Source organism: Micromonospora sp. PRAS1 (genome assembly GCF_059553435.1).
In genome coordinates, this window is sequence record NZ_JCANNB010000014.1 from 1 (window position 1) to 114,372 (window position 114,372).

The 114,372-nt window shown below is 71.4% G+C and carries 111 protein-coding genes and 1 riboswitch (1 of these 112 only partly in view); of the genes, 32 read left to right on the top strand and 79 right to left on the bottom strand.

Going from position 1 to position 114,372, the window contains the following annotated elements:
• On the bottom strand, positions 1–1,684 hold a 1,684-nt coding region (locus AC507J_RS15260; protein WP_496289819.1), incomplete at its 3' end, for an FAD-dependent oxidoreductase.
• Positions 1,685–1,849: 165 nt separating this feature from the next.
• Here AC507J_RS15260 and AC507J_RS15265 point away from each other — a divergent pair.
• Complete coding sequence (locus AC507J_RS15265) at positions 1,850–2,962, top strand: LCP family protein (protein WP_496289820.1); 1,113 nt, start codon at positions 1,850–1,852, stop codon at positions 2,960–2,962.
• 63 nt (positions 2,963–3,025) lie between these two features.
• On the opposite strand, the gene AC507J_RS15270 is transcribed toward AC507J_RS15265, so the two are convergent.
• The 3 genes from AC507J_RS15270 to guaB are packed head-to-tail and all read right to left on the bottom strand — an operon-like array spanning position 3,026 to position 7,198.
• Positions 3,026–4,438, bottom strand: coding sequence for a M1 family metallopeptidase (locus AC507J_RS15270; RefSeq protein ID WP_496289821.1), 1,413 nt, complete (start codon positions 4,436–4,438; stop codon positions 3,026–3,028).
• Positions 4,439–4,479: 41 nt separating this feature from the next.
• Complete coding sequence (locus AC507J_RS15275) at positions 4,480–5,598, bottom strand: GuaB3 family IMP dehydrogenase-related protein (RefSeq protein ID WP_496289822.1); 1,119 nt, start codon at positions 5,596–5,598, stop codon at positions 4,480–4,482.
• Between the two features lie 37 nt (positions 5,599–5,635).
• Complete coding sequence (gene guaB / locus AC507J_RS15280) at positions 5,636–7,198, bottom strand: IMP dehydrogenase (protein WP_496289823.1); 1,563 nt, start codon at positions 7,196–7,198, stop codon at positions 5,636–5,638.
• Positions 7,199–7,394: 196 nt separating this feature from the next.
• Between guaB and AC507J_RS15285 the strand changes: the two genes are divergently transcribed.
• On the top strand, positions 7,395–7,805 hold the full coding sequence (locus AC507J_RS15285; RefSeq protein ID WP_496289824.1) for a DUF5319 domain-containing protein: 411 nt from the start codon (positions 7,395–7,397) through the stop codon (positions 7,803–7,805).
• A gap of 118 nt (positions 7,806–7,923) precedes the next feature.
• On the opposite strand, the gene AC507J_RS15290 is transcribed toward AC507J_RS15285, so the two are convergent.
• Positions 7,924–8,727, bottom strand: coding sequence for a helix-turn-helix transcriptional regulator (locus AC507J_RS15290; RefSeq protein WP_496289825.1), 804 nt, complete (start codon positions 8,725–8,727; stop codon positions 7,924–7,926).
• A 254-nt stretch (positions 8,728–8,981) separates the two neighbouring features.
• Here AC507J_RS15290 and AC507J_RS15295 point away from each other — a divergent pair, with 254 nt between their 5' ends.
• On the top strand, positions 8,982–9,365 hold the full coding sequence (locus AC507J_RS15295; protein WP_496289826.1) for a WhiB family transcriptional regulator: 384 nt from the start codon (positions 8,982–8,984) through the stop codon (positions 9,363–9,365).
• A 109-nt stretch (positions 9,366–9,474) separates the two neighbouring features.
• Here the strand turns inward: AC507J_RS15295 and AC507J_RS15300 are convergent, their stop codons facing one another.
• The 3 genes from AC507J_RS15300 to groES all read right to left on the bottom strand — a co-directional run bounded on the left by AC507J_RS15300 (position 9,475) and on the right by groES (position 13,243).
• The gene (locus tag AC507J_RS15300) at positions 9,475–11,103 is read right to left on the bottom strand and encodes a molybdopterin-dependent oxidoreductase (protein ID WP_496289827.1); all 1,629 of its coding nucleotides are present in this window, start codon (positions 11,101–11,103) and stop codon (positions 9,475–9,477) included.
• Positions 11,104–11,214: 111 nt separating this feature from the next.
• Positions 11,215–12,864 (bottom strand): chaperonin GroEL, encoded by a 1,650-nt coding sequence (gene groL, locus AC507J_RS15305; RefSeq protein WP_496289828.1) that lies wholly within the window; start codon positions 12,862–12,864, stop codon positions 11,215–11,217.
• Positions 12,865–12,934: 70 nt separating this feature from the next.
• Positions 12,935–13,243: a co-chaperone GroES gene (groES, locus tag AC507J_RS15310; protein WP_496289829.1), complete on the bottom strand. Its 309-nt coding sequence runs from the start codon at positions 13,241–13,243 to the stop codon at positions 12,935–12,937.
• 401 nt (positions 13,244–13,644) lie between these two features.
• On the opposite strand from groES, the gene AC507J_RS15315 reads away from it, so the two are divergent.
• The 8 genes from AC507J_RS15315 (at position 13,645) to AC507J_RS15350 (ending at position 22,699) form a co-directional block, all read left to right on the top strand.
• Positions 13,645–14,901 carry a THUMP-like domain-containing protein gene (locus AC507J_RS15315; RefSeq protein WP_496289830.1) on the top strand — a complete coding sequence of 419 codons (1,257 nt, stop codon included), beginning with the start codon at positions 13,645–13,647 and terminating at the stop codon, positions 14,899–14,901.
• A gap of 66 nt (positions 14,902–14,967) precedes the next feature.
• Positions 14,968–15,423: a Cys-tRNA(Pro) deacylase gene (ybaK, locus tag AC507J_RS15320; protein WP_496289957.1), complete on the top strand. Its 456-nt coding sequence runs from the start codon at positions 14,968–14,970 to the stop codon at positions 15,421–15,423.
• A 186-nt stretch (positions 15,424–15,609) separates the two neighbouring features.
• Complete coding sequence (locus AC507J_RS15325; RefSeq protein WP_496289831.1) at positions 15,610–16,704, top strand: sugar ABC transporter substrate-binding protein; 1,095 nt, start codon at positions 15,610–15,612, stop codon at positions 16,702–16,704.
• 103 nt (positions 16,705–16,807) lie between these two features.
• Positions 16,808–17,623 carry an ATP-binding cassette domain-containing protein gene (locus AC507J_RS15330; protein ID WP_496289832.1) on the top strand — a complete coding sequence of 272 codons (816 nt, stop codon included), beginning with the start codon at positions 16,808–16,810 and terminating at the stop codon, positions 17,621–17,623.
• Between the two features lie 67 nt (positions 17,624–17,690).
• Positions 17,691–18,950 carry a sugar ABC transporter permease gene (locus AC507J_RS15335; protein ID WP_496289833.1) on the top strand — a complete coding sequence of 420 codons (1,260 nt, stop codon included), beginning with the start codon at positions 17,691–17,693 and terminating at the stop codon, positions 18,948–18,950.
• Between the two features lie 28 nt (positions 18,951–18,978).
• The gene (locus tag AC507J_RS15340) at positions 18,979–20,160 is read left to right on the top strand and encodes an ROK family protein (RefSeq protein ID WP_496289834.1); all 1,182 of its coding nucleotides are present in this window, start codon (positions 18,979–18,981) and stop codon (positions 20,158–20,160) included.
• A 146-nt stretch (positions 20,161–20,306) separates the two neighbouring features.
• Positions 20,307–21,044 (top strand): DUF4142 domain-containing protein, encoded by a 738-nt coding sequence (locus AC507J_RS15345; protein WP_496289835.1) that lies wholly within the window; start codon positions 20,307–20,309, stop codon positions 21,042–21,044.
• An 11-nt stretch (positions 21,045–21,055) separates the two neighbouring features.
• Positions 21,056–22,699 (top strand): copper resistance CopC/CopD family protein, encoded by a 1,644-nt coding sequence (locus tag AC507J_RS15350; RefSeq protein ID WP_496289836.1) that lies wholly within the window; start codon positions 21,056–21,058, stop codon positions 22,697–22,699.
• 45 nt (positions 22,700–22,744) lie between these two features.
• Here AC507J_RS15350 and AC507J_RS15355 read toward each other — a convergent pair whose 3' ends face one another.
• Genes AC507J_RS15355 through tsaB form a run of 4 tightly spaced genes read right to left on the bottom strand, consistent with a single transcriptional unit; the run spans position 22,745 to position 25,188 of the window.
• A complete protein-coding gene (locus AC507J_RS15355; protein ID WP_496289837.1) occupies positions 22,745–22,999 on the bottom strand; it encodes a hypothetical protein in 255 nt (84 codons plus the stop codon).
• Positions 23,000–23,013: 14 nt separating this feature from the next.
• On the bottom strand, positions 23,014–24,060 hold the full coding sequence (tsaD, locus tag AC507J_RS15360) for a tRNA (adenosine(37)-N6)-threonylcarbamoyltransferase complex transferase subunit TsaD (RefSeq protein WP_496289838.1): 1,047 nt from the start codon (positions 24,058–24,060) through the stop codon (positions 23,014–23,016).
• Positions 24,061–24,067: 7 nt separating this feature from the next.
• A complete protein-coding gene (gene rimI, locus AC507J_RS15365; RefSeq protein ID WP_496289839.1) occupies positions 24,068–24,514 on the bottom strand; it encodes a ribosomal protein S18-alanine N-acetyltransferase in 447 nt (148 codons plus the stop codon).
• Complete coding sequence (gene tsaB, locus AC507J_RS15370) at positions 24,511–25,188, bottom strand: tRNA (adenosine(37)-N6)-threonylcarbamoyltransferase complex dimerization subunit type 1 TsaB (protein WP_496289840.1); 678 nt, start codon at positions 25,186–25,188, stop codon at positions 24,511–24,513. The genes rimI and tsaB overlap by 4 nt, the downstream gene beginning before the upstream one ends.
• Positions 25,189–25,362: 174 nt before the next feature.
• Here tsaB and AC507J_RS15375 point away from each other — a divergent pair, with 174 nt between their 5' ends.
• The 3 genes from AC507J_RS15375 to AC507J_RS15385 all read left to right on the top strand — a co-directional run bounded on the left by AC507J_RS15375 (position 25,363) and on the right by AC507J_RS15385 (position 28,029).
• Complete coding sequence (locus tag AC507J_RS15375) at positions 25,363–25,902, top strand: SigE family RNA polymerase sigma factor (RefSeq protein WP_496289841.1); 540 nt, start codon at positions 25,363–25,365, stop codon at positions 25,900–25,902.
• Positions 25,889–27,097, top strand: a complete 1,209-nt coding sequence (locus AC507J_RS15380) for a hypothetical protein (RefSeq protein WP_496289842.1) — start codon at positions 25,889–25,891, stop codon at positions 27,095–27,097. Before AC507J_RS15375 ends, AC507J_RS15380 begins: the two co-directional genes overlap by 14 nt.
• A gap of 221 nt (positions 27,098–27,318) precedes the next feature.
• Positions 27,319–28,029, top strand: a complete 711-nt coding sequence (locus tag AC507J_RS15385) for a helix-turn-helix domain-containing protein (protein WP_496289843.1) — start codon at positions 27,319–27,321, stop codon at positions 28,027–28,029.
• Between the two features lie 25 nt (positions 28,030–28,054).
• On the opposite strand, the gene ung is transcribed toward AC507J_RS15385, so the two are convergent.
• The 6 genes from ung to AC507J_RS15415 form a co-directional block, all read right to left on the bottom strand.
• Positions 28,055–28,756 (bottom strand): uracil-DNA glycosylase, encoded by a 702-nt coding sequence (ung, locus tag AC507J_RS15390; RefSeq protein ID WP_496289844.1) that lies wholly within the window; start codon positions 28,754–28,756, stop codon positions 28,055–28,057.
• A gap of 58 nt (positions 28,757–28,814) precedes the next feature.
• Positions 28,815–29,294: a tRNA (adenosine(37)-N6)-threonylcarbamoyltransferase complex ATPase subunit type 1 TsaE gene (tsaE, locus tag AC507J_RS15395; RefSeq protein WP_496289845.1), complete on the bottom strand. Its 480-nt coding sequence runs from the start codon at positions 29,292–29,294 to the stop codon at positions 28,815–28,817.
• Complete coding sequence (locus tag AC507J_RS15400; RefSeq protein WP_496289846.1) at positions 29,291–30,403, bottom strand: alpha/beta fold hydrolase; 1,113 nt, start codon at positions 30,401–30,403, stop codon at positions 29,291–29,293. The genes tsaE and AC507J_RS15400 overlap by 4 nt, the downstream gene beginning before the upstream one ends.
• Positions 30,390–31,502: an alanine racemase gene (gene alr, locus AC507J_RS15405; protein WP_496289847.1), complete on the bottom strand. Its 1,113-nt coding sequence runs from the start codon at positions 31,500–31,502 to the stop codon at positions 30,390–30,392. The genes AC507J_RS15400 and alr overlap by 14 nt, the downstream gene beginning before the upstream one ends.
• Positions 31,503–31,573: 71 nt before the next feature.
• Entirely contained in the window at positions 31,574–33,043 is a 1,470-nt protein-coding gene (locus AC507J_RS15410; protein ID WP_496289848.1) for an NAD(P)H-hydrate dehydratase, read from the bottom strand.
• Positions 33,044–33,082: 39 nt separating this feature from the next.
• Positions 33,083–33,451 carry a holo-ACP synthase gene (locus tag AC507J_RS15415; RefSeq protein WP_496289849.1) on the bottom strand — a complete coding sequence of 123 codons (369 nt, stop codon included), beginning with the start codon at positions 33,449–33,451 and terminating at the stop codon, positions 33,083–33,085.
• Positions 33,452–33,623: 172 nt separating this feature from the next.
• On the opposite strand from AC507J_RS15415, the gene AC507J_RS15420 reads away from it, so the two are divergent.
• Both AC507J_RS15420 and AC507J_RS15425 read left to right on the top strand, forming a co-directional pair.
• On the top strand, positions 33,624–33,923 hold the full coding sequence (locus AC507J_RS15420; protein WP_496289850.1) for a hypothetical protein: 300 nt from the start codon (positions 33,624–33,626) through the stop codon (positions 33,921–33,923).
• The gene (locus tag AC507J_RS15425; protein WP_496289851.1) at positions 33,920–35,518 is read left to right on the top strand and encodes an alpha/beta hydrolase; all 1,599 of its coding nucleotides are present in this window, start codon (positions 33,920–33,922) and stop codon (positions 35,516–35,518) included. Before AC507J_RS15420 ends, AC507J_RS15425 begins: the two co-directional genes overlap by 4 nt.
• Positions 35,519–35,553: 35 nt before the next feature.
• Here the strand turns inward: AC507J_RS15425 and glmS are convergent, their stop codons facing one another.
• A complete protein-coding gene (glmS, locus tag AC507J_RS15430) occupies positions 35,554–37,467 on the bottom strand; it encodes a glutamine--fructose-6-phosphate transaminase (isomerizing) (protein ID WP_496289852.1) in 1,914 nt (637 codons plus the stop codon).
• Positions 37,468–37,624: 157 nt separating this feature from the next.
• On the opposite strand from glmS, the gene AC507J_RS15435 reads away from it, so the two are divergent.
• A complete protein-coding gene (locus tag AC507J_RS15435) occupies positions 37,625–38,818 on the top strand; it encodes a pyridoxal phosphate-dependent aminotransferase (RefSeq protein ID WP_496289853.1) in 1,194 nt (397 codons plus the stop codon).
• 94 nt (positions 38,819–38,912) lie between these two features.
• Here the strand turns inward: AC507J_RS15435 and AC507J_RS15440 are convergent, their stop codons facing one another.
• Entirely contained in the window at positions 38,913–39,533 is a 621-nt protein-coding gene (locus AC507J_RS15440) for a helix-turn-helix transcriptional regulator (protein WP_496289854.1), read from the bottom strand.
• A gap of 186 nt (positions 39,534–39,719) precedes the next feature.
• On the opposite strand from AC507J_RS15440, the gene AC507J_RS15445 reads away from it, so the two are divergent.
• Positions 39,720–40,466: an ABC transporter ATP-binding protein gene (locus AC507J_RS15445; RefSeq protein ID WP_496289855.1), complete on the top strand. Its 747-nt coding sequence runs from the start codon at positions 39,720–39,722 to the stop codon at positions 40,464–40,466.
• Positions 40,467–40,496: 30 nt separating this feature from the next.
• The gene (locus AC507J_RS15450; protein WP_496289856.1) at positions 40,497–43,331 is read left to right on the top strand and encodes an FtsX-like permease family protein; all 2,835 of its coding nucleotides are present in this window, start codon (positions 40,497–40,499) and stop codon (positions 43,329–43,331) included.
• Positions 43,332–43,454: 123 nt separating this feature from the next.
• On the opposite strand, the gene glmM is transcribed toward AC507J_RS15450, so the two are convergent.
• The 7 genes from glmM to AC507J_RS15485 form a co-directional block, all read right to left on the bottom strand.
• Positions 43,455–44,810: a phosphoglucosamine mutase gene (gene glmM / locus AC507J_RS15455; RefSeq protein WP_496289857.1), complete on the bottom strand. Its 1,356-nt coding sequence runs from the start codon at positions 44,808–44,810 to the stop codon at positions 43,455–43,457.
• 117 nt (positions 44,811–44,927) lie between these two features.
• Positions 44,928–45,392 (bottom strand): 30S ribosomal protein S9, encoded by a 465-nt coding sequence (gene rpsI / locus AC507J_RS15460; protein ID WP_341717606.1) that lies wholly within the window; start codon positions 45,390–45,392, stop codon positions 44,928–44,930.
• A gap of 20 nt (positions 45,393–45,412) precedes the next feature.
• The gene (gene rplM, locus AC507J_RS15465) at positions 45,413–45,856 is read right to left on the bottom strand and encodes a 50S ribosomal protein L13 (RefSeq protein ID WP_496289858.1); all 444 of its coding nucleotides are present in this window, start codon (positions 45,854–45,856) and stop codon (positions 45,413–45,415) included.
• 207 nt (positions 45,857–46,063) lie between these two features.
• Positions 46,064–47,431 (bottom strand): NarK family nitrate/nitrite MFS transporter, encoded by a 1,368-nt coding sequence (locus AC507J_RS15470; protein ID WP_496289859.1) that lies wholly within the window; start codon positions 47,429–47,431, stop codon positions 46,064–46,066.
• Positions 47,432–47,537: 106 nt separating this feature from the next.
• Positions 47,538–47,843, bottom strand: a complete 306-nt coding sequence (locus tag AC507J_RS15475) for a type II toxin-antitoxin system PemK/MazF family toxin (protein WP_496289860.1) — start codon at positions 47,841–47,843, stop codon at positions 47,538–47,540.
• A complete protein-coding gene (locus AC507J_RS15480; RefSeq protein WP_341717610.1) occupies positions 47,821–48,078 on the bottom strand; it encodes a DUF6364 family protein in 258 nt (85 codons plus the stop codon). The genes AC507J_RS15475 and AC507J_RS15480 overlap by 23 nt, the downstream gene beginning before the upstream one ends.
• A gap of 29 nt (positions 48,079–48,107) precedes the next feature.
• On the bottom strand, positions 48,108–48,839 hold the full coding sequence (locus AC507J_RS15485; RefSeq protein WP_496289861.1) for a class I SAM-dependent methyltransferase: 732 nt from the start codon (positions 48,837–48,839) through the stop codon (positions 48,108–48,110).
• A 172-nt stretch (positions 48,840–49,011) separates the two neighbouring features.
• Between AC507J_RS15485 and AC507J_RS15490 the strand changes: the two genes are divergently transcribed.
• From AC507J_RS15490 to AC507J_RS15510, 5 genes are all read left to right on the top strand, one after another.
• Positions 49,012–51,225 carry a molybdopterin oxidoreductase family protein gene (locus AC507J_RS15490; RefSeq protein WP_496289862.1) on the top strand — a complete coding sequence of 738 codons (2,214 nt, stop codon included), beginning with the start codon at positions 49,012–49,014 and terminating at the stop codon, positions 51,223–51,225.
• The gene (locus AC507J_RS15495; protein ID WP_496289863.1) at positions 51,222–52,670 is read left to right on the top strand and encodes an FAD-dependent oxidoreductase; all 1,449 of its coding nucleotides are present in this window, start codon (positions 51,222–51,224) and stop codon (positions 52,668–52,670) included. The genes AC507J_RS15490 and AC507J_RS15495 overlap by 4 nt, the downstream gene beginning before the upstream one ends.
• Positions 52,671–52,774: 104 nt before the next feature.
• Positions 52,775–55,297, top strand: a complete 2,523-nt coding sequence (gene nirB, locus AC507J_RS15500) for a nitrite reductase large subunit NirB (RefSeq protein ID WP_496289958.1) — start codon at positions 52,775–52,777, stop codon at positions 55,295–55,297.
• Positions 55,294–55,641, top strand: coding sequence for a nitrite reductase small subunit NirD (gene nirD, locus AC507J_RS15505; protein WP_496289864.1), 348 nt, complete (start codon positions 55,294–55,296; stop codon positions 55,639–55,641). The genes nirB and nirD overlap by 4 nt, the downstream gene beginning before the upstream one ends.
• Complete coding sequence (locus AC507J_RS15510) at positions 55,642–56,730, top strand: uroporphyrinogen-III synthase (protein ID WP_496289865.1); 1,089 nt, start codon at positions 55,642–55,644, stop codon at positions 56,728–56,730.
• A 76-nt stretch (positions 56,731–56,806) separates the two neighbouring features.
• Here AC507J_RS15510 and AC507J_RS15515 read toward each other — a convergent pair whose 3' ends face one another.
• The 5 genes from AC507J_RS15515 to AC507J_RS15535 form a co-directional block, all read right to left on the bottom strand.
• The gene (locus AC507J_RS15515; protein ID WP_496289866.1) at positions 56,807–57,808 is read right to left on the bottom strand and encodes a ferritin family protein; all 1,002 of its coding nucleotides are present in this window, start codon (positions 57,806–57,808) and stop codon (positions 56,807–56,809) included.
• Positions 57,809–57,962: 154 nt separating this feature from the next.
• Complete coding sequence (locus AC507J_RS15520) at positions 57,963–58,586, bottom strand: GTP-binding protein (RefSeq protein ID WP_496289867.1); 624 nt, start codon at positions 58,584–58,586, stop codon at positions 57,963–57,965.
• Positions 58,567–58,929, bottom strand: a complete 363-nt coding sequence (locus AC507J_RS15525; protein WP_496289868.1) for a DUF742 domain-containing protein — start codon at positions 58,927–58,929, stop codon at positions 58,567–58,569. Before AC507J_RS15525 ends, AC507J_RS15520 begins: the two co-directional genes overlap by 20 nt.
• A 42-nt stretch (positions 58,930–58,971) precedes the next feature.
• On the bottom strand, positions 58,972–59,379 hold the full coding sequence (locus AC507J_RS15530) for a roadblock/LC7 domain-containing protein (protein WP_030329975.1): 408 nt from the start codon (positions 59,377–59,379) through the stop codon (positions 58,972–58,974).
• Positions 59,376–62,471 carry a sensor histidine kinase gene (locus tag AC507J_RS15535; RefSeq protein ID WP_496289869.1) on the bottom strand — a complete coding sequence of 1,032 codons (3,096 nt, stop codon included), beginning with the start codon at positions 62,469–62,471 and terminating at the stop codon, positions 59,376–59,378. The genes AC507J_RS15530 and AC507J_RS15535 overlap by 4 nt, the downstream gene beginning before the upstream one ends.
• Positions 62,472–62,919: 448 nt before the next feature.
• Between AC507J_RS15535 and AC507J_RS15540 the strand changes: the two genes are divergently transcribed.
• On the top strand, positions 62,920–64,101 hold the full coding sequence (locus AC507J_RS15540; protein WP_496289870.1) for an ABC transporter substrate-binding protein: 1,182 nt from the start codon (positions 62,920–62,922) through the stop codon (positions 64,099–64,101).
• Between the two features lie 45 nt (positions 64,102–64,146).
• On the opposite strand, the gene AC507J_RS15545 is transcribed toward AC507J_RS15540, so the two are convergent.
• Together AC507J_RS15545 and AC507J_RS15550 are read right to left on the bottom strand one after the other, a co-directional pair.
• Positions 64,147–65,007 (bottom strand): ABC transporter permease, encoded by an 861-nt coding sequence (locus AC507J_RS15545; protein WP_496289871.1) that lies wholly within the window; start codon positions 65,005–65,007, stop codon positions 64,147–64,149.
• Positions 65,008–65,197: 190 nt separating this feature from the next.
• Positions 65,198–66,223 carry an ABC transporter substrate-binding protein gene (locus tag AC507J_RS15550; protein WP_496289872.1) on the bottom strand — a complete coding sequence of 342 codons (1,026 nt, stop codon included), beginning with the start codon at positions 66,221–66,223 and terminating at the stop codon, positions 65,198–65,200.
• 269 nt (positions 66,224–66,492) lie between these two features.
• Between AC507J_RS15550 and AC507J_RS15555 the strand changes: the two genes are divergently transcribed.
• The 4 genes from AC507J_RS15555 to AC507J_RS15570 all read left to right on the top strand — a co-directional run bounded on the left by AC507J_RS15555 (position 66,493) and on the right by AC507J_RS15570 (position 70,756).
• Positions 66,493–67,278, top strand: a complete 786-nt coding sequence (locus tag AC507J_RS15555; protein WP_496289873.1) for an ABC transporter ATP-binding protein — start codon at positions 66,493–66,495, stop codon at positions 67,276–67,278.
• Between the two features lie 2 nt (positions 67,279–67,280).
• Positions 67,281–68,231 carry an LLM class F420-dependent oxidoreductase gene (locus tag AC507J_RS15560; RefSeq protein ID WP_496289959.1) on the top strand — a complete coding sequence of 317 codons (951 nt, stop codon included), beginning with the start codon at positions 67,281–67,283 and terminating at the stop codon, positions 68,229–68,231.
• Positions 68,228–68,557 (top strand): cupin domain-containing protein, encoded by a 330-nt coding sequence (locus AC507J_RS15565; protein ID WP_496289874.1) that lies wholly within the window; start codon positions 68,228–68,230, stop codon positions 68,555–68,557. The genes AC507J_RS15560 and AC507J_RS15565 overlap by 4 nt, the downstream gene beginning before the upstream one ends.
• 99 nt (positions 68,558–68,656) lie before the next feature.
• The gene (locus tag AC507J_RS15570) at positions 68,657–70,756 is read left to right on the top strand and encodes a hypothetical protein (protein WP_496289875.1); all 2,100 of its coding nucleotides are present in this window, start codon (positions 68,657–68,659) and stop codon (positions 70,754–70,756) included.
• Between the two features lie 206 nt (positions 70,757–70,962).
• On the opposite strand, the gene thiC is transcribed toward AC507J_RS15570, so the two are convergent.
• The 7 genes from thiC to thiE form a co-directional block, all read right to left on the bottom strand.
• The gene (thiC, locus tag AC507J_RS15575) at positions 70,963–72,555 is read right to left on the bottom strand and encodes a phosphomethylpyrimidine synthase ThiC (protein WP_496289876.1); all 1,593 of its coding nucleotides are present in this window, start codon (positions 72,553–72,555) and stop codon (positions 70,963–70,965) included.
• A 14-nt stretch (positions 72,556–72,569) separates the two neighbouring features.
• Positions 72,570–73,358: a bifunctional hydroxymethylpyrimidine kinase/phosphomethylpyrimidine kinase gene (gene thiD / locus AC507J_RS15580; protein ID WP_496289877.1), complete on the bottom strand. Its 789-nt coding sequence runs from the start codon at positions 73,356–73,358 to the stop codon at positions 72,570–72,572.
• A complete protein-coding gene (locus AC507J_RS15585) occupies positions 73,355–74,020 on the bottom strand; it encodes a thiamine phosphate synthase (protein ID WP_496289960.1) in 666 nt (221 codons plus the stop codon). Before AC507J_RS15585 ends, thiD begins: the two co-directional genes overlap by 4 nt.
• Positions 74,021–74,079: 59 nt before the next feature.
• Entirely contained in the window at positions 74,080–74,874 is a 795-nt protein-coding gene (locus AC507J_RS15590; protein ID WP_496289961.1) for a thiazole synthase, read from the bottom strand.
• Positions 74,875–74,894: 20 nt separating this feature from the next.
• Positions 74,895–75,095 (bottom strand): sulfur carrier protein ThiS, encoded by a 201-nt coding sequence (gene thiS, locus AC507J_RS15595; RefSeq protein WP_496289878.1) that lies wholly within the window; start codon positions 75,093–75,095, stop codon positions 74,895–74,897.
• Positions 75,086–76,414 carry a glycine oxidase ThiO gene (gene thiO, locus AC507J_RS15600; RefSeq protein WP_496289879.1) on the bottom strand — a complete coding sequence of 443 codons (1,329 nt, stop codon included), beginning with the start codon at positions 76,412–76,414 and terminating at the stop codon, positions 75,086–75,088. The genes thiS and thiO overlap by 10 nt, the downstream gene beginning before the upstream one ends.
• Entirely contained in the window at positions 76,408–77,034 is a 627-nt protein-coding gene (thiE, locus tag AC507J_RS15605) for a thiamine phosphate synthase (RefSeq protein WP_496289880.1), read from the bottom strand. The genes thiO and thiE overlap by 7 nt, the downstream gene beginning before the upstream one ends.
• Positions 77,029–77,138, bottom strand: a riboswitch (TPP riboswitch). (Overlaps the previous gene by 6 nt.)
• Positions 77,139–77,469: 331 nt before the next feature.
• Here thiE and AC507J_RS15610 point away from each other — a divergent pair.
• Together AC507J_RS15610 and AC507J_RS15615 are read left to right on the top strand one after the other, a co-directional pair.
• Complete coding sequence (locus tag AC507J_RS15610; RefSeq protein WP_496289881.1) at positions 77,470–82,236, top strand: ThuA domain-containing protein; 4,767 nt, start codon at positions 77,470–77,472, stop codon at positions 82,234–82,236.
• 302 nt (positions 82,237–82,538) lie between these two features.
• Positions 82,539–88,418, top strand: a complete 5,880-nt coding sequence (locus tag AC507J_RS15615; protein WP_496289882.1) for a ThuA domain-containing protein — start codon at positions 82,539–82,541, stop codon at positions 88,416–88,418.
• A 159-nt stretch (positions 88,419–88,577) separates the two neighbouring features.
• Here AC507J_RS15615 and AC507J_RS15620 read toward each other — a convergent pair whose 3' ends face one another.
• From AC507J_RS15620 to AC507J_RS15630, 3 genes are all read right to left on the bottom strand, one after another.
• Complete coding sequence (locus AC507J_RS15620; protein WP_496289962.1) at positions 88,578–89,528, bottom strand: aldo/keto reductase; 951 nt, start codon at positions 89,526–89,528, stop codon at positions 88,578–88,580.
• 84 nt (positions 89,529–89,612) lie between these two features.
• Positions 89,613–91,292: an ABC-F family ATP-binding cassette domain-containing protein gene (locus tag AC507J_RS15625; protein ID WP_496289883.1), complete on the bottom strand. Its 1,680-nt coding sequence runs from the start codon at positions 91,290–91,292 to the stop codon at positions 89,613–89,615.
• A gap of 47 nt (positions 91,293–91,339) precedes the next feature.
• Positions 91,340–91,945: a class I SAM-dependent methyltransferase gene (locus AC507J_RS15630; protein WP_496289884.1), complete on the bottom strand. Its 606-nt coding sequence runs from the start codon at positions 91,943–91,945 to the stop codon at positions 91,340–91,342.
• A 127-nt stretch (positions 91,946–92,072) separates the two neighbouring features.
• Here AC507J_RS15630 and AC507J_RS15635 point away from each other — a divergent pair, with 127 nt between their 5' ends.
• Positions 92,073–93,155, top strand: a complete 1,083-nt coding sequence (locus AC507J_RS15635) for a hypothetical protein (protein WP_496289885.1) — start codon at positions 92,073–92,075, stop codon at positions 93,153–93,155.
• A 173-nt stretch (positions 93,156–93,328) separates the two neighbouring features.
• Here AC507J_RS15635 and truA read toward each other — a convergent pair whose 3' ends face one another.
• From truA to fusA, 35 genes are all read right to left on the bottom strand, one after another.
• Entirely contained in the window at positions 93,329–94,159 is an 831-nt protein-coding gene (gene truA, locus AC507J_RS15640; RefSeq protein WP_496289886.1) for a tRNA pseudouridine(38-40) synthase TruA, read from the bottom strand.
• Positions 94,160–94,248: 89 nt separating this feature from the next.
• Positions 94,249–94,824, bottom strand: coding sequence for a 50S ribosomal protein L17 (gene rplQ, locus AC507J_RS15645; protein WP_496289887.1), 576 nt, complete (start codon positions 94,822–94,824; stop codon positions 94,249–94,251).
• A gap of 34 nt (positions 94,825–94,858) precedes the next feature.
• Positions 94,859–95,881, bottom strand: a complete 1,023-nt coding sequence (locus AC507J_RS15650) for a DNA-directed RNA polymerase subunit alpha (RefSeq protein WP_013735931.1) — start codon at positions 95,879–95,881, stop codon at positions 94,859–94,861.
• A 95-nt stretch (positions 95,882–95,976) separates the two neighbouring features.
• Complete coding sequence (rpsD, locus tag AC507J_RS15655; protein ID WP_496289888.1) at positions 95,977–96,603, bottom strand: 30S ribosomal protein S4; 627 nt, start codon at positions 96,601–96,603, stop codon at positions 95,977–95,979.
• A 14-nt stretch (positions 96,604–96,617) separates the two neighbouring features.
• Positions 96,618–97,025: a 30S ribosomal protein S11 gene (rpsK, locus tag AC507J_RS15660; RefSeq protein WP_007073011.1), complete on the bottom strand. Its 408-nt coding sequence runs from the start codon at positions 97,023–97,025 to the stop codon at positions 96,618–96,620.
• A gap of 17 nt (positions 97,026–97,042) precedes the next feature.
• Complete coding sequence (gene rpsM, locus AC507J_RS15665) at positions 97,043–97,423, bottom strand: 30S ribosomal protein S13 (RefSeq protein ID WP_111216656.1); 381 nt, start codon at positions 97,421–97,423, stop codon at positions 97,043–97,045.
• A gap of 270 nt (positions 97,424–97,693) precedes the next feature.
• A complete protein-coding gene (rpmJ, locus tag AC507J_RS15670) occupies positions 97,694–97,807 on the bottom strand; it encodes a 50S ribosomal protein L36 (RefSeq protein WP_012184307.1) in 114 nt (37 codons plus the stop codon).
• Between the two features lie 92 nt (positions 97,808–97,899).
• A complete protein-coding gene (gene infA / locus AC507J_RS15675; protein WP_007073013.1) occupies positions 97,900–98,121 on the bottom strand; it encodes a translation initiation factor IF-1 in 222 nt (73 codons plus the stop codon).
• Between the two features lie 227 nt (positions 98,122–98,348).
• A complete protein-coding gene (locus AC507J_RS15680; protein WP_496289889.1) occupies positions 98,349–98,945 on the bottom strand; it encodes a DUF1707 SHOCT-like domain-containing protein in 597 nt (198 codons plus the stop codon).
• A 72-nt stretch (positions 98,946–99,017) separates the two neighbouring features.
• A complete protein-coding gene (gene map / locus AC507J_RS15685) occupies positions 99,018–99,869 on the bottom strand; it encodes a type I methionyl aminopeptidase (protein WP_496289890.1) in 852 nt (283 codons plus the stop codon).
• 90 nt (positions 99,870–99,959) lie between these two features.
• The gene (locus AC507J_RS15690) at positions 99,960–100,613 is read right to left on the bottom strand and encodes an adenylate kinase (protein ID WP_496289891.1); all 654 of its coding nucleotides are present in this window, start codon (positions 100,611–100,613) and stop codon (positions 99,960–99,962) included.
• Positions 100,614–101,936 carry a preprotein translocase subunit SecY gene (secY, locus tag AC507J_RS15695; protein WP_496289892.1) on the bottom strand — a complete coding sequence of 441 codons (1,323 nt, stop codon included), beginning with the start codon at positions 101,934–101,936 and terminating at the stop codon, positions 100,614–100,616. It lies immediately after the preceding gene.
• Between the two features lie 233 nt (positions 101,937–102,169).
• Positions 102,170–102,613 (bottom strand): 50S ribosomal protein L15, encoded by a 444-nt coding sequence (gene rplO / locus AC507J_RS15700; RefSeq protein WP_496289893.1) that lies wholly within the window; start codon positions 102,611–102,613, stop codon positions 102,170–102,172.
• Positions 102,613–102,795, bottom strand: a complete 183-nt coding sequence (gene rpmD / locus AC507J_RS15705; protein WP_111242460.1) for a 50S ribosomal protein L30 — start codon at positions 102,793–102,795, stop codon at positions 102,613–102,615. Before rpmD ends, rplO begins: the two co-directional genes overlap by 1 nt.
• Positions 102,795–103,409: a 30S ribosomal protein S5 gene (gene rpsE, locus AC507J_RS15710; RefSeq protein WP_137776512.1), complete on the bottom strand. Its 615-nt coding sequence runs from the start codon at positions 103,407–103,409 to the stop codon at positions 102,795–102,797. The genes rpmD and rpsE overlap by 1 nt, the downstream gene beginning before the upstream one ends.
• A 32-nt stretch (positions 103,410–103,441) precedes the next feature.
• Complete coding sequence (gene rplR / locus AC507J_RS15715; protein WP_496289894.1) at positions 103,442–103,831, bottom strand: 50S ribosomal protein L18; 390 nt, start codon at positions 103,829–103,831, stop codon at positions 103,442–103,444.
• Entirely contained in the window at positions 103,828–104,370 is a 543-nt protein-coding gene (gene rplF, locus AC507J_RS15720; protein ID WP_496289895.1) for a 50S ribosomal protein L6, read from the bottom strand. The genes rplR and rplF overlap by 4 nt, the downstream gene beginning before the upstream one ends.
• 16 nt (positions 104,371–104,386) lie before the next feature.
• Positions 104,387–104,794, bottom strand: coding sequence for a 30S ribosomal protein S8 (rpsH, locus tag AC507J_RS15725; protein ID WP_341717647.1), 408 nt, complete (start codon positions 104,792–104,794; stop codon positions 104,387–104,389).
• Between the two features lie 92 nt (positions 104,795–104,886).
• A complete protein-coding gene (locus tag AC507J_RS15730; protein WP_007073023.1) occupies positions 104,887–105,072 on the bottom strand; it encodes a type Z 30S ribosomal protein S14 in 186 nt (61 codons plus the stop codon).
• A 1-nt stretch (position 105,073) separates the two neighbouring features.
• A complete protein-coding gene (rplE, locus tag AC507J_RS15735; protein ID WP_496289896.1) occupies positions 105,074–105,643 on the bottom strand; it encodes a 50S ribosomal protein L5 in 570 nt (189 codons plus the stop codon).
• Entirely contained in the window at positions 105,643–105,963 is a 321-nt protein-coding gene (gene rplX, locus AC507J_RS15740) for a 50S ribosomal protein L24 (protein WP_496289897.1), read from the bottom strand. The genes rplE and rplX overlap by 1 nt, the downstream gene beginning before the upstream one ends.
• Complete coding sequence (rplN, locus tag AC507J_RS15745; protein WP_015619002.1) at positions 105,960–106,328, bottom strand: 50S ribosomal protein L14; 369 nt, start codon at positions 106,326–106,328, stop codon at positions 105,960–105,962. The genes rplX and rplN overlap by 4 nt, the downstream gene beginning before the upstream one ends.
• A gap of 96 nt (positions 106,329–106,424) precedes the next feature.
• Positions 106,425–106,700 carry a 30S ribosomal protein S17 gene (gene rpsQ / locus AC507J_RS15750; protein ID WP_189046361.1) on the bottom strand — a complete coding sequence of 92 codons (276 nt, stop codon included), beginning with the start codon at positions 106,698–106,700 and terminating at the stop codon, positions 106,425–106,427.
• Positions 106,697–106,933, bottom strand: coding sequence for a 50S ribosomal protein L29 (gene rpmC / locus AC507J_RS15755; protein ID WP_204033741.1), 237 nt, complete (start codon positions 106,931–106,933; stop codon positions 106,697–106,699). The genes rpsQ and rpmC overlap by 4 nt, the downstream gene beginning before the upstream one ends.
• Complete coding sequence (gene rplP, locus AC507J_RS15760) at positions 106,933–107,358, bottom strand: 50S ribosomal protein L16 (protein WP_007465292.1); 426 nt, start codon at positions 107,356–107,358, stop codon at positions 106,933–106,935. The genes rpmC and rplP overlap by 1 nt, the downstream gene beginning before the upstream one ends.
• A 3-nt stretch (positions 107,359–107,361) precedes the next feature.
• On the bottom strand, positions 107,362–108,237 hold the full coding sequence (gene rpsC, locus AC507J_RS15765; RefSeq protein ID WP_496289898.1) for a 30S ribosomal protein S3: 876 nt from the start codon (positions 108,235–108,237) through the stop codon (positions 107,362–107,364).
• Positions 108,237–108,689, bottom strand: a complete 453-nt coding sequence (gene rplV / locus AC507J_RS15770; protein ID WP_341717650.1) for a 50S ribosomal protein L22 — start codon at positions 108,687–108,689, stop codon at positions 108,237–108,239. Before rplV ends, rpsC begins: the two co-directional genes overlap by 1 nt.
• Before the next feature lie 40 nt (positions 108,690–108,729).
• Positions 108,730–109,011: a 30S ribosomal protein S19 gene (rpsS, locus tag AC507J_RS15775; protein ID WP_067359615.1), complete on the bottom strand. Its 282-nt coding sequence runs from the start codon at positions 109,009–109,011 to the stop codon at positions 108,730–108,732.
• Positions 109,012–109,023: 12 nt separating this feature from the next.
• Positions 109,024–109,863 (bottom strand): 50S ribosomal protein L2, encoded by an 840-nt coding sequence (gene rplB, locus AC507J_RS15780; protein ID WP_496289899.1) that lies wholly within the window; start codon positions 109,861–109,863, stop codon positions 109,024–109,026.
• Positions 109,864–109,875: 12 nt separating this feature from the next.
• Complete coding sequence (gene rplW / locus AC507J_RS15785) at positions 109,876–110,178, bottom strand: 50S ribosomal protein L23 (protein WP_496289900.1); 303 nt, start codon at positions 110,176–110,178, stop codon at positions 109,876–109,878.
• Complete coding sequence (gene rplD, locus AC507J_RS15790; protein ID WP_496289901.1) at positions 110,175–110,825, bottom strand: 50S ribosomal protein L4; 651 nt, start codon at positions 110,823–110,825, stop codon at positions 110,175–110,177. Before rplD ends, rplW begins: the two co-directional genes overlap by 4 nt.
• A complete protein-coding gene (rplC, locus tag AC507J_RS15795) occupies positions 110,822–111,481 on the bottom strand; it encodes a 50S ribosomal protein L3 (RefSeq protein WP_496289902.1) in 660 nt (219 codons plus the stop codon). Before rplC ends, rplD begins: the two co-directional genes overlap by 4 nt.
• Positions 111,482–111,492: 11 nt before the next feature.
• A complete protein-coding gene (gene rpsJ, locus AC507J_RS15800; RefSeq protein ID WP_007073037.1) occupies positions 111,493–111,801 on the bottom strand; it encodes a 30S ribosomal protein S10 in 309 nt (102 codons plus the stop codon).
• A gap of 350 nt (positions 111,802–112,151) precedes the next feature.
• Positions 112,152–113,345, bottom strand: coding sequence for an elongation factor Tu (gene tuf / locus AC507J_RS15805; protein ID WP_137776520.1), 1,194 nt, complete (start codon positions 113,343–113,345; stop codon positions 112,152–112,154).
• 214 nt (positions 113,346–113,559) lie between these two features.
• Positions 113,560–114,372 carry the 3' end of an elongation factor G gene (gene fusA / locus AC507J_RS15810; protein WP_496289903.1) on the bottom strand. 1,284 nt of this gene lie beyond the right edge of the window, so the window shows 813 of its 2,097 coding nt (coding positions 1,285–2,097); its start codon lies beyond the right edge, outside the window; its stop codon occupies positions 113,560–113,562.

Here is a 114,372-nt window from a genome sequence, read left to right on the forward strand (position 1 = left end):
CTCGCCCGGCGGTTCCACGGTGGCCGGCGGGGTTTCGCGGGGGAACCGCCGGCACGCGGCGGTACGGCGAATCCAGGGGTGGGCGGGGGTCGGGGTCGTTCTTGTTGGGCCACATCGACATGGCGCGTTCGGCCTGGGCGGTGATGGTCAGCGAGGGGTTGACGCCGAGGTTGGCGGAGATCGCGGCACCGTCGACCACGTGCAGGCCGGGGTGACCGTAGACCCGGTGGTACGGGTCGATCACGCCCTCGGCGGGGGTTGCGCCGATCACCGCGCCGCCGAGGATGTGCGCCGTCATCGGGATGTCGAACGGCTCGGTGAGTGCGCCGCCCGGCGTACCGTCGATCTCCTCGGCGAGCAGCCGAACCGCCCGGTTGCCGGCCGGGATCCAGGTCGGGTTCGGGGTGCCGTGGCCCGGGCCGGAGACCAGCCGGCGGCCGAACGGGCCGCGTCGCAGCCGGGTGGTGAGCGAGTTGTCGGCCGACTGCATCACCAGCGCGATCACCGTACGCTGCGACCAGCCGCGTACGGAGAGCATCCGGGCGGCCAGCACCGGCTGCCGGAACAGTTGCCCGAACCACCGGCGTACCCGGTGCGGCCCGCCGTCGACCAGCAGGGACTGGAGCAGCCCCATCACGTTCGAGCCCCGCCCGTAGCGGACCGGCTCGATGTGGGTCTGCCCGTCGGGGTGGAACGAGCTGGTGATCGCCACCCCCTCGGTGAAGTCGATCCCGCGCGCCCGGGTCTGCCGGTGCGGCACCGAGGCGCCGAGGATCGCCTCCGAGTTGGTCCGGGTCAGCTCGCCGAGCCGGGGCGAGAGCCCGGGCAGGTCACCGCCGGCCCGCATCTCGTGCAGCAGCCGCTGGGTCCCCAGCGCACCGGCGGCGAAGACCACCTGGTCGGCGTGGATCACTTGGGGTCGCCGCCGCAGCCAGGCACCGGTGCGTCGGGTGTGCACCGCGTACCCGCCGTCGACCGGCCGGACCGCGGTCACCGTGGTCAGCGGCTGCACCCGGGCGCCGAGCCGCTCGGCCAGCCAGAGATAGTTCTTCACAAGCGTGTTCTTCGCGCCGTGCCGGCAGCCGGTCAGGCAGGCGCCGCAGTGCGTACAGCCCACCCGGTCCGGGCCGACGCCACCGAAGTACGGGTCGGCGACCCGTTCGCCCGGGCGCCCGATGTGTACGCCGACCGGGGTGGCGTGGAAGGTGTGCCCCACCCCCATCCGCTCGGCCACCCGCCGCATCGCCCGGTCCGCCCCGGTCACGTTCGGGTACGTGGTCACCCCGAGCATCCGCTTCGCCTGGTCGAAGTGCGGTGCCAGCTCGGCCCGCCAGTCGGTGACGTCCCGCCACTGCGGGTCGGTGTAGAAGGCGTCCAGCGGCTCGTAGAGCGTGTTGGCGTACACCAGTGAACCGCCGCCCACCCCCGCGCCCGACAGCACCAGCACCCCGCCGCCGGCCCGCCGGTCGGCGGCCCGCAGCAGGGTGATCCGTTGCAGCCCGAAACAGCCAAACGCGGGGGCCCACAGGAAGCGGCGCAGCCGCCACGACGTCTGCGGGAACTCGTCGTCGGCGAAGCGCCGACCGGCCTCCAGCACGCCGACCGAGTAGCCCTTCTCGGCCAACCGGAGCGCGGCGACGCTGCCGCCGAAGCCCGATCCGATGACGACCACGTCGTACCGCATGAGGGCATCATTACCCGCGAGTAAGTCTCGCGCCAGGAGCAGTTTCCGCGTGATCATGCAACTGGTCTGCCCGCGCGCTCCGCCGGGTGCCCCACCGGCGTCGCCCGATGCCGCAACCTCGGGCCCGTCCCACCGCGTTATCGATATCGGACGAAGGAGACGGGGATGGCGTTCGGAGCGGACCGACGACGATTGACCCTGCTGCTGGCCGGGCTGGTCACCGTGCTGCTGCTGGCCGGCGGCGCGCTTGTGGTGGCGCGCACGGTGGCCGACCGGACGGCACCTACCGCCGGAGCAGCCGGCCCGGACCCGACGCCGAGCGAGCAGCCCAGCCCCAGCCCGAGCACCCCGCCGCCGGGCGCCGACCTCACCGGCCCGCTCAACCTGCTGCTGGTCGGCGTCGACACCCGGGTCAGCGTGCCCGGTTGGGAACCGCACGCCGACGCCGTACTCGTCCTGCACGTGCCGGCCGGGCTGTCCCGGGCGTACCTCTTCTCACTCCCCCGGGATCTGGTGGTGGACATCCCGGCCTTCGAGCCGGCCGACTACCGGGGTGGGCGGACCAAGCTCACAAACGCGATGAGCTACGGCAGCCGGGTGCCGGACCGGCCGCGGAAACCCGACCCCGCCCAGGGGTACGACCTGCTGCGGCGCACCGTAAGCGACTACACCGGCCTGCGCATCGACGCCGGCGCGGTGCTCACCTTCGGTGGCTTCGACAAGCTGGTGGACAGCCTGGGGGGCGTCGACATCCACGTCGAACAGCGGGTTGTCTCGCGGCACCGTCAGCCGGACGGCAAGCATCGGCAACCCGGGCCAGGGGTCGGCGGCTACGTCGGGCCACGGATGGTCTACGAGCCCGGCGACCGGCACCTCAACGGCTGGCAGGCGGTGGACTACGCCCGCCAGCGGTACCTGCCCGGCGGCGACTACACCCGGCAGCGCCACCAGCAACAGCTGGTCCGGTCCCTGGTTCGGAAGATTCTCGACCAGGATCTGGCCCGCCAACCGGAGCGGGTCGAGCAGGTGACCGACGCGCTCGGCGACATGCTTGTCTACGTCGGCGGGCGGCGGATCGTGGAGATCGCGTACGCCCTCGGCGGGCTGTCGCCGGACGCCCTCACGCTTGTCGTCCTGCCGGGTGCCGCGGTCGGTCGGGGCAACGCCTACCGGGGTGAGGAGCTGACCCGGGTCGGCCGCCGCTTCCTCACCGAGTTGCGCGCCGGTCGCGCCGACGCCTACCTCGCCGAGCACCCGAAGCTGAGGGTGCCGGATTAGCCCCCCGTGCTCAACCCAGAACGGCCGGCCCCATGCTTCAGGGCAGGGCGGCCGGGGCGGTGCTCAGGGCAGGGCGGGCGGGGCGGTGCCGGTCAGCCAGGCGTCGAAGAACGGCCCCAGCGAGCGCCCCGAGACCCGCTCGGCCAGGGCGACGAAGTCCGCCGTGGTCGCGGTGCCGTCCCGGCGCTCGCTGGTCCAGGTCCGCAGGATCTCGAAGAAGGCGTCGTCACCGACGGTACGCCGCAGCGCGTGCACGGCGAGCGCCCCGCGCTTGTAGACGGCGCTGCTGAACATCTGTCCCGCGCCCGGGTCGAGGGTGCGCCGGGACCAGTCCGTCGCCGCGTACTGGCGCTCGAAGTTGCGCTGGGCGGTGGCTCCACCGTCGTGCTCCTCCCAGAGCCACTCGGCGTAGCTGGCGAAGCCCTCGTTGAGCCAGATGTCGCGCCAGCCGGCCAGCGCCACGCTGTTGCCGAACCACTGGTGGGCCACCTCGTGCACGACCACGCCGTAGTTCGGCTCGCCGTTGCGGAAGAAGCCCGGCCCGTAGACCGGCCGCGACTGGGTCTCCAGCGCGTACCCGATCCGGGCGTCGGCGACCACCACCCCGCCGTACGCCTCGAACGGGTACGGCCCGAAGAGGCCGGCCAGGTAGTCGGCGATCTCGCCGGTGCGGGCAAGTGATCTCGCCTCCGGGCCGGCGGCGGGCAACCCGGACGGTACGGCGGTGACCAGCGGCTTGCCGTCGTGGCTGCCGGTCTCCACCCGGTAGTCGCCGATCACAAGCGTGCTCAGGTAGCTCGCCATCGGCGAGCGCTCCGCCCAGCGCCAGGTGGTCCAGCCGTCGGCGCTGGTCCGCTCCCCTGGCACCCCGTTGCTGAGCGCGGCGAGGCCGTCGGGAACTGTCACCTCGATGTCGTAGGTGGCCTTGTCGGAGGGATGGTCGTTGACCGGGAACCAGGTCGCCGCCGAATGCGGTTGGCCGAGCGCTATCGCCCCGTCCTCGGTGTGCTGGAAGCCGCCATCGCCCAGTACGCCGTCGGCCACCGCCTCGGGCACACCGGCGTACGCCACCTCGACGGTGAACCGGCTGCCGGTGGCGAGCCCCTGGCCGGGGGTGACCACCAGTTCGCCGTCGTCGTGCCGGTACTCGGCCGGTGCGCCGTTGACGGCCACCGAGCTGACGTCCAGCCCGGCCAGGTCCAGATTGAACCGGGACAACCCGTGGGTCGCGGTCGCGGTGACCTCGGCCCGGCCGGTGAGCCGGTCCTCGGCCGGGTCGTAGCGCACCGCCAGCCGATAGTGGGCCACGTCGTACCCGCCGTTGCCGCTGCCGGGGACGTACGGGTCGGCCAGGTCCACACTGCCCGGCCGGAACTCGTCGTCCGCCCGCCCGTCCCCGGTGCAGCCGATCAGTGTGACCGCAGCCACCACCGCGACCGCGGCGGCCGACCACCGCTGCCTCAATCCCCTGCTCACCCGCCCGACCCTACCGCCGCCCGGGACGGGTCGACGGCAGGTCAGCGGTCCAGCACCAGGCCGACCTTCTGGAACTCCTTGAGGTCGCGGTAGCCGCACTTGGCCATCGCGCGGCGCAGGCCGCCGAAGAGGTTGAGCTGGCCGTCGGGCTCGTCGGCGGGACCGAAGAGGAGGCGTTCCATGGAGCCGAGGGAATCGCCGGCGGTCTCGAAGGCACCCCGGGGCAGGGACGGGTGGCTGGCGGCCGAGTGCCACCAGGCGCCACCGGCCGGTGCCTCCGCGCAGAGCGACAGCGGCTCGCCGAGCATCACCGCGTCCGCGCCGCAGCCGAGCGCCTTGGCGATGTCGCCTGAGGTGCGGATGTCCCCGTCGGCGATCAGGTGCACGTACCGGCCGCCGGTCTCGTCCAGGTAGTCCCGGCGGGCCGCGGCGGCGTCCGCGATCGCGGTGGCCATCGGCACCCGGATGCCGAGCACCGACTCGGTGGTGGACCACTCGTCGCCGCCGATGCCGATGATCACGCCGGCCGCGCCGGTCCGCATCAGGTGCAGCGCGGTCTTGTAGTCGGTGCAGCCACCGACGATCACCGGGAGGTCGAGGTCGGCGATGAACTCCTTGAGGTTCAGCGGCTCGTCGGTGGTCGAGACGTGCTCGGCCGAGACGATGGTGCCCTGGATGACCAGGATGTCCACGCCCGCGTCGAGGATGACCGGGGCCAGCGCCAGGGTGTGCTGCGGGGAGACCCGCACCGCCACCGTGCCGCCGCCCTCGCGCAGCTCGCGGACCCGCTCGGTGATCAGATCCGGTCGGATCGGCTCGGCGTACACCTCCTGGAGCCGCTTGGTGGCGCGGGCCTCGTCGCCGAGGCCGGCCAGCTCCTCCAGCACCTTGGTCGGGTTCTCGTAGCGGGTCCAGAGCCCCTCGACGTTGAGTACGCCGAGCCCGCCGAGCTGGCCGAGCCGTACCGCCGAGGCCGGGCTCATCGTCGCGTCGGAGGGGTGCCCCACGCAGGGAATGCCGAACTGGTACGCGTCGAGCTGCCAGCCGGTGGAGACGTCGTCGACGTCCCGGGTGCGGCGGCTCGGCACGATGGCGATGTCGTCCAGGTGGTAGCCGCGCTGCGCGGTCTTGCCCAGCCCGATCTCGACCACGTCACGCATGGGGCACTCCTGTTGGGTTCGGGGGTGGTGGGGGGTGTCAGCGGGTGTGGTAGTTCGGCGCCTCGACTGTCATCTGGATGTCGTGCGGGTGGCTCTCCTTGAGCCCGGCCGCGGTGATCCGGATCAGTTGGCCGCGCTGGTGCAGCTCGGCGATGCTCTCCGCGCCCGCGTACCCCATTGCCAGCCGCACGCCACCGATCAGCTGGTGGGCCACCCGGGAGAGCGGCCCCCGGTACGGCACCTGGCCCTCGACCCCCTCCGGGACCAGCTTCTCGTCGCTCGTCACATCCTGCTGGAAGTAGCGGTCCTTGGAGTACGACTTGGCCTGCCCACGGGACTGCATCGCGCCGAGCGAGCCCATCCCCCGGTACGCCTTGAACTGCTTGCCGTTGACGAAGATCAGCTCGCCGGGACTCTCCTCGCAGCCGGCCAGCAGGCTGCCGAGCATCACCGTGTCGGCGCCAGCGACGAGCGCCTTGGCGATGTCGCCCGAATACTGGATGCCGCCGTCACCGATCACCGGCACCCCGGCCGGGCGGGCCGCCCGGACGGCCTCCATGATCGCGGTGATCTGCGGCACGCCGACGCCGGCCACGATCCGGGTGGTGCAGATGGCGCCCGGCCCGACACCGACCTTCACCCCGTCGGCACCGGCGTCGACCAGGGCCTTCGCCCCGGCGTAGGTGGCCACGTTGCCGCCGACGATGTCGATGGCCACGTCCTTCTTCAGCCGGCTGACCATCTCCAGCACGGCCCGCTGGTGGCCGTGGGCGGTGTCCACGATGAGCACGTCGACGCCCGCGTCGACAAGCGCCCGGGCCCGCTTGTAGGCGTCCTCGCCGACGCCGATCGCCGCCGCCACCCGCAGCCGGCCCGCGTCGTCCTTGGTGGCGTTGGGGTACTGCTCGCTCTTGGTGAAGTCCTTGACGGTGATCAGCCCGCGCAATTTGCCGGAGCCGTCGACGATCGGCAGCTTCTCGACCTTGTGCTGGCGCAGCAGGGCCAGCGCCTCGTCCTTGCTCACCCCGACCGGCGCGGTGATCAGCGGTGCCCGGGTCATGATTTCGTGGACCGGGGTGGCCGGGTCGGAGACGAAGCGCATGTCCCGGTTGGTGACGATGCCGACGAGCTGCCCCTGCGCGTCCACCACCGGCACGCCGGAGATGCGGTACCGCCCGCAGAGCTGGTCCACCTCGCGCAGGGTGTCGTCCGGGCTGGCGGTGACCGGGTTGGTGATCATGCCGGACTCGGAGCGCTTCACCAGGTCGACCTGGAGCGCCTGGTCCTCCATCGAGAGGTTGCGGTGCAACACGCCGATGCCGCCCTGGCGGGCCATCGCGATCGCCATCCGCGCCTCGGTCACGGTGTCCATCGCGCTGGAGAGCAGCGGGATGGAGAGGGTGACGTTGCGGGTCATCCGGGTGAGGGTGTTGACCCGGCTGGGCACCACGTCCGACTCGCCCGGCTGAAGCAGCACGTCGTCGAAGGTAAGCCCCAGCGGCACCACCCGGGCCGACCCGGCAGGCAGCTCGGGCAGATGGCCACCCAGCTCGTCGGCCTCGGTGCCGACGGAACGGTGAGGGCGGGGCGAATTCTCCACGATTGCGCTCCTGAGCTGCTTGAACGGGCTTCAGTGAGGTGGCACTGGTGGGCACCGGCGAAGGCCGGGCGAGGTGCGTCGACCCCATCGTACCCAGTGCCCCGGACGGCCCCCGCGTCCGGCGGGCCGCCCGGTGACCGGTGCCGTTACCTGACGGGGGCAGGCGTCGACGCAGGCTTGGGTCTACGGTGAGGGGGTGCACGACGAGCCCATCGACCCGTTCACCGGCGATCCGACCGACCCGACGGCCGGGCTGGACGAGCCTGGTCGCGACGATCCGCTCGACCCGTTGACCGATGGCGAACGCCGGGACGTGCTGGAGGATCTCGCCGATCTGGAGATCTACCAGGCGCTTCTCGCGCCGATCGGCGTACGGGGGCTCGTGATCGAGTGTGAGGACTGCCGGGAGCCGCACTACTTCGACTGGGACCTGCTCCGGGGCAACCTGCGCCACCTGCTGAGTTCCGGGCAGCCCCGGGTGCACGAGCCCGCCTTCGACCCCGATCCCGACCACTACGTCACCTGGGACTACGCCCGGGGGTACGCCGACGGCGTGCACGACACCCTCAGCGAGGGCACCGAGGACGAGCCCGGCTCCCGGGACTGAACCACACCCGACGCGACCGGGATCGACGACGCTCAGGCGACCGCGACCGGGATCGACGACCGCTCAGGCGACCGCGATCGGCTCTGCCGAGCCCGGCCCCCGGGTGACCGGGCCGGGCTCAGGCGACCAGCCCGGCCCGGAAGCCGGCGGCCACCGCGTGGGCCCGGTCGCGGGCACCGAGCTTGCGGAACAACCGCCGGGCGTGGGTCTTCACGGTGTCCTCGGAGACGAACAACTCACGGCCGATCTCGGCGTTGCTCTTGCCCTCGGCCATCCCGAGCAGCACCTGCAACTCCCGTTCGGTGAGGCCGATCGCGGACCGGTCGGGCCGAGCGGCGGCGGGCCGGTCCGGGCCGGTCCCGGCCTCGGCGTCCGGCTCGGCCGGGTCGTCCCCACGCTGCGCCGGCACCATCGCCGGCGCGCCCGGGGTGTCGCCGGACGGCCAGGTCGACGCGCTCTCACCGGGCGGCCGGCCACCCGGCGTCGGCCGGGTCGGGCTGCCCACCGCGGCGGCGTCCCGGGCCGGGTCCGCGATCCGGTGCCGGCTGGCCCGTCCGGGCGCGGCCAGCAGCAGCAGTGCCTTGGCGACCGCGCTGGTGAGATCGTGGTCCGCGCCCTGGATCAGCCCGCGGGCTCCGGCGCTGATGGTCGCCGCCGCGGCCTCCGACTCCTCGGTGCCGAGCAGCAGCACTGCGGCCTGCGGCGCGCGGGCCAGCACCCGGCGGACGAAGCCGGCGCTGTCCGGCCGGGTAAGCGCGGTGTCGGCGAGCACCACGTCGGCAGGGCGCTCGGCCAACCGCAGCATCACCTCGGGATCGGAGACAGCCGTCCGAACGGCACCGGACAATCCCAGCCGCGCCGCCGCGGAGGTCAGGTGCTGCGCCGCGAGCGGCGTCCGAACGCACACGAGAACCGTACGCACAGTGATCTCCTTTCCGAAGATGAGCAGACCACGACCGGGCAGGCTCGGGAGGAGGTTCCGGGCAATCCTCTCCACTTTTCCGACAGTTGGGGCATATACCGCAAGTTGCCGGATCTTCTGGATCAAAGACGTGTGAGCCGAAGACGGTCCGGGTAACGAGGGACCAGGCCGGGAACGGTGCGCCTGCGCGGCCCGTCACCCGGACAGCCGGCCATAGCTACATCTCGCGGTGCCGCGCGAGAGGAGGGGTGCTGATGTCGAACGTACGTAGACTGCCCGGACCCATCGTCGACCTCTGGGACTGGCAACGTCTCGGTGCCTGCCGCGGCCGGGACAGCGCCCAGTTCTTCCACCCCGACGGCGAGCGCGGTTCCTCCCGGCTGCGCCGCGAATCCGGCGCGAAGGCGGTCTGCCGCGCCTGCCCGGTCCGCGCCGAGTGCGCCGCGCACGCCCTGGCCGTCCGCGAGCCGTACGGGGTGTGGGGCGGCTTCAGCGAGTCCGAGCGGCTGCGACTGCTCGCGGTCGGCTGGGAGGACCTCGCCGACCGGCGGCAGAGCCGCGTCGACGTCGCCCGACTGGAGGCCCGGCTGGGCAGCGCCCACCGGTCGACCGTCCCCGTCCAACGCAACGTCGCCTGACCAGACTCACCGACGCCGCGTCCCGACTCCGGGGCGCGGCGTCGTCGTGCGCCCCCGGCCCGACCAGGCCAAGGTCAGCTGACCGCCTCCGGCGCGACCCGGGCCGGGCTCAGGCGACCGTCACGGTGACGGTGTGCCAGCCGGTGGCACCGTCCGGGGCGACATCCTGCCGCTGCCCGGTCTGCGTCTCGCCGGTGCTGTCCGTCGCCCGTACCTGGAGGGTGTGCTCGCCGGGCTCGGCCGACCACTGCCACGACCACTGCACCCAGGTGTCCACCGAGACCGTCGGGGCCAGTTCCGCCTCCTGCCAGGGACCGCCGTCGACGCGTACCTCCACCCGGCTGATGCCGCGCCGCTGCGCCCAGGCGACGCCGGCCACCACCACCGGGCCGGCTACCGGCCGGTTGCGTGGGCGGGGTGTGTCGATCCGGGACTGCGTCTTCACCGGCCCCTGAGCGGACCACCCCCGGGGCACCCAGTACGCGTCGAAGTCGGCGAAGCTGGTCAGCTCCAACTCGGTGATCCACTTGCAGGCCGACACGTACCCGTACAGGCCGGGCACCACCATCCGGACCGGAAAGCCGTGCGCCACCGGCAGCGGCTCGCCGTTCATGCCCACCGCGAGCAGGGCGTCCCGCCCGTCGCGCAGCACCGCCGTCGGCGTACCGCAGGTCCAACCGTCGACCGAGCGCCCGACCACCTGGTCGGCGCCGTCGTGCGGTTCCGCCTCGGCCAACAGCTCCCGGATCGGTACGCCGAGCCACCGCGCGTTGCCGATCAGGTCACCACCGACCTCGTTGGACACGCAGGCCAGGGTGACGTACCGCTCGACCATCGGCCGGGCCAGCAGATCGGCGTAGCTCAACGTGATCGGGTTGCGGACCCGACCGTGGATGCGCAACCGCCAGCTGTCCGGATCCACCTGCGGCACCACAAGCGCGGTGTCGATGCGGTAGAACGCCTTGTTCGAGGTGACGTAGCTGGCCAGGCCCAACGCGCCAAGGTCGGCCCCGGCCGGCACCGGCCGCGCGGCGGAGACCGGCGCGGGCAGCGTGATCGCATCCCGGGCGGCGGCTACCCCGCGCCGCCCGGCCAGCCACCGCCCGGCGAGACCACCGACGGCGGCCACCCCGAGCACCGCGCCGACCCCGCGGAGAAACCGCCGCCGCGATCCGGGATCCACCGCCCGAGCGCCGGCATCCACCGCCCTCGGGCCAGGGTCCGTCGGCTGGTCACTCGGTCCCGGATCCGGTGTGCCGGGTCTCCCCTGCTCCGGAGTGGGTGGGGACCAGGGCCACGGGTCGAGTTCGAGCGGACCGGCGACGAACGCCCAGAGCGTCAGGCCGCCGACCGCCGCGCCGATCAGCGACGGCAGCGCGTCGGCGGCATCGGCGCCGGCCCGGGTCAGCGCCGCCGCCACGCCGAGGGCGGCGAAGGCCGCGACGCCGGCCAGGCCGAGCAGCAGCCGGCGGACGGCCAGGATCCCGAGCAGGGCGGCGAAGCCGGCGAGCAGCAGCGCCGTGCCGACCAGGAGAGCGATCTTGTCGTACCCGCCGAACACCGCGATGCCGAACCGCTTGACCGGTTCGGGAACGGTGTCCACGACCAGCCCGCCGACCGCGACGAGGGGCGACGACCGGGGTCCGGTCAACGCCGCCACCAGCTCGGCGGTGCCGATGGTCGCGGCGGCGGCGGTGAGACCGGCCAGGGCGGCGTACCGGGGTGTCGTACTGCTCACCGCCCCAGTGTTTCCGACCCGCCCCTGCGGCGGTAGTCACCCCGGTGGCAGTACGCGCGTGGGGCGCACCGTCGACGACGGCGCGCCCCACGTTCCGGCGTACGGCAGGGGTCAGAAACCCGGGCCGTGCTGGTGGCTGTGCCCGTGGCCGTGCGAGTGGCCGTGCCCACCGGCGGCGGCCTCCGGCTCGGCCGGCTTGTCCACCACGAGGCTCTCGGTGGTCAGCAGCAGACCGGCGATCGACGCGGCGTTGGTGACCGCGTTACGGGTCACCTTGACCGGGTCGATGATGCCCTTGTCGGCCAGGTCGACGTACTCGCCGACGGCGGCGTCGAGGCCGTTGCCCCACTGGCTGCCGGCGACCTTCTGCACCACGACGTAGCCGTCGTGGCCGGCGTTCTGGGCGATCCAGCGCAGCGGCTCGACAAGCGCCTTGCGCACGATCGACACGCCTACCTTCTCGTCGCCGGTGAAGCCGAGGTCGTCGTCGAGCACCGGCAGGATCTGGGCCAGGGCGGCACCGCCGCCGGGCACCGTACCCTCCTCGACCGCGGCCTTGGTCGCGGCGATGGCGTCCTCGATGCGGTGCTTGCGCTCCTTCATCTCGACCTCGGTGGCCGCGCCGACCTTGACCACCGCGATGCCGCCGGAGAGCTTGGCCAGCCGCTCGGCGAGCTTCTCCCGGTCCCACTCGGAGTCGGAGGCCTCGATCTCCTTGCGGATCTGGGCGACCCGGTCGGCGACCTCGCTGGCCTGCCCGCCACCGTCGACGACTGTGGTGTTCTCCTTGTCGACCACGATGCGCCGGGCGGTGCCAAGCACCTCCAGGCCGACCTGGTCGAGCTTGTAGCCCAGCTCGGGGGCGACCAGCTCGGCGCCGGTGAGGATCGCCATGTCCTGGAGCATCGCCTTGCGCCGGTCGCCGAAGCCCGGTGCCTTGACCGCGCAGACCTTGAGGGTCTTGCGGATCGAGTTGACCACCAGGGTGGAGAGTGCCTGACCCTCGACGTCCTCGGCGATGATCAGCAGCGGCTTGCTGTTCTGGAGGACCTTCTCCAGCAGCGGCAGCAGCTCCTCGATCGCCGAGATCTTCTGCGTGGTGATCAGGATGTACGCGTCCTCCAGGACGGACTCCTGCGCCTCCGCGTCGGTGACGAAGTTGGGCGAGATGAAGCCCTTGTCGAACTGGAGTCCCTCGGTGACGTCCAGCTCGGTGTGCAGGGCGGAGCCCTCCTCGACGGTGATCACACCGTCGCGGCCGACCCGCTCCATCGCCTCGGCGATCAGCTCACCGATTGTGGCGTCCTGCGCCGAGATCGTCGCAACGTGTGCGACCGACTTCTTGTCGGAGACCTCGACGGCCTTGCCGAGCAGCGCCTCGGAGACCTTGGCGGAGGCGGCGTCGATGCCCCGCTTGAGGCCGGCCGGGTTGGCGCCCGCGGTCACGTTGCGCAGGCCCTCGCGGACCATGGCCTGGGCCAGCACGGTCGCGGTGGTGGTCCCGTCGCCGGCGACGTCGTTGGTCTTGGTCGCCACCTCCTTGACCAGCTGCGCGCCGAGGTTCTCGTACGGGTTGGTGAGCTCGATCTCCTTGGCGATCGTCACGCCGTCGTTGGTGATCGTGGGCACACCGAATTTCTTGTCCAGGACGACGTTGCGCCCGCGCGGCCCGAGAGTGACCTTGACCGCGTCCGCGAGCGCGTTGACACCGTGTTCCAGCTGGTGCCGGGCGTCGTCCGAGAAGCTCAGGATCTTCGCCATGAATGTCCCTTCGAAGCGACGTTGCCCCGGCCCGGCGAGCCGGACCGGGGCAACGACACTGATCGGTTGCTTACTTCTCGATGACCGCGAGGACGTCGCGGGCGGAGAGCACCAGGTACTCCTCGCCGGCGTACTTGACCTCGGTGCCGCCGTACTTCGAGTAGATGACGGTGTCGCCGACGCTGACGTCAACCGGGATCCGGTTGCCCTTGTCGTCGACGCGGCCCGGGCCGACAGCGAGGACGGTGCCCTCCTGCGGCTTCTCCTTGGCGGTGTCGGGAATCACGATGCCCGACGCCGTGGTGGTCTCAGCCTCGTTCGCCTGGACCAGGATCCGGTCCTCGAGCGGCTTGATCGCAACCTTGGTCGCGGTAGTCACGGGCATACCCTCCTGGGGTACTGGTTTCGTTGCCGGTCGGCATGCCGACCGGCGTCAATCTGCCACATGCCACCGGGCGGGGCCGTCGTCGCGGGTGCCGGTCCGCCTGGCGTTCAACCCCCGGGCACCAGGGCCCGAGCGTTGGCACCCTCAGGGTGAGAGTGCTAATCGCAGGTTATTCCTCGGCTAGCACTCCGTCAAGGAGAGTGCCAACGCAACCGCTCTCGTGTCGCACTGCCACCGCCGTCCGCCGACCACCGCCGACGGGTCCTGGCTTGATCGACTCCGTTCCGCCGCAACGGCGGTGACCACGAGGGATGGACACCGCCATTCCGGCGATCTGGTGATGATCAAGCGTCGGCCGGCGGTGGGTGGGGTGGAGCGGGCGGAACAATGGGCGGGTGGATCTGGAGCAGTTTGCCGCGTTGCGTACCGCTGAGGGGGTGGCCGCGCTCGACGCGGCGGCTCGGGTGGCCGGCGGTGATCCGCTGGCGGCAGCGGGGGCACTGCGCTCGGCCGGGGTGCCGGCCGGATTGGCGGCAACCGCGCTGACCCAGGCGGAGCTGCGTCGCCGGGCGGCCGGCAAGTTCGGGCCGGCAGCGGAGCAGATGTTCTTCACCCGGCCCGGCCTGGAGCAGGCCACCCGGCAGGTCGTCGCGCGACGCCGCGCCCGGCGGCTACGCGCCGCCGGGGTGAGCACCCTGGCCGACCTGGGTTGCGGCCTGGGCGCCGACGCGCTCGCCGCCGCCCGCGAGGGCATCCGGGTGTACGGCGTGGAGGCCGATCCGGTCACCGCCGCGTTGGCCGAGGCGAACGCGCGGGCGGCGGGGCTGGCCGAGCTGTTCACCGTGGAGTGCGCCGACGCGACCGCGTTCGACGTGTCCCGGGTCGAGGCGGTCTTCTGCGATCCGGCCCGCCGCCGGGCCGGCACCGGCCGCCGGATCTTCGACCCGAACTCGTACTCGCCGCCGTGGGACTTCGTCACCGGGCTGGCCGACCGGGTGCCGTACACGGTGGTGAAGGTGGCCCCGGGCCTCGACCACGCGCTGATCCCGACCGGCGCCGAGGCCGAGTGGGTGAGCGTCGACGGCGATCTCGTCGAGGCGACCCTCTGGTGTGGCCCGCTCGCCGAGACCCCCCGCCGCGCAACCATCGTGAAGGAGGGGCCCCCTGTTAACGCCTCCGGTAGTAAAGGGGCCCCCTCTTATCACTTCTCCGGCAGCCCGGCCGTCCACCAGCTCACCGGCGCGGGGGCGACCGAGGCGCCGGTCGGGCCGGTACGCGGCTTCGTGTACGACCCGGATCCGGCGGTGGTCCGCGCACACCTGGTCGCCGAGTTGGCCGCCGAACTGGACGCCACGCTGGCCGACCCGGCCATCGCCTACCTCTACGCCGACCGGGCCACGCCGACGCCGTACGCCCGCTGCCTGGCGGTGACCGACGTGCTGCCGTTCTCGCTCAAGCGGCTGCGCGCGTTGCTGCGGGAGCGACGGGTCGGCCGGCTGGAGATCCGCAAGCGCGGCTCCGCGCTGGAACCCGAGCGGCTCCGACGTGACCTGCGACTGACCGGCGACCAACCGGCCAGCCTGGTGCTGACCCGGGTCGCCGGGGCCCCGACGGTGCTGATCTGCCAGCCGACCGCCGGACCGGCCGCCTAAAGTCCCTGGCCGCAGTTCGGGGCCGGGGACTAGGTTGACGGCGTGGCGGGACGGGGTACGCCGGCGATGGTGCTGCTGGCAAAGCGGGGGATCACCCATCGCACCCACCCGTACGACGTCCCGGCGGACGCACCGAACTACGGCGCGCTGGTCGCCGCCGCGCTCGGGGTGGCGCCGGAGCGGGTCTTCAAGACCCTGGTGACCGAGGTGGACGGGGCGCTCACCGTGGCGGTGGTGCCGGTCACCGGCGAGCTGGACCTGAAGGCCCTCGCCGCAGCGGCGGGTGGCAAGCGGGCCACGCTTGCCGAACGGGTGGCCGCCGAACGCGCCACCGGCTACGTCCGGGGCGGCATCAGTCCGCTCGGGCAGCGCAAGCGGCTGCCCACCGTGCTCGACGCCGCCGCCCTCGATCACCCCACGGTGTACGTGTCGGCGGGTCGACGCGGGCTCCAGGTCGAGCTGGACCCCGCCGACCTGGTCGCGCTCACCGGCGCCCGCACGGCCCGGCTCGCCGGCAGCTGACCCGACCGACGCCTGCTCCGGGCCGCCTACCGGCGGTCGGTCTCAGCGACGTTGCCGAATTGTTACTGCCCCCAACAAACTCGGGCCCGCCACGCTCTTGTGCTGTCACTGTGACGCGGAATACGTTGCCGGGCACAACAAAACACACGCCTACACCATCCCCCACCCCTTGAAAGGACCCTGCACATGCGCAAGGGCTTCCTCGCCGTCGGCACCGTGGGCCTGCTGGCCCTCGGCAGCCTGACGGCCTGCGGCGACGAATCCGACAGTGGATCGGGCGGCTCCGACAAGACTCCGAAGATCGGCGTGATCCTGCCGGACAGCAAGTCCTCGGTCCGCTGGGAGAGCGCGGACCGCAAGTTCCTCAAGGAGGCGTTCGACGCGGCCGGCGTCGAGTCGGACATCCAGAACGCGCAGGGCGACAAGAACGCCTTCCAGACCCTCGCCGACCAGATGATCACCGGTGGCGTCACCGTGCTGATGATCGTCAACCTGGACTCCGGCACCGGCAAGGCCGTCCTCGACAAGGCCAAGTCGCAGGGCGTGGCCACCATCGACTACGACCGCCTCACCCTCGGCGGCTCGGCGGAGTACTACGTCAGCTTCGACAACGTCGCGGTGGGCAAGCTCCAGGGCGAGGGCCTGGTCAAGTGCCTCACCGACGCGAAGGTGGAGAAGCCGGCGATCGCGTACCTGAACGGCTCGCCGACCGACAACAACGCGACCCTGTTCAAGGAGGGCTACGACTCGGTCCTCAAGCCGAAGTTCGACGCCGGCGAGTACACCCAGGTCGCCGACGACTCGGTGCCGGACTGGGACAACGCGCAGGCCGCGACCATCTTCGAGCAGCAGCTCACCAAGGCCGGCGGCAAAATCGACGGGGTGCTGTCGGCCAACGACGGCCTCGGCAACGCCGCCATCTCGGTGCTGAAGAAGAACAACCTCAACGGCAAGGTCCCGGTGACCGGCCAGGACGCCGACCCGCAGGCGCTGCAGAACATCCTCGCCGGTGACCAGTGCATGACCGTCTACAAGGCGGTCAAGAAGGAGGCGGACGCCGCCGCCGAGCTGGCCATCGCGCTGGCCAAGGGCGAGCGCAAGGAGACCGGCCAGACGGTGAAGGACCCGGAGACCGGCCGCGACGTGCCCTCCGTTCTGCTCACCCCGGCGGCGATCTACAAGGAGAACGTCAAGGACGTCATCGCCGACGGCTACGTGACCAAGGAAGAGATCTGCACCGGGGAGTTCGCCAAGCTCTGCACCGACGCGGGCATCAGCTGACCGTACCCGCCCAGGCGGCGCCGCCCGGCACGGCAACCCCGTGCCGGGCGGCGCGACGCCGCTGGACGGGCCCCGTTCTCCCTACGTGAAACAAGGAGACCCCGTGTCCGCGACTCCACTGCTGGAGCTACGCGGGATCGACAAGAGCTTCGGTCCCGTCCAGGTCCTGCATGACGTTGCCCTCTCCGCCTACCCCGGCGAGGTGACCGCGCTCGTCGGCGACAACGGCGCCGGCAAGTCCACCCTGGTCAAGTGCATCAGTGGCATCCACCCCACCGATGCCGGCGAGTTTCTCTTCGACGGCCGAGCGGTAAGCATCAACAGCCCGCGTGACGCCGCGTCGCTCGGCATCGAGGTCGTCTACCAGGACCTCGCGCTCTGCGACAACCTCGACATCGTGCAGAACATGTTCCTCGGCCGCGAGAAGCGCAGCGGCATCGTGCTCGACGAGCCGACGATGGAACAGCTGGCCGCGGAGACCCTGGCCGGGCTCTCCGTACGCACCGTCAAGTCGCTGCGCCAGCACGTCTCCAGCCTCTCCGGAGGCCAGCGCCAGACGGTGGCAATCGCCAAGGCGGTGCTCTGGAACAGCAGGCTGGTGATCCTGGACGAACCGACCGCCGCGCTCGGCGTCGCGCAGACCGCCCAGGTGCTCGAACTGGTCCGCCGGCTGGCCGACAACGGCCTGGCCGTCGTGCTCATCTCGCACAACATGAACGACGTCTTCGCCGTCTCAGACCGGATCGCCGCGCTCTACCTCGGCCAGATGGTCGCCCAGGTGAAGACCACCGACATCACCCACGCCCAGGTGGTCGAGCTGATCACCGCCGGTCGCTCCGGCGCGCTCGGGCTCACCGCCGAGACGGGCGCCAACGGCAACGGCTCGACGCCGGCCGACCGCACCGGAGGGATGGCATGAGCGAGCACCAGCGAGCGAATCATCAACGCCGCAACTATGCCGGCCCGCAGCACAGCGGAGGGATGGCATGAGTACCACCGCCGTCAAGCAGGAGGGACCGGCCGCCGTCGGATCGACACCCACCATCGGCAGCCATGCCCGGGGCTACTGGAGCCGGGTACGCGGCGGCGACATCGGCGCGCTGCCTGCGGTCGCCGGACTGATCGTCCTCTGCACGATCTTCTCGATCATGCGGCCGTCGTTCCTCACCGCGGGCAACTTCGCCAACCTGTTCACCCAGGGTGCGGCGGTCACGCTGATCGCGATGGGCCTGGTCTTCGTGCTGCTGCTCGGCGAGATCGACCTCTCGGCCGGCTTCGCCAGCGGCGTCTGCGCGGCGGTGCTGGCCAACGTCGTGACCGTCCTGGGCCACCCGTGGTACGTCGCGGTGCTCGCCGCCGTGCTCACCGGCCTGGTGATCGGCACCTCGCTCGGCTTCCTGGTCGCCAAGGTCGGCATCCCCTCGTTCGTGGTCACCCTCGCCGGGTTCCTCGCCTTCCAGGGCGTGGTGCTGCTGCTGATGGAGGAGGGGCGGAACATCTCGGTCCGCGACCCGGTGCTGGTGGCGATCGCCAACCGCAACCTTCCGCCGGTGCTGGGCTGGGCCCTGGCCGCACTCGCGGTCGCCGGCTTCGCCGCGGTGCAGCTGCTGCGTTACCAGAAGCGCGCGGCGCGAGGTCTGGTCAACGACCCGATGGCCATGGTGCTGGCCCGCATCGGCGTGCTGGCCGTCGTCCTCGGTGTCGCCGTCTACGTGCTCAACCTGGAGCGCAGCCGCAACGTGCTGATCAGCTCGCTCAAGGGCGTACCGATCGTGGTGCCGATCATCGCGGTGCTGCTGGTGCTCTGGACCTTCGTGCTCCAGCGGACCAGCTACGGCCGGCACATCTATGCGGTCGGCGGCAACAAGGAGGCGGCCCGCCGGGCCGGCATCAACGTGGACCGGATCCGGATCTCGGTCTTCGTGATCTGCTCCACGATGGCCGCGATCGGTGGCATCGTAGCGGCCAGCCGGGCCAACTCCGTCGACCCGAACACCGGCGGCAGCAACGTGCTGCTCTACGCGGTGGGCGCGGCGGTGATCGGCGGCACCAGCCTCTTCGGCGGCAAGGGCCGGGTGCTGGACGCGGTCCTCGGCGGCGCCGTGGTGGCGGTGATCGACAATGGGATGGGCCTGATGGGCTACAGCTCCGGCGTCAAGTACGTGGTCACCGGTGTGGTCCTGCTCCTCGCGGCCAGCGTCGACGCGCTGTCCCGACGACGAGCTGCCGCCACCGGCAACCGCTGATCCGCACCACCGAAGGTAGTAAAGCCCCATGCGCGCAGGACCCAGCCAGGACGAGATCCGTCGACAGAACCTCGGTGCCCTGCTGCGCCACGTGCACGTACACGGTGCCACCACCCGTGCCGAGCTGACCAACACGCTGGGGCTCAACCGGAGCACCATCGGCGCGCTCACCGCCGACCTCGCCGCGGCCGGCCTGGTGACAGAGGGGGCGCCGAGGGAGACCGGCCGGGCCGGGCGACCGTCGCTTGTCGTCCGGCCCGAGTCGGCCCGGATCTTCGCGTACGCGTGCAGCATCGAGGTGGACCGGCTGCGGGCCGCGCGGGTCGGTCTCGGCGGTGCCGTGCTGGACCGACGGGAGCTGGACCGGCCGCGCGGCCTGACCGCGACGGAGGCCGCGCCGCTGCTGGCCGGGGCGGTCAAGGAGATGCGGTACGGGCTGCCGGAGGGTGCCGTCTGCGTCGGCGCCGGAGTGGCGGTCTGCGGGATGGTGCGCCGGGACGATGGCCTGGTCCGGCTCGGCCCGACCACCGGCTGGGTGGACGAGCCGATCGGCGCCGCACTCGGCACCGAACTCGGCGTCGACGTGCCGGTCAGCGTCGGGAACGTGGCCGACGTGGCGGCCTTCGCCGAGCACGCCCGGGGCGCGGCGGCCGGCTGCGACAACGTGATCTACCTCTACGGCGACGTCGGCGTGGGTGCCGGGATCATCGCCGGCGGACGGCGGCTTACCGGGCACGGCGGCTACAGCGGCGAGGTCGGGCACATGGTGGTGGCCCGGGACGGTGCCCGTTGCGAGTGCGGCAACCGGGGCTGCTGGGAGACCGAGATCGGCGAGCACGGGCTGCTCCGGGCCGCCGGCCGGTCCGACGCGCGCGGTCGGGACGCGATGCTGGCGGTCTTCGACGCCGCCGACCGTGGCGACGCGCGGGCCCAGACCGCGGTCCGCCAGGCCGGTGACTGGCTCGGCTTCGGCGTGGCCAACCTGATCAACATCTTCAACCCGGAGATGGTCATCTTCGGCGGTACGATGCGTGACCTCTACCTGGCCGCCGCCGCCCAGGTCCGCAGCCGGCTGAACTCGAACGGACTGCCCGCCTGCCTGGAGCACGTCCGGCTGCGTACGCCGAAGCTCGGTGAGGACGCCCCGCTGATCGGTGCCGCCGAACTCGCCTTCGAGCGGCTGCTGGCCGACCCCCTCGACATCGGCTGACCTCGGCCGCCAGCGGGGCGAAAGCCGATTCCGGAAACGATGAACTGATCAGCCAGACAATCCGTACCAGTGTGCGGACGGGCGGCCGACGGGGTGCGGGCCCGTCACGTAGATGATCGGTTCTCGTCCGAGGAGGCGCCGCAGACATGGCACCGCTGGATTCCGCTCGTCGCCGTCAGGGCAACCGGTCCCGTCGCTTGGCGGTGCTGCTCACCACGATCGCCGCAGCTCTCGTCGTGCTGCCCGGGGCGGCGCTGGCCGCGCCCGCCGGTCAACAACTCGCCGCCGCCGACCAGGCCCTGCTCGACGGGGTACGGCTGGCCGGGCTCTGGGAGATGCCCGCCGGGCAGATGGCCGCCGAGAAGGGGCAGTCGCAGGTGGTCCGGGAGGTAGGGGCCGAAATCGCCCGGCAGCACGAGGAGCTGGACCGACTCACCGTGGAGGCCGCCAACAAACTTGGCGCGACCATCCCGACCGTGCCGTCCGCCCAGCAGCAGCAGTGGCTGACGGAGATGAAGAACGCCACCGGCGCCCAGTTCGACCAGATCTTCGTCACCCGGCTCCGGGTCGCCCACGGCTCGATCCTCCCGGTCGTCACCGCGGTCCGGGGCAGCACCCGCAACGACGTCATCCGGGACCTGGCGAACGCCACAAACAAGTTCGTCAGCGACCACATGCTGCTGCTGGAGAGCACCGGTCTGGTCCGCTATGCCGAACTGCCGCCCGCCGTGCTTCCCGCGCCGGGCGAGGACGGGCTGATCGCCGCCGCGCAGGCCAACAGCGCCCCGCAGGTGGGCATCAGCAACACCGTGATCTGGGCGATCTTCCTCGGCGCGCTGGGCGTCGGCGGCTTCCTCACGTACCGCCTGTTCCGTCGCAACTGAGTCACCCACCGATGGCCGTGCGTACCCGGGCCGTTGTCCTGCTCGGGTTGATCCTGACCACGTTGTGCGCCGCCCTGGTCCCCGCCGGACCAGCGGCGGCGCACGCCGTCGTGGTGAGCACCACCCCGCAGCGCGACGAGGTGCTCGGCTACGCACCCCGTGAGGTGCTGGTGACCTTCAGCGAGCCGATCGCCGCCGTGCCCGGTCGGGTGCAGGTGCTGGCACCCGACGGCAAGCGGATCAACGTCGGCGATCCGGAGGTCCGCAACTCGACAATGCGGATCGCGCTGCGGGCCTCCGACCGGCCGCTCGGCACCTACCTGGTCAGTTACCGGGTCATCTCGGCAGACAGCCATCCGATCGCCGGCAGCTTCACCTTCGCCGCCGGCGCGCCGTCGGCCACCCCGCCGCTGCCCGCCGACACCGGAGCCGAGTCGCCGGCCGGGGTGCTGGTGCCGGTGGCGAAGTACCTCGGCTACCTGGGCCTGCTGCTGGCGGTCGGCCCGCCGTTGCTCACCGCCGCGCTGTGGCCCCGGCGGCGCTCCCGGCGCGGCGCGACGATCATGGCGCTGGTCGGGCTCGGCCTGGTCGCGGCCGCCACCGTGGGCACCTGGATCGGGCAGGCCGCCCAGGTGGTCGGCGCGCCGGTCGGGAAACTCTCCCTGACCGACCTGCGCGCGGTCGCCGACACCGACATCGGGCTGGTGCTGGCCGTACGCCTGGCCCTGATCGCGCTCGCCGCAGCGCTGCTGCCGGCGGTCACCCGGGGCACCGCCGGGCGTGGGCGGACCGGCACGCTGGCGGCGGTGGGCGTCGCCGGACTGCTCACCTGGCCGCTCGGCGGGCATCCGGTGGCCTCGCCGGTGCCGCCGGTGAGCATCGTCCTGACCACCGTGCACATCGCCGGGGTCACCATCTGGCTGGGTGGGCTGCTCGTGCTCACCGTCTTCCTGCTCCGGGGCACCCACGAGCGGGTCCTCGCCCGGATCCTGCCGGCCTGGTCGAGGTGGGCCACGCTGGCCGTGGCCTGGCTCGTCACCGCCGGCCTGGTCCAGGCCGCGATCGAACTGGGCCGGCCGTCGGCGCTACTGGGCAGCACGTACGGACGGCTGCTCCTGGCCAAGGCCGCGCTGCTGGCCGGGGTCCTGGCCGTGGCGGCCTGGCAGCGGCGGCTGATCCGGCGGCGGGTCGCCGGCCTGCGACCCCGCTGGGTCGCCCGGGCGGCCGGTGTCGAACTCGCCGCGACCGCGGTGGTGCTGGCGCTGACCGCCGTGCTGGTGCAGACCCCGCCCGGTCGTACGGCCGGCACGGCGGCCGACGGGGTGACCCGGGAGGGCGTGGCGCAGTCGCTCACCACCGACCTGTTCACCCTCCAGTTCGACATCTACCCAGCGGTCGCCGGCACCGCCAACAGCCTGCACGCCTACGTCTACACGCCGCAGGCCAAGGAGTTGCCGGTGGCCGAGTGGACGATCACCGCCGCCCTGCCCGAGGCCGGCATCGAACCGATCACCGTCGACGTCTTCGCGCTGGAACCGCACCACGGCAGCGCCGAGATCCACTTTCCGGTGGCCGGTGACTGGCAACTGCGGATCAGCGCCCGGACCAGCGAGATCGACCGCTCCACCGCCACCACCACGGTGACCATCCGCTGACCGCTGGACGGGTGCACGCCGCCAGGGCTCAGCGGTCGGCGGGACTCAGCGGTCGACCTGGGTGAAGTCCCACGAGTGCGCGGGCCGGGCCAACAGCATCACCGGCGGTTCGGGCAGCGGCCGGGGGCTGCTACGCCACTTTGAGATCACCACGACCCGGTGGTCGGTGGAGGAGAAGACCTCGCTCGACAGGTGCAGCGGGTCGTGCTCGAACTCGGGCAGGGCGGTGTCGCAGACCCAGGTGATCAGGTCGGCGAGCGCGTACGGTTCCGCCCGCGCCTCCCACATCCGTACGATCACGTCGCCGTCCTCCCTCAGACGCTGACCGTGGTCAGCGGCATCGCCGAATCCGCGGGCAGGTCGAGCCGGCTCGGCGCGACGCCCGAGGCGACCAGGTGCGAGCCGAGCGCCGCCACCATCGCGCCGTTGTCGGTGCACAGCCCGGGCCGGGGTACGCGTACCCGGATGCCGTGCCGGGCGGCCCGCTGCTCGGCCAGCGCCCGCAGCCGCGAGTTGGCCGCCACTCCCCCGCCGATCACCAGGGTCTCCACGCCGCTGCTGCGGCAGGCGTCCAGCGCCTTGCCGACCAGCACGTCGCAGACCGCCTCCTGGAAGGAGGCCGCCACGTCGGCGACCGGCACCGGCTCACCGGCCCGCTGCCGCGCCTCCACCCAGCGGGCCACCGCGGTCTTCAACCCCGAGAACGAGAAGTCGTAGCGGTGCCTGTCGAGATCCTTGGCTGCGGTGAGCCCGCGCGGGAAGGCGATGGCCGCCGGGTCACCGGCCCGCGCCTCCCGGTCGATGTACGGGCCACCGGGAAAGGGCAGGCCGAGCAGCCGGGCGATCTTGTCGAACGCCTCACCGGCCGCGTCGTCGATGGTGGCGCCGAGCGGCGTCACGCCTCGGGCCAGGTCGTCGACGAGCAGCAGGGACGAGTGCCCCCCGGAGACCAGCAGCGCGATCGCGGGCTCGGGCAGCGGACCGTGCTCCAGGGTGTCCACGGCGACGTGCGCGGCCAGATGGTTCACCCCGTAGACCGGCTTCTCGGCGGCGACCGCGTACCCCTTGGCCGCCGCCACGCCGACCAGCAACGCCCCGGCCAGGCCCGGACCGGCGGTGACCGCGATCGCGTCGATGTCGGCGAGCGTCACCCCCGCCTCGGTCAGCGCCCGTTGCATGGTCGGCACGATGGCCTCCAGGTGCGCCCGGCTGGCCACCTCGGGCACCACCCCGCCGAACCGGGCGTGCTGCTCCACGCTTGACGCAAGCGCGTCGGCGAGCAGGGTGTGTCCCCGTACGATGCCGACACCGGTCTCGTCGCACGAGGTTTCGATGCCGAGGATCAGTGGTTCGTCAGCCATGGGAGTCTCAGTCCTGGATGCGCTGCATAACCAGCGCGTCGGTGTTGCTCGGTTGGTAGTAGCCACGGCGTACGCCGATCGGTTCGAACCCGTAGGTCGCGTAGAGCCGCTGGGCCGGTGCGTTGTCCGCCGCGACCTCCAGCAGCACGGCGCGTACGCCCTGCCTGGCGGCCTCGGCGAGCAGCGCCTCCAGCAGCAGCCGCCCGATGCCCCCGCGCTGCGCCTCCCGCCGCACCGCGATGTTCTGCACCCACGCCTCGTCCGGCGGCGCGACGGCGAGCCCGGCGTAGCCGAGCACCGCGCCGTCGTCGTCGGTCGCGACCTGGTAGTAGTGTCCGTGGGCCAACTCGTTCCAGAACATCGCGGCGGACCACTGCTCGGCGCCGAAGAGGTCCGCCTCGATCGGCAGCACCTCGTCGATGTGCCACCAGCGGAACCTACCGAGCTCGCTCATGGCAGGACCGGCTTGCGCGCGGTCGCCGCCACCGCGTCCGGGCGGCGCAGGTAGAGCGGGGTCAGCGGATCACCGGGCGCGCCGGCCCGGATCCGCTCGGCCGCCAGGGTGGCGAGCGCGGTCGCGTCCGGGTAGCGCGGTTCGGGTCGCAGGGGCAGTCCCAGGATGTCGGCGTAGCGGTGTGCGCCGTCGCCGACCGCGGCGGTGACGGCCAGGTCCCGGGCCCGTTCGGCGGCCACCCCGGGTGCGCCGACCTCCGGACCGACCAGGCGCTGGCCGGCACCGTCGTAGACCGCCCAGTAGACCTCCCGCCGCCGCGCGTCGCTCGCCGCCAGCACCGGTTCGCCGGCCGCCGCCGGGTGACCGATCGCGTCGAGCGAGCAGACACCGTACGCGGGAACGCCGAGCACCTGGGCCATGGTGGCGGCGGTGACCAGGCCCACCCGCAGCCCGGTGAACGGGCCGGGGCCGAGCCCGGCGACGATCGCGCCCAGGTCGGCCGGGCGGGCGCCGACCTCGGCGAGAACCGCGTCCACCTGTGGTGCGAGCAGCTCGCCATGTGCCCGCGCGTCGACCGTGCACCGCTGCGCCCGGATCGTCACGCCACTCGCGGTGACCTCGACGAGCGCCGCCGTCACCGCCGGGGTCGAGCTGTCCACCACCAGTACGAGCACAATGAACCAGCCTAGCCGCACCACTGTCCGGCCCGTGACGGCCGCCCGCTCCCGGACGGCACCCATGACGGCCGGGCCGGCCACGGAACGCGACAGGACGACTACTTTCGTTCGCCGTGCAACCCCTGGTCTCGTTGCCACCGTTCCACCTCCGCCTGAAGGAGGAGGCCAGATTTGAAGGCCGCAGACGAGCAAGCGTTCCGGGAATTCGTGACGGCCCAGATGGGGTCGTTACGCAAGCTGGCGTACGTGACCTGCGGGGACTGGCACGCGGCGGAGGACGCCGTCGCCAACTCGCTGATCAAGCTCTACCCGCGCTGGCGCAAGCTGGACCGGCCGGACCTGTACGTCAAGACCATGGTGTACCGGGCCGCCGTCGACGAGACCCGCAAGCCCTGGCGCCGGGGACGGGAGCGGTCCGCCGGTGACGCCGTTCCGGACGTCCCGATGGGTGACCCGAACGGCGTGACCGACGAGCGGCTGCGGATCAGGGCGGCGTTGGCCGCCGTGCCCGCCCGCCAGCGTGCCGCCGTGATCCTCCGGCACTACCTGGGGCTGAGCCTGGAGGACACGGCCCAGGTCATGGGCTGCAACGTCGGGACAGCAAAGAGCCAGACCTCGCGCGGGCTCGCCAAGCTCCGTGCGCTGCTCGCGACAGACCGGATCAGTCTCAATGGAGATCGAGTTGAGGAGTGGGAAAGTGCAGTTGCATGAGGTCGTGGACGCGGTGACGGAGGACGAGCCACCACTGGCGCTCAGCGCCGACGAGATCATCGCGGCCGGCCGCCGGGCCGAACGTCGCCGCCGGGCCGGCTTCGCCTCCGCCGGTGCGGCCGGGCTGGTCGTGGTCGCGGTGGCCGGCGCGTTCGCGCTGACGTCGGCCACGTCGGGAGCGTCGACCACCCTGGCCACGCCGGACCAGTCGACCACGATCGTCGCCGGTGCCGGCCAGAGCACCGACGCCTCGTGGCCGGACGCCCCGGCGTTCAGCTTCACCTTCGCCGCGTTCGAGGCCGGCAAGTTCCGGGTGCACGACCCGATCGTGGCCTCCACCGCCTACCAGATCGCGCCGGTGTACCAGATCGGCAAGACCAGCAGGTACGGGTCGGTCACCCCGGAGGAAGAGAAGGAGATGGAGAAGGAGCGGGAACAGGCCCGCAAGGGACGCCCCGGCAGAGACCGCACCCCGGAGGCCGACGGAGCGCACTTCGCGTACCTGACGCTCTACCGGCCGGGTGCGTTCGACCCGTCGGGGATCACCGACGGCACGCCGCTGACGGTGGCCGGGCACCGGGCGGTCCAGTCGACCATCGACCCGCCGGGCCGGCAGCTGGCCTGGGAGTACGCCGACGACGCGTGGGCCGTCGTCACCGCCTTCGCCACCGGCCCCGACCCCTCCATCGAGGACCTGTCGGCGCTGGTCACCGCGCTCAAGCCCAGCCCGGTGACGCCGGCCAGGCTGCCCTTCCGGGTGGGCTACGTGCCCGCCGGCTACACCCCGATCGAGATCGGCTCGGGTGCCCTGCCCGGTCTGAACGGCATCGCCGCAGCCGACGACGGCGACCACGGCGGCGCGACCTTCGCCAACCCGGCCCCGGCGGCCACCGGACTGACCCAGCCGTACGGCGGTGCCGACGGCGAACCGGTCCCGGGCAGCTTCAGCATCTTCGTCACGCCCAGCACGAACTCCAACCAGCAGGCCGAGGCCGGCGGGACGCGGTGCTACCCGCATGCCAGCACGCCGTTCTGCAACGTCTGGAACGCGGCGGGCACCGTGCAGGTGCAGGTGCAGAACACCGGGGAGCTTTCTGCCGCGGAGATGACCAGGATCGCGGAGTCCGTCAAGGTGACCGACGTCGACGACGAGAGCAGCTGGATCCCGGCGACCGAGGCGCTCGCCGCCCGGTAACCCCCGCTACCAACGGCCAAGCCGACCGGAGCGATTGGTACAGGTGCCGTGATTTCACAGTGAAATATTTATTTCGCTGTGAAATCACGGCACTAGAGAGATCGGCAGCAGGGCGTCAGTCCTGTTGCCGGTCTCTTTTTTCTCTCACTGGCTGCGGCTCCGGACTGACGTGAATCCGTCTCTGTGGACACGCGCGATGCGGTGTGGGCCACCATCCGGGGATGACCGGAGGCCGTCTCGCGGAACAGATCGCCGCCGCTCTTCGCCGGGAGCGGGGCAACCAGCAACTGACCCAGCGCGCCTTGGCCGAGTTGGCCGGCGTAGGCCAGAGCACCCTGGCGAACCTTGAAAAGGGAAAACGCCTGCCCAGTATCGAGTTGGTGGAGCGGGTTTTCGAGGCGCTGGAGCGGCAGCTCACGGTGACGGTCGAGCCACTCGACGCACACCTCGATGACCGGTTGGCTGAGATGGCCGCACGGCCGCTGGCCGACCGGATCGAGGACCTGCCGCTGGACCGGATGCAGCGCGCGCTCGGCGAGTTGCGGTATCTGCTCACCGGCAGCACCGCAGCGGTTCTCCAGGGCGCGCCGGTACCCGCCGACGGGGTCGAGATCGCTGTCCGCTGGCGGGACTCCGCCGCCTTCACCGCGTGGCTGATTTCCGCCTACGCGCAACGCTGGAACGAGCGGTGGAGCGAGTGGGGCGGCCTGCACGTGGAGCCGGAGGAGCCCGGCGCGCACCGGTGGTTGACCCGGTACGGCGAGCTGCGAGCAAGCATGTGCGACGAGCTGCCCGATTCGATCGAGATCCGGCACGGTGAGCGGAGCTACCAGGTGGTGCCGCTGGTGCAGGTCGAGCTGACCGAGCCGCGCGCGGCCGAACTGCTCCGCCGTTACCGCAGTCGCGCGGCCGGCCCGCCCGCAACGCCCTGACCACGCCACAGGCCAGGCCGACCGCTCAGCCGGCCGTGCGCTCCCAGTCGATGGTGGGCAGGCCGGCATCGGCGAGGGCCTTGTTGGCCGCGCTGAACGGCCGGCTGCCCAGGAAGCCACGCGGATTCATCGGGCTCGGGTGACCCGCCTCCAGCACCACGTGCCGTGGGTTGGTGACCAGCGCCGCCTTCTTGCGCGCGTAGCCACCCCAGAGCAGGAACACCACACGCGTCCCCAGGGCGTCGAGCGCCCGGATGGTGGCGTCGGTGAACTCCTCCCAGCCCCGGTTGGCGTGCGAGCCCGGGGTGCCCTGCCGCACGGTCAGCACCGAGTTGAGCAGCAGCACACCCTGCGCCGCCCAGCCGTCGAGATTGCCGCTGCGCGGCTTCGGCACGCCCAGGTCCTCGCCCAGCTCCTTGAAGACGTTGCGCAGCGACGGCGGCACCGACACCCCCTCGCGCACGCTGAAGCTGAGGCCGTGCGCCTGGCCGGCGCGGTGGTAGGGGTCCTGGCCCAGGATCAGCACCCGGCAGTCCACGGGCGCGAAGTGCCGATAGGCCGAGAAGAGGTCCTCGACCGGCGGGAAGACCGTGCCGGTGGCGTATTCCCGGGCGACGAACTCGCCGAGCGCGGCCGTGCGGGCCGGATCGAGGTGCGGGGCGAGCGCCGCCCGCCACTCCTCCGGCAGCAGTGCCGGCAGGTCCAGGGTGGCAACATCGTCGGGCATCGGCGGCCTTTCCGGTCGGATCGTCTGCGGGCACTGTAGGCAGTGGGTACGACAGCGCTCAGCCCAGGGCCGCCAGGCGTCGTGCCCAGTCGCCGCCGACCGGCTCCAGTTCCGCCACCCGGGTGTCGTCTTCCCGCCGGTCGAGCCGGATCCGCAGGTGCGCCTCGGCCAGCTGCTCGACCAGCCCTTCACCCCACTCGACCACCGTCACCGACTCGTCGACCGAGGCGTCCAGATCGAGGTCGTCGATCTCGGCCCGGGGGTCGCCCGCGTCGCCGAGCCGGTACGCGTCGGCGTGCACCAGCGGCACCCCCCGCCCGGCCGCCGGGTCGGGCCGGTGCACCCGGGCGATCACGAAGGTCGGCGAGGTGACGTCACCGAGCACCCCCAGCCCGGCACCCACCCCCTGGGTCAACGCGGTCTTGCCGGCGCCCAGCGGGCCGGTGAGCAGCACCAGGTCGCCGGGGCCCAGCAGGCTGGCAAGCCGCCGACCGAAGGCGTGCGTGTCGGCGGCGGTCGGCAACTCGACCCGGATCACCGCCGTGCCCCCTCACAGGTGTCGAGGAAGCCGATCAGTGCGGCGTTTACCTCGTCGGCGTGCTCAAGCATCACCACGTGCCCACTATCGTGGATCTTGACGAACTCGGCGTGCGGCAGGCGCCGGACGATCTCCTCCGAGTGGGTCATCGGTGTGATCATGTCCTTGTCACCGACGATCACCAGCACCGGCGTCCCCTCCAGCGCGGCCAGCGCCGGGAACCGGGAGTGCGTGGCCAGGGTGCGCAGGTAGCGGGTCACCGTGTCGGCGGAGGTACGCGAGTTCATCGCCTCCACGTAGGAGACCAGCGCCGGGCTCGGCCGGGGGGTGCCGAAGCCGTACCTGCGGGTGAGCAGCCAGGCCACGTTGCTGGTCGAGCGGCGGGCCCGGTCGATCACCGGGCCGCCGTACCGGGTGACGCTGCCGGCCACGTGCAGCACCGGGCCACCCACCCGGCCGAGCAGGGCCGGCGCGACCAGCTTCGTCTCCGCCATCAGCCCGCCCGAGGTGGCCATCAGCACGGTGCCCACCACCCGGTCGCCGAACATCTCCGGATACAGCTCGGCAAGCGCCATGATGGTCATGCCGCCCATCGAGTGACCGACCAGCACCAGCGGACCCTCCGGCGCCACCTCGTCGATCACCCGACGCAGCGTGTGCCCGAGCGCCACCAGGTCGTACTCGCCGCTCTCCAGCCGCCCCGAGCGGCCGTGCCCAGGCTGGTCGTACGCGACGATCCGGTGCTCGCCCCGCTCGGCGAGCAGCTTGCGCTGGAAGTGGAAGGTGCCCATGTCCAGGCAGAAGCCGTGCACCAGCAGCACCGTCGGGTTGCCCGCGACCGGCCGGGTCGGCTCGACCACCTCGACGTGGATGTCGGTGCCGTCGGGCATCTCCAGTTCGTACGCCGCGTCGTACCGCTGCGCACCGAAGACCTCGTCGGCGTACGGGTCGGTGGGGTCGGCCTTCAGCCGGCGGACCAGGGCACGTTCGGTGGCGACCCCGGCGGCGGTGACCGCGGCGGCCACCCCGAGCGCGGCGCCGACCAGACCGGCCGCCTTCCCGGCAGCGGTACGCGGCCGGGGGATCAGCTGTCGACTACTCACCGTCATAGACCCGCGGTACCCGGCTGCTGCCGAACCGGGTGACGATCTCGTAGTTGATCGTGTCGACCGCCTCGGCCCAGTCGTCGGCGGTGGGTCCGCCGTCGGCGCCGTCGCCGAAGAGGGTGACCACGTCACCGGCGGCCACCGGATCGTCGCCGCAGTCGAGGACGAACTGGTCCATGCAGACCCGCCCGGAGATGATCCGCCGACGGCCGCCGAGCTGCACCGGCCCGGCGTTCGAGGCGTGTCGCGGCACTCCGTCGGCGTAGCCGAGCGGCACCACGGCCAGGTTCGCCTCGCCCTCGGTGGTGTACGTGTGGCCGTACGAGACGCCGGAGCCAGCCGACACGCGCTTGGTCAGCATCACCCGGGCGCGGGCGGTCATCGCCGGACGCAACCCGTAGGTCTCCCCGGCCACCGGGGAGAGGCCGTAGACGGCCAACCCCGGCCGGACCAGGTCGAAGTGGGTGTCGGGCCGGGTCAGCGTGGCGGCCGAGTTGGCCAGGTGCCGGTAGCGCGGGCGTAGCCCGGCCCGCTCGACCATCGCCAGGCCCTCGTGGAAGACGGCCAACTGCCGGTCGGTGGTCGGGTGACCGGGCATGTCCGCGTACACGAAGTGGCTCCACACCCCGACCACCTCGACCAGGCCGTCGGCCTGTGCCTTGGCGGCGGCGTCGAGCAGGGCCGGCCAGTCGGTGACCGTCGCGCCGCCCCGGGCCAGCCCAGTGTCGATCTTCAGGTGCAGCCGGGCCGGGCGGCCCGCCCGGCGACTCGCCTCGATCATCTCGTCGAGCTGCGGCAGGCTCGCCACTCCCAGGTCCACGTCGGCCGCGACGCCGGCGTGCAGCGGCAGCCCGGGCACGAGCAGCCAGGCCAGCACCGGCGCGTCGATGCCGGCGGCGCGCAGGGTCAGCGCCTCGTCCAGGGTGCAGACGCCCAGCCAGGCCGCCCCGGCGTCGAGCGCGGCCCGGGCCGCCGGGACCATGCCGTGCCCGTAGCCGTCGGCCTTCACCACCGCCATCAGCTCGGCGGTGGTGCCGGCGCAGAGCCGGCTGACGTTCTCCCGGATCGCGTCAAGATCCACGCGTACCTCGGCCTGCCACATGCCCCCACCCTACTTTCCGCGCTGATCACCCCAGGCCAACCCCGCCCAGACCGGGTGGGGCGGGCGGGGGGTCAGGGCAGCCGGGCCAGCACGGGACGCAGCGCGGCGGCCACGTCCGGGGCGGTGACCGGACCGCCCCGGGCCGCCTCCCGACCGGCCAGCCCGTGCAGGTACGCCGCCGCGGCGGCGGCCCGCTCCGCCGGCAGCCCGGCGGCGAGCAGCGAACCGAGCAGTCCGGCCAGTACGTCGCCGGTTCCCCCGGTCGCCAGTGCCGGAGTGCCGGTCGGGTTGACGTACGCCCGGCCGTCCGGCGTGCCGATCACCGTGCGGTCCCCCTTGAGCAGCACCACGGCGTTCATCCAGGCGGCCAGCCGCAGCGTGGCGGCGACCCGGTCGCCGCCGGGCTCCTCGCCACAGAGCCGGGTGAACTCCCGATCATGCGGGGTGACCACGATGGGTGCGTCGCGCCGCCGCAACTGGTCCGCGAGCGAGCCGTCCACCAGCAGGGTCAACGCGTCGGCGTCCAGCACCACCGGCACCGGCGCGGCGAGCACCGCCCGCAGCTCGGCGGCGGCCTGCTCGTCGGTGCCCAGCCCCGAGCCGCAGACCCAGGCCTGCACCCGGCCCGCGTCGACCACCCGGCCGGACGCGATCACCGACGGGTGTCGGCGCAGCACCTCGTCCCGGGCACTGCCGGCGTAGCGGACCAGGCCGGTCGGCCCGGCCAACGCGCCACCGACAGAGAGCACCGCCGCGCCCGGGTACGTCGCCGAGCCGGTGGCCAACCCGACCACGCCCCGGGTGTACTTCTCCGCGGCCGGACCGAGCCGGGGCCACCAGTCGACCACGTCCGACAACTCCACCACCCGCAGCGCCGGGCTGCCCCGCAGCCAGGGCGTCAGCCCGATGTCCACCAGTTCCACCTGCCCGGCCAGCGCGGCAGCGGGTCCGACCGCCAGGGCCGGCTTCAGCGCGCCGAAGGCCACCGTGACGTCGGCCCGTACGGCGTTGGGCCGGCCGGACGCGGTAAGCGGCACCGCACCGGTGTCCACCGCCACCCCGCTGGGCACGTCCACCGCGACCACCGTCGCCCGGGCACCATCGCGCCCCCGGTGCCGCACCAGGCTCGCCGCCAGTTGCTCGGCGGTCTCCCGCAGCCCACCCTGGCCGCCGATGCCCACGATCCCGTCGAGCACCAGGTCGACCGTTGCCGGCGGGCGGTCCACCACCCGGCCACCGGCGGCCCGCAGCGCGGCCAGCCCCTCGGCGTGGGCGCGGTCCGGGCGCAACAGCAACGCCGACACGGCCGCCCCGCGCCGGGCCAGGCGGGCACCGGCGTACAACGCGTCGCCACCGTTGTCACCGGAGCCCACGAGCAGCAGCACCGGCGCGGCGTACACCCCACCCCGCTCGGCCAGCAGCAGCGCGCAGCGGCGGGCCAACCCGGCGGCGGCGCGCTGCATCAGCGTGCCGGGCGGAAGCGTGGCCATCAGCGCCTGCTCCGCCGTCCGCACGTCCGCCACCCGCCAGACCGGCCTCATTCCCGACCTCGTTCCCCGCGCCCCGGGCGCGTCCGACGCTCAGCCCTCCGCCACAACCATGGCGGAGGCGATCCCACCGTCGTGCGACAGCGAGAGATGCCAACGACTGATGCCGCGTTCGGTGGCCGCCGCCGCGACCGTGCCCGAGACAGCCAGCCAGGGCCGCCCGTCCGCGTCCGGCACGACCTCGCAGTCGTGCCAGCGCAGCCCGGTCGGCGCACCGAGGGCCTTGGCCACCGCCTCCTTCGCGGCGAAGCGGGCCGCCATCGACTCGGGCGACCGGGGCGCGCCGGCTGCGGTGTACCGCTCGGCCGCGGTGAACAGCCGGTCGACAAGTGGCGGCGTGCGGTCCAGCGCCCGGGCGAACCGGTCGACCAGCACCACGTCGATACCGACAGCGACGATCACCCGGCCCACCCTACCGGCGCGGAGGCCGCAAGATAGCCGCCCGCCGCGTCCCGGGCAACGCCTGTGGACAGACCGGGGGTACGCCCGCCGCCCGTTGTCCACAGGGCACGTCCCCGGCACCCGGCGCGACCTAGCGTCGTCGGCGCAGGTGTCAGGGGTACGGGGAGGGCGGATGACCGAGCAGGAGTTGACCGTGCAGCCGGAGCTGCTGCACCGGATCGGGCGGTCGCTCGGGGACACCGGCCATCGGCTGGCGCACGGGCTGGTGGCCGGCGTGCCGGGGCTGACCGCGCCGGCACCGGGCTGGTCGGCAGCGGCGGCGCTGGCCGTCCTGGAGGAGGCGGTGCAGGGCTGGTCCGCCCGGCTCGGCGGCCGGATCGTGGACACCGGTGCCGCGCTGCGCGCCGCCGCCGGGGCGTACGAGTCGGTGGACGCGCGGGCCGCCACCCGGTTGTCTGAGCTGTTCCGGTGAGCGACCCTGCACCTGTCGGCTACGCGCAGCTCAGCTCGGTCGATCCGGCGGCCTGGCGAGCCACCGGCACCGCCTGGGCGAGCCTGGCCGGGCCGGCCGAGCGGCGGGCCGACGAGCTGGTCGACAGCGCGACGGCGCTGCGCTCGGGTTGGTCGGGCCGGGCCGCCGGCTCAGCCGGGTCCCGGCTCACCGGCCTGCGCGCCGAGCTGGTCACGCTCGTGCCGGCCGTGATCGAGGTCGACCAGGTCCTCGCTGAGTTCGCCGCGCGGCTGGCGGCCGCCCGGGCCCGGCTGGCCGCGGCGGTGGCGCTTGCCGACACCGCCGGGGTGCTGATCGACAGGTGGGGACGGGCCCGCCCCGACCCGAGCCGGGTGCGAGCCGACCTTGCCGGCCCCACGGTGATCCCGGTCTCCGCCGCCGTGCACGGCGCGCTCGCGCTGGCCACCGCCGCCGATCGGGAGGCCGCCGAGCGCCTCGGGCAGCTGGCGGCGGACGCCGGCTCCGGCTGGGTCGCCGCGCCCGGACCGCACCGGCCCGCGCCGGGCAGCGACCCCGCGCTGGTCAACCGCTGGTGGGCCGGGCTCACCCCGGCCCAACGGCGCTGGCTGGTGGGGCACGAACCGGAGCTGGTCGCCGGTCTGGACGGGGTACCGGCCGCCGCTCGTGACCAGGCCAACCGGCTGCTGCTCGGGGTCCGGCGGGAGGAGTTGCTAGCCCAGTGGGACCGGCTGCTGGCCCGGGTGCCGCGCGGGCCGGTCGAGCTGTCCGGGCTGCGCCGCGTCGATGCCGCCCTGGCCGGCCTGGACGCGCTCGCCGCCCGGCTGGCCTCGGATCAGCCACCCCGCGCCTACCTGCTCGGGCTGGACACCGGCGGCGAAGGGCGGACGGTGGTGGCGCTCGGCAACCCGGACCGGGCCGCCGGTGTACTTACCTACGTACCGGGGATGACCGCCGGGCTCGACGACGCCACCGACGAGCTGGGGCGCGCGGCCCGGGTGCTGTCCCGCTGCGCCGAGCTGGCGCCGGGCGAGGAGACCTCGGCGGTGCTCTGGCTGGACTACGACGCCCCGGATTTCCTCCACGAGGCGGCCCGGGACGGGCAGGCCCGCGCGGCGGGCGACGCGCTGCACCGGTTCCAGGAGGGGCTGCGGGCCACCCACGACGATCCGCCGGCCCGGCAGACCGTGCTGGGGCACAGCTACGGCTCACTGGTGGTGGGCACCGCCGCCCGCGACCACGGGCTCGCCGCGGACGCGCTGGTCTTCGTCGGCTCGCCCGGGGTCGGCGTGGCACACGCCGCCGAGCTGAATGTCCCGCCGGGGCAGGTGTGGGCCAGCACCGCGCCGGACGACGTGATCCGGCTGACCCGCCCACCCGACGACCTGGCCCGGCAGGCGGTGCTCGGTGCCTCTCCGGTAAACACGATCGCGGACCTGCTGGCCGGGCCGGGCGACGAACGCTGGTTCGGGCGCGACCCGGCCGAGGCGAGCTTCGGCGGTCGGACCTTCCCCAGCGGACGGTACGGCCACACCGGCTACTGGCATCCGGCCAATCCGGCGCTCGACGGCATGGCGCGGGTGGTGCTGGGCCAGTGAGCCGGGGCGATCGGTGCGACCGCCCCGGCCGGTCACTACTCGACGGTGACGGACTTGGCGAGGTTGCGCGGCTGGTCGACGTCGTGTCCCCGGGCGGCGGCGATCTCGGCCGCGAAGACCTGCAACGGCACGGTGGTCACCAGCGGCGCCAGCAACGTCGGCGTACGCGGCACGTAGATCAGGTGGTCGGCGTACCGGACGACGGACTGGTCGCCCTCCTCGGCGATCACGATGGTCCGGGCACCGCGGGCGCGTACCTCCTGGATGTTGGAGACGACCTTGTCGTGCAGCAGGCCGCGGCCGACCGGCGAGGGCACCACGCAGATCACCGGGGTGCCCTGGTCGATGAGCGAGATCGGGCCGTGCTTCAGCTCGCCCGCAGCGAAGCCCTCGGCGTGCATGTACGCCAGTTCCTTGAGCTTGAGGGCACCTTCCAGCGCCACCGGGTAGCCGACGTGCCGGCCGATGAAGAGCACGGTCGGCTCGGCGCGCAACTCGCGGGCCAGCTCGCGGACCGGTTCGATCCGCCCGAGCAGCTCCCGCAGCTTCTCCGGCACCTGGTGCAGCTGTTCCACCACGGCCGCCACCTCGTCGGCGTACTTGACGCCCCGCACCTGCGCGAGGTGCAGGCCGATCAGGTAGCAGGCGACGATCTGGGTGAGGAACGCCTTGGTGGAGGCGACGGCGATCTCCGGCCCGCCGTGGGTGTAGAGCACGGCGTCGGACTCCCGGGGGATGGTGGAGCCGTTGGTGTTGCAGATGGCCAGCACCCGGGCCTTCTGCTCCTTGGCGTGCCGCAGCGCCATAAGCGTGTCCATGGTCTCGCCGGACTGCGAGATCACCACGATCAGGGTGGACCGGTCGAGCACCGGGTCGCGGTAGCGGAACTCGCTGGCCAGCTCCACCTCGCAGGGGACCCGGGTCCAGTGCTCGATGGCGTACTTGGCCACCATCCCGGCGTGGTACGAGGTGCCGCAGGCGACGATGAAGACCTTGTCGACGTCGCGCAGATCCTGGTCGCTGAGCCGGACCTCGTCGAGCATGATCTCGCCGGCCTCGGTCAGCCGGCCGAGCAGGGTGTCGGCGACGGCCGCCGGCTGCTCGGCGATCTCCTTGAGCATGAACCAGTCGTAGCCGCCCTTCTCCGCCGCCGAGGAGTCCCAGTCGATGTGGAAGTCCTTGCCGCTGGCGGGCTGGCCGGCGAAGTCGGTGATCTCGATGCTCTCCGGGGTGATCAGGACGATCTGGTCCTGGCCCAGCTCGACCGCCTCGCGGGTGTACTCGATGAACGCGGCGACGTCACTGGCCAGGTAGTTCTCCCCGTTGCCACGGCCGACCACAAGCGGCGAATTGCGTCGCGCGCCGACCACCGCGCCGGGCACCGCAGCGTCCACCGCGAGCAGCGTGAACGCGCCCTCCAGCCGCTGACAGACCACTCGCATGGCGGCGGCGAGCAGCTGCGGCCCGTCCGGCTGACCGGCCGCCCGCAGCTCGGCCAGCGCCTTGGCGATCAGGTGCGCGGCGCACTCGGTGTCGGTGTCGCTGGCGAACTGGACGCCTTCCTCCTCCAGCTCGGTGCGGAGCTTGGCGAAGTTCTCGATGATGCCGTTGTGGATCACCGCGACCCGGCCGTCGGGCGACAGGTGCGGGTGGGCGTTGCGGTCGGTGGGTCCGCCGTGGGTGGCCCACCGGGTGTGGCCGATGCCGGTGGTGCCGTCACCGATGCCGATCGGGCTGGCGGCACAACCGGCCGGGTCCTCGGCGGCGCGCTCGGAGAGCAGCTTCTCCAAATTGGCGAGCTTGCCGGCCTTCTTCTCGCTCAGCAGTTCCCCGTCGCAGACGACGGCGACGCCCGCCGAGTCGTAGCCGCGGTACTCCAGCCGGCGCAGCCCGTCCAGCACGATGCCGAGCGCCGGTCGACCACCGGCGTACCCCACGATTCCACACATGGGTGGCAGCCTAACCAGTTTCGCTCAATATATCTGCGCGAAAGACGGGTAAATAATCACTCAATCTGAGCGATCGGGCGTCGCTCGGTGATGCACGCCACAAAGCACCCAGCTTGGTCCGGGTACGACGACGGCTCGCACCCGTACCCTGACGGGCGTGACGAGCACCGATGTCGACCCGCTGGTGAGCCGGATGCGCCCGTTCGGCACGACGATCTTCGCCGAGATGTCCGCCCTCGCCGTCCGCACCGGTGCGGTGAACCTCGGCCAGGGCTTTCCGGACACCGACGGCCCGCCGGAGATGCTCGCCGCCGCAGCCGAGGCGCTGCGCACCGGCCGCAACCAGTACCCACCCGGCCCCGGCATCCCCGAGCTGCGGGCGGCCGTGGCAGCCCACCAGCGCCGGTTCTGGGGACTTGAGTACGACCCGGACGGCGAGGTGGTGATCACCGCCGGGGCCACCGAGGCGATCGCCGCGGCGATCCTCGCCCTCTGCGAACCGGGTGACGAGGTGGTCTGCTTCGAGCCGTACTACGACTCGTACGCCGCCTCGATAGCACTGGCCGGCGCGGTGCGGCGACCGGTCACGCTGCGCCCCGACCTCGACGGACGGTACGCCTTCGATCCGGCGGCGCTGCGCACCGCGTTCGGCCCGCGTACCCGGCTGGTGCTGCTGAACTCACCGCACAACCCGACGGGGAAGGTGTTCACCCCGGCCGAGCTGTCGCTGATCGCCGAGCTGTGCCAGGAACACGGGGCGTACGCGGTCACCGACGAGGTGTACGAGCACCTGGTCTTCGCCGACGCCGCCGCCGGGCACGTGCCGCTGGCGACGCTGCCCGGCATGCGTGAGCGCACCCTGCGCATCTCCTCGGCCGGCAAGACCTTCTCCTGCACCGGCTGGAAGGTCGGCTGGGCGAGCGGCCCGGCCGTCCTGGTCTCGGCGCTGCTGCGGGTGAAGCAGTTCCTCACCTTCGTCAACGCCGGGCCCCTGCAACCGGCGGTCGCGGTGGCGCTGGCCCTGCCCGACGCGTACTTCACCGAGTTCGAAGCGGGTCAGCGGGCCCGCCGGGACCAACTCGTCGGCGGGCTGACCGACGCCGGTTTCGACGTGCTCACGCCGGAGGGGACCTACTTCGTCACCGCCGACATCACCGCTCTCGGCGGCTCCGACGGCGTCGAGTTCTGCCGGGCGCTGCCCGAGCGGTGCGGTGTGGTGGCCGTACCCACCCAGGTCTTCTACGACGACCCGGAGGCCGGCCGGCGGCTGGTCCGGTTCGCCTTCTGCAAACGCCCGGAGGTGCTCACCGAGGCGGTGTCCCGGCTGCGGGATGCCAGCTGGGAGCGCTGACCCAGCCGTACGCCCTCCGCCGCCACCGTCCGGCACGACCCGCCGACCCGCCGACCGGCCCGGTGTTCGCCGGGCCGGCGCGGGCCGGGCGAGTTCAGCCAGCGGCGCGGGCCGGACCGGACGCGGCAGACGACGCGGGCCGGACCGGGCCGCTGGCTTTCGGCACCTCGGCAACGAGGCCCGCGAGCGCAGCGCCGCCCTCGGCCAGCAACACCGACTCGGCGTCGTCGACGAAGGCGAGGTCCGCCTCGACGTGCCGACTCGCGGCGGTGAGCAGCAGCATCACCACCGGATCCGCCGCGCCGCGACGCAGCCCGTCCAGGTTGCGCAGCTCACGCATGAGGTGTCCGCGCTGATTACTGAGCACGGTTCGTACCGTCTCCGGCGAGCCGGACCGGGCCGCGGCGGTGACCTTCAGGAAGAAGTCGTCGCGGAAGCCGCCGCTGCGCGGGCTCGGCTCGGCGAGCCAACGGGCCAACTCGGCCCGGCCTTCGGCAGTGATCTCGTAGACCACCCGGTCCGGCTTGACCGGTTGGGCGTGCCGCTCGGCGACCACCAGCCGGTCCCGGGACAGCCGGTCCAGGATCTGGTAGAGGTGCCCGATGTTGAGCGGCCCCCACTGCGGCCCGACCGCCGCCTCGAACGAGCCCTTCAACTCGTAGCCGTAGCTCGGGCCACCGGCCAACAGGGCCAGGACCGCATGCTGGATCGCCACCGTCTTCTCCCCCTTCCCCCCTCTTGCATTGTAACAATGTATGGAGCACTGTATAAAGAGCACACGGGGAGACGCGACCCAGCCGCGCGTCGTGCTGGCCATCCGGTGCGGACGGTGGGGGTGCCCAGCCTCCACCTCCGCGGTCACACACCCCTTCACCGCACCGACACCGGCTCAGGAGTGGCTATGGACCCGGGCACCGGCAGCACCATCCGCATCAGCGGGCTGGTCCGCCAGTTCCACACCGGCACCGAGCGGCTGACCGCCGTCGACGACGTCTCGCTGGAGGTGACCGCCGGATCGGTGCTGGCGCTTACCGGTCCCAGCGGCTCCGGCAAGTCCACCCTGCTGCATCTGATCGGCGCGATCGAACAGGCCGACCGGGGCACCGTGACGGTGGACGACATCGAGATCACCTCTCTCGGCCGGAAGGCCCTGTCCCGCTACCGGCAGCAGGTCGGCTTCGTCTTCCAGCGCTATCATCTGCTGCCGGCGCTTACCGTGCTGGACAACGTGATCGCACCGGTGCTGCCCAGACGGGGCCGCGGCAACCGCGAGGCGCGCGCCCGGGAGCTGCTCGACGCGGTCGGCCTCACCGGGCGGGAGCGGGCGCTGCCGGCACAACTCTCCGGCGGTCAGCAGCAGCGGGTCGCCATCGCCCGAGCGCTGATGGGCGAGCCACGGCTGCTGCTCGCCGACGAGCCGACCGGCAACCTGGACTCGACCACCGGCACCCAGATCCTCGACCTGTTGCTCGACCTGCGTAACGCGCATGGGATGACGATCCTGCTCGCCACCCACGAACGGGCCATCGCCGCCCGCTGCGACCGGCTGATCCGCCTCGCCGACGGCCGGATCGTGGAGGACATCGACCTCACCGTCGGTGAGGACCCGGCGCAGACCTTCGATCGAGCCTCCCGGCTCCGGCTGTAGTCCAGCAGCAACCAACGGGAAGGGCCGGACATGGCCGGTTTCATCTGGCGCCAGCTACGCGGCCGGGCCGGACGCTCGGTGGCCCTGCTGCTCGGCGTGCTCGTCGCGACCACCAGCTTCATCGTGCTCACCGGCACCACGACCGCGTCCCGGCTTCAGGTGCTCGGAACGGTGGAACGCGACACCGCAGCCGCGTACGACATCCTGGTCCGGCCGAAGGGCAGTCGGACCGCGCTTGAGGTCGAGCGCGGATTGGTCCAGCCGAACTACCTCTCCGGGCTGTTCGGTGGCATCACCATGGAGCAGTACCGGCAGGCCGCCGCCGTCGACGGCGTGCACGTCGCGGCACCGATCGCCATGTTGGGCTACTCGACCCGGCTGGTGCCGGTGCAACTGGACCTGACCGCAGCGGTGGACCGGGACGCCGACCAGCAGGTCATCCAAGTCGACGCGACCTTCTTCGCGGAACGTGGACTGTCCCGCTCGGCGGCCCGACCGCAGCACGTCTACCTGACCCGCAACGAAGTGGCATATCCGGACTACGAAGCGGACTCCGGCACCGGGCCGGTGCCGCACACAAACGGGAAGAGCTACCGGGAGGGACGGTGCGAGGGGGGCACCGACAGCGGGAATCCCCTGGAGATCCACCCGGACGGCCGGGCCGAGCCGATCTGCGCCCCGCCCGAGGCGCCCACCGCGGTCGACGACGTCTACTCCGACCTGGAGTGGGGCCGGTTCCGGTCGGTCCGGCTGCTGCCGGACGGCCGGTTCGAGAGCTTCGAGACCGTCATCGAGCAGCAGCGCCCGACGCGCAAGCGGGTGGTGCACGACCGCCTCCTGCTCACCGTCCACTGGTACGCGCCGTACCTGATCGCGGCCATCGACCCGCCGGCCGAGAATCGTCTGGTCGGGCTGGACACCGCGCTGGTCGGCGGCCGGGCGCTCCGCGCCGACGACCAGCCGGTGGACCTGCCCGGCCTGCTGAACCGGCAGATCCCAGTGCTGGTGACCACCCGACCGTACGTGGACGCCAGCATCTCCGCCGACCTGTTCCGGCTGCGCCCCGAGCGGGTGGCCGGCCTCTCGTCTCCGGCGGTGGCCGAGGCGTTGGCGACCACCGATCGGCTCGCCGCCGGATCCACCCGGCAGGACCTCGACCCCGTCCAGCGCACCCGGCTGACGGCGGACCTCGAAAACCCGGACGGCTGCTGCTACGGCGAACTGTCGCCGCTGGTGCAGGCGGGCCCGCCCAGCTACGACGAACGCTCCGACGGCGCGCTGCGGGTCCGCCCGACCGACCCCGACCCCGGCGTGTACGCCCTGCCGCAACACATCGCCTTCCGGCCGTGGCTCAGCGCGGACACCTCCTTCCGCCCCCTGCGCCAACTGGAAACCCGTCCGGTTCCCGGGGCGCGCATACCCGGCTGGCAGCCGGTCGGCATCTTCGACCCGGAGCGGCTGACCCGCTTCACCGACCTGACCCGGGTGCCGTTGGAGACGTACGAGCCGCCCCGGGCCGAGGCTGCCGACGACCGCAGCCGCGCCGTCCTGCGCGGCGAGCCACTGCTGCCCAGCGGCAACCCCGGTGGTTACCTCAACAGCCCGCCCCTGCTGCTCACCAACCTTGCCTCGCTGCCGAAGCTGCTGGAACACGCCGCCCGTCCACAGCGGGAGGCCCCGATCAGCGCCATCCGGGTACGCGTCACCGACGTCGACGGTTACAGCGCGCGGTCGGCGGAACGGGTCCGCCTGGTCGCCGAACGCATCGCCGCGGCCACCGGGCTCGACGTGGACATCACCCTCGGCTCGTCGCCGCAACCGCAGCGCGTCGACCTGCCGGCCGGCTCGTTCGGCCGGCCGGAGCTGCGGCTGACCGAGAACTGGTCCGCCCTCGGCGTGGCCTCCGTCATCGTGCGGGCCGTTGACCGCAAGAGCGTACTGCTCTTCCTGCTCGTCCTGGTGGTGTGCGCGCTCTTTCTCGGCAACGCGGTCGCGGCCGCGGTCCGGGACCGCACGTCGGAACTGGCCGTGCTCGCCTGTCTCGGCTGGTCGGCACGACGGATCAGCCTGCTCATCCTCGGCGAGGTGGCCGCGCTCGGCCTGGCCGCCGGGCTGCTCTCGGTCGCCGTCGCGGCACCGGTCTCCGCCGCGCTCGGCATCGACATCGGCTGGCGGCGGGCCGGTTACGCCATCCCGATCGCCCTGCTGCTGGCGTTGTTCGCGGGGCTGATTCCCGCGCTGCGGGCCAGCCGCGCGCATCCGGCCGCCGCCCTGCGACCGGCGGTCACGCCCGCCCGCCGAGCCAACCGGCCGCGTACGGTATTCCGGCTGGCGCTCGGCAATCTCGCCCGCACCCCTGGGCGCACCCTGCTCGGTGCCGGCGCCCTGGCGATCGGGGTGGCCGCGCTGACCCTGCTCGGCACCGTCACGTACGCCTTCCAGGGTGCGGTCGTCGGCACGCTGCTGGGAGATGCGATTTCGATCAGCGTACGCGGCCCGGACGTCGCCGCCGCGGTCGCGACCGTGCTGCTCGGCACCGTGGCCGTGGCCGACGTGCTGTACCTCGGCGTCCGCGAACGGGCGACCGAGTTGGCCACCCTGCACGCGAGCGGATGGCAGGACCGGGACCTGGACCGGCTGGTCGGCTACGAGGGCCTCGCGCTCGGCGTGCTCGGTGCTGGCAGCGGGGCCCTGCTTGGTCTGCTCGGCACGGTGGCCCTGACCGGCGCGCTTCCGGGCGGCCTGCTGGTGGTGGCTCTCGCCACGGCCACCGCCGGGACCGTTGTCACGTGTCTGGCGGCGCTGCTGCCGGCGGCACTCCTGCTCCGCCGGCTTCCGGTGGCGCGGCTACTTGCCGAAGAGTAACGGACCGAGCCGCCCGGCCGAGACCGAGCAGCGGTCGGCCGGAGCTGCGAGGTCAGGCCGGCCGGGCTGCGATGTTAAAAGGGGGCCCTTCCTATACACGAGGCGTTAAGAAGGGGCCCTTCCTTACACCTCAGGGCTGGCGGTGCGAACCTGGTCGGCGATGCGTTCGGCGACCTCCTGGGCGATCGCCTGGGTGGCGGCCTCGACCATCACCCGGACCAGTGGCTCGGTGCCCGAGGGACGCAGCAGCACCCGACCGGTCTCGCCCAACTCGGCCTCGGCCCGCTCGACCTCGGCGCGAACGGCGGGTGCGGTGGCGCCGACCGTGCGGTCGCCGACCGGCACGTTGATCAGCACCTGCGGCAGCTTGGTCACCACCGCGGCGAGATCCGCCAGGGTACGACCGGTGGCCGCCATCCGAGCCATCAGGTGCAGCCCGGTAAGCACCCCGTCGCCGGTGGTGGCGTACGCCGGCATCACGATGTGCCCGCTCTGCTCGCCACCCAACGACAGCCCGGAGGCGCGCAGCTCCTCCAGCACGTACCGGTCGCCGACCTTGGTCTCGACCAGCCGGATGCCCTCGGCGGACATGGCCAGGCGCAGGCCGAGGTTGCTCATCACGGTGGCCACCAGGGTGTCACCGGTGAGCGTGCCGGCCTCCCGCATGGCCAGCGCCAGGATCGCCATCAACTGGTCGCCGTCGACCTCCTCGCCGTCGGCGGTCACCGCGACGCAGCGGTCGGCGTCGCCGTCGTGCGCGATGCCCAGGTCCGCGCCGTGCTCCACCACGGCCTGGCAGAGGGCGGCGATGTGGTTCGAGCCGCACCCGTCGTTGATGTTGAGGCCGTCCGGCTCAGCATTGATCGCGATCACCTCGGCGCCGGCCTCCCGGTACGCCGCCGGAGCCACCTCGGCGGCGGCGCCGTTGGCGCAGTCGACCACCACCTTGATCCCGTCAAGCCGGTGCGGCAGCGTCCCGACGAGGTGCTGTATGTAGTGGTTGGCGCCGTCGAGCAGGTCATGCACCCGGCCCACTCCCGCGCCGACCGGTCGCTCCCAGGCGGTGGTGGCGTTGGCCTCGATGGCCGCCTCGATCCGCATCTCGATCTCGTCGGGCAGCTTGTGTCCACCCGCGGCGAAGAGCTTGATCCCGTTGTCGGGCATCGGGTTGTGCGAGGCCGACAGCATCACCCCCAGGTCCGCCTTGGCCTCGGCGGTGAGGAACGCCACCGCCGGGGTGGGCAGCACCTCGACCCGGATGACCGTCGCGCCGGCGCTTGTCAGTCCGGCCACCACCGCCGCCTCCAGCATCTCGCCGCTGGCCCGGGTGTCCCGGCCGACCACGGCCAGCGGGGCATGGCTGCGGTCCGACTCGGCGAGGGTGTGTGCCGCCGCGACGGCCACCGCGAGCGCCAACTCCGGGGTGAGATCCGCGTTCGCCCGCCCGCGTACGCCGTCCGTGCCGAACAACCGGCCCATACCCGCCAACCTCCGATGAACTGCCGATGGGAGAGAGAAACGGCCGGCCCACCTCTGCCCCTGGTCGAGGGGGAGGCGGACCGGCCGTTCGTCAGAAGTACAAGATGCGGCTGGAGATCAGCGCTTGGAGTACTGGGGAGCCTTACGGGCCTTCTTGAGGCCGTACTTCTTGCTCTCCTTGACCCGGGCGTCGCGGGTGAGGAAGCCGGCCTTCTTCAGCGCCGGGCGGTCGTCCGGCTCGCTGACGATCAGCGCCCGGGCGATGGCAAGCCGCAGCGCACCGGCCTGGCCGGTGGTGCCGCCGCCACGCAGGTTGGCGATGACGTCGAACGACTCGGCCTTCTCGGCGGTGACCAGCGGGTCCTTGATCAGCTGCTGGTGCACCTTGCTCGGGAAGTAGGCCTCCAGGTCCCGGCCGTTGCAGGTGATCTTGCCGGAGCCCGGCACGATGCGGACCCGGACGATGGCTTCCTTGCGCCGGCCCACGGTCTGGATCGGGCGGTCACCACGAGGCGCGCGGGCGACGGGCGCCGGCGCCTCGGTGGCCTCGGGGGCAACCTCGGTGGCGGTGATGTCGGTCATGCTGATTCCTTCGCCCGCGCTCACTGCGCGATCTGCTTGATCTCGAACGGCAACGGCTGCTGCGCGCCGTGCGGGTGCTCGGCACCGGCGTAGACCTTCAGCTTCTTGATCAGCTTACGGCCGAGCTTGTTGTGCGGGAGCATCCCCTTGACCGCCAGCTCGATGGCCCGCTCGGGGCGCTTGGACAGCAGCTCCTCGTAGCCGACCTGCTTCAGGCCACCCGGGTAACCGGAGTGCCGGTAAGCGATCTTCTGCTGGCGCTTGTTGCCGGTCAGCGCAACCTTGCCCGCGTTCACGATGACGACGAAGTCGCCCGTGTCGACGTGCGGCGCGAAAGTCGGCTTGTGCTTGCCCCGCAGCAGCGTGGCGGCGTGGGTGGCCAGGCGGCCCAGCACGACATCAGAGGCGTCGATGACGTGCCACTGACGCTCGATCTCACCCGGCTTCGGGCTGTACGTACGCACAGGTCTACCTTGTCTCGTCGTCGGTCTGGGGTCGCGCGCCGAGGTGACCAGAAATTCCCGGCCGGACCAGCGCGCACGAACGACCAAGCGTACCTCAGGCGGCACGCCCACAGATGTCGTACAACAGCAGGCAACGATACCCGCAGCCCCACCGGCCGGTCAAAACGGGGTCCGACCGGCGTGGCCGCGGGTACCGGATGAGCCGGGTCACACCCCGGCCCGCGCCATCCGGGTGCCCCGACGCAGGTACGCCGCCCAGGTGACCACGATCAGGAGCAGGAAGAAGCCGACGTAGAAGCGGAGCGCCGGTTCGATGCCGCCGTAGCTCGACTTCGCCCAGGCGTAGCAGATCGGAACGAGAAAGCCGCCGAAAGCCCCGACCGAGGAGATCACTCCCAGCGCGCCCGCGGCCTGCCGGCGCATCGCCAGCATCACCTCCGGCGAGCCACCGAGGTCCTCCCCCTTGACCTGGAAGATCCGGCTGATCATCCGGTAGGTGGAACCGTTTCCGACCCCGGTGGCCACGAAGAGCAGCAGGAAGGCCACGAAGAACAGGCCCATGCTGCGCCGCTCGACGGACCAGAGCGCGGCCAGGGCGCCGACCGCCATCAGCACGAAGCTGGCCACCGTCACCCGGGCACCGCCGATGCGATCGGAGAGCCGGCCGCCGAACGGCCGACAGAGCGAGCCCACTCCCGCGCCGAGGAACGCCCAGGCCAGCGCGACGTCCGGCCGACCGAAGACCGAGTTGAGCAGGGTCGGAAAGGCCGCCGAGTAGCCGATGAACGAGCCGAAGGTGCCGATGTAGAGCAGCGACATGATCCAGGTGTCCCGGTGCCGCAGCGACGACCAGACCGGTCCCACGTCGGCCTTCGCCTCGGCCAGGTTGTCCATGAACAGGTACGCGCAGACCGCGGCGATCACCGCGAGCGGGATGTACATCAGGCCCGCCCGGGCCAGCGCGAGCCCACCGCCGAGCACGATCACCTGGGGCACCAGGAACTGCACCACGGCCACGCCGATGTTGCCGCCGGCGGCGTTCAGGCCGAGCGCCCAGCCCTTCTCCCGCTCCGGATAGAAGAAGGAGATGTTCGCCATGCTTGAGGCGAAGTTGCCACCACCGAAGCCGGCCGTGGCGGCGATCAGCACCAGCGGCAGGAAGCCGATCTCCGGATGCTCGACCGCCCAGGCCAGGCCCGCGCAGGGCACGATCAGCAGCAGCGCGGAGATGACCGTCCAGTTCCGGCCGCCGAAGATCGGCACGGCGAAGGTGTACGGCAACCGCAGCAGCGCGCCGACCCCGCTCGGTATGGCGGTCAGCCAGAGCGCCTGGCTGGTGGTCAGCTGCCAGCCGGCGTCACCGAGCCGGACGACGACGATGCTCCACAGCAACCACACCGAGAACCCGATGTGCTCCGCGAAGATCGACCAGATGAGGTTGCGCCGGGCGACCCGACTGCCCACTGTCCGCCAGAAGCCGGGATCCTCCGGTGCCCAGTACCCGATCCAACGGCCGCGCCGCTGGTCCAGGTCGATCTCTTCGATTGCCGCTGGTCGCGCGCTCGTGGTGGTCATGCCGAGAAGCTAGGAAGCGACAGTTACCGCAGCATTCGCCGTTCGGGTCGGGGCTGCAACGGGGATCGCACCAACGACACGCGGTGGCGGTGAGAAAACCGGACGCTCAGAGCTGCTGGAGGATGCGCAACGCCCGGTCCACCCGCCGCATGGTCTCGGCGTCGGCCACGTCCACGCACTCGGTGAACCACTTCTTCATCGGTGACGAGATGCGGTCGGGCATCACCACCCAGCCGCCCATCGGCACCGCCAGGGGCGAGTCACGCAGCAACGCCGCCTCGACCACCTCGGCGACGATCACGATGGGCACCGCGGTCGAGTTGTAGACATCGGAGCTGATCACCAGCCCGAGCCGCTCCCGGGCCCCCTCGATGCGCCAGACCTCGCTCCTACGCAGCACGCGGGCGACCACCGAAGAGCACGTCGTCGACCATGCCCACCTCCCGGGCATCGGCCAGCGCCGCGGCCTCCAGGTCCAGCCCGGCCCGACTCACCGCGGCGGCGTGCGCGGCGAAGACCTCGCGTAGCGCCTTCTCCCGGGCCGCCTGGTCCATCCAGGCGGAGAGCGACAGCCCTTCGCGCTTGGCGAAGCGCCGGGCCTCCGCGATCGTCTCGTCGGAGAACGACAGGGTCACCTTGGCTGTCATGCCGGACAGATTACCCCTGGGTATGACGGTTAGTCATCCTCCGAGTACCCCGACCGGTCGGGCCGGCCCGGAGCGCAGCCGCCGAAGACCGCGAATCGCCACGCCTTGAAGAAGCAGTCCACCTCCACCAGGCCGGCCTCGGCCAGCCAGCCACACTGCTCTTCCACAGGCGCGGGGAGGTCGTACGCCATCCGCTGCTCGGCGGCGGCGATCTCGGCGGCGTCCGAGCCGCGCGCGGCGACCTGCGCCAACCAGACCTGGTGGTAGCGCCGGTCCAGTTCCGGCGTGGGGCCGGCGACCTGCTCGGCGTTGACGAAGACCCCGCCCGGTGCCAGGGCACCGGCCACCCGCCGGTAGAGGTCCCGCTTGCCGGCGTCGTCGAGGTGGTGGATGGCCAACGCACTGACCACCGCGTCGTACCGACCGGCGGGTAGCGGGTCGGCCAGGTCCGCCACCACCACCCGGTGCGACACGCCACGCGCGGTGAGTTGCCCGGCGGCGACCGCAAGCATCTTCGGCGCACCGTCGACCAGGGTCAGCCGGACCCTGGGCACGGCGGCGGCGAGCAGGGACGACAGCAGGCCGGTGCCGGCGCCCAGGTCCAGCACCTGCGGGGTACGGCCGGCGGCGAGGGCGGCCCGCAGCGGCGGCTCGGCCACCTCGATCGCCGTGCCGTAGAACCCGTCGAAGCAGGGCACCAGCCGGCGGCGCGCCGCGTCGTAGCTGCCGGCCACCGCGTCGAAGACCTGGGTCACATCCATGCCAGCCCGCCTCTCCACCACTCACGGCCTCGTCCCACAGTCCAGGAAAGTTGTTCCACATTCTAGACCGCTCGAACCGGCGCGGCGCCCCGGTGCGGTGTGAGCGGCTCTTGACAGGGCCGAAACAAACGGGACGCGGACCGGAAACCGCCCAACGGCACGCTTTGCCGACATGACAGACGGTGCACGAACGGCGACACCATCGGGGCCCGCGCCCCGTGAGGTGGCGACGCACTGCCCGTACTGCGCCCTCCAGTGTGGGATGACCCTGCGCGAGGAGCACGGCCAGGTGAGCGTGCTGCCCCGGGAGTTCCCCACCAACCGGGGCGGCCTCTGCCAGAAGGGCTGGACCTCGGCCGAGCTGCTCCACCACCCGGACCGGCTGACCACCCCGCTGCTGCGCGACCCGGCCAGCGGCGAGCTGCGCCCGGCGAGCTGGGACGCCGCGCTGGAGCGGATCACCACCGGGCTCCGCGACGTGCAGCGGCGGCACGGCCGCGACGCGGTCGCCGTCTTCGGCGGGGGCGGGCTCACCAACGAGAAGGCGTACGCGCTGGGCAAGTTCGCCCGCGTGACGCTTGGCACCCGGCACATCGACTACAACGGACGGTTCTGCATGTCCTCGGCCGCTGCGGCAGGCATGCGCGCCTTCGGCGTCGACCGGGGGTTGCCGTTCCCCCTGTCCGACCTCGGCCGGGCCGACACCCTGCTGCTGGTCGGCGCGAACCCGGCGGAGACCATGCCACCGCTGATGCGCTGGCTGACCGAGCAGCGGCAACGGGGCGGCAAACTGATCGTGGTGGACCCCCGGGTCACCGCCACCGCCCGGCAGGCCGACCTGCATCTGCAACCCCTGCCCGGCACCGATCTGGCGGTGGCCAACGCGCTGCTGCACATCGCCCTGACCGCCGGCTACCTCGACGAGTCCTACATCGAGAAGCGCACCCGCGGCTTCACCGCCGTCCGCCGGACCGTGGCGAGTTGGTGGCCGGCCCGCGCCGAGGCGCTCTCCGGCGTACCAGTGGCCGACCTGGAGGAGACGGCCCGCGCCCTCGGCACCGCCGAGCGGGTCATCATGCTCACCGCCCGGGGCGCGGAACAGCACGCCAAGGGCGTCGACACGGTCACCGGCTTCGTCAACCTGGCGCTCGCGCTCGGCCTGCCCGGCCGGCCCGGCTCCGGGTACGGCTGCCTGACCGGGCAGGGCAACGGGCAGGGCGGACGGGAGCACGGGCAGAAGGCCGACCAGCTCCCCGGGTACCGGAAGATCGACGATCCCGAGGCGCGGGCCCACGTCGCGCGGGTGTGGGGAGTGGCCGCCGACGAGCTACCCGGACCGGGCGTGCCGGCGTACCAGTTGCTGGACTCGCTGGGCACCGCGGACGGGCCACGGGCACTGCTCGTCTTCGGCTCCAACCCGGTGGTCTCCGCGCCCCGCGCGGCCCGGATCGAGGGCCGGCTGCGCGACCTGGACCTGCTCGTCGTCGCCGACTTCCTGCTCTCCGAGACGGCCGCGCTGGCCGACGTGGTGCTGCCCACCGCGCAGTGGGCCGAGGAGGAGGGCACGATGACCAACCTGGAGGGACGGGTGCTGCGCCGCCGCGCGCTGCGCCGCCCACCGCCCGACGTCCGCACCGACCTGGAAATCCTCGCCACCCTCGCCACCCGCCTGCAAGGAAGGGCCCCTTCTTATCGCCTGGTGCATAGGAAGGGCCCCCTATTAACAGCGGACGACACGCACGCGGCCGACGACACGCACGCGGCCGACGGCGCGCACGAGAGGGCGGCTGCGGATCCGCGAGCGGTCTTCGAGGAGCTGCGGCGGGCCTCGGCCGGCGGGCTCGCCGACTACGCCGGGATCAGCTGGGAGCGGATCGACGCCGCCGACGGGGTCTTCTGGCCGTGCCCGCGCGAGGACCAGGCCGACTCCGCCCGGCTCTTCGCCGACCGCTTCGCCACCCCCGACGGGTTGGCCCGGTTCCACCCGGTCGAGCACCGGCCGGCGGCCGAGGAGGTCTGCGCCGAGTATCCGCTGCACTTCACCACCGGGCGGGTACTCGCCCAGTACCAGTCCGGCAACCAGACCCGCCGGGTGGCCGCGTTGCGGCGGGCCGCACCGGAGGCCTTCGTGGAGCTGCATCCCGACCTCGCCGCCCGGCTGGGCGTGACCGACGGCGAGCCGGTTCGGGTGGTCTCCCGGCGCGGCGAGTTCCGGGCCCCTGCACGGCTCAGCTCGGCCATCCGGCCGGACACGGTCTTCGCCCCCTTCCACTGGGGCGGGGCGGCGCGGGCCAACTCGGTAACCAACGACGCCGTCGACCCGGTCTCCGGGATGCCGGAGTTCAAGATCTGCGCGGTCCGGGTGGAGAGAACGGGAACGCGATGATCGAGCGCGGCGAACGAATCGTGGTGGTCGGCAACGGGATGGCCGGCTCCCGGCTGGCCGGGGAGCTGTACGCCCGGGGCGGGGATCTGAAGGTCACCGTGCTCGGCGCGGAGCCGCACCGGGCGTACAACCGGATCATGCTCTCCACCCTGCTCGCCGGGAAGATCGGCGAGCCCGACGTGGAGCTGGCGGAGATCGCCGGGCGCGGTGTCGACCTGCGTACCGGGGTCACGGTCCGCGCGATCGACCGGGCCAACCAGCAGGTACGCACCGACGACGGCGACACCGTCCGGTACGCCCATCTGGTGCTCGCCACCGGCAGCCGGCCGGTGGTGCCGCCGCTGCCCGGCCTGGATGCGCGGCCGCTGCCGGACCGGGTGGTCGCCTTCCGCACCCTGGACGACTGCCGGCGGATCCGCGCCCTCGCCGACGGCGCCCGCCGCGCCCTGGTGCTCGGCGGTGGGCTGCTCGGGCTGGAGGCGGCTCGCGGGCTGGCCGCCCGGGGCCTCGAAGTCGACGTGGTGCACCGGGTGCCGTACCTGATGGAACGGCAGCTCGACCCGGCCGCCGGCGCCATCCTCGCCGACACGCTCGCCGACCTCGGTGTGACCGCCCACCTGGCCGTCACGCCAACCGCGATCGCGGTCGACGCCACCGAGGTACGCCTGGCGCTCTCCGACGGCCCGGTGCTCGCCGCCGACCTGCTGGTACTCGCCTGCGGGGTACGCCCCGACACGGCGCTGGCAGAGGCGACCGGGCTGGCGGTCGGGCGGGGTGTGCTTGTCGACGACCGGCTGCGGACCAGCGACCCGCGGATCTCCGCGATCGGCGACTGCGCCCAGCACGAGAGCGGCCCGACGGGGCTGGTGGCGCCGGCCTGGGCGCAGGCCAGGGTGGTCGCCCAGCTGCTCACCGGCGAGGATCCGCAGGCCCGCTACCGGCCCCGGCCGGTGGTGACCCGGCTCAAAGCGGCCGGCATCGACCTCGCGGCGATGGGCGACCCGGCCAGCGGTCCCGGCGAGGAGCTGACCTTTGCCGACCCGGCCCGGGGCACGTACGCCCGGCTGCGCATCCACGACGGCCGGCTGGCCGGGGCGATCCTGCTCGGCGACAACCCCTCGGTGGGCACGGTGATCCAGCTTTTCGACCGGGGGCAGCCGGTGCCGGTCGACCGGCGCGCGCTGCTGCTCGGCCGGGCCGTCGGCGGTGGCGACGTCGCGACCCCGGCCGCGTCACCGGCGCTGATGCCGGACGCGGCCACGGTGTGCCAGTGCAACACGGTGAGCAAGGGCGCGCTGGTGAGCTGCTGGCGCGGTGGCGCCCGCAGTCTCGACGCGATCGTCGCGGGAACCCGGGCCGGTACCGGCTGCGGCGGTTGCCGCGATGCGGTCGCCGGCATCGTCGACTGGCTCTCCAGAGCGGATCCGGTGGAGGTGACGCGATGAGCAGCACCGGTGAAGGTGACGCGATGAGCAGCACCGGTGGAGGTGGGGCGATGAGCAGCACCGATGGAAGTGACGCGAGAAACGGCACCGGTGGAGGTGACGCGATGAACGGCGGCCAGGTTGTCGTAATCGGTAACGGCATGGTCGGACAGCGGTTCGTGGACGCGCTGCGCGACCGCGACCCGCAGGGACGGTGGCGGATCACCGTGCTCGCTGAGGAGAACCGCCCGGCGTACGACCGGGTGCGGCTCTCGGCGTACTTCGACGGGGTGGACGCCGACGAGCTGAGCCTGTACACCCCGCACGACGGGGTCGAGTTGCGCCTCGGCGAGCCGGTCACCGGCGTGGACCGGGCCCGCCAGGTGGTGACCACGGCCGCCGGTGAGCACCCGTACGACGTGCTGGTGCTGGCCACCGGCTCGTACCCCTTCGTGCCGCCGGTGGCCGGGGCGGACCTGCCCGGCGTCTTCGTCTACCGCACCCTGGACGACCTCACCGCGATCCGCGAGCACGCCCACGGCCGGCGGACCGGCGCGGTGATCGGCGGCGGTCTGCTCGGCCTGGAGGCGGCGAACGCGCTGCGCCTGCTCGGGTTGGCCACCAGCGTGGTGGAGTTCGCCCCTCGGCTGATGCCGGTGCAGGTGGACCCGGCCGGCGGCGCGATGCTCCGCCGCTATGTCGAGGAGCTGGGGGTGGCCTGCCACCTCGGCGTGGCCACCACCGCGCTGCGCGCCGGCCCGGACGGCGCCGTCGCCGGGCTGGACCTGGCCGACGGCACCGCGCTCGACGCCGACCTGGTGGTGGTGGCCGCCGGCATCCGCCCCCGCGACGAGCTGGCCCGCTCGGCCGGGCTCGAGCTCGGCCCGCGCGGCGGGGTGCTTGTGGACGCCGCCTGCCGCAGCACCGACGAGCGGATCTACGCGGTGGGCGAGTGCGCGGCGGTCGACGGGACCTGCTACGGGCTGGTCGCGCCGGGCTACGCGATGGCCGAGGTGGTGGCCGACCGGCTGGTCGGCGGGGCGGCCACCTTCCCCGGCGCGGACACCGCCACCAAGCTGAAGCTGCTCGGTGTCGACGTCGCCTCCTTCGGTGACGCGCACGGTGCCACGCCGGGTTGCCTGGACGTGACCTGGACCGATCCGGCCACCCGGGTCTACGCGAAGTTGGTCCTCTCCGACGACGCCACGACGCTGCTCGGCGGGGTGCTGGTCGGTGACGCGGAGGCGTACCCGACGTTGCGCGCCAGCGTGGGCGGACCGCTGCCGGCACCGCCGCTGGCGCTGCTCGCCCCCGCCGGTTCGGCCGGCGCGACGGCCGGGGCGCTGCCCCCGTCCGCGCAGGTCTGTTCCTGCAACGCGGTCACCCGGGCGGACATCGACGCGGCCATCGCGGGCGGCTGCGCGGACGTGCCGGCCCTGAAGGCGTGCACCCGCGCCGGCACCAGCTGCGGCTCCTGCGTGCCGATGCTCAAGCAGCTGCTCGACGCGGCCGGCGTCGTCCAGTCCCGGGCCTTGTGCGAGCACTTCGACGTCGGCCGGCAGGAGCTGTTCGACATCGTCCGGGTACGCGGCATCCGGACCTTCTCCCGGCTGATCGCCGAACACGGCCGGGGACGGGGCTGCGACATCTGCAAGCCGGTCGTCGCCTCGATCCTCGCCTCGCTCGGCAACGGGCACATCCTCGACGGCGAGCAGGCGTCCTTGCAGGACACCAACGACCACTTCCTGGCCAACCTGCAACGCGACGGAAGCTACTCGGTGGTGCCCCGGATCCCCGGCGGGGAGATCACCCCGGAGAAGCTGATCGTCATCGGCGAGGTGGCCCGGGACTTCAACCTCTACACGAAGATCACCGGAGGACAGCGGATCGACCTCTTCGGTGCCCGGGTCGACCAACTGCCGCAGATCTGGCGCCGGCTGGTCGACGCCGGCTTCGAGTCCGGGCACGCGTACGGCAAGGCACTGCGTACGGTGAAGTCCTGTGTCGGCGACACCTGGTGCCGGTACGGGGTGCAGGACTCGGTCGGGCTCGCCGTCGCGCTGGAGCTGCGATACCGGGGACTGCGCGCACCACACAAGATCAAGTCGGCGGTCTCCGGGTGCGCCCGGGAATGTGCCGAGGCCCGGAGCAAGGACTTCGGCATCATCGCCACCGAGACCGGCTGGAACCTCTACGTCGGCGGCAACGGTGGCTTCCGGCCCCGGCACGCAGACCTGTTCGCCACCGACCTCTCCACCACGGCGCTGATCCAGCTGATCGACAGGTTCCTGATGTACTACATCCACACCGCCGACCGGCTACAGCGCACCGCCGCCTGGATCGAGGCGATGGAGGGTGGCCTCGACCATCTCCGGGCGGTGATCGTGGACGACTCGCTCGGCCTCTGCGCGGAGTTGGACGCCGCGATGGCCCGGCACGTCACGTCCTACTCGGACGAGTGGCGGGACGTGCTGGAGGACCCGGAACGGCTGCGCCGGTTCACCTCGTTCGTGAACGCCCCGGAGGTGCCCGACCCGTCGATCACCTTCGTCACCGAACGCGGACAACCCGTACCCGTCGGTGGGCGACCACCGTCTGCCAACGGCCGGCAACCGGTCGCGCTCGGCCTGCCGGAGGTACGGCGATGAGCGCCCCGACCATGCTGCGCTGGACCGTCGTCTGCCCGCTCGACCGGCTGGATCCGGACCGGGGAGTCGCAGCCCTGGTCGACGGGGTGCAGGTGGCGCTCTTCCGGACCATGGAGGGGCTGTACGCGGTCGACAACCGCGACCCGGTCACCGGCGCGTACGTGCTGTCCCGGGGGATCGTGGGCAGCCGGGGCGGGGTGCCGACGGTCGCGTCGCCGCTGCACAAGCAGGTGTACGACCTGCGTACCGGGGACTGTCTCGACCTGCCCGGGGTTTCCGTCGCCCGGCACGAGGTCCGTTGCCGGGACGGCATGGTCGAGGTGCGGCTGCGACAGGAGGGGTGAATGCGCGAGGAACTGGCGGGCTTCACCATCGGGGTGACCGCCGACCGACGGCGGGACGAACTCGCCGCGCTGCTGCAACGGCGCGGTGCCCGGGTGGTGCTCGCTCCCGCGCTGCGGATCGTGCCGCTCGCGGACGACACCGAGCTACGCGAGGCCACCCGGGCCTGCCTGGACCGGCCGCCGGACATCCTCATGGCCAACACCGGGATCGGCATGCGCGGCTGGCTGGAGGCCGCCGAGGGGTGGGGCCTGGCCGAGCCGCTGCGCTCGGTGCTCGGCGGCGCGTACGTGGTGGCGCGTGGGCCCAAGGCGCGCGGGGCGATCCGCGCGGCTGGCCTGTACGACCAGTGGTCCCCCGCCTCGGAGAGCTGCGACGAGGTGGTCGACCACCTGCGCCAGCGGGGCGTGGCCGGGCAGGTCATCGCCATGCAGCTGCACGGCGAACGGCAGCCGGAGTGCACCCGGGCGCTTGAGGAGGCGGGCGCGACAGTGATCGAGGTCCCGGTCTACCGCTGGGCGCCACCGACCGATCCGACACCGCTGCACCGGCTGGTCGACCTGGTGGCCGGCCGGCTGGTGGACGCGGTCACCTTCACTTCGGCACCGGCGGCGGAGGCGCTGGTCCGCGCGGCCGGCGACCGTACGGACGCGGTGCTGGATGCGTTCCGCAGTGACGTGCTGGCCAGCTGCGTCGGGCCGGTCACCGCCGAGCCACTGGTCCGGCGGGGAGTGCCGGTCAGTGCGCCGAGCCGGGCCCGACTCGGCGCACTGGTCCGGACGATCGTCGACGAGCTGCCCCGGCGGACGGTCACCATCAAGGCGGCCGGCCACCTGCTCACCCTGCGGGGGCATGCCGCCGTGGTCGACGGGGATCTACGCCCGCTCGCTCCGGCACCGATGGCGGTGCTGCGGGCGCTGGCCGCCGCGCCGGGCCGGGTGCTCTCCCGGACCGCTCTGCTGCGTACCCTGCCGCGCGGTGCCGACGAGCACGCGGTGGAAATGGCGGTGGCCCGGCTCCGGGCCGGGCTGCGCGCCCCCCGGGTGGTGCAGACCGTGGTCAAGCGCGGCTACCGACTCCGGGTCGACTAACCACCGGCCAGCGCACGCTCCGGGTCGACGGGCCCTGCCGGCCAGCTGCGGGCCTCGGGTCGACCAGCCTCGCCGGCTAGCTGCGGGCCTCGGGTCGAGCGGGCGCCGGCTGCCGGTCGGCGGCAGCAGCCTCGTTCTTCTCCTCTCCCTCATCGAGGACCAGGTCGACAAGCGCGTCCAGGAAGGCCGAGGCGTGGCGGGCCTCGTCCCGGGCGATTTCGGCGAAGAGCGCGGCGGCGTCGTTCTCCCCGACCGACGCGGCCTGCCGGCTGAACGCCGGATACATCGTGGTGGCCTCGTGCTGCTCACCGGCGATCGCGGTACGCAGGTTCGCCTCGTTGTCGCCGACCAGGCCGTACAGGTTGGCCGCCTCGGCGAAGTGCTCGCCCAGCTCCTGGCTGGCGGTGTTCTCCCAGAGGCGGGCCAGCCGAAGGCGGCCGGTCGACCGCGCGTGCTCGGCGTAGGCGGTGTATCGGGCGTAGGCGAAGGCCTCGCCGCGCAGCGTCGCCAGCAGGTTCTCCTGGGTCTGCCCGGAGCAGGCCGGCTCGGTTGCCTCGATCGGCACCGGCGGGACCGGTACCCCGACCGGCACCCGGACGCCGGACCCCGGGTTGGTGATCGCGAAGAGCGCGATCCGGAACCGCTCGGCGTGCACGCCCTCGTCAGCGGCGAGTTCGTCCCAGAGCGCCGCGGCCGGCAGGCAGCCGTCCCGGCGCGCCTGCTCCGCGTAACGCGGATAGGTGACGGTGTGCTCCTCCGTCTCGCCGGCGATCGACTCGCGCAGGTTGGCGGTGTTGCTCCGGACGAAGTCGATCAGCTCGGCCTCCTCCGCGAAGTGCTCGCCCAGCTCGGTTGCCGCCGTGCTGCGGAACAGCTCCGCGATCTCCGCCTGCCCGGTCCGCTCCGCCTCCTGCGCGTACGCGAGGTAGGAGGCGTACGCGTACGCCTCCCCCTGCATCGCGGTCAGCGTGTCGGCGCGGGTGGTCGGATCGGAGACCGCGGCTCGCGCGGGTGTGCCGACCAACCCGACGCCGAGTGCCGCCCCCACGAGCACTGAGATGACTTTGACCTTCTGCATGGGCTCCCCCTCCGATCAACGCGCAACGTGAACATTCCTTCACGCAGCGCGACATTCGGGAGGATCCTATGTCGTCGCAGGTCAAAGCGGTTTCCACGACTCGGTGGGGCAGGCGTGGAATGGGGACGGCACTGCCAAAAACGACAAACCGCCGTCAGCCGACCGGGGCGGGATGCCCCCGGTCGTGTTCGGCCTGCAACCGCCGCATGGCGTGCTCGACGACGGTCATCAGCACCTGCTTGACCGAGTCGCGCCGTCGGGCGTCGCACAACACCAGCGGCACGTCCGGTGAGATCGCCAGGGCCTCGCGGACCTCGTCCAGCTCGTACTGCGGCGCGCCGTCGAAGCGGTTGAGCGCGACCACGTACGGCAGGTTGCGGTTCTCGAAGTAGTCCAGCGGGGCGAACGCGTCGGCGATCCGGCGGGTGTCCACCAGGACCGCGGCCCCCACCGCGCCCCTGATGATCTCGTCCCACATGAACCAGAACCGGGTCTGCCCAGGTGTACCGAAGAGGTACAGGATCAGATCCTGCGCCATGGTGATCCGGCCGAAGTCCATGGCGACCGTGGTGGTCTCCTTGCCCGGCACCTTTGACGGATCGTCGATGCCGACGCCCGCCGCGGTCATCACCGCCTCGGTGGTCAGCGGCGTGATCTCGGAGATCGCGCCGACCAGCGTCGTTTTGCCGACACCGAAGCCACCCGCGACGACGATCTTCGCGGAGATGATTCCCCGGCTCTGGCGGGCCCCGGCGGGGTCATAGCTCGCGAAGTCCACTCAGCACCCTTCCCAGCATTTCCATCCGCTCCTCGTAACCTGTGGCGGGAGCGGCCGTCTGTAGCGTCAACAGGCCCTCGGCCACCATGTCGGCGACCAGCACCCGGGCGACACCCAGCGGCAACCGGGTGTACGCGGCGATCTCCGCCAGCGACTCGGGCCGGCCCTCGCAGACCATCGCGATGCGATGCTTGTCGTGCCCGGCGAACCGCGATTCGGCGATCTGGGTCGCACTGGCCACCAGCACCGCCTCCAGGGCGATGTCCTGGCGTGGCTCGGTCCGGCCCCGGGTGACCGCGTACGGTCGCACCAGCGCACCGCGTGGGTCACGCCGCTGCTCCATCCGCGATCACCTCCTCTCCCGTCCGCCGTCGTACCGCACCGGTCAGGACCGCACCGCGTCCCGGGGCAGCGGCACCAGCGCCGCACCGACCCGCTCCACCAGCAGGGCCATCTCGTAACCCACCTGACCGACATCGCAGCTGCGCGCCGCGAGCACCGCCATCGACGAGCCGTCGCTGATGGACATCAGGAACAGGTAGCCGCTGTCCATCTCGATGACCGTCTGCAACACCCCGCCGGCGCTGAACATCCGCGCGGCGCCCTCGGTGAGGCTGACCACGCCGGAGGTGATCGCAGCAAGCTGGTCCGCCCGGTCCGCCGGCAGGTCGCGGGAGGAGGCGAGCAGCAGCCCGTCCGCAGACACCGCCACCACGTGGGCGATGCCCGCCACACTGTCGGCGAAGTTGGTGAGCAGCCAACCCATGTCCTGCATGGCCGCTGGCCTGTTCATCGGCTCGTCTCCTTGGTCGAGGTGCTGTTCTGACTCGCGCCGGCCGTCCGGCCGCGCTGGACGCCGCGGTGGTACGCCGACAGCAGACCGCGTACTTCGTCCGGCGTACGGCGACTGCGCTCACGCCCGCCGCGCGGTTCGATTCCGCCGGGCACGAGCTGTTGCTGCGGCACCCGCTTCGGCAGACCGGACCGGGTGGTCCCGGCGGGAGTGGGTTCGGCCGCCCGGCTGGCCCGCGACCAGCCCTCGTCGGCCGCCGTCTGCCAGGCCTCGTCCGCCGGCCCGTCGGACTGCGCTGCCGGCGGGGGTGCCGGCGGCATAGCCGGTCCCGCGCCGGGCATCGCCGACGCCGCGCCGGGCACCGGGCCGTTCGTCGGGGCGGCCGGCGACGACATTGCCGGCGACGACGGTGGCGTGATGGTCCCGGCGGACGCACCCGGCTTGCGGGTGGGCAGCGGGCTCCGGCCCCTGGTCGGTTCGACGGTGGGCGCCGATCCACCGGCGACCGGCTGCGCCGGAGGTTCGTCGAACTGGGGCCGGCTGAAGATGGCGGTCGCGTCGTTGCCGTGCGCCCGGAACCAGACCGCCTCCATCTCCCGGAAGATCGGCGCCTCGGCCTGCGGTTCCGGCGGGGCGGTGATCGGCCCGGTCGTGACCGGAACGGTGGCGGCCAGGCTGGCGCCCAGTCCACCGAAGCCCGGGCTGTCGTAACCCGCGCCGCCGGAGTTAGGTCGGGTGTCCCCGGCGAAGCCGGCCGGGTCGCTGGCTCCGCCGCCGGCGACCGGGCCGACCGGCAGCACGGGCGCGGCCGGTTCGGTGTGGTTGCCGCGCCGGGGCAGCGGGTCGAGGATCGGCTGGGCGACGGTCGGCGTACCGGCACTGAATCCGTTGGCGAAGGCCGGGGACTGGGTGTCGGGCGCGGTGGGGTTCGCTGCCGGTTCAGCGGCCATCCAGGGCGCGGTCGACTGCGTGCCGCCAAGCCACCGGTCGTTAAGCGTGGCGGTGCTGGTACGCCCCGCCCCACCGAACGGCTCGCTGCCGTTCACCGGTGCCATCGGGGTCTGCTCGACCGCGAGCGGCTGACGCGGCCGGGTGATCGGCTGCTCGCGCCCCCGCAGGCTCGGCAGCACCACCGTGGCCGCGGGGAGCGTCACCTGCGCCACGGTGCCGCCTTCGACGTTGCGCCGCAGGTCGACCCGGATGCTGTAGCGGGCCGCGAGCCGGCTGACCACGGCGAGACCCATCAACCGGAACGCCGCCACATCCACGTTGGACGGCTCGGCCAACCGCCGGTTAAGCGAGTCGAGTTGCTCGTCGGTGAGGCCGAGACCCCGGTCCTCGATCTGGATGAGGACGTAGTCCCGGATCCGCCGGCCGTCGGCGACGACCGTGGTGTTCGGCGGGGAGAAGCGGGTGGCGTTGTCCAGCAGCTCGGCCACCAGCCGGACGACGTCGTTCACGGCGTGGGCGGCCACCGAGACGTCCGTGTCGACGGTGCCGAACTCGATCCGGTTGTAGAGCTCCACCTCGGACTGCGCGGCGCGCAGCACGTCCACCAGCAGTGCGTCGTCCCGGCGCGGCACGGTCGAGTCGGCGCCCGCCAGCACGAGCAGGTTCTCGTCGTTACGGCGCATCCGGGTGGCCAGGTGGTCGAGCTCGAAGAGCTGAGCGAGACGCTTCGGGTCCTCCTCGCCACGCTCGATCGCGTCCAGCTCACCGATCATGCGGTCGACCAGGTTCTGACTACGCCGAGCCAGGTTCAGGAACATGGACGAGACGCTGCTCCGCAGGGCCGCCTGCTCGGCCGCGACCCGGACCGCCTCGCGGTGTACGACGTTGAACGCCGAGGCGACCTGACCCACCTCGTCACGGTTGTCGAGCCTGATCGGATCCCGTACCTCGCGGACGATCTCCTTGACGCTGCTGTCGTTGACGTTGCCCATCTCCTGGAGCCGGCGCACCGCCTCGGGCAGGTCGTGGTTGGCCACCGAGAGCGCACCCTCGCGCAGCCGACGCAGCGAGTGGTTGAGCGAGCGGGCCAGCACCACCGCCAGGGTGACCGCGATGATCAGGGTGAGCAGCACCAGCATCGTCTCGACGATGGCCTGCCGGACCACGTCCGAGCGGGCCTGCTCGGCCTGGCCGAGCAGGCGGTCCTGCAACTCGATCTCCGCCCAGCGCATCAGCTCGTTCACCGCGCCGATCGCCGCGGTGGCCTCCTGGGCGGAGACCGGCGAGCGCTGGTTCACCGAGCGGCTGACGTCGGTGGCGATCCGGTCGGCCAGCACCACGGCGTCGCCGGAGACCGTGCGCTCCACCAGCGCGCGCTGGTCGGGGTCGGCGGCGAGGGAGAAGGCCAGCAACGCCTCCTGCTGGCTGGTCAGCGTGGCGACGAAGACGGAGAACTGCTCGTTGTCCAGCCGACCGGCGCTGAGCGCGGTGAACGCCACCGACTCCTCTTCGGCGACGGCCGCCTTGGCCCGGGCGAACGCGGCGACTGCCCGCCGGCTGTCCGCCAGCCGCTCCTCACCGGGCAGCTGGGCCAGCCCGTCGCCGTAGGCCACCAGGTCGGACAGGACCACGCCGTAGCGCAGGGCCGCCTCGGCCACCTCCATCTGCTGCCGGCCGAGAATCTCCTGCCGGGTGCCGTCGAGGGTGTCCAGGTGCGCGTCGATGGCCGCCAACCGGCCGCGTACGGCAGCGGGCGGCTCATCGATCTTGGCGCGCTCGGCGCGGTACGCGTCGATCCGTTCCTGCGTCCGCCGAACCCGGAGGTTGTACGCGTCGGACTGCTCCTGCTGCGGGTTGTCGAGGTAGACGGCTGCCGCCATCCGCTCGGCGTGCAGGTCGTTCGTCAACGCGGAGACGTTCATGGAGAGCGCGGTGAGCGATCGGGCCTCGGTGGCGTCCACGGCGCCGGCACCGACAGAGATCAGGCGGACCGTGGCCAGCGCGATGACCGCGGCGACCGGAACCACCAGGATCAGTGCCAGCTTCGACCGGATCCGCACGTCCCGCAGCCGGGGCATCCGGCGGCGTCCGTTCTGCGCGGCGTCACCGCTGGCGGGCAGGGTCGTCGGTCCGGTGGTCACGACATCGCCTCCGTCGGTTTCTCCACGCCTGAACCGTCGACCCGAGCGGGCCAGAACGGCCGGCGCCATGCGCGGCCCGGCCGCGATTTCATCAGACGAGATCGAATTTGGGAAGCCGCAGGGGGGTAGGAAACGGTCGGAGGGCGTGCATCGAGTGATCGGAACAACTAATACCTACATTTCGGCGGTGCCCTTGATCAGGGCAGGTACCTCCAGAGTGGTCATCCGTGTCGCGAGCGTGAGCGTCGGAAAACATCTCGTTACCCCAACATGTGGGATACGCGTCCCGAAACACCGCCGATCGCCTCGCTTGACCACAGCGCCTGGCATTGGCAAGGTTTTGCAGGCTTCGCGCACACCGTACGGCAGGCGCACCCCAAATCTCCACTGAGGATGATCGCGCCGCCGGTGACCGGGCCGCCGCCCGCGCCGCACCAGGAGGACACAGTTGACCCCGTTCCGCTCCGCGACCGCCACCGTGCTCGCGTCGGCCATGCTGGCCACCACCCTCACCGGCTGCCAGTTCGGCGGGCAGGAGCAGGACACCTCTCCCATCGTCATCGCCGCTGACCTGGAGCTCTCCGGTGCGGCGGTCGGCGCCGGCACGGCGTACCGCCAGGCGATGCAGTTGAAGGTCGATCAGTTGAACGCCTCCGGCGCGCTGAACGGCCGGCAGGTCGAACTCCTGGTGAAGGACAACCGTTCCGACGCCAGCGAGTCGCTGCGCAACGTCGTCGAGTTCAGCAACGACCCACGGGTCAGCGCCATCATCATGGGCGGTTGCCACGAGTGCGCGGTCGGCGCGGTCCGCACCGTCAACGAGAAGCAGATCCCCACCATCGCGCTCGCCGCCGCCGACGCGGTGGCCAACCCGGTGGCGGAGCGCCGCTACGTGTTCAAGCTCGCGCCCAACCCGGCCGACAACGCCGGGGCGCTCACCGTCGAGCTGGGCCGACGCAGCATCGACACGGTCGCGCTGCTGCGCAGCGACGACCCGTACGGGCAGGAGGGTGCCGAGGCGTTGCGCCGCGAGCTCGACAAGGCCGGCATCGAGGTGCTGGCCGAGGCGACGGTCCGCGGCACGGACACCGAGGTGGACCGGCAGACCAGCCAGCTGACCTCGGCCGGCCCGGAGGCGCTGGTCCTCTGGACCCCGCCGGAGCAGGCCATGCTGGCCGCCACCTCGGCCCGCCAGAGCGGCTTCGACGGCGGCCTCTACCTGGACGCCCTGGCTGCGGGGGACCTCTTCCTCGGTGCCTCGGCCCGGGCCGCCGAGCGGGCGACCCTGGTCTTCACCCAGACGATGGTGATCGACGACGTCATCGCCACCACGCCCGCAAAGGCCGCCCGTCGGCAGTGGTTCCAGGACTACACCGCCCGCTTCGGCGGCTACCACGGTTCGTCGTCCTTCGCCGCGGACGCCATCCAGCTCATCGCCGACGCCGAACTGCGGGCCGGCGGGCCGGCCGGCAAGGTCAACCGGGAGGGCATCCGGAACGTGCTGGAGACCTCCCAACTGGACGGACTCTCCGGGCCGATCCGGATGACGCCGGACAACCACTCCGGGCTGATGCCCCAGGCGCTGACCACGCTGGTGGCCCGCAACGGCCGGTGGCGACTGGCCAGCTGAGCCTGCGGCCGTCGGGAAACCCCTGCGGGATTTCCCGACGGTCGATCAGCGGCTGGAGGTGGTTTCCCGCAGCCAGGGCAGGCTGCGCCGCTCGATGAGCACCAGCGTGCTGTAGAGCAGGATGCTGACCAGGGCGACCAGCATGATCGCCGCCCAGGCGGTGGCGGTGTCGCCGATGCCCGCGTACTGCTGGATGACGTAGCCGAGGCCACCCTCACCGGCCTGGAACTCACCGATCACCGCGCCGATCGCGGCCAGCGGCATGGCGACCTTGAGGCCGACGAAGATCTGCGGCAGCGCGGCCGGGAAGCGCACCTTGCGGAAGGCCTGCCAGCGGGAGGCGTTGTAGGAGCGGACCAGCTCGGCCAGCTCCGCCGGAGTGGTGGTCAACCCGGTCGCGGTGGAGAGCACGATCGGGAAGAAGCACAGCAGGAAAACCATTGTCAGAATGGGTTTCTGGCCCCAGCCGAGGGCCACCACCAGCAGCGGCCCGAGGGTGATCTTCGGCACCGCATTGATGGCGACCAGCAACGGGGTGAACATCCGCTCGACCGTCCGGGAGGCGGCCAGCGCCAGGCCGAGCAGCACGCCGGCCACCGCGGAGAGCACGAAGCCGACCAGGATCTCGATTGTGGTGTCGCGGGTGTGCGCCAGCAGCCGCTCCGGCCGTTCGGCGAAGGCGGCCAGCACGTCGGCGGGAGGCGGCAGGGCCGCGGGGTGGATCAGCTCCAACCGGGCGACCAGCCACCAGAGCGCGAGGGCGATCAGCAGACCGGCGGCCGGCAACAGCGCCGCGCTGGCGACGGATCGCAGGTCGCCGGGGCGCCACCGCCGGCCGCGCGGTGCCGCCTGGGACGGCGCGGGTGCCAGCGCCGCCTCCGGCTGCCGTGGGCGGACGTCGGTCATCGGGATCCTCCTGCGATTCGGGTGGCTCTGGCAGATTCGGGTGGTGGCGGGGGTGGTCGGGGGGCGGTTCAGGTGGGGCTCTGGCGGTTCAGGAGGTCGGGGACGGGAAGGGGGTACGCCCCACCGGCTGCCCGGTGCGGCGCACCCCGTGTCGACCGTCGACCTCGGCCCTGGGTACGAACTCTCGACCTCAGGCCTTCGGCGCGAGATTGAAGTCGATGATCTGGTCGGGGGTGAGGTCCGACTTCAGCGCGCCGGCACCGCGCAGGATCGCGATGCTCTTGGCGACCCGGCCGCTGTCCAGCGTGCCCAGCTCGGTGCCGGAGTTGCTGGAGCGGACGTACCCGGCCATCAGCTGAAGCTCGGCGGCGGCCGCGGCCGGGTTCACCGCCTCGGCGTTCTTGGCCAGGATCTCGGCGGTCTCCTGCGGGTTCGCCAGGGCGTACTCCAGGCCCTTGAGCAGCGCCTCGGTGAACCGCTTGACCTGCTCCGGCTTCTCGCTGGCGTACTGCTTGGAGGTGATCAGCACGTTGCCGTAGAGGTCCTGCATCACGTTGCTGTACGGCAGCAGGATGGCCTTCTTCTTGGTCACCGCCTCGATGGTCGGCTGACCGACGACGAACTGGCCGATGCCGTCCACCGAGCCGGAGGCGAGCGTGCCCATCAGCGTCTGCGCCTCGCCGTTGACCCACTTCACCTTGGCGTAGTCGATGCCCGCCATCCGCGCGTACGTCGGGAAGAGGTTGCGGACCACCGACCCGGGGGTGTCGGCGAGCGTCTTGCCCTCCAGGTCCTTCGGGGTGTTGATGCCGGTGCCCTCGACGGTGGCGATGGCGGCCATGGTGCGCTGCTGGATAGCGGCCACCGCGACGAAGTCCTTGGCGTCACCGTTACCGAGCTGGAGCAGACCACCGGTCAGGTCGATCGGGCCGAACTGGGCCTGGCCGCCGACGATCGTCTGGATCACGCCACCGGTGCCCTGCCCGGGTTTGATGTCCACCTCGAAGCCGGCGTCCTTGAAGTACCCCTTCTCCTTGGCCACCCAGGCGTAGGCGTCACGCCCGAAGTTGCCGAAGGAGGTCAGGTAGGTCACCTGCTCCAGGGACGAACCCACACCGCCCTTGTCGTCGGCGTCATCGGATCCGCACGCGGCGGAGACCAGGGCGAGCGCGGTGGCCATGGTGGCCGCGGCGACCGTACGGGTCAGCCTTTTCATCAGTACACCTTGTCCTTTCCAACCGGGGCGTCGTACCGCCGGAAGGGGGGTTGTCGGGCGGCACCGGCAGCCGGGGATGGAAGCCGACACCGCGTACGAGGGGGACTCTTCGCGGGCACAGCGTACGAGAACCCCACCTTTGCGACGCCAGGCGTACCCGGTTGCGGAACGGATACAAAGTGATGTCCACCCCGCACGGTGCGATACGGGACGGGGCGGCTAGCCTGGGACGGATTCCTGACTGTCCACTCAGTGGAGGCCCGCCGGAGATGATCCGTCTGTCCGAGGTGTCGCGCACCTTCGACGGCCGCGCCGGCCGGGTCGAAGCGCTGCGCGGCATCGACCTCGACGTGACCGAGGGCGAGTTCGTCGCCGTACTCGGCCGCTCCGGTTGCGGCAAGTCCACCCTGCTGCGGCTGATCGCCGGCCTGCTCCCGGTCACCTCGGGTGAGGTCGCCGTGGGCGGCACACCGGTCACCGGGCCGCGCCCGGACATCGCCATGCTGTTCCAGCGACCGGCCCTGCTGCCGTGGCGCACGGTCCTGGACAACGTCCTGCTGCCGGTCGAGATCTTCGGCTGGAAGCGCGCGGACCACCGGGACCGGGCCCGGGAACTGCTGGAGGTCGCCGGGCTGGCCGGCTTCGAGAAGCGACTGCCGCACGAGCTCTCCGGTGGCATGCAGCAGCGGGTGTCGCTGTGCCGGTCGCTGATCGGCGACCCCCGGGTGATGTTGATGGACGAGCCCTTCTCCGCGCTGGACGCGCTCACCCGGGAAGAACTCGCCGGTGAGCTGCAACGGGTGCACATGCGCAACGGGGCGACGATCGTCTTCGTCACCCACTCCATCGACGAGGCGGTGCTGCTCGCCGACCGGGTGGTGGTGCTCAGCCCGCGCCCCGGCCGGCTCCGCAAGATCGTCGAGGTGACCGTGCCCCGACCCCGGACCCTCGGCCGCAACGCCCACCTGGCCGATGTCGCCCGGATCAGCGCCGACCTGCACGAACTGCTGATGGAACGCGACCAGCCGGCGAGCGCCGGCGTCGAGGGCCGATGACGATGCGGGTGGCCGTATTCACAGAGCCACATCGCGGCGCCAGCTACGACGACCAACTCCGGTTCGCCCGACTCGCCGAGCAGGGCGGGTACGACGGGTTCTTCCGGGCCGACCACTACCAGACGATGGGCGACGAGCCGGGGTTGCCGGGACCGACCGACGCCTGGCTCACGCTCGCCGCACTCGCGCGGGAGACCAGCCGGATCCGACTGGGCACCCTGGTCACCTCGGCGACCTTCCGGCTGCCCGGCCCGCTGGCGGTGATGGTGGCGCAGGTGGACCAGATGAGCGGCGGCCGGGTCGAACTGGGCATCGGGGCCGGCTGGTACGCCCGTGAGCATCTCTCGTACGGCATCCCGTTCCCGGGCACCAGGGAACGCTTCGACCGCCTCGCCGAGCAGCTCGACGTGATCACCGGCCTGTGGCGCACCCCGTCGGGCGAGACCTTCAGCTACCCCGGTGAGCACTACCAACTGGTCGACGCGCCGGCCCTGCCCAAGCCGGTGCAGACCCCCGGGCCACCGGTGATCATCGGCGGCCGGGGCGCCCGGCGCACCCCGGAGCTGGCCGCCCGGTACGCCGACGAGTTCAACATGCCCTTCACCAGCGTCGAGCAGACCGGCGAGGCGTACGAGCGGGTACGGGAGGCGGCCGACCGGGTCGGCCGCGCCGACAGTGGACGCGCCCCGCTGCTCCTCTCCGCCGGCATCGTGGTGGCCATCGGGCGGACCGACGCTGAGGCCCGGCGGCGGGCCGCACCGCTGCACACCAAGAGCGCCCTGCCGCCCGAGAACCCGGTGGTCGGCTCGCCGGCACAGCTGGTCGACCGGATCGGCGAGTTCGCCAAGCTCGGCACCGAACGGGTCCACCTGCGCCTGACCGACCTCGCCGACCTGGATCACCTGGAGCTCATCGCCGCCGAGGTGCTTCCCCAACTGAACGGATCACGATGACCCAGTCGCCGCTCGACCCCGACTCGCCCGGAACCGGCCTCGTCCTCGGCCCAGTGGGCCAGGAGATCGTCTTCGAGAACGACCGGGTCCGGGTCTGGCACATCCGGCTGGAGCCGGGTGAAGGTCAGCCGCTGCACCGGCACGACCACCCGTACCTCGTGGTGGCCGTACAGGGCGCGAAGAACGTGATCCAGACCGTCGACGGCATCAAGATCGATGCGGACGAGCCGACCGGCGGGGTGGTCTACCGCGATCCAGGGGCGGTGCACATGCTCACCAACGTCGGCGACACGACATACCTGGCCCGGTTGATCGAGCTGAAATAAGAGCGGACACCGTCGCTGCGCACCCGCCACGAGCAGGCATTACATCCTTCTCCGGCGTGCCGGTGGCGAACGGTGGCGACGGACCGTAACGTGCCGGACATGGCCCATCGGACCTTGAGCTGGCTGATGCTCACGGCGTTCGGCGTCAGCCTGCTGGCCGGGGCCGGTCAGCTCGGCCTCGCCTTCGGCTTCGGCATCATCAGGTTCACCGGCACCTTCACCGGTGCCACCGCCAACCAGTGGCCGGCGCAGCTCGTCTGGGCCGGCTGGTTCGCGACGAACGCCGCCGTCATCGGTGCCCTGCTCGCCGAGCGGCTGGCCCGACGCGACGAGCAGCTCACCGGCACCGGCCGTCAGGCGGCCGTCGCCCTCAGCGCCGCCCTGGGCGCCCTGGTCGTAGCGCCGTTGTGCATGCAACCGGCCCGCAGCGCCGAGGGCGTCTCGGTCGACCCGGTCTGGGCAGTGGCGATCTGCGCCGGGCTCGGCGCGGTGGTCGGTGCCGGTGCCGCGCTGACCGTGCTGATCCGGCCGCCGTTCGCCTGGAACATGGCCGCCGTCGCCGGGGTGATGTGGCTGCTGGCACTGCTCTCGGTCATCCCGTCGCTGGGCGAGCGCGGGCCGCTGATCCCGGTACGCCTCGGCGTGCTGGAACCGGCGTGGCTCGATGCCGACACCACGCAGCGGTTGGCCCTGCTGATCCTGCCCATGCTGACCCTGGTGGCCGGCGCGGCGACCGGAGCGCTGGCCCGCCGGTACGGCCATCCCCCGCTGATCAGCGGGCCGAGCGGCGCGGCTGGGCCGGTGCTGCTGGCCTTCGCCTACCTGGCCGCCGGGCCGGGTGGTGCGGGTGACCGCTACCAACTCTCGCCGTACTACGGCGCGCTGATCGCCATCGCCGCCGGTGCGCTCGGCTCGGCCGCCACCGCGTTGCTGCCCTGGTCACCCCGCCGCCAGACGACGGGAGCCATCGAGCCGACCGCCATCCTCGCACCGCTGCCTGCGGCACCGGCGCTGCCCGCCGCGACCGAACCCCGAACCGGTACGGAGCCCACCGTCAGGTCAGCCATCGTCCTCAGCGCCACCCCGGAACCGGCCCCCAGGAGCACTACGCCCACCGCCCCGGAACCGGCCCCCGACAGCGGTACGCCCACCGCAGCGGACTCGCCGCAGGCGGAGGCGGCCGGGTCACCGCCGCGGGCGGAGGCCGGCGGATCACCGCCGCGGGCGGAGGCCGGCGGATCACCGCCGCGGGCGGAGGCCGGCGGATCACCGCCGCGGGCGGAGGCCGGCGGATCACCGCCGCACTGGCACTGGCCGGACGATCGGGCGGCGCCCCGGCCCGCGACGACAGCGGCAGCAGGGTTGCCGAAACCTTCGACCGCCCCGCCCGTCGGCACCTCGGACGACCTCTGGGTGGGCGACGGCAGCGACATCCCGGCGACCGCGCAGGCCCCGGCCAGGCAGGAGAGCCCGGCCGGCGACGGAACGGACGAGGGTACGCCGGCCCAGGCGGCCCCACGATCCCGGCGCCGGTTCCCGACGCCCGATCTGCGGCGGGCGACCCCGTGGCGGCTCGCCCCCACCCAGCACCCCGGTCCACCGTCCTCGGCCGAGGAGGAGACCCCCTCGGCCGACGCCGAGCAACCGCCCACCGCCCAGGCGAAGACACCACCCGCCACCGAGCAACCGCCCACCGCCCAGGCAGAGATACCGTCGGCGGTCCAGCAACCGCCCACCGCCCAGGCGAAGACACCACCGGCCACCGACCAGCGGCCCCCCGCCCAGGCAGAGACACCGTCGGCGGTCCAGCAACCGCCCACCGCCCAGGAGGCGACACCACCAGCCGCCGAGCAACCGACCGCCTTCACCGCTCCCACGCCGCGCATCTCCGCCGATCCGGAGGCTGCCATCCGGGAGGTGTCAGCCGCGTTCACCAGGCCGCCGGTCACCCGTGCCGAAGAGGTGCAGCCGGAGACCGGCGACCGCGACAAGGGTGGCCGGCGCGGTCTGTTCCGGCGGGGCAGGTCACGCTCTGCCGACGCCGGCACCGGGACCGAACGCGAGGAGCCGCTGGCGGCGCAGGACGAGGAGTACGTGCACTGGGTCAGCGAGCTGAGCCGCCCCATCGCCGACGACGAGCCCGCCCCGAAGAAGCCGCGTCGCTCCCTACGTTCCACCGGCCGCCACCACCGCGACTGACCACCCCACCCACCCCACCCACCCCTCCACCCCCGCCCCCGCCCCCGCCCACGCCCCCGCCCGCTCCCGCCCGCCGATCTTGCACTTACGGTCGCCAATATGCCCTGAATGAGGCATTCACCCCGACACAAAGTGCAAGATCGACGGGCGGTGGGGCGGGGCGGGGCGGGCGGGGCGGGCGGTGGGGGTGGGGTGGGCGGTGGGGGTCAGGCCAGGGGGAGGTAGACGCGGGAGCCGGAGGCGACGAACTCGTCCGACTTGTCCTTCATGCCGCGGGCCGCGTACTCCTTGAGGTCCTGGGTGATCTTCATGGAGCAGAACTTCGGCCCACACATCGAGCAGAAGTGGGCCGTCTTCGCCGGCTCGGCGGGCAGCGTCGCGTCGTGGTACGACCGTGCGGTCTCCGGGTCCAGCGAGAGGTTGAACTGGTCCTCCCAGCGGAACTCGAACCGCGCCTTGGAGAGCGCGTCGTCCCACGCCTGGGCACCGGGGTGGCCCTTGGCCAGGTCGGCCGCGTGCGCCGCGATCTTGTACGCGATCACGCCGGCCTTGACGTCGTCCCGGTCCGGTAGCCCCAGGTGCTCCTTCGGGGTGACGTAGCAGAGCATCGCGGTGCCGAACATGCCGATCATCGCCGCGCCGATGGCGGAGGTGATGTGGTCGTACGCGGGTGCGATGTCGGTGGTCAGCGGGCCGAGCGTGTAGAACGGGGCCTCGTGGCACCACTCCTGCTGGAGATCCACGTTCTCCTTGATCTTGTGCATCGGCACATGTCCGGGGCCCTCGATCATCACCTGGACGTCGTACTCCCAGGCCACCTTGGTCAGCTCGCCCAGGGTGCGCAGCTCGGCGAACTGAGCCTCGTCGTTGGCGTCCGCGATCGAGCCGGGCCGCAGCCCGTCGCCGAGCGAGAAGGTCACGTCGTAGCGGGCCAGGATCTCGCAGAGTTCCCGGAAGTTGGTGTAGAGGAAGTTCTCCTCGTGGTGCGCCAGGCACCAGGCGGCCATGATCGAGCCGCCCCGTGACACGATGCCGGTCACTCGGTCCACCGCCAGCGGCACGTACGGCAGCAGTACCCCGGCGTGCACGGTCATGTAGTCCACGCCCTGCTCGGCCTGCTCGATCACGGTGTCCCGGAACACCTCCCAGCTCAGCTTGACCGGGTCACCGCCGACCTTCTCCAGTGCCTGGTAGATCGGCACCGTGCCGATCGGCACCGGCGAGTTGCGGACGATCGCCTCGCGGGTCTCGTGGATCCGCTTGCCGGTGGAGAGGTCCATCACCGTGTCCGCTCCCCAGCGGGTGGCCCAGGTCAGCTTCTCCACCTCCTCCGCCACCGAGGAACTCACCGCCGAGGTGCCGATGTTGGCGTTGACCTTGACCAGGAATGCCTTGCCGATGATCGCCGGCTCACACTCCGGATGATTGATGTTGAGCGGCAGAACCGCCCGCCCGGCCGCGATCTCGTCCCGGACGAACTCCGGCGCCGTGCCCTCCCGGAGCGCCACGAACTCCATCTCGGGCGTGACGATCCCGGCCCGGGCGTACGCGAGCTGCGTCGGCCGTTTCCCCTCCGCCCCGCCCAACGGGGTGCCGGCACCGCGCACCGGCGCCACATCGCCCCGCTCTGCGATCCACGGCCCCCGCAACGGAGGCAGGCCAACCTCCGGCTCGGAGCCCGGCCCGGAGGTGTCGTAGAGCCGCAGCGGCGGATTGTCGCCGGTCAGCTCCACCTCCGCGAACGGCACCCGGAGGTCCGGCCGCGATCCCTCGACGTACACCTTGCGACGTGCCTGCATGACAACCTCCCTGATCAGGCGGACCAGCCGAAGTGGTCCAGCGGGCCGCGTCCCGCACCCAACTCCCAGTCCCGCGCGCCGGTCAGCGCACGGGTGACGTACTGCTTGGCCGCCGCGACCGCCGCCGGCACCGGATCCCCCAGCGCCAGCCGTACGGTGACGGCCGCCGAGAACGAACACCCCGTCCCGTGGGTGTGCCGGGTCGGCACCCTCGGGCCACGCAACACGGTCGTCCCGTCCGGACCGTGCAGCACGTCCACCGCCTCGTCCCCGGCGGTCACATCACCGCCGGTCACGACCACCCATTCCGGCCCACCGGCCACAAGCGCCCGCGCCGCCACCGCCATCTCCTCGACGCTTGTCACCGGTGCTCCGGTGAGGGCGGCGGCCTCCGCGATGTTCGGGGTCGCCAGCCGGGCGTACGGCAGCAGCCGCTCCACCGCCTCCACCACGCCGAGCCGGTGCCCGCTGGTGGCGACCAGCACCGGATCGACGACCAGCTCCGGCAGCCGGCCGGCCGCCGCCGCGTCGGCGATCGCGCCCGCCACCGCCGGGGTGCCGAGCATTCCGGTCTTGACCGCCCGCACCGCGAAGTCCGACAGCACGCTGTCGAGTTGGTCGGTGACCGTCTGCGGGGGCAGCGGCAGGACGGCGTCCACACCTCGGGTGTTCTGGGCGGTGATCGCGGTGAGCACGCTCGTGCCGTACGCGCCCAGCGCGGCGAAGACCTTCAGGTCGGCCTGGATGCCGGCACCAGCGCCGGAGTCCGAACCGGCCACGGTGAGCACGGTGGTGGGGGTCACGGCTCTCCTTCGGTGGTTGCGATCGCCTGGTGGAAGGCGGTGGTCAGGGTGGCGGCGGCCTGTTCCGGGTCGGCGGCTCGCATGATGGCGCCGAGGACGGCGACTCCGGCCGCGCCCGCCTCGACACAGGCGCGTACCTGGGCCGGGGTCTCGATGCCGCCGAGGGCGAGGGCCGGCACCGGGCTCAGCCGGACGAGGTCGGCCAGCCCGCCGGGGAGCAGGGGCGGGCCGTAGCCGGGTTTGGTCCGGGTGGGGTACACCGGCGAGAGGGTCACGTAGTCCTCGGTGCTGAGCCGGCGCAGCTCGGCCTCGTCGTGGCAGGAGCGGCCGACCAGGTCGACGGCGGGCGGTGGGTAGGGACCTGCCGCCGACAGGTGCAGCACCACCGGCGGACGCGAACCGGTGTCGGTGTCGGCGTCGGCGTCGGTGTCGGTGTCGAGCAGCGGGTCAGGCCCGGCGATGGCGAGGACGCCACCGGCCGCGGCCACGATCGGCCGCAGCTCGGTGGCGAGGGCGAGCCGCTCGGCGCGCGGCAGGTCCAGTTCCCGCAGCACCACCCAGCGCACTCCCCCCGCCACCGCCCCCGCCACCACGTCGATCAGCGCACCCTGCCCCACCGCACGCCGATCGGTAAGCAGCACCAGACCCGAAATCCGGGGGATCTCGGTACGAACCGACCCCCCGAGGGGCGCTCCCGTACCAGGATTCACAAGATCGGCGGTCACAGCTCGGGACGGCCTTCGTCGGGGGTGGAGGCGAGGGCGTGGAAGCGGCGCGGGATGCGGCCGGCGACCGAGGCGAGGCGGCCCGCGGCGACGGCGTGCCGCATCGCGGTGGCCATCGCCACCGGATCTGCGGCGCGGGTGACCGCGCTGGCCAGCAGCACGGCGTCGCAGCCCAGCTCCATGGCCAGGGCCGCGTCGGAGGCGGTGCCGATCCCGGCGTCCAGGATCACCGGCACGTCGACGCTCTGCCGGATCAGCCGGATGTGGTGCGGATTGGCGACCCCGAGCCCCGATCCGATCGGCGATCCGGCCGGCATCACCGCCACGCAGCCGACATCGGCGAGCCGGCGGGCCAGGATCGGATCGTCCGAGGTGTACGGCAGCACGGTGAACCCGTCGGCGACCAGTTCCTCGGCGGCGCGCAGCAGCTCCACCCCGTCGGGCAGGAGGGTCCGCTCGTCGCCGATCACCTCCAGCTTGACCCAGTCGGTGTCGAACGCGTCCCGGGCCAGGTGGGCCACCTTCACCGCCTCGCCCGCCGTGTAACACCCGGCCGTGTTCGGCAGCAGCCGTACGCCGCACCGGTCGAGCAGGTCCAGCAGGCCGCCCGAGCCACCCGGAACGGTGTCCACCCGACGTAGCGCCAGGGTGACCAGCTCGGTGCCGGAGGCCCGGATCGCCTGCTCCAGCACGTGCAGGTTGGCCGCCCCGCCGGTACCGAGGATCAGCCGGGAGCCGAACCGCACCCCGCCCAGCTCAAAGTCCGCCCCGGCGTCCGCCCGGAAGTCCATTGTCTCGGCGTCCACCCTGCTCACCCGCCCTGCGCGGCGCTGAGAACCTCGACCCGGTCGCCGCCGCGCAGCACCGTCCCCGGCCAGCCGGTACGCGGCACCACCTCGCCGTTCACCGCCACCGCCACGCCGCGCTGTTGCGGGGTGATCCGCTTGACCAGTTCGGCGACCGTGACCCCGTCCGGCACGCTCTGCCCGGCACCGTTCACCGTCAGTTCCATCTGTCGTCCTCCCTCGACTGCGCGGACCCGACCGACCTCGACCGCCCGGACCCGACCGACGACCTCGGCTGCCCGGACCCGGCCGAACTCGACCGCCCGGATCCGGCTGACGACCTCGACCGCCCGGACCTGGCTGAACTCGGCCGCCCGGACCCGGCCGGGACAGCGGTCGTGCCCCGCCCGTCGACGTCATCCACCACGGGGTGGAACCGGTCCGGCCGGAAGGGTTCGAGCAGTGGTTCGGCACGGGCGTCCCCGGTGACCAGGCCGGTGATCAGGTCTGCGGTGACCGGGGTGAGCACGATCCCGTGCCGGTGGTGGCCGGTGGCCGCCAGCACGTCCGGGCGGTCGGGCAGCGGCCCCAGGATCGGGGCGTTGTCCGGCGTACCCGGTCGCAGCCCGGCGATCGTCTCCACCAGGTCGTACTCGGCCAGCTCCGGCAGCAGGTCGACGGCGGCGCGCAGCAGCCGCAGCACCGCGCCGGCCGAGACGTCCACATCGGAGCGTTCCTCGACGGTGGCACCGACCACCACCTCGCCGCTGTCGCGCGGCACGAGATAGACGTGCTCGCCGTCGGCGTACCCCCGGATGACGTGCCGGAAGCCCGGCGGACCGCCATCCGGTGCCCGCAGCCGCAACACCTGGCCCTTCACCGGACGGACCGGCAGCCCGGTGAGGGCGGCGGCGCCGCAGCCGGCCGCGACCACGGTCACCCCGGCCGCCACGTGGGCCAGATTCCGGACCGGCTCGGGCACCAGCACCGCACCGGCCCGCTCGGCGGCGAGCCGCAGCGCCGGCACCAGCCGGCGCGGGTCCACCTGGTGGTCGGTGGCGGCGAGCGCACCGCCACGCACCCTGGGCGCCAGCGCCGGTTCGCGCTCCCGCAGCTGGGAGGGGCGCAGCGGCGTCACCGGCAACCCCAACCCCTGCTGGTACGCCCAGAGTCGGCGCGCCTCGGCCAGGTCGTCGGCGGTGAGACCGACCATCAGGGTGCCCTCGGTCCGGTACCCGAGGTCGGTGCCGGTCGCCTCGGTCAGCTCGGCGGCGAAGCCCGGCCAGCGCGCGGCGGACTCGGTGAGCAGCCCGGTCAACTCCCGCTCACCGAAGTACGCCTCGGCCACCGGCGCCAGCATCCCGGCCGCGACGTGCGACGCGCCCGACCCGGGGGCGGGATCGCGCACGACGACGCGCAGCCCTCGCTGTGCACACCGCCACGCGATCGCCAGCCCCACCGGCCCCGCCCCCACCACCACCACATCAGGTGCAAGGAAGGGCCCCTTGTTAACGCCTGCGGTAGAGGAAGGGCCCCTTGTTAACACGAGAGCCCCCGGAGCAACTCGGCGGCGGCGCGGGCCGGATCGGCGGCACCGGAGAGCGCCCCGACCACCGCCACCCCGTACGCCCCGGCGGCTCGCAGCGCCGGCACGTCCTGCGCCGTCACGCCGCCGATCGCGACCACCGGCACGTTCACCGCCTCGGCCACCGCCCGGACACCGGCCACGCCGATCGCCGGCGGCAACCCGTCCTTTGTGGTGGTGGCGTGACAGGGCCCCACGCCCAGGTAGCTCGCTCCGGCGTCGACCGCCGCGACGGCCGATCCCGGTTCCCGCGCGGTCGCGCCGAGCACGGCGGTCGGGCCGAGCACCAGTCGCGCCGCCGCCACCGGCAGGTCGTCGGCGCCGACGTGGCCGCCCGCCGCGCCCGCCGCCAGCGCCACGTGCAGACGGTCGTTGACCAGGCAGGTCACCCCGTACGGCGTGCAGAGCCCGACCACCTGCCGGGCCAGGTCGTACGCCTGCCGGTCGGTCGCGGTGTCCTCGACCCGGACCTGGACGACAAGCTCGGTGTGGGCCACCGGAAGCACGGCCCGCAGCACGGTCAGCGGATCCCGCCCGGGTCGGGTGTCGGTGATCAGATGCAGTCGTCCCAGGGACGGCACGGCAACACTCCTCCCTGCGCCGGCATTACCCGGATCAGGTTCGACGGTCGGGGGCTCACAGCCCCCCTCTCAGCCCGGTGCACCGGGCTCCCGTGGGTTCGTTGGGTGACACCGTACGTCGTTTCGCCGGCCGCGCCAACCCCCGTCCGGCAGGGTCGGAGGGACCGGGTCCAGCCGATGCATCCCGGCTTTTCATGGCTTGGCGACCGAAAAAAGACACCGACATGCAACGACTTACACCAATTTATAAAGCAGCTCGTTACCCAAACGTTACAAGGGTGCGTCTTGCCCGAAACTAATCGACGTACGCAAATTAAATGATCGGATCGGCTTCTCGCCACCAAGACCTCGCCCGTCAGGTATGAGCGCTCGGACCGACGCGGAGTGACCACCGCCGCCCACTCCGACCTGCTGCCCTCGACAGAGGAGAACCCCGTGCCCCGACCCCGTCGTGGGCGAGCAACGCTCGCCCCAGTGACCGTGGCGCTACTCGCCCTCGTACTCGTCCTCACCGCCACACCGGCCCAGGCCGCCAGCCGTACCGCCCAGGCCGTCAGCCTCGCCCAGGCCGCCAGCCGTACCGCCGAGGCCGTCAGCCTCGCCCAGGCCGCCAGCCCCGTCCAGGCCGCCAGTCCTGCCCAGGCCGCCAGCCGTACCGCCCCGGTCGCCGCGGCGGACGCGGAGCCGTACTCCGTCCTGGTCTTCTCCAAGACCGCCGGGTTCCGGCACGACTCGATCCCCGCCGGCATCCGCGCGATCCAGCAACTCGGTGCGGCGAACGGGTTCACCGTCGTCACCACCGAGGACGGTGCCGCCTTCACCGACACCAACCTGGCCAGGTTCAAGGCGGTCATCTGGTTGTCGACCACCGGTGACGTGCTCAACGCCAGCCAACAGACGGCCTTTGAGCGCTATGTACGTGCCGGTGGCGGGTACGTCGGTGTGCACGCCGCCTCCGACACCGAGTACGACTGGGCCTGGTACGGCCAACTCGTCGGTGCCTACTTCAACAGCCACCCGGCCAACCAGACGGCCACGGTCAAGGTCGAGGACCGCTCCCACGAGTCGACCCGGCACCTGCCGGACCGGTGGTCCCGCTACGACGAGTGGTACAACTTCCGCACCAACCCCCGCTCCCGTCAGGTGCAGGTGCTGGCCTCCCTCGACGAACGCTCCTACAACCCGGGCAGCGGTGCGATGGGGCACGACCATCCGATCGCCTGGTGCCAGAACTACGACGGTGGCCGGTCCTGGTACACCGGTGGCGGGCACACCCAGGAATCCTTCGCCGACGCCGCCTTCCTCCAGCACCTGCTCGGTGGCATCCAGACCGCAGCCGGGGTGGTGCACGCCGACTGCGGCGCCGGCCGGGCCGCCAGCTTCGAGAAGGTGACGCTGGACAGCAACACCAGCAATCCGATGGAACTGGACATAGCCGAAGACGGTCGGGTCTTCTACATCGAGCGGGACGGCCGGGTGCAGATCATCAAGCCGGACACCGGCCAGACCGTCACCGCGCTGCGGCTGAGTGTCTTCGCCGGCAACGAGGACGGTCTCCTCGGCATCCGGCTCGACCCGAACTTCGCCAGCAACGGATGGATCTGGCTCTACTACGCCCCGAGCGCGGGCGGGTCCCGCAATCACCTGTCCCGGTTCACCGTCACCGGTGACACGATCAACCCGTCGAGCGAACGGGTCGTCCTACAGGTGCCCACCCAGCGCAACACCTGCTGCCACATGGGCGGGTCGATGGTCTTCGACTCCGCCGGCAACCTGTACCTGGCCACGGGAGACAACACCAATCCCTTCGAGTCCAGCGGATACAGCCCGCTGGACGAGCGCTCCGGCCGGGCGGACTACGACGCGCAGCGAACCGCCGGCAACACAAACGACCTGCGCGGGAAGGTGCTCCGGATCCGGCCCCAGGCCGACGGGACGTACACGATTCCGGCGGGGAACCTGTTCGCCCCGGGAACCGCCCGGACCCGGCCGGAGATCTACGCGATGGGCCTGCGCAACCCGTTCCGGATCGGCATCGACCCGGTCACCAACGTGCTCTACGTCGCGGACTACGGTCCGGACGCCACCACCGCGAACGCGAACCGGGGCCCGGCGGGCCTGGTGGAGTGGAACATCGTCGACCGGCCCGGCAACTTCGGCTGGCCGTACTGCCACGGCAACAACCAGGCGTACAACGACTACCAGTTCCCGTCCGGCCCGAGCGGGGCGAAGTTCAACTGCGCCGCGCCGGTGAACAACTCGCCAAACAACACCGGCCTGACCAACCTGCCGGCGGCCATTGCGGCCACCGTCGACTACGGCTACGGCGGCGACGCCCGCTTCCCGGAGATCGGCGGCGGCGGGGCACCCATGGCCGGCCCGGTCTACCGGTACGACCCGAACATCTCGTCCCGGCGGCAGTGGCCGGCGTACTTCGACGGCAAGGCGATGTTCGGCGAGTGGAACCAGTCGCGGATGTACACCATGCAGGTCAGCCGGGACGGCAAGTCACTCGTCGACATCAACCGCATCCTCGACCAGATGACCTTCGTCCGGCCGATGGACTTCGAGTTCGGCCCCGACGGTGCGTTGTACCTGATCGAGTGGGGCAGCGGCTTCGGCGGCAACAACGACAACTCCGGCGTCTACCGGATCGACTACACCGCCGGTGCCCGCGCCCCGATCGCGGTCGCCGCGGCCACGCCGACGTCGGGGGCGCCGCCGCTGGCCGTCACCTTCTCCAGCGCCGGCTCCCGCGACCCCGACGGCGGGGCCCTCAGCTACGCCTGGACGTTCGGTGACGGTGGTACCTCCACCCAGGCCAACCCCACCCACACGTACACCCGGTCCGGCAGCTACACCGCACAGTTGCGGGTGACCAACCCGGCGGGACGGAGCGCGGTGGCGAATGTGCCGATCACCGTCGGCAACACGGCCCCGACCGTCACCATCGAGTTCCCGCCGGACGGCGGGTTCTTCGCCTGGGGCGACCAGGTCGCCTACACCATCAGGGTCACCGACCCGGAGGACGGGACGATCGACTGCGACGACGTCGAACTCCAGGTGCTCCTCGGTCACGACGAGCACGCCCACCCGCTGGAGCGGCACACCGGCTGCACCGGCACGGTGCAGACCCAACTCGCCGACGGCCACGGGGCGGACGCGAACGTGTTCACCGTGCTGGAGGCGACCTACACCGACCGGGGCGGATCCGACGGAGCCGAGCCGCAGACCGGCCGGGCGCTGAAGATCCTTCAGCCCAAGCGCAAGGAGGCCGAGTACTTCTCGGCCACCGGCCGGGTGGCGGGCGCCACCGGGGGTGGCACCGCGGGAGTGCAGCGGGAGACCACCGGTGACACCGCAGGCGGCGGGCAGAACATCGGTTTCATCGAGGACGGCGACTGGTGGTCGGTCGATCCGGCCAGCCTGACCGGCGTCACCTCGGTGCAGTTCCGGGTCGCCTCGGCCAACGCCGGTGGCCGGATCGAGGTCCGCGCCGGGGCCGCCGACGGACCACTGATCACCACCGCCACCGTGGCCGGCACCGGGGCGTGGCAGACCTACACGAACGTCACCGCGCAGATACCCAACGGCGCCGCCGCCGAGGGCGCGCTGTACTTCGTCGCCCGGGACCCGAACCGAGGCTCCGGAACCCTGTTCAACGTCAACTGGATGGACTTCGTCGGGCCCGGGGTGAGCGGCAACGCCCCACCGACGGTCACCGCCACGGCCACCCCGACCAGCGGGACCGCGCCACTGGCCGTGACCTTCTCCGGTACGGCGACCGACCCGGACGGGGACACCCCGCTGACGTACGCCTGGGACTTCGGCGACGGCGGGGCCGCGAACACGCTAAACGCCACCCACACGTACACCACGCCGGGCAACTACACCGCCACCCTGACGGTCACCGACAGTCGGGGTGCGCGGGGCCAGGCACGTGTGCAGATCCGGGTGGACGGGGCCGGCAATCCCTGCCAGGGCGAGCCGGGGCTGACACGGTCCGACGAGTTCACCGGCACCTCGCTGGATCGTCAGCGGTGGACGAGCGTGGTACGGGAGAGCCAGTCGTACTCGGTCACCGGTGGTGCACTGCGCCTGCCCACCGGGGTGGGTGACCTGTACGGCACCCGCAACGACGCGACGAACCTGGTGCTTCAGCCCGCACCCAGCGGGGCCTGGCAGGCGACCGCCCGGGTCACCGCGCCGGTTCGGGCCGACTACCAGCAGGCCGGCCTGATCCTCTACGGCAACGACGACAACTACGCCAAGCTGGACCTGCTCTACGGCGGCAGCCGCCGGGTGGAGTTCATCAGGGAGAGCGCCGGGACACCGCGCAACGAGAGCACCGACTCCACCGCGGCTCCCACCGGTGACACCATCCATCTGCGACTGACCAGCGACGGGACGAACCTGACCGCGGCCTATTCGACCGACGGGCAGACCTTCACCCCGGTCGGCCGGTCCGCCGCCCTGGCCGGGATCACCAATCCCCGGATCGGTCTCTTCGCCCTCAACGGCGGCACCACCGCGCCGGTGGTGAACGCCGAGTTCGACTGGTTCCGGATCACCCCGGAGACCTCGACCGGCGGCACCACGCCGTCGGACGAGTTCACCGGCGCCAGCCTGGAGAGGTGCCGGTGGAACGCCATCGTGCGGGAGGATGCGACCCGGTACCGGGTGAGCGACGGCTCGCTGCGCATCGACGTGCCCAACGGTGACATCTACGGCACCGGCAACACCGGGCCGACGAACTTCATCCTGCAGAACAGCCCGGCCGGGAACTGGACGATCCAGACCCGGGTGGACGGCAGTCTGCTCAATGAGCAGTACCAGCAGGCGGGTCTGCTGGTGTACGCCGACGACGACAACTACCTCAAGTTCGACTACGTCACGGACAACGTGGCCGGTCAGCCGGTCTCGCGACGGATCGAGTTCCGCAGCGAGGTCGGCGGGGTGGTGCAGAGTACGCAGCCGCAGGCCACCGCACTGACCCAGGGGATCTGGCACCTGCGCCTGTCCCGCAGCGGCAGCAGCTTCACCGCCGCGTACTCGGCGGACGGTACGAGTTGGACGACCCTGGGGACGTTGACGAGCACCGCGGTCGGTACGACCCCGAAGGTGGGGCTGTTCACCCTCGGCACCAACCAGACGGCCTCAAAGACTGTCGCGTTCGACTACTTCCGGCTCACGCCTGGGTAGCTGGCCGACCGCAGCCGATCCATCCATGCCGGCCTGCGCCTCTTCATGAGGTGCAGGCCGGCACCGTCTGGGCAGGCGCGGCGATTTGGGTGGACTCTAGGTGAATGTCGCTCGTAGTTATCGAAACGTTACCTATCGAAACCTTGCCATGAACCGATTCAGCGGAATTAATTTGTTTAGCGATTCGACATAATGCTGGAACGGATGCCCTGGCAAGGCGTCCGGCCCGGCCTCCACCTGGGACGGTCTTCGGCGAGCCGCCCCCGCGACACCCCCTGTCCAGTTAGGACAAAGGAGACCGGATGTCTCGACCACGCCGTGCCCGCGTACCAATCACCGCCACTCTGCTCAGCCTCGGACTCGCCGTGACGATGCTCGCCGGCGGGCCCGCGCAGGCCGCCCCCGCGACCCAGGCCGTCCCCGTCGCGCAGGCCGCGCCCCCCACGACGAAAACCCCCGCAGCGAAGACCCCCGCAGCAGAGGCCGCAGCCGCACCGGAGGCCGCGGCTGCCGAGCCGTTCTCGGTGCTCGTCTTCTCCAAGACCGCCGGCTTCCGGCACGACTCGATCCCGACCGGCATCGCCGCCATCCAGCAGCTCGGCGCGGCGCACGGGTTCACCGTCGACACCAGCGAGGACAGCGCGGCCTTCACCGACGCCAACCTGGCCCGCTACCAGGCGGTGATCTGGCTCTCCACCACCGGCGACGTGCTCAACGCCGAGCAGCAGGCGGCGTTCGAGCGCTACATCCAGGCCGGCGGCGGGTACGCCGGTGTGCACGCCGCCTCCGACACCGAGTACAGCTGGGACTGGTACGGCGGCCTGGTGGGCGCCTACTTCGCCAGCCACCCGGCCAACCAGACGGCCACCGTCAAGGTGGAGGACCCGGCGCACGAGTCCACCGCCCACCTGCCGGAGCGCTGGTCCCGCTACGACGAGTGGTACAACTACCGGACCAACCCGCGCGGCAAGGTGCACGTGCTGGCCACGCTCGACGAGACCAGCTACTCCCCCGGCAACGGCGCGATGGGCCACGACCACCCGATCGCCTGGTGCCAGGACTACGACGGCGGCCGGGCCTGGTACACCGGTGGCGGGCACACCCGCGAGTCGTACGCCGAGCCGGAGTTCCTCGAGCACCTGCTCGGCGGCATCCGGACCGCCGCCGGAGTGGCCCCCGCCGACTGCCGCGCCACGCTCGACGCGAGCTTCGAGAAGGTGACGCTGGACAGCAACACCAGCAACCCGATGGAGCTGGACGTGGCCCCCGACGGCCGGGTGTTCTACATCGAGCGCGACGGCCGGGTCCAGATCATCAAGCCGGACACCGGCAACACGGTCACCGCCCTCAGCCTCAGCGTCTTCACCGGCAACGAGGACGGCCTGATCGGCATCCGGCTCGACCCGGACTTCGCCACAAACAACTGGGTCTACCTCTACTACGCCCCCAGCGGCGGCGACCCGCGCAACTACCTGTCCCGGTTCACGGTGACCGGTGACCGCATCGACCCGGCCAGCGAGAAGGTCGTCCTCCAGGTCGACACGCAGCGCAACACCTGCTGCCACGCGGGCGGCACGATGACCTTCGACTCGGCCGGCAACCTCTACCTGGCCACCGGGGACAACACCAACCCGTTCTCGTCCGACGCGTACACCCCGATCGACGAGCGGCCGGGGCGCGCCGACTACGACGCGCAGCGTACCTCCGGCAACACCAACGACCTGCGCGGCAAGGTGATCCGGATCCACCCGGAGGACGACGGGACGTACACCATCCCGGCCGGCAACCTCTTCCCGCCGGGCACCGAGAAGACCCGTCCCGAGATCTACGCGATGGGCTTCCGCAACCCGTTCCGGATCGGCATCGACCTGGAAACCGACGTGCTCTACGTGGGCGACTACGGGCCGGACGCCGGCTCGGCCAACCCGAACCGGGGCCCCGATGGCCGGGTGGAGTGGAACATCGTCGACCGGCCCGGCAACTTCGGCTGGCCGTACTGCCACGCCAACAACCTGGCGTACAACGACTACCAGTTCCCCTCCGGCCCGTCCGGTGCCAAGTTCGACTGCCAGAACCCGGTGAACGACTCGCCCAACAACACCGGGCTGACCGACCTGCCGCCGGCCATCGCGGCCACCGTCGATTACGGCTACTCCACCAACCCGCGCTTCCCGGAGATCGGTGGCGGCGGCGCGCCGATGGGCGGCCCGGTCTACCGGTACGACGCCGACCTCGACTCCGACCGGAAGTGGCCGGCCTACTACGACGGCAAGGCGCTCTTCGGCGAGTGGAACCAGTCGCGGATGTACACCATGCAGGTCAGCCAGGACGGCAAGTCCCTGGTGGACATCAACCGCCTGCTGGCGGGCATGAGTTTCATCCGCCCGATGGACTTCGAGTTCGGCCCCGACGGCGCGATGTACCTGATCGAGTGGGGCAGCGGCTTCGGCGGCAACAACGACAACTCCGGGGTCTACCGGATCGACTACATCGCCGGTGACCGGGCGCCGATCGCGGTGGCCAGCGCCGAGCCGACCTCCGGGTCGGCGCCGCTTACCGTCAACTTCTCCAGCGCCGGCTCCCGCGACCCGGACGGCGGAACGCTCACCTACGCCTGGACGTTCGGTGACGGCGAGAGTTCCGACGCGGCCAACCCCACCCACACGTACGCCGAGGCGGGCAACTACAACGCCCAGCTCACCGTGACCAACCCGAAGGGGCGGACCGCGGTGGCGAACGTACGCGTCACCGTGGGCAACACCGCGCCGACGGTCACCATCGAGTTTCCGCCGGACGGTGGCTTCTTCGACTGGGGTGACCAGGTCAAGTACACGATCAAGGTGACCGACCCGGAGGACGGCGAGGTCGACTGCGACGACGTCCAGCTCCAGGTCCTGCTCGGTCACGACGAGCACGCCCACCCGCTGGAGCAGCACACCGGCTGCACCGGCGTGGTCCAGACGCAGCTCGCCGCCGGCCACGGTGCCGAGGCGAACGTCTTCACCGTCCTGGAGGCCAGCTACACCGATCAGGGCGGGGTCGGCGGCGCCGAGCCGCTCACCGGCCGGGCGCTGCAGATCCTCCAGCCCAAGCGGAAGCAGGCCGAGTACTACACCGCCACCGGGCGGGCCGCCGGCAGCACCGGCGGCGGCGACCCCGGCGTGGTCAAGGAGACCAGCTCCGACAGCGCCGGCGGCGGACAGAACATCGGCTTCATCGAGGACGGCGACTGGTGGTCGGTGGAGCCGGCCAGCCTGACCGGCATCGACGCCATCCGGTTCCGGGTCGCCTCGGGGACCTCGGGCGGCCGGATCGACGTACGCGCCGGCGCCGTCGACGGCCCGCTTGTCACCTCCGTCACCGTGCCCGGCACCGGAGCCTGGCAGACCTACACCGATGTCACCGCCGAGGTGCCGGCCGACGCCGACGCCCAGGGCAAGCTCTTCTTCGTGGCGAAGTCCCCGAGTGGGGGCTCCGGAAGCCTGTTCAACGTCAACTGGATGGACTTCCTCGGCAAGGGGGTCACCGACAACGCGCCACCGACGGTGACCGCGACGGCCACCCCGACCACCGGCATCGCGCCGGTCACCGTGGCCTTCTCGGGTACCGCCACCGACGCCGAGGACGACACCCCGTTCACGTACGCCTGGGACTTCGGTGACGGCGGTACGGCGGACACCCTGAACGCCTCCCACACGTACACCACCCCGGGCACCTTCGCGGCCACCCTTACCGTCACCGACAGCCGGGGCGCGAAGGCGTACGCCACCGTCACGGTGAAGGTGGACGCACCGAACACCTCCTGCTTCGGCGCCCGCTCGGACGACTTCGCCGGCACCGAGCTGGACCGGGACCGGTGGACCTCGGTAATCCGGGAGAACCAGTCGTACTCGGTCGCCGACGGCACACTGCGCCTGCCCACCGCCGTGGGCGACCTGTACGGCACCCGCAACGACGCCGCCAACCTGGTGCTCCAGCCCGCACCCAGCGGGGCCTGGCAGGCCACCACGAAGGTGACGGTGCCGGTCACCGCCGACTACCAGCAGGCCGGCCTGATCATCTACGGCGACGACGACAACTACGCAAAGGTCGGGCTCCTGTACGGCGGCAGCCGGAAGGTGGAGTTCATCCGGGAGACCGCGGGCACCCCGCGCAACGAGGGAGCCGACAGCACGGCCGCACCCGCCGGTGACACCATTCACCTGCGGTTGATCAGCGACGGGACGAACCTGACCGCGGCCTTTTCGACCGACGGGCAGAACTTCACAGCGGTCGGCCGGGCGGCAGAGCTCGCCGGGATCACCAACCCGCGGATCGGGCTCTTCGCGCTCAACGGCGGCACCACCGCGCCGGTGGTCGACGCCGCCTTCGACTGGTTCCAGGTGACGCCGGACGCCCCGGCCGAGCCGGTCGAGCCGTCCGACGAGTTCACCGGCAACGCGCTGGACAAGTGCCGGTGGGACGCGATTCTCCGGGAGGACCCGGCCGCCTACCGGGTAAGCGACGGATCGCTGCGTATCGACGTGCCCAACGGTGACATCTACGGCACCAACAACACCGGGCCGACGAACTTCATCCTCCAGAACGCCCCCGAGGGCAACTGGACGATGGAGACGAAGATCGACGGCAGCCTGCTGGACGAGCAGTACCAGCAGGCCGGTCTGATCGTGTACGCCGACGACGACAACTACCTGAAGTTCGACTTCGTGGTGGACAACCAGGCCGGCCAGCCGGTGACGCGGCGGATCGAACTCCGCAGCGAGATCGGCGGGACGATTCAGGATCCGCAGCCTGGTGCGGAGAACCTGACCTCGGCAGAGTGGTACCTGCGGCTGGCCCGCAACGGTGACACCTTCACCGGGTCGTACTCGGCCGACGGCGAGACCTGGACGGCGTTGACCGAGCTGACAAACGCGGCCGTGGGGGCGACCCCGAAGGTGGGCCTGTTCACCCTGAGCGGCAACCAGACCGCGTCGAAGACGGCGTCCTTCGACTACTTCCGGTTCTCCACCGAGACCGGGCCGGACGACGACTCGGCACCGGTCACCACGGCCGAGGTGTCCGGCACGCCGGTCGAGGGTTGGCACACCGGCCCGACCACCGTCACGCTTACCGCCACCGACGAAGACGGCGGCAGCGGGGTGGCCCGCACCGAGTACCAGCTCGACGACGCCACCGCCTGGACCACCTACACGGCACCCGTGCAGGTGGTCGGGGACGGCGAGCACGAGCTGCGGTTCCGTTCCGTGGACGAGGCCGGCAACGTCGAGGAGGCGAAGCGGGTCACCGTCAAGATCGATGCCACCGCGCCGGTCAGCACCGCGGCGTTCGCTCCGGCGAACGACGAGGGCTGGCACGACGGCACGGTGCCGGTGGTGCTCACCTCGACCGATGCCGGTTCCGGGGTGAAGCTGCTCGAGTGGTCGCTGGACGGCGGCGACTGGCAGCCGTACCGCGAGCCGGTCGAGATCAGCGGCGACGGGGACCACGAGCTGCTCTACCGGGCCACCGACAAGGCGGGCAACGCCGAGACGCTCAAGTCGGCGGTGGTACGGATCGACGGCACGAAGCCGACCCTGCTGGTCTCCGGCATCGCCGACGGCCAGCTCTACGGCGACAGCCAGGACGTCCGGGTGTCCTGGCAGGCGGTCGACCCGACCTCGGGCCTGGCCGGGGTGGTCGGCACGCTGGACGGCCGGCCGTACGCCAGCGGCACGCTCCAGGCGATGTACGAGTTGCCGCTGGGCCTGCACGAGCTGACGGTGACGGCAACCGACAAGGCCGGCAACGCCACCACCGCCAACGTCCGGTTCTTCGTCACCACCTCGTTCCGGGACATGCAGAACCTGCTGGACCGGTTCAAGGCAACCGGGCGGCTGAAGAACCAGGCGTACAACCAGTTGTCGAACCGGCTCTCCAACGCCCGTACGGCGGAGGCGGCCGGAAACGACAACCGGGCGATCAACCAGCTCAGAGCGTTCCGCACCCTGGCGGGTGACGCGTCGCTGGTCGCCGAGGCGGAGATCCGGGACGTGCTGATCCGGGACGCCGACGCGATGATCGTCCGGCTCGGTGGCGACGCCAGCAAGGCGGGCGTACGCGCCAACGACGGCGAGTCCGTCAAGGGCACCGGCCGCCTCAACAGCGATCCCACGAGGCTGGCCCCCGGCCGCCGCCTCTAACCCTCCCGGGGTCCCGCCCACCACCCCGGGCGGGACCCCACCCCACCCCCCACCCCACCCCTCTCAATCCGCGATCTTGCACTTTTGGTCGCCGCTTATCGGGCATAAGCCCTGAAACAGCGACCGATAGTGCAAGATCGGCGCAGACTCGGGGTGGGGTTAGCGGTCTAGGACCTTGCGTAGGGCTTTGAGGTCGGCTTCGGTGGGCTGCCAGGTGCCGGCCTCGGCGTTGGCCCGGACCTGGTCGGGCGTGGTGGCGCCGGCGATCACCGAGGTCACCGACAGCTGGGCGGCCAGCCCACCGATCGCCACGTGCAGCATGGACACCCCCCGCTCGGCGGCGTACGCCTCGATGCCCTCGATGGTGTCCCAGTCGGCTGCGGCGAGCCGTTGGGCGTACCGGCCGCCACCGGCCAGCCGGCTGCCGGCAGGCGGTGCCTCGCCGCGCTTGTACTTGCCGGTGAGCAGGCCGTTGGCCAGCGGGAAGAACGGCAGCATGCCGAGCCCGAAGCGCTCGCAGGCGGGCAGCACCTCGATCTCGGCGTCCCGGTTCAGCAGGCTGTAGTGGTTCTGCGCGCTGACGAAGCGGGTCAGCCCCCGGGTCTTCGCCGTCCAGTCGGCGTCGGCGATCTGCCAGCCAGCGAAGTTGGAGTTGCCCAGGTAGCGCACCTTGCCGGCGCGGACCAGGTCGTCCAGGGCGGAGAGCGTCTCGTCGATCGGGGTGCCCGGGTCGGGCTCGTGGAACTGGTACAGGTCGATGTAGTCGGTGTCCAGCCGACGCAGCGACGCCTCGACCGCCCGGACCACGTACCGCCGCGAGCCGCGTACGCCGAAGTCCCGCCCGTTGCCACCGCCCATCGACATGCCGAACTTGGTGGCCAGCACCACGTCGTCCCGGCGCCCCTTGAGGGCCGCACCGAGCTGTGCCTCCGACGCGCCGTGCGGCTCGCCGTAGATGTCGGCGGTGTCGAAGAAGTTGATCCCGACGTCGAGGGCCGCGTCGACCACCGCGCGGGTGCCGTCGAGGTCGAGCTTGCGGCCGAAGTTGTTGCAGCCGATCCCCACCACGGACACCACGAGCCCGGAGTCGCCCAGCCGGCGATAGGTCATCTCAGTCACGAGATCAACCATATGTCGGGGTGACCGGCCCGGTTGTCGAGCCGGCCACCCCGGCTACGCCCGGCAGGCGGCCGGTCACGCCACGTCCCAGACCGGCTCGTCGGTCTCCACCACCTCGCCGTCGCCCCGGAAGAGCAGGAACCGGTCGAAGGTCCGGGTGAACCAGCGGTCGTGGGTCACCGCCAGTACCGTGCCGGCGAACGCGGTGAGCCCGGCCTCCAGCGCCTCGGCCGAGGCCAGGTCGAGGTTGTCGGTCGGCTCGTCGAGCAGTAGCAGGGTCGCGCCGGACAGCTCCAGCAGCAGCACCAGGAAGCGCGCCTGCTGGCCGCCGGAGAGGGTGCCGAACCGCTGGTCGCCCTGCGCGGCCAGCTCGTACCGGCTGAGCGCGGCCATCGCCGCGTGCCGGTCCATGCCGGCCCGGTGCTCGTCACCCCGCCAGAGGATCTCGACAAGCGTCTTCGCCATCAGCTCCGGCCGGTCGTGGGTCTGCGAGAAGTGGCCGGGGCGGACCCGCGCGCCGAGCCGGGCCACCCCGTCGTGGGCCACCGGCGCGAGCGCCGCCGCGCCCTCGATCGGGCCGTTCGCCGGGTCGGGATCGGTGCCGCCCCGGGCCAGCAGCCGCAGGAAGTGCGACTTGCCGGTGCCGTTGGCGCCGAGCACCGCGAGCCGGTCGCCGTACCAGACCTCCAGGTCGAACGGGTAGGTCAGGCCGTCGAGTTCGAGCTGCTCGCAGACGAGCGCGCGCTTGCCGGTCCGCCCGCCGGTCAGCCGCATCCGGATGTCCTGCTCCTTCGGCGGTACGGGCGGCGGTCCGGCCTCCTCGAACTTGCGCAACCGGGTCTGCGCGGCCTGGTACCGCGAGGCCAACCCGTCGTTGTACGCCGCCTTCTGCTTGTACATCAGCATCAGCTCGCGCAGCTTCTGGTGCTCCTCGTCCCACCGGCGGTGCTGCTCGTCGAGGCGGGCGTGCCGGGCCACCCGGGCGGAGTGCCAGCTGGCGAAGCCGCCCGGATGCACCCAGGCGCTGCCGCCCTCCACCGCGACCACCCGATCCGCGGTCTGTGCCAGCAGTTCCCGGTCGTGCGAGACGTAGAGCACCGACTTGCCGGACTCGCGCAGCCGCGCCTCCAGCCACCGTTTGCCGGGTACGTCGAGGAAGTTGTCCGGCTCGTCGAGCAGCAGCACCTGTTCCGGGCCGCGCAGCAGCAACTCCAGCGCGAACCGCTTCTGCTGGCCGCCGGAGAGGGTGCGGACCGGGCGGTGCCGGGCGCTGTCCCAGGGCAGGTCCAGCACGATGGTGGCGACGGTGTCGAAGAGCACCTCGGCGTCGTACCCGCCGGCCTCGCCCCAGGCCGCGAGCGCCTCGGCGTACGCCAGCTGGGCCTGGGCGGCGGCGGTGCTGTACTTGCCGCGCAGCTCGGCCGCCCGCATGGTCGCCTCGGTCTCGACCAGCCGGCGACCGGCCTCGGGCAGCGGCGGCGGGGCAAGTGAGAGCGCCAGGTCGGCAAGCGTCGACTCGTCGCCGATCATGCCGATGAACTGGCGCATCACGCCCAGCCCGCCGGTGCGCGCGATGGTGCCGGTACGCACCGGCAGGTCACCGGCGACCATCCGCAGCAGCGTCGTCTTGCCGGCGCCGTTCGGCCCGACAAGCGCCACCTTGGCGCCCTCGCCGACCCGGAACGACACATCGGCGAAGAGTTCCCGCCCGTCGGGCAGGACGTATCCGACCGCAGCCACGTCCACGTATCCCACGCGGGCATCCTCCCGGAGCCCGGCCGCTACGCCAACCGATTAGCCGCTCAACGCGTGACCCGGAGCACTCGGAAGCCCTTCTGGCTGGCGTGCCGCTCGACCCGCCAGCCCTGTTCGACCAGCCAGCGGTGCAGCGAGTCGCCGCCGAGGTGACGGGCCACCACCAGCCAGGCCACGCCGTCCGGGGTCAGTCGGGGCAGCCAGCGCCGCAGCATCTGGTGCAGCTCGTCCTTGCCGACCCGGATCGGCGGGTTGGACCAGATCTGGGTGAAGCCGAGGTCGGCGGGTACCTCGTCGGGTGTCACCACCCGTACCCGGTCGGCGACACCGAGCCGGCCCGCGTTGGCGACGGTGAGTTCCCGCGCCCGCTCGTTGACGTCGACCGCCCACACCGTCGCCGCTGGCGCGAGGGTCGCCAGGGTGCAGGTGATCGGGCCGAACCCGCAGCCGAGGTCGAGCAGCGCGCCGGTGGTGGCGGAGCCGGGCAGTTCGGCCTTGCGCAGCAGTACGGCGGTGCCTGGATCGAGCCGGGTCGCCGAGAAGACGCCGGCTGCGGAGGCCAGGGCGTACTCCCGGCCGGCGAGGGTGAAGCGCACCTCGCGCGGCTCGGCGGGCGCGCTGGGTTCGGCGGTGAAGTAGTGGTCCCCGGTCACGCCGGTCATTCTCGCATCGGCCCGGAAGTGCCAGGCGGGACGGGAGTCGTGGGTCACTGGCACCGGCAGGCGCCGCGATTTCCGGGAATTACCTACTAAAGGGACAAACATCCTTACTCTGGACATCATGGTTTATCGGTACGACTCCGATGAGGACGCATACGTCCCGTCCCGCGAGGACAAGTCCGCGGCGCAGTCGCCGGACAACGGTCCGCCGCCCCCCGGCGGGCCCTCCCCGTCCCGCTTTCCCGAACCGTCGCTGCCGCGTCCCAATCAGCTCATCCTGCCCTCGGCGGCACCGCCTGCCGCACCGAAGCCGCAACCAGCGTCGCGTCACCAGCCGGCACCGGGCCTCCCGTCGCCACTGGCCGCGGCCATGGCGGCACCGCCACCGCCACCGCCACGCGCCGGTGGCCGTGGCTGGCAGGTGCTGATCGGTGGCGCCGCCGTGCTGGTGCTGCTCGCCCTCGTCGGCCTCACCGCCGCCACCCTGCTCGAGGCGCGGCAGCCGACCAACCGGACGGCGACACCCGAGCCCACCACGCAGGCCACCCGCGACACCGAGCCGAGCGACCTGGACTCCCGCGACACCGACCAGGCGCCGCTGACTGCCCGGGAGGTCTTCCCCGCCAGCACGGTCGCCGTCGGCGAGGACCGGGCAGAGTACGAGGTGCGGCGGACCCAGTCCAGCGCCAGTTGCCCGGTGGCCGCCACCGAAGAGCTGGCCGACCTGCTGGTACGGCTCGGCTGCAACCAGGTGGTCCGGGCCACGCTCCGCGCGCCCGACCAGGAGCATCTGGTCACCGCAGGGCTGTTCAACCTCACCGACCGGTCCAGCGCCGAACGGGCCCGGGAACGGATCCGCCAGATTCTCGACGAGCGGCAGGGGCGGTTCCGCGGCATGTCGGCGGGCGACGAGACCGAGATCATCGCCACCGCGCCGGCCCGGGTCGGCTGGCAGGTACGCGGCCACTACCTCGCGTACGCGGTGGTCGCCCGCGTGGACGGCGAGGCGATCCGTTCCGGCGACACCAGGGTCCGCGAGATCCTCTTCGACCTGCTCGAACTGCACCTCAACCGGAGCGTGCTGGAGCAGCGGGCCAACGGCGGGATCGCCAGCCAACCGACCGCCGCACCCAGCGACGGCACCGGCAACCAGGACGAGTCGACCGAGGACGCCGACGAGCGCGACGAGTCCACCGAGGACTGACCGGGCGAGCGAGCGGCCACCGGAGGACTGACCGGGCGAGCGAGCGGCCACCGGAGGACTGACCGGGCGAGCGAGCGGCCACCGGAGGACTGACCGGGCGAGCGAGCGGCCACCGTCAGCATTCCGGCTGGCCGGCCCGAGACCGGCGGCGAGGCTGGCGGTGGGCCGTGGGGTCAGCCTTCGGCTGGCACCCGGAGCCGCCGCGTCGCGTCGGCCCGGCGGGCGTACTCGGCCGGATCGTCCGGGTAGCCCACCGCCACCAGGGTCAGCCCATGGGCCGGCGCAACGGTCACCTCGCTGGACCGCTCCCGCCGGGTGAGCAGACCGGCCGGCCACTGGGCCGGGCGTCGTCCCTCCCCCACCGCCAGCATGGCCCCCACCAGGCTGCGCACCATCGCCTGGCAGAACGCGTCGGCCTGCACCGTGGCGACGAGGACTCCATCGGCGTCGCGCCGCCAGTCCAGCCGGGTCACCTCCCGCAGCGTGGTGGCGTTCTCCTTGCGTCGGCAGTACGCGGCGAAGTCGTGCTCCCCCACCAGACCGGCCGCGGCAGCGGCCAGCCGGTCCAGGTCGAGCGGTCGTGGCCAGGCCAGGATCTCGTGTCGGCGCAGCGGTTCCGCCCCCCACGGCGCGTCGGTCACCCGGTACTCGTACCGCCGGAAGGTGGCCGAGAAGCGGGCGTCGAAGGTGGCCGGCACCACGGTCATCGCCCGGACCCGCACGTCGGGCGGGAGCAGCCGGGCCAGCCGGCGCAGCAGCCCGCCCTCGTACCCCTGCCAGACCTCGGTGGGCAGGTCGAGATGGCAGACCTGCCCGGCGGCGTGCACGCCGGCGTCGGTGCGGCCGGCGACGGTCAGCCCGCTCGCGGTGCCGGTGCCGAGGATCCGGTCCAGCGCCTCGACCAGCACCCCGGCCACCGTACGCCGGTCCGGCTGGGGGGCCCACCCGGAGAAGTCCGAGCCGTCGTACGCGACCTCCAGCCGCAGCCGGGTCCGCTCGTCCACGTCGTACCTCCTGGTGCGGTGTCCAGCACACCGCACTGACGGGTCGGGCCCGGCACCCCAGGGGGTACCGGGCCCGACGACGGCCTGGATCAGGCCTTGCCTTCCTCGGCCTTGCCTTCCTCGGTGGCCAGGTCGCTGTCCTCGCGGGCAGCGGCGGTGTCACCGGAGGCCGACACCGGCGCCTCGGCGTCCTGGTCGGCCGGCCGCGACTCCGGGGCCTCCTCGGCCGGGGCCAGCGCCTCGACCTTGTCCTGCTGGGCGGCCTTGCGGGCGGCGGTCTTCTGGTTCGCCTTCGGCTCGGCGATCTCCAGCTCCTCGACCAGCTCGATGATCGCCATCGGCGCGTTGTCACCCTTGCGCGGACCGGTCTTCACGATCCGGGTGTAGCCGCCGGGGCGGTTGGCGTACCGCGGCGCGATCTGGTCGAACAGGGCGTAGACCACGTCCTTGTCCTTGACCACGGTGAGCACCCGCCGACGCGAGGCGAGGTCGCCCCGCTTGGCCTTGGTGATCAGCTGCTCGGCGAGCGGACGCAGCCGCCGGGCCTTGGTCTCGGTGGTCTTGATCCTGCCGTGCTGGAACAGCGAGGTGGCCAGGTTGGCCAGCATCAGCCGCTCGTGCGCGGGGCTGCCGCCGAGGCGGGGGCCCTTGGTGGGCGTGGGCATGCTTGGTGCTCCTCAGGTGTGGCGGCAGCGCGGACTAGAGCTGCTCGGTCTCGCGGTAGTCGTCGGTGTCGTAGTCGGCCTCGCCGAAGGCGTCCACGACGTGCGCCGGGTCGAAGTTCGGAGCCGAGTCCTTCAGCCCCAGACCCATCCCGGCGAGCTTCATCTTGACCTCGTCGATCGACTTCTGGCCGAAGTTGCGGATGTCGAGAAGGTCGGCCTCGGTACGCCCGATCAGCTCACCAACGGAGTTGATGCCCTCGCGCTTGAGGCAGTTGTAGGAGCGGACGGTGAGGTCCAGCTCCTCGATCGGCAGGGCCAGGTCCGCCGCCAGCTGCGCGTCCTGCGGGGACGGGCCGATGTCGATGCCCTCCGCGGTCTCGTCCAGCTCCCGGGCCAGCCCGAACAGCTCCACAAGCGTCGAACCGGCCGAGGCCAGCGCGGTACGCGGACCCATCGAAGGCTTGGTCTCGACGTCGATGATCAGCCGGTCAAAGTCGGTCCGCTGCTCGACCCGGGTCGCCTCGACGCGGTACGTCACCTTGAGCACCGGCGAGTAGATCGAGTCGACCGGGATCCGGCCGATCTCCGCGCCCGCCTGCTTGTTCTGCGCCGCCGTGACGTAGCCCCGACCCCGCTCGACGGTCAGCTCCATGTCGAGCCGGCCCTTGCCGTTGAGGGTGGCGAGCTTCAGGTCCGGGTTGTGCACCGAGACACCGGCCGGGGGCTGGATGTCACCGGCGGTCACGTCACCCGGGCCCTGCTTGCGCAGGTACATGCTGACCGGCTCGTCGTGCTCGGAGCTGACGCAGAGCTCCTTGATGTTCATGACGAGCTCGACCACGTCCTCCTTGACGCCGGGGATCGTGGTGAACTCGTGCAGCACACCGTCGATCTTGATCGAGGTGACCGCCGCACCCGGGATGGACGACAGCAGCGTACGCCGCAGCGAGTTGCCCAGGGTGTAGCCGAAGCCCGGCTCCAGCGGCTCGATGGTGAACCGGGAGCGGGTCTCGTTGATCGACTCCTCGGAGAGGGTCGGTCGCTGGCTGATGAGCATGTTTTCTCTTCTCTTCCGGGGCGCCCGCTATATGACGCCCACGACACAACTGTTCCGGTGGCCCGCCCGAGCGGGCGGGCCACCGCAACGAGCCCTTACTTGGAGTAGAGCTCGACGATCAGCTGCTCCTGGACCTGGGTGTCGATCACCTGGCGGGCCGGGAGCGAGTGCACGAGGATCTTCATCTGGCTCGGGATCGCCTCCAGCCACGCCGGGACGGTCTTCGAGCCGGCCTCACCCTGCGCCACCAGGAACGGGGTGAGTTCCTTGCTCTTGGCACGCACCTCGATGATGTCGTGCTCCTTGACCCGGAACGACGGGATGTCGACCTTCTTGCCGTTCACCGTGAAGTGACCGTGCTTGACCAGCTGACGGGCCATGTCCCGGGACTTGGCGTAGCCGGCCCGGTAGACCACGTTGTCCAGCCGCGACTCGAGGATCTGCAGGAGGACCTCACCGGTCTTGGCCTGCTTGGCCACGGCCTCCTCGTAGTAACCGCGGAACTGCTTCTCCAGCACGCCGTAGACCCGGCGGGCCTTCTGCTTCTCACGGAGCTGGAGCAGGTACTCCGTCTCCTTCGTGCGGCCGCGGCCGTGCTGCCCGGGCGGGAACGGCCGGGACTCGAACGGGCACTTCGGGCCATCGCACTTGCTGCCCTTGAGGAACAGCTTCATCTTCTCCCGCCGGCAACGGCGGCAGTCAGCACCGGTGTAACGAGCCATCTCTCTCTAACCTCTCAGACCCGGCGACGCTTCGGCGGACGGCACCCGTTGTGCGGCTGCGGAGTGACGTCGGAGATCTGCCCGACCTCCAGGCCCACCGCCTGCAACGAACGGATGGCGGTCTCCCGGCCGGAGCCGGGGCCCTTGACGAACACGTCGACCTTGCGCATGCCGTGCTCCATCGCCCGACGCGCGGCGGCCTCGGCGGCCAGCTGCGCGGCGAACGGGGTCGACTTGCGGGAGCCCTTGAAACCGACCTGGCCGGCGGAGGCCCAGGAGATGACGGCACCGGTCGGGTCCGTGATGGACACGATGGTGTTGTTGAAGGTGCTCTTGATGTGCGCCTGCCCGTGGGCGACGTTCTTGCGTTCCTTGCGCCGGACCTTCTTGACGGCGGCTCCGGCACGAGCCTTCGGTGGCATAAGTCTGTGCGCTCCTATTACTTCTTACCGGGCTTCTTCTTGCCGGCGACCGTCCGCTTCGGGCCCTTGCGGGTGCGAGCGTTGGTACGGGTCCGCTGGCCACGCACGGGCAGACCCCGGCGGTGCCGGATGCCCTCGTAGCAGCCGATCTCGACCTTGCGACGGATGTCGGCGGCGACCTCGCGGCGCAGGTCACCTTCAACCTTGTAGTTGCCCTCGATGTGGTCACGGAGCTGGACCAGCTCTTCGTCCGTGAGGTCGCGGGCGCGCTTGTCCGGCGAGATGCCGGTGGCAGCGAGCGTCTCCAGGGCGCGGGTGCGACCCACGCCGAAGATGTAGGTGAGCGCAATCTCCAGCCGCTTCTCGCGGGGGAGATCCACGCCGACTAGACGTGCCATGTGCGGGCGTACTCCTTGTGGTTTCTGCCGGAGGTGTGGACCCGTCCCACCCCGCTACCGACCTCTCCCGGCTGATCCGGCGCGGTGTCGCGCCGGCGACCGGGATCGGTCGCTGCCCGAGCGGGCCCCGGCCTCCGACCGGGGGTCAACCACGAGTGCGTACGCGCTGCGCACCGCTCGCGGCTGGGACGAGCATGTGAAATGTGTTGGCTGGACCTGCCGCCCGGCTTCACCTTGACCGGCCGTCGAACACCCGGCCGGCCGGACGGTTCAGCCCTGGCGCTGCTTGTGGCGCGGGTCGGTGCAGATGACCATGACCCGGCCGTGCCGGCGGATCACCCGGCACTTGTTGCAGATCCTCTTGACGCTCGGCTTGACCTTCACGGTTGCCTTACTTCCCATCTGGCCCGGCGTCACCTAGGTGGGACACCGGACGTCGAAGACGGACACGGGACGATTCCCGGCCGCCGCCAGGATTACTTGTAGCGGTAGACGATGCGCCCGCGGGTCAGGTCGTATGGCGAGAGCTCCACGACGACCCGATCCTCCGGCAGGATGCGGATGTAGTGCTGCCGCATCTTGCCGCTGATGTGAGCCAGCACCTTGTGGCCGTTGGCGAGCTCCACCCGGAACATGGCGTTCGGCAGGGGCTCGATGACCCGACCTTCGATCTCGATGGCTCCGTCTTTTTTCGGCATGTCCTCCGCTGTCCTGACGTCGGTTGCTCCGGACGGCCCACAACGTCTTACACGGGATCTGATCAAGATCAGCTTTCCCGCGCCAGCCGCGGCTCCGCGTCCCACCGAAGCGCTGGTGGGCATGGCAGAGTGGACGCTGCGCGCCGATCAGAAAGTGTACGCCCGCCCGAGCGCCGTCGCCAAACCGACCGGCCATTACGCCCCGACCGGTCGGACAAATGTGACGTTCAGGTCGTCTGGTCCCGTTCGGGCCGCTGTTCCGGATCATCGTCGGGCTGCTGCCGGAGGGCCCGTTGCTCGCGCTTGAGCGCCTTCTTCTCGGCCCGCCGCTGCCGTTGGAGCGCCCGCTCCGCGGCCCACCGCTCGGGCTCGCCGGTGGCCAGACCGGTGACGGTACGGACCAGGATCACCGCGCCCCACGGCCCGGCCACCCAGCCCGGCCAGAAGTAGATCGGGCCGCCGGCGGCAAGCGAGGTGACCGCCCAGATCGCCACCACGATGCCGACCGTCTTGAGCCACGGCTCCCAGACCTCGACCAGCCAACTCACGGTCACGCCCCGCCCGCCCTCCGGCGACGCCGGCACCGGCCCGTCGTCCGACCGCTGAGCCGGCACCGCGTTCGTCGCCGGCACCACCGCGCCCGCCGCTGGCAGATCCCCCACCAGGCCGTCCAGGTCGGCGTACGTGCGGGCGGCGTAGGCCCGCTGCAAACGCTCGTCGTACTCGTGCAGGTCGAGCCGGCCCTCGTCGAGGGCGGTCCGGAGTCGTTCGGCGATGGCTTGCCGGTCCGAATCCGCTGCCCGCATGCCATCCCGCCGTTCCATGACGGCAAGCATGCCACCGCGCCGCCAGCCCGGCGAACCCACGGTGATCATCCGCCGGCCGAGCGCACGGAATCAGCTGGCCGGTGAGCCGCTCGGCTCGCGGCCGGTCACCAGATCGCCGAGGCGGGCCCGCCCGCCGTCCGGGGCGGTCAGCACCCAGACCCCGTCCGGCAACAGCGCCATGGTGTGCTCGACGTGCGCCGCCCGCGACCCGTCCCGGGTCACCACCGTCCAACCGTCGGCGAGTTCCGCGGTACGCGGCGAGCCCATGGTGATCATCGGCTCGATGGCCAGCGCCATGCCCGGCACCAGGCGGGGACCCTTGCCCGGCCGCCCGTGGTTGAGCACGTGCGGGTCCTGGTGCATCTCGGTGCCGATGCCGTGCCCGCCGTAGCCGTCGACGATGCCGTACCGGCCGCCCTTGCGTACCGCGTTCTCGACGGCGTGCGAGATGTCGGTGAGCCGGCCCTTCCCGCTCGCCGCACCCCGGGCGGCCACGGCGATGCCGGCCCACATCGCGTCCTCGGCAACCTTCGCCATCCGCAGCAGGGCGGGATCGACCTCGCCCACGCCGACCGTGATCGCCGCGTCACCGTGCCAACCGTCGAGCACCGCGCCGCAGTCGATCGAGATCAGGTCGCCCTCGGCGAGAACCTGCCTGGACGACGGGATGGCGTGCACGATCTGCTCGTTCACCGACGAGCAGATCGAGGCCGGGAAGCCGTGATAGCCCTTGAAGGACGGGACGGCACCGGCCTCACGGATGGCCGCCTCGGCGATCGCGTCCAGGTCGGCCGTGCTCACCCCGGGCGCGACCGCCTCCCGCATCCTGCGCAGCGCCTCCGCGACCACCAGGCCGGCGGCTCGCATCTTCTCGATCTGCTCGGGGGTCTTCAGCTGGATGTCCAGCTGGGGACGACGCATGGAGGCGCTACCTTTCGTTACCGAAACAGCGGGGCACGCCGCACGTACCCCGCCGTACCGCACTTTATCCGGCCGGCGGCTACGCCGACGTCAGCCCCCGTAGGAGCGGAGGGCGTCGATCGCGCGGACCGTGACGTCCTCGACCGGGCCGGTGGCGTCGATGCCCACCAGCTTGCCCTGGGCGCCGTAGTAATCCACCAAGGGCGCGGTCTTCTCCGCGTACTCCCGCAGGCGGGCGGCGATGGTCTCCGGCTTGTCGTCGTCGCGCTGGAACAGCTCGGCGCCGCACCGGTCGCAGATGCCCTCCCGGGTGGTCGGGTCGAACTCGACGTGCCAGATCTTGCCGCAGCCCCGGCAGGTGCGGCGGCCGGAGAGCCGCCGGATCACCTCGTCGTCGTCGACCACCAGCTCCAGCACGAGTTCCAGCGCGGTCCCCAGGTCAGCGAGGAGCTTGTCCAGCGCCGCAGCCTGCGGGGTGGTCCGCGGAAACCCGTCGAGGAGGAAGCCCTCGGCAGCATCCGGCTCGGCCAGCCGCTCCCGCACCATGTTGATGGTGACCTCGTCCGGCACCAGCTTGCCGGCGTCCATGTAGCGCTTGGCCTCGACGCCCAGCGGCGTGCCCTGCGACACGTTGGCCCGGAAGATGTCGCCGGTCGAGATCTTCGGCACGGAGAGGTGCGCGGCGATGAACTCTGCCTGAGTGCCCTTGCCCGCACCCGGCGGGCCAACCAGAACCAGTCTCATCTACCGCAGGAACCCTTCGTAGTTCCGCTGCATGAGTTGGCTCTCGATCTGCTTGCTGGTTTCGAGGGCCACGCCAACCATGATCAGCACAGCGGTCCCGCCGAACGGGAAGTTCATGTACTGCTGCCGGTCCAGCCAGATGAAGAAGAAGTTCGGCAGGATGGAGATGGTCGCCAGGTAGAGCGCGCCCGGCAGGGTGATCCGGCTGAGGATGAAGTCCAGGTAGTCGGCGGTCGGCTTGCCGGGGCGGATGCCCGGCACGAAGCCGCCGTACTTCTTCATGTTGTCCGCGACCTCGGTCGGGTTGAACGTGATCGAGACGTAGAAGTACGTGAAGAAGATGATCAGCAGGAAGTAGACCGCGATGTAGATCGGGCTGGTCGGGTCGACCAGGTTGTTCTGGATCCACACCTGGGTCTTGCCCGGGTCGTTCTGGTCGAAGAACTGGAGCGCCAGCTGCGGGAGGTAGAGCAGCGACGAACCGAAGATGACCGGGATGACACCCGCCTGGTTGACCTTCAGCGGGATGTAGGTCGAGGTGCCGCCGTACATCCGCCGGCCGATCATGCGCTTGGCGTACTGCACCGGAATCCGGCGCTGGGCCTGCTCGATGAAGGTGACAGCGGTGATGACCACCAGCACCAGGGCGATGACGAGGAAGAACTTCCACCAGCCCTGGCTCTCCTTGATCCGCCAGCCCTCGCTGGGCAGCCGGGCGGCGATCGAGGTGAAGATCAGGACGGACATGCCGTTGCCGACGCCGCGGTCGGTGATCAGCTCACCGAGCCACATCACCACGCCGGTGCCGGCGGTCATCGTCATCACCAGGATGGTGAGCGTCAGCCAGTCCGGGATGCCCGTGCCGGTCGGGATGATCTCCTCGTCGCACATGTTGTTGAACAGCTGGCCGGAGCGGGCCAGCGCGACGAAGGCCGAGGCCTGGAGCACACCCAGACCCAGGGTCAGGTAGCGCGTGTACTGGGTGATCTTCGCCTGACCGGCCTGGCCCTCCTTGCGGAGCTGCTCCAGGCGGGGGATGACCACCGTGAGCAGCTGCAGGATGATCGAGGCGGTGATGTAGGGCATGATGCCCAGCGCGAAGACCGAAAGCTGGAGCAGCGCGCCGCCGGAGAAGAGGTCGAGCAGGTTCAGAACACCTGTCGATCCCTCGGTGGCTTCGATGCACTTCTGCACGTTGCCGTACGAGACGCCCGGGCTGGGCACCGTCGCGCCGAGCCGGTAGATCGCGATGATGCCGACTGTGAACAGCAGCTTCTTGCGCAGGTCAGGCGTACGGAACGCACTGAGAAAGGCGGACAGCAACTTCTTCCTCCTGCGCGAGGCGGGCCGCCGGTCGTCCCTGGCGGTGCGGGGTGGGTGCCGGGCAAGCGCCCGATATCCATGGCTGGGAAGGGACTCTAACAGCCCAATCCCGGTCCGGGCAGATGTGCCCGGCTACATAAACCGGATCCGATGTTACCGGGCGCTCACGCCCGGCGTAGCGCACGGCGCCCGCCAGCTGGGATCAACTGGCGGGCACCACACGTTTTCGCAGCTTACAGCTCGGTGACCGAGCCGCCGGCGGCCGTGATCTTCTCCTTGGCCGACGCGCTGAACGCGTGCGCCGACACCTGGAGGGTCACACCGCCGAGATCCCCGCTACCGAGAACCTTCACCGGCTGGCCCTTGCGGACCGCGCCCGACTCGACCAGCTCGGCCGGGCCAACCTGCCCGCCGTTGGGGAACAGCTCGGCCAGGCGGTCCAGGTTGACCACCTGGTAGACCACCTTGAACTTGTTCTTGAAGCCCTTCAGCTTCGGCAGGCGCATGTGGATGGGCATCTGCCCACCCTCGAACGCCGCCGAGATGTTCTTCCGGGCCTTCGAACCCTTGGTACCGCGACCGGCGGTCTTGCCCTTGGAGCCCTCACCGCGACCCACCCGGGTCTTCGGAGTCTTGGCCCCCGGCGCCGGGCGCAGGTGGTGGACCTTGATCGTCATTACTCGACCTCCTCGACCTTCACGAGGTGGCTCACCTTGAAGATCATGCCGCGAATCTCCGGCCGGTCCTCCTTGACCACCACGTCGTTGATCCGCTTGAGACCGAGCGAACGCAGCGACTCACGCTGGTTGTGCTTGGTCCCGATGTCGGAACGGACCTGGGTGACCTTCAGCCGTGCCATCAGGACGCCACCTCCGCCCGCGAGGCCAGCATGGCGGCCGGAGCAACGTCCTCCACCGGCAGGCCCCGACGCGCGGCGACAGCCTCGGGGGACTCCAGCCCCTTCAGCGCGGCCACCGTGGCGTGCACGATGTTGATCGGGTTGGACGATCCGAGGCTCTTGGAGAGCACGTCGTGGATGCCCGCGCACTCCAGCACGGCCCGGACCGGACCACCGGCGATGACACCCGTACCGGCCGAGGCCGGCTTGAGCAGCACCACACCGGCGGCGTCCTCGCCCTGCACCGGGTGCGGGATCGAGGAGCCGATCCGCGGCACCTTGAAGAAGTGCTTCTTGGCCTCCTCGACGCCCTTGGCGATCGCCGCGGGCACCTCCTTGGCCTTTCCGTAGCCCACGCCCACGGTGCCGTCGCCGTCGCCCACGATCACCAGGGCGGTGAAGCTGAAGCGACGACCACCCTTCACGACCTTGGCTACACGGTTGATCGCGACGACCCGCTCGAGGTGCGGGGTCTTCTCGGCGGGCGCGTTTCCGCGGCCGCCCTCACGGCGGTTGTCGCGGCGACCACCCTCGTTGCCACCGGACCCGCCGCCACGGCGCTGTTGACCTGGCATCAGCAGCCTTCCTCTCTCTCGTGACGGGGTTACTAGAACTCGAGCCCGGCTTCGCGAGCGGCGTCGGCGAGGGCGGCTACCCGCCCCGCGTACCGGCTGCCACCGCGGTCGAAGACGACCTTGGAGATGCCGGCCGCCTTGGCCCGCTCGGCGAGCAGGGCACCGACCTTGCCGGCCAGGGCGCTCTTGTCGCCCTCCGTGCCGCGCACCGAGGCGTCCAGGGACGAGGCCGACGCCAGGGTGTGCCCCTTGGTGTCGTCCACGATCTGGGCGACGATGTGCCGCAGCGAACGGGTGACGACCAGGCGCGGACGCTCGGCGGTGCCGCTGACGTTCTTGCGGACCCGGAAGTGCCGACGCGCACGCCCGACGGCACGCTTGGCGGCAACGCCGCGGCGGCGCTTGAGCAGCGTGGCGCTCACTTCTTACCTGCCTTTCCGGCCTTGCGGCGAATCACTTCGCCCTGGTACTTCACGCCCTTGCCCTTGTAGGGCTCCGGCGGACGGATCTTCCGGATGTTGGCGGCTACCTCACCGACAAGTTGCTTGTCGATGCCGGCCACGTGGAACAGCGTCGGGCGCTCCACCGTGAAGGTGATGCCCTCCGGCGCCTGCACCGTCACCGGGTGCGAGAACCCGAGCGCGAACTCCAGGTCCTTGCCCTTGGCCGTGACCCGGTAACCGGTGCCCGCGATCTCCAGGCTCTTGCGGTAGCCCTCGGTGACCCCGACGATCATGTTCGCGACCAGGGTACGGCTCAGGCCGTGCAGCTCCTTGGCCTTGCGCTCGTCGTTCGGGCGGTTGACGTTCAGCTGCCCGTCCTCGGCCCGCTCGATGGTGATCGGCTCGGCCAGGGTGTGCGCCAGCTCGCCCTTGGGGCCCTTGACCTTGACGGTCCGGCCGTCGATCGTCACGTCGACGCCGGCAGGCACCGGGATCGACTTACGTCCAATACGCGACATTTCTACCTGTCTCCCGTTACCAGACGAAGGCGAGGACTTCCCCGCCAACGCTCCGCTTGCGGGCCTGCCGGTCGGTGAGCAGCCCCTGGGACGTCGAAATGATCGCCACGCCCAGCCCGCCGAGCACCCGGGGAAGCTCGCCCGACTTGGCGTACACCCGCAGACCGGGCTTGGAGACGCGCTTGATACCGGCCAGGCTCCGCTCCCGGTTCTGGCCGTACTTCAGCTCGACGACCAGTCGCTTGCCGACGGCACCCTCTTCGGGCTCCTCGACCGCCCAGGTGGCGATGTAACCCTCGGCCTTGAGGACCTCGGCGATGTTCGCCTTGATCTTCGAGTAGGGCATCGTCACCCGGTCGTGGTACGCCTGGTTGGCGTTACGCAGACGCGTGAGCATGTCTGCGATCGGGTCGGTCATCGTCATGAAAACTCGTCAACCTTTCTCGCCGGGGTTCCCGCGAACAGCAGGCCTACGGCGAAGAGACAGTCCAGCTAACGCGCGAGCGCGCCGGGCTATTACCAGGAAGCCTTGGACACGCCGGGCAGCTCACCGCGGTGAGCCATCTCCCGGATGCACACCCGGCAGAGCCCGAACTTGCGGTAGACCGCCTTGGGACGCCCGCACCGCTGGCAGCGGGTGTACGCGCGAACCGAGAACTTCGGCTTCGCGGCCGCCTTGAGGATCAGCGCCTTCTTGGCCATCTCAGTTCTCCTTGAACGGGAAGCCCAGGAGCTTCAGCAGCGCCCGGCCCTCGTCGTCGGTCGTGGCGGTGGTGACCACCGTGATGTCCATGCCCCGCTGGCGATCGATCTTGTCCTGGTCGATCTCGTGGAACACCGACTGCTCGGTCAGACCGAACGTGTAGTTGCCGTTCCCGTCGAGCTTGCGCCCGTCGAGGCCGCGGAAGTCACGGATACGGGGCAGCGCGATGGAGAGCAGCCGGTCCAGGAACTCCCACATCCGGTCGCCGCGCAGGGTCACCTTCGCGCCGATTGGCATCCCCTCGCGGAGCTTGAACTGCGCGATGGACTTCTTCGCCCGCCGGACCTGCGGCTTCTGGCCGGTGATCGTGGCCAGGTCGCGGACCGCGCCGTCGATGAGCTTGGCGTCCCGAGCGGCCTCGCCGACACCCATGTTCACGACGATCTTGACCATCCGCGGCACCTGCATCGGGTTGCCGTAGTTGTACTGCTCGCGCAGCTGGGCCACGATCTCGTTGCGGTACCGCTCCTTGAGGCGCGGCATGGTCTTGGTTTCGGTAGCCGTGGTCATCAGAGGTCCTTACCGGTGCTACGCGCGATGCGGACCTTCTGGCCATTCTCGTCGACCCGGTAACCGACACGGGTCGGCTTACCGTCGGAGTCCAGGACCATCACGTTCGAGACGTGGATCGGGGCCTCCTGGGTGACGATGCCACCGGTCTTGGCGCCACGCTGAGTGGTGCTGATGCGAGTGTGCTTCTTGACCCGGTTCACGCCCTCGACCAGGACCTTGTCCTGCCGCGGGTAGGCCGCGATGACCTTACCCTTGGCGCCCTTGTCCTTGCCGGCGATGACGACGACCGTGTCGCCCTTCTTGACCTTCACGGTCACAACACCTCCGGCGCGAGAGAAATGATCTTCATGAACCGCTTGTCCCGCAGCTCACGACCGACCGGGCCGAAGATGCGGGTGCCACGCGGGTCCCCGCCGTCCTTGATGATGACGGCGGCGTTCTCGTCGAAGCGGATGTACGAACCGTCCGGCCGACGCTTCTCCTTGGCGGTGCGGACGATGACCGCCTTGACGACGTCGCCCTTCTTCACACCGGCACCCGGGATCGCGTCCTTGACGGTGGCGACGATGACGTCGCCGATGCTCGCGTAGCGCCGACCGGAGCCGCCGAGAACCCGAATGCACAGGATCTCCCGGGCACCCGTGTTGTCGGCGACGCGCAGTCGCGACTCCTGCTGAATCACGTCTATCTCCTATGTCTGCCGGTTCTCCGGCCGCCGGGGCGGCCGGAGCCTGGCGGAACCTGCGCCCGACCGATCTCGGCCGAGCTCGAGCCTTCGCTACTTGGCCTTCTCGAGGATCTCCACGAGCCGCCACCGCTTGGTGGCGGACAGCGGCCGGGTCTCCATGATCAGGACCCGGTCGCCGATGCCGGCGGAGTTCTGCTCGTCGTGGACCTTGAGCTTGCTGGTCCGGCGCATGATCTTGCCGTACAGCGCGTGCTTGACCCGGTCCTCGACCTCGACGACGACGGTCTTATCCATCTTGTCGCTGACCACGAGGCCCTCACGCACCTTGCGGCGGCCACGCGTGGCGGTGGTGGTGTTCTCGCTCATCCTGCAGTCACCTCAGTCGGCGCGGCCGAGAGCCCCAGCTCGCGCTCACGCATGATCGTGTAGATCCGGGCGATCTCCCGGCGGATGACCTGCAACCGCCGGTTGTTGTCCAGCTGCCCGGTTGCGGCCTGCACGCGGAGGTTGAACAGCTCCGCCTTGGCCTCGCGCAGCTTCGTGACCAGCTCCTCCTGGGAGAGCTCACGCAGCTCCGCGGCCTTAACGCCCGCTGCCATCAGGATTCACCCACTTCGCGCGTCACAATGCGGCACTTCATCGGGAGCTTGTGGATCGCGCGACGCATCGCCTCTCGCGCGATCTGCTCGTTGGGGAAGGACATCTCGAAGAGCACCCGCCCCGGCTTGACGTTTGCGACCCACCACTCGGGCGAGCCCTTACCGGAACCCATCCGGGTTTCCGCCGGCTTCTTGGTGAGGGCCTGGTCCGGGAAGATGGTGATCCAGACCTTGCCACCACGCTTGATGTGGCGGGTCATCGCGATACGCGCCGACTCGATCTGCCGGTTGGTCACGTACGCCGGCTCGAGAGCCTGGATCCCGAACTCGCCGAACACCACCCGGTTGCCACCCTTGGACGCGCCACTGCGGTCCGGGTGGTGCGGCTTGCGGAAGCCCTTCGGGGGCTTGCGCGGCATCAGCATCTGTCAGCCCTCCTGCTGCGTTTCTGCCGGCTGAGCGGCACCGGTAGCGGCCGACGCGACAGCGCTTGCGTCCACCGGCTCACCGCTCGGCGTCTCAGCCTGCTGCCCGACGGTCGTCGCGGCGGCCCGGCCGGCCTCGGTGCCACCGGAGGTCGTACCGGACGAACCGGAGCGACCACGGCGCGGCCGCTCAGGGCGGTCGCCGCGCTCCCGGCGCGGGCGCGACGGAGCCTCGGTCGGGGTCTCCCGACCCGGCACCGCGTCGCCCTTGTAGATCCAGACCTTCACGCCGATGCGGCCGAAGGTGGTACGCGCCTCGAAGAAGCCGTACTCGATGTTGGCCCGCAGCGTGTGCAGCGGAACCCGACCCTCGCGGTAGAACTCCGTACGGCTCATCTCGGCGCCACCGAGGCGGCCCGAAACCTGCACCCGGATGCCCTTGCACATCGGGTTCTTCATCGCCGACTGCATCGCCTTGCGCATCGCCCGGCGGAAGCTGACCCGGCTGGAGAGCTGCTCGGCCACGCCCTGGGCAACCAGCTGCGCGTCCGACTCGGGGTTCTTCACCTCGATGATGTTCAGCTGCACCTGCTTGCCGGTGAGCTTCTCCAGCTCGCCGCGGATCCGGTCGGCCTCGGCACCCTTACGGCCGATGACGATGCCCGGCCGAGCGGTGTGGATGTCGACGCGGACCCGGTCGCGGGTGCGCTCGATGTCGACCTTGGAGATGCCGGCGCGCTCCAGCCCCTTGGACATCATCCGGCGAATCTTGACATCCTCGCCGATGTAGTCCTTGTAGAGCTTGTCCGCGAACCAGCGGGACTTCCAGTCGGTCGAGATGCCGAGCCGGAACCCGTGCGGGTGAACCTTCTGACCCATTACTCGGCGCCCTCCGTGTTGCTCTGCGTCTCAGCCGGCGCGGTCTGCTTCGCCGGGGCCGTCTTCTTCGCCGACTTCGGCGCGGCCGGCGCCACCGCCTCGACCGCCACGGTGATGTGGCACGTGCGCTTGCGGATCCGGTACGCCCGGCCCTGCGCCCGCGGCTGGAACCGCTTCATGGTCGGGCCCTCGTCCACGAACGCCTCGCTGACGAGCAGCGCGTCGGGGTCCAGCCGCTCGTTGTTCTCCGCGTTGGCGATCGCGCTCGCGAGCACCTTGTACACCTGCTCGCTCGCAGCCTGCGGCGCGAACTGCAGCACCGTGAGCGCCTCCTTCGCGGGCAGGCCGCGGACGAGGTTGACCACCCGGCGCGCCTTCATCGGCGAGATGCGCACGTACCGCGCAACCGCCCGCGCGCCCGGAAGCACCGGAGCGTCGCCCTTTCCTGGCATCGCTGTAACCCCTTGATCCTCTATCCGTATGCCCGCGGCGTCAGCGCCGGCGGCTCTTCCGGTCGTCCTTCTCGTGACCCTTGAACGTGCGGGTCAGCGCGAACTCGCCGAGCTTGTGCCCGACCATCGCCTCGGTCACGAACACCGGGACGTGCTTGCGTCCGTCGTGCACCGCGATCGTGTGCCCGAGCATGTCCGGGATGATCGTCGAGCGGCGCGACCAGGTCTTGATGACGTTCTTCGAGCCCTTCTCGTTCTGCGTCTCCACCTTCTTGAGCAGGTGGTCGTCGATGAACGGGCCCTTCTTCAGGCTGCGAGGCATGTCTTATCTCCCTCAGCCGCGCTTACGCGTGGCGTAGCGACGGCGGACGATCAGCCGGTCACTCGGCTGGCCCTTACGACGGGTGCGGCCCTCGGGCTTACCCTGCGGGTTGACCGGGTGGCGACCACCGGAGGTCTTGCCCTCGCCACCACCGTGCGGGTGGTCGACCGGGTTCATGGCGACACCACGGACGGTCGGGCGCTTGCCCTTCCACCGCATCCGGCCGGCCTTGCCCCAGTTGATGTTTGACTGGTCGGCGTTGCCGATCTCGCCGATGCTGGCGCGGCAGCGCACGTCGACCCGCCGGATCTCGCCGGACGGCATACGCAGGGTCGCGTACGCCCCCTCCCGGCCGAGCAGCTGGATGCCGACGCCGGCCGAGCGGGCCAGCTTGGCCCCGCCACCGGGACGCAGCTCCACGTTGTGGATCGTGGTACCGACCGGGATGTTCCGCAGCGGCAGGTTGTTGCCGGGCTTGATGTCGGCGCCCGGGCCGGACTCGACGCGGTCGCCCTGCTTCAGGTCCTTCGGCGCGACGATGTAACGCTTCTCGCCGTCGACGTAGTGCAGCAGCGCGATACGCGCGGTGCGGTTCGGGTCGTACTCGATGTGCGCGACCTTCGCCGGCACGCCGTCCTTGTCGACCCGCTTGAAGTCGATGATCCGGTACTGGCGCTTGTGGCCACCACCCTGGTGCCGGGCGGTGATCCGGCCGTGGACGTTCCGACCGCCCTTCTTCGGCAGCGGCGCCAGCAGCGACTTCTCGGGCGTCGACCGGGTGATCTCGGCGAAGTCGGCAACGCTCGAGCCACGCCGGCCCGGCGTCGTCGGCTTGTACTTACGGATAGCCATTGTCTACACCCCTCAGCTGACCGGGCCGCCGAAGGCCTCGATGCGGTCGCCCTCAGCCAGCTTCACCATCGCGCGCTTGGTGTTCTTGCGCTTGCCGAACCCGGTGCGGGTCCGCTTGCGCTTGCCCTCGCGGTTGAGCGTGTTGACCGTCACGACGCGGACGTTGAAGATCTGCTCGATGGCGATCTTGATCGCGGTCTTGTTCGCGTCCGGGTGCACCAGGAAGGTGTACCAGTTCCGGTTCAGCTCGCTGTAGCTCTTCTCCGAGACGACCGGCGCCACGATGATGTCGCGCGGGTCGGCGATCGTGCTCACTTGCCACCCTCCTCGGTGGTCTCGGCGGGGACGCCCAGGAACTCGTCCAGGGCCGCCTTGGTGAAGACCACGTCATCGGCCACCAGCACGTCGTACGTGTTCAGCTGGCCGGCCTCGATCAGGTGCACCCGCGACTCGTTGCGCAGCGACAGCCAGTTCAGCTCGTCGGTGCTGCTCAGCACGACCAGCACCCGGCGGGCGTCGGTCAGCTTGGCGAGGGTGGCCAGCGCGGCCTTGGTCGACGGCTTCTCGCCCGAGACGAACGCCTCGACGACGTGCACCTGGCCGGCGCGCGCCCGGTCCGAGAGGGCGCCACGCAGGGCGGCGGCCTTCATCTTCTTCGGGGTGCGCTGGCTGTAGTCGCGCGGCACCGGGCCGTGCACCACGCCACCGCCGGCGAACTGCGGCGCGCGGATCGAACCCTGGCGGGCCCGACCGGTGCCCTTCTGCTTGTACGGCTTCTTGCCGCCGCCGGCGACCTCACCGCGGGTCTTGGTCTTGTGGGTGCCCTGCCGGGCCGCCGCGAGCTGTGCCACCACGACCTGGTGCATCAGCGCGATGTTGGCCTGCACGTCGAAGATGTCGGCGGGCAGCTCGACCGAGCCGGTGGTGGCGCCTTCGGTGTTGCGGACGTCAACGGTGGTCACTTGGCTGCACCGCCCTTCTTCGCCTTGGCCGCAGTGCGGACCAGGACCAGCGCGCCCTTGGGGCCGGGAATGGCACCCCGGACGAGCAGGAGGTTGTTCTCGGTGTCGACCGCCTGGACGGTCAGGTTCTGCACGGTGTAGCGCACGCCACCCATGCGGCCCGCCATCCGGGTGCCCTTGAAGACACGACCCGGGGTGGCGCAGGCCCCGATGGAGCCCGGCGAGCGGTGCTTGCGCTCGACACCGTGGCTGGCGCGCAGACCGTGGAAGCCGTGCCGCTTCATCGGGCCGGCGTAGCCCTTGCCCTTGGTCTTGCCGGTCACGTCGACCGAGACGCCGACCGGGAACTCCTCGACCGTGATCTCCTGGCCGAGCGAGTAGTCCGCGGCGTCGATGGTGCGCAGCTCGACGATGTGCCGGCGCGGCGCCACGTCAGCCTTGGCGTAGTGCCCGCGGAGCGGCTGCTTGACCTTGCGCGGGTCGATCGTGCCGTACGCCAGCTGGACCGCGGAGTAACCGTCCTTGTCGGCGTCACGAACCTGGGTGATGACGCAGGGGCCGGCCTGAACCACGGTCACCGGAACAACGCGGTTGTTGTCCCAGACCTGGGTCATGCCGAGCTTCGCGCCCAGGATCCCCTTAACTTGCCTGTCCATGTGTCCGGTCCCTACAGCTTGATCTCGATGTCGACGCCAGCCGGCAGGTCGAGGCGCATGAGCGAGTCGACCGTCTTCGGGGTCGGGTCGATGATGTCGATAAGCCGCTTGTGCGTACGCATCTCGAAGTGCTCGCGCGAGTCCTTGTACTTGTGCGGCGAGCGGATGACGCAGAAACGGTTGATCTCCGTGGGCAGCGGCACCGGGCCCGCGACCTGCGCCCCGGTACGCGTCACCGTCTCGACGATCTTCCGAGCCGAGGAGTCGACGACCTCGTGGTCATAGGCCTTGAGCCGGATGCGGATCTTCTGTCCCGCCATGGTGGCTTCTGTTCCTTCTCTCGATGCCGCTGTGTTGCGGGTGCCTGTACCGGCTGGCACAGGCCCTCTTCGCCCACCCCCGCGGTCGGGCGTGTCGCGCCCTTGGGCCAGGCTCCGCCCCGGGCTACCGGAGCGATCCTGACCGCGGTGGGTCCAGGCGTCGATCGCGCTCTACCGCGACCTGAACGCCGCGCGAGGGTGGTTGGCGGGCGACCGCCAACCACCCCACGCCCGACTGCTCTGCCCACCCGGAGGTTCAGCGTGAGCCGAACACGGGAGGCGAACTGTCGTTACGCAACCTGACTAGTATGCCGCACGACCGGCGGCGGGTCTAATCGGGGTTACCCAGCTCACTTGATGATCTTGGTGACGCGACCAGCGCCGACCGTACGGCCACCCTCCCGGATCGCGAACTTGAGGTTGTCCTCCATCGCGATGGGCTGGATCAGCTTCACGGTCATCGTGGTGTTGTCGCCAGGCATGACCATCTCGGTGCCCTCGGGGAGGGTGACGACACCGGTGACGTCCGTGGTCCGGAAGTAGAACTGCGGACGGTAGTTCTGGAAGAACGGGGTGTGCCGGCCGCCCTCCTCCTTGGAGAGGATGTAGACGGTCGCCTCGAACTCCGTGTGCGGGGTGCTGGTGCCCGGCTTGACGACCACCATGCCGCGCTCGACGTCCTCGCGCTTGATGCCCCGCAGCAGCAGACCGACGTTCTCACCCGCGCGGGCCTCGTCGAGCAGCTTGCGGAACATCTCGATGCCGGTGCAGACCGTCTTCTGCGACTTCTCGCGGATACCGACGATCTCCACCTCCTCGTTCGGCTTGAGCACGCCGCGCTCCGCGCGACCGGTGACGACGGTGCCACGACCGGTGATCGTGAAGACGTCCTCGATCGGCATCAGGAACGGCTTCTCGGTCTCGCGCTCCGGCTGCGGGATCGCGGTGTCGACGGCGTTCATCAGCTCCATCAGGCGCCCGGTCCACTCCGGGTCGCCCTCCAGGGCCTTGAGCGCCGAGACGCGCACGACCGGCAGGTCGTCGCCCGGGTACTCCTGCGCCGAGAGCAGCTCACGAACCTCGAGCTCGACGAGCTCCAGCAGCTCCTCGTCGTCGACCATGTCGCTCTTGTTGAGCGCCACGACGATGTACGGCACGCCGACCTGGCGGGCCAGCAGCACGTGCTCGCGGGTCTGCGGCATCGGGCCGTCGGTCGCCGCCACCACCAGGATCGCGCCGTCCATCTGGGCGGCACCGGTGATCATGTTCTTGATGTAGTCGGCGTGACCGGGGCAGTCGACGTGCGCGTAGTGCCGCGCCTCGGTCTGGTACTCGACGTGCGCGATCGAGATCGTGATGCCGCGGGCCTTCTCCTCCGGCGCCTTGTCGATCTCGTCGAACGGCGTGTACGGGTTCAGGTCCGGGTACTGGTCGTGCAGGACCTTGGTGATGGCCGCCGTCAGCGTCGTCTTACCGTGGTCGATGTGACCAATGGTGCCGATGTTGACGTGCGGCTTAGTCCGCTCGAACTTCGCCTTCGCCACTGGTGTCCTCCTGTGGACTTCTTGGTTCGTTCGCCCCGGCGCGCCAGGTCGGCGCTTAGGACTCTGTCGACAGCCTTTCCGGCCTGACGGCCGGAGAGCTTTGTGGGTTCTGCGGCGATGAAGCCTACAGGCCCGGAATTCACACAATCCGACCGAGGTGGTCGCGGTCGGGGAACTCCTCCCGCGACCACCGTCGGATCAGCTCAGGCGAGCGTCACTCACCCGTCGCCTTGGCGATGATCTCCTTCGCCACCGAGGCCGGAACCTCGGCGTAGGAGTCGAACTGCATGCTGTAGCTAGCCCGGCCCTGGGTCTTCGACCGCAGGTCGCCGACGTAGCCGAACATCTCCGACAACGGCACCAGAGCCCGGACGACACGGGCGCCGCTGCGCTCCTCCATCGCCTGGATGATGCCGCGACGGGAGTTGAGGTCGCCGATGACGTCACCCATGTTCTCCTCAGGAGTGGTGACCTCAACGGCCATCATCGGCTCCAGCAACGCCGGGTCGGCCTTGCGGGCCGCGTCCTTCATCACCATCGAGCCGGCGATCTTGAATGCCATTTCCGACGAGTCGACCTCGTGGTACTGACCGTCCAGCAGCGTCAGCTTGACACCCACCAGCGGGAAGCCGGCGAGGATGCCGTACTGCATGGCGTCCTGGGCGCCCGCGTCCACCGATGGGATGAACTCCCGGGGGATACGGCCACCGGTGACGGCGTTGGCGAACTCGTAGGTCGGGGCGTCGTTGCCGAGCGGCAGCGGCTCCAGGCTGACGATCACCCGGGCGTACTGGCCGGAACCACCGGTCTGCTTCTTGTGGGTGTACTCGATCTTCTCCACCTTGCGGCGGATGGTCTCGCGGTACGCCACCTGCGGCTTCCCGATGTTCGCCTCGACGTTGAACTCGCGGCGCATCCGGTCGACCAGGATGTCCAGGTGCAGCTCGCCCATGCCGGAGATGACCGTCTGGCCGGTCTGGTCGTCCAGCTTGACGCGGAAGGTCGGGTCCTCCTCGGCCAGCCGCTG

Bases quoted from the DNA above. Each gene is read 5' to 3' on its own strand.
- AC507J_RS15490 (WP_496289862.1), top strand. From the start codon at position 49,012: ATGACAGACGGTGCACGAACGGCGACACCATCGGGGCCCGCGCCCCGT.
- AC507J_RS15495 (WP_496289863.1), top strand. From the start codon at position 51,222: ATGATCGAGCGCGGCGAACGAATCGTGGTGGTCGGCAACGGGATGGCC.
- AC507J_RS15525 (WP_496289868.1), bottom strand. From the start codon at position 58,929: ATGGAGCAGCGGCGTGACCCACGCGGTGCGCTGGTGCGACCGTACGCG.
- ung (WP_496289844.1), bottom strand. From the start codon at position 28,756: ATGCCCGACGATGTTGCCACCCTGGACCTGCCGGCACTGCTGCCGGAG.
- AC507J_RS15730 (WP_007073023.1), bottom strand. From the start codon at position 105,072: ATGGCCAAGAAGGCGCTGATCCTCAAGGCGGCCGCGAAGCCGAAGTTC.
- AC507J_RS15550 (WP_496289872.1), bottom strand. From the start codon at position 66,223: ATGAAAAGGCTGACCCGTACGGTCGCCGCGGCCACCATGGCCACCGCG.
- rpsQ (WP_189046361.1), bottom strand. From the start codon at position 106,700: ATGAGCGAGAACACCACCACCGCCACGCGTGGCCGCCGCAAGGTGCGT.
- rplB (WP_496289899.1), bottom strand. From the start codon at position 109,863: ATGGCTATCCGTAAGTACAAGCCGACGACGCCGGGCCGGCGTGGCTCG.
- nirB (WP_496289958.1), top strand. From the start codon at position 52,775: ATGAACGGCGGCCAGGTTGTCGTAATCGGTAACGGCATGGTCGGACAG.
- AC507J_RS15615 (WP_496289882.1), top strand. From the start codon at position 82,539: ATGTCTCGACCACGCCGTGCCCGCGTACCAATCACCGCCACTCTGCTC.
- thiC (WP_496289876.1), bottom strand. From the start codon at position 72,555: ATGCAGGCACGTCGCAAGGTGTACGTCGAGGGATCGCGGCCGGACCTC.
- rpmC (WP_204033741.1), bottom strand. From the start codon at position 106,933: ATGGCAGCGGGCGTTAAGGCCGCGGAGCTGCGTGAGCTCTCCCAGGAG.
- glmM (WP_496289857.1), bottom strand. From the start codon at position 44,810: ATGGGCCGGTTGTTCGGCACGGACGGCGTACGCGGGCGGGCGAACGCG.
- AC507J_RS15275 (WP_496289822.1), bottom strand. From the start codon at position 5,598: ATGCGTGACGTGGTCGAGATCGGGCTGGGCAAGACCGCGCAGCGCGGC.
- AC507J_RS15345 (WP_496289835.1), top strand. From the start codon at position 20,307: ATGGCACCGCTGGATTCCGCTCGTCGCCGTCAGGGCAACCGGTCCCGT.
- AC507J_RS15325 (WP_496289831.1), top strand. From the start codon at position 15,610: ATGCGCAAGGGCTTCCTCGCCGTCGGCACCGTGGGCCTGCTGGCCCTC.
- AC507J_RS15530 (WP_030329975.1), bottom strand. From the start codon at position 59,379: ATGAACAGGCCAGCGGCCATGCAGGACATGGGTTGGCTGCTCACCAAC.
- AC507J_RS15340 (WP_496289834.1), top strand. From the start codon at position 18,979: ATGCGCGCAGGACCCAGCCAGGACGAGATCCGTCGACAGAACCTCGGT.
- AC507J_RS15385 (WP_496289843.1), top strand. From the start codon at position 27,319: ATGACCGGAGGCCGTCTCGCGGAACAGATCGCCGCCGCTCTTCGCCGG.
- rimI (WP_496289839.1), bottom strand. From the start codon at position 24,514: ATGAGCGAGCTCGGTAGGTTCCGCTGGTGGCACATCGACGAGGTGCTG.
- AC507J_RS15400 (WP_496289846.1), bottom strand. From the start codon at position 30,403: ATGACGGTGAGTAGTCGACAGCTGATCCCCCGGCCGCGTACCGCTGCC.
- AC507J_RS15485 (WP_496289861.1), bottom strand. From the start codon at position 48,839: ATGGATGTGACCCAGGTCTTCGACGCGGTGGCCGGCAGCTACGACGCG.
- infA (WP_007073013.1), bottom strand. From the start codon at position 98,121: ATGCCGAAAAAAGACGGAGCCATCGAGATCGAAGGTCGGGTCATCGAG.
- groL (WP_496289828.1), bottom strand. From the start codon at position 12,864: ATGGCGAAGATCCTGAGCTTCTCGGACGACGCCCGGCACCAGCTGGAA.
- AC507J_RS15350 (WP_496289836.1), top strand. From the start codon at position 21,056: ATGGCCGTGCGTACCCGGGCCGTTGTCCTGCTCGGGTTGATCCTGACC.
- rpsI (WP_341717606.1), bottom strand. From the start codon at position 45,392: ATGACCGACATCACCGCCACCGAGGTTGCCCCCGAGGCCACCGAGGCG.
- rpsK (WP_007073011.1), bottom strand. From the start codon at position 97,025: ATGCCACCGAAGGCTCGTGCCGGAGCCGCCGTCAAGAAGGTCCGGCGC.
- AC507J_RS15690 (WP_496289891.1), bottom strand. From the start codon at position 100,613: ATGAGACTGGTTCTGGTTGGCCCGCCGGGTGCGGGCAAGGGCACTCAG.
- glmS (WP_496289852.1), bottom strand. From the start codon at position 37,467: ATGTGTGGAATCGTGGGGTACGCCGGTGGTCGACCGGCGCTCGGCATC.
- rplP (WP_007465292.1), bottom strand. From the start codon at position 107,358: ATGCTGATGCCGCGCAAGCCCCCGAAGGGCTTCCGCAAGCCGCACCAC.
- AC507J_RS15445 (WP_496289855.1), top strand. From the start codon at position 39,720: ATGGACCCGGGCACCGGCAGCACCATCCGCATCAGCGGGCTGGTCCGC.
- rpsC (WP_496289898.1), bottom strand. From the start codon at position 108,237: ATGGGTCAGAAGGTTCACCCGCACGGGTTCCGGCTCGGCATCTCGACC.
- AC507J_RS15265 (WP_496289820.1), top strand. From the start codon at position 1,850: ATGGCGTTCGGAGCGGACCGACGACGATTGACCCTGCTGCTGGCCGGG.
- ybaK (WP_496289957.1), top strand. From the start codon at position 14,968: ATGGTGCTGCTGGCAAAGCGGGGGATCACCCATCGCACCCACCCGTAC.
- AC507J_RS15635 (WP_496289885.1), top strand. From the start codon at position 92,073: ATGGTTTATCGGTACGACTCCGATGAGGACGCATACGTCCCGTCCCGC.
- rpsS (WP_067359615.1), bottom strand. From the start codon at position 109,011: ATGCCTCGCAGCCTGAAGAAGGGCCCGTTCATCGACGACCACCTGCTC.
- rpsE (WP_137776512.1), bottom strand. From the start codon at position 103,409: ATGCCAGGTCAACAGCGCCGTGGCGGCGGGTCCGGTGGCAACGAGGGT.
- rpsH (WP_341717647.1), bottom strand. From the start codon at position 104,794: ATGACGATGACCGACCCGATCGCAGACATGCTCACGCGTCTGCGTAAC.
- AC507J_RS15650 (WP_013735931.1), bottom strand. From the start codon at position 95,881: ATGCTCATCAGCCAGCGACCGACCCTCTCCGAGGAGTCGATCAACGAG.
- AC507J_RS15470 (WP_496289859.1), bottom strand. From the start codon at position 47,431: ATGACCACCACGAGCGCGCGACCAGCGGCAATCGAAGAGATCGACCTG.
- rpsJ (WP_007073037.1), bottom strand. From the start codon at position 111,801: ATGGCGGGACAGAAGATCCGCATCCGGCTCAAGGCCTATGACCACGAG.
- AC507J_RS15620 (WP_496289962.1), bottom strand. From the start codon at position 89,528: ATGACCTATCGCCGGCTGGGCGACTCCGGGCTCGTGGTGTCCGTGGTG.
- AC507J_RS15510 (WP_496289865.1), top strand. From the start codon at position 55,642: ATGCGCGAGGAACTGGCGGGCTTCACCATCGGGGTGACCGCCGACCGA.
- map (WP_496289890.1), bottom strand. From the start codon at position 99,869: ATGCGTCGTCCCCAGCTGGACATCCAGCTGAAGACCCCCGAGCAGATC.
- rplC (WP_496289902.1), bottom strand. From the start codon at position 111,481: ATGGACAGGCAAGTTAAGGGGATCCTGGGCGCGAAGCTCGGCATGACC.
- AC507J_RS15410 (WP_496289848.1), bottom strand. From the start codon at position 33,043: ATGAGGCCGGTCTGGCGGGTGGCGGACGTGCGGACGGCGGAGCAGGCG.
- AC507J_RS15560 (WP_496289959.1), top strand. From the start codon at position 67,281: ATGCGGGTGGCCGTATTCACAGAGCCACATCGCGGCGCCAGCTACGAC.
- AC507J_RS15680 (WP_496289889.1), bottom strand. From the start codon at position 98,945: ATGGAACGGCGGGATGGCATGCGGGCAGCGGATTCGGACCGGCAAGCC.
- AC507J_RS15450 (WP_496289856.1), top strand. From the start codon at position 40,497: ATGGCCGGTTTCATCTGGCGCCAGCTACGCGGCCGGGCCGGACGCTCG.
- AC507J_RS15565 (WP_496289874.1), top strand. From the start codon at position 68,228: ATGACCCAGTCGCCGCTCGACCCCGACTCGCCCGGAACCGGCCTCGTC.
- nirD (WP_496289864.1), top strand. From the start codon at position 55,294: ATGAGCGCCCCGACCATGCTGCGCTGGACCGTCGTCTGCCCGCTCGAC.
- tsaD (WP_496289838.1), bottom strand. From the start codon at position 24,060: ATGGCTGACGAACCACTGATCCTCGGCATCGAAACCTCGTGCGACGAG.
- AC507J_RS15420 (WP_496289850.1), top strand. From the start codon at position 33,624: ATGACCGAGCAGGAGTTGACCGTGCAGCCGGAGCTGCTGCACCGGATC.
- AC507J_RS15515 (WP_496289866.1), bottom strand. From the start codon at position 57,808: ATGCAGAAGGTCAAAGTCATCTCAGTGCTCGTGGGGGCGGCACTCGGC.
- rplF (WP_496289895.1), bottom strand. From the start codon at position 104,370: ATGTCGCGTATTGGACGTAAGTCGATCCCGGTGCCTGCCGGCGTCGAC.
- rpmD (WP_111242460.1), bottom strand. From the start codon at position 102,795: ATGGCACGGCTGAAGGTCACCCAGGTCCGTTCCGACATCGGGACCAAG.
- rplE (WP_496289896.1), bottom strand. From the start codon at position 105,643: ATGACCACGGCTACCGAAACCAAGACCATGCCGCGCCTCAAGGAGCGG.
- AC507J_RS15590 (WP_496289961.1), bottom strand. From the start codon at position 74,874: ATGGACTTCCGGGCGGACGCCGGGGCGGACTTTGAGCTGGGCGGGGTG.
- rplO (WP_496289893.1), bottom strand. From the start codon at position 102,613: ATGACGATCAAGGTCCACCACCTGCGCCCGGCGCCGGGGGCCAAGACT.
- rpsM (WP_111216656.1), bottom strand. From the start codon at position 97,423: ATGGCACGTCTAGTCGGCGTGGATCTCCCCCGCGAGAAGCGGCTGGAG.
- alr (WP_496289847.1), bottom strand. From the start codon at position 31,502: ATGTGGCAGGCCGAGGTACGCGTGGATCTTGACGCGATCCGGGAGAAC.
- rpsD (WP_496289888.1), bottom strand. From the start codon at position 96,603: ATGGCTCGTTACACCGGTGCTGACTGCCGCCGTTGCCGGCGGGAGAAG.
- AC507J_RS15480 (WP_341717610.1), bottom strand. From the start codon at position 48,078: ATGACAGCCAAGGTGACCCTGTCGTTCTCCGACGAGACGATCGCGGAG.
- AC507J_RS15335 (WP_496289833.1), top strand. From the start codon at position 17,691: ATGAGTACCACCGCCGTCAAGCAGGAGGGACCGGCCGCCGTCGGATCG.
- AC507J_RS15295 (WP_496289826.1), top strand. From the start codon at position 8,982: ATGTCGAACGTACGTAGACTGCCCGGACCCATCGTCGACCTCTGGGAC.
- AC507J_RS15570 (WP_496289875.1), top strand. From the start codon at position 68,657: ATGGCCCATCGGACCTTGAGCTGGCTGATGCTCACGGCGTTCGGCGTC.
- AC507J_RS15545 (WP_496289871.1), bottom strand. From the start codon at position 65,007: ATGACCGACGTCCGCCCACGGCAGCCGGAGGCGGCGCTGGCACCCGCG.
- rplV (WP_341717650.1), bottom strand. From the start codon at position 108,689: ATGCCAGGAAAGGGCGACGCTCCGGTGCTTCCGGGCGCGCGGGCGGTT.
- rplQ (WP_496289887.1), bottom strand. From the start codon at position 94,824: ATGCCCACGCCCACCAAGGGCCCCCGCCTCGGCGGCAGCCCCGCGCAC.
- AC507J_RS15555 (WP_496289873.1), top strand. From the start codon at position 66,493: ATGATCCGTCTGTCCGAGGTGTCGCGCACCTTCGACGGCCGCGCCGGC.
- thiS (WP_496289878.1), bottom strand. From the start codon at position 75,095: ATGGAACTGACGGTGAACGGTGCCGGGCAGAGCGTGCCGGACGGGGTC.